The organism is Ensifer sp. ENS08 (assembly GCF_014852195.1).
GTDB classification, from domain to species: Bacteria; Pseudomonadota; Alphaproteobacteria; order Rhizobiales; family Rhizobiaceae; genus Ensifer; species Ensifer adhaerens.
On sequence record NZ_JACVBF010000001.1, the window covers coordinates 516693 to 628878 of the forward strand.

The window sequence follows — 112186 nt, forward strand, 5'->3', positions numbered from 1 at the left end:
CAGCATCAGAAATCGCTATAGCGGAACTGCGCTTCGGAATAGATGCCGTCCGCATCGGCATCCTGGGCGGCGGTCTTCAGGAGGTCGACGACGGCGCGAACGGCTTCGAGATGGGCCTCGACCTTCTGCGAATTGACCGACAGCTTCTCGCGCAGGTGCAGAGCATGCGAGGAGAAAGCCGAAGAGTTTTCGCCCGGCAGCATGTCACGGTGCAGCATCGTCAGTTCGTAGAGGCAACGGCTCTTGTGCGCGTTCGATGTCTTGATATCGAATTCCGGGTCGATGCCGATCCGGCTGTTCTCGTTGTCGAGGATCATTTCCAGGCGGCCGAGCACGTTCTGGATCCGGACGTCATTGGATGCCATGGCTTCCATGAATCAACTCCCAATTGGATCACGATGATTTCTGGTCGGATCGACCGGATTCTCAAGCGCGATCTATTCCTATGAATTAGAGCGAAGTGCGGACGGAAAACTGCAAGCAGTTCCCCCACCCCGCCCTAGGCTTGCTTGTTCTCGTCGTTGTCGGTCGTAAAGCCGGTCAGCGTCTTGCGCTCGTATTCCTGCACGAGGCTTGCGGCGAGGTTTCGGCTGTTACCGTCCAGCGATGCCTGAACCCGATCGGTGCCTTCGGCGCCCGCGAGCTGTTCGGCAATGCCGATGCCACCGCTCTTGGAGATCACGTCGCCGATCTGCTCGGCCATCATGCTCTTCCAGATATCACCCGCATTGCCCTTGCCGAAAACGTTCTCGCTTTCGGTCGGCAGCATCGACTTCACGAAGTTCTGCAGCACCATGGCCTCGAACTTGCGATAGGTCTCCGGAATCTTCTTCTGTTCGACGCGGTTGTTGAGGTCGCCGAGCCCGCTCGAACCATCCGGCGACAGATTGAGAACGTTGACGGCAGCGGCAAAGCCGTTGCCGTTTTCCGCCAGACTCGTCGCCTTGAACGCGGCACGGTTGGCCTTCAACCGCGCCTGCGCTTCCTGCACTTCGGTGGGGTCGGCGGCGCGCACGACATCCATCACCAGATCGCTGGGCGGAGAGATGGCCATGACGAATCCTCTCAAAATCGAGCCTGGGCATTGGTCGGCCCGGATCCGCTCCGCCATCGGAGCAAACCGGGAATGACGTACTATCGCCCGTCAAGCTTACGGGAAGCTGGCGCGTTGCCCGTAACGTGTTGATCGATCAGGTCGTAGATGGAATTGTCGGCCTCTTCGCGGTCCTCGGACTGGCGGGCCTCCTTCATGTTTTCCTCGAGCCGGTCGGCTTTCGCGCGCTCCCTCAGCATGCGCGCCTCGTGCGTTTGCTGGATGCCGTGCAGCATCTGGTCCTTCTGCACAAGCCGTCCGATCTGCGAGGAATAGTGGCCGGAGAACATGCGGTGCATCGGATGAGCCGAGCCCATGGCATCGACGACGACATCGATCGTCTCAGCCAGGACCTCGCGCTGCCGCACCATCTCGACGAAATCCGCCTCCGCCATCTGCTCCAGATGGCGTTGGACGGCGACCAGGCGCTTGAGCTTCTGCGAGCGGGTCTTCATGCGGCTATCCTCCCTGCATGACCAGCGCGAAACCGTCGCCGAACAGGCGCAGCATCGCAGCGATACCGAGATAGAGCAGGAACAAGCCACCCATGATCAGATAGGGCTGCGAGATGAAGTAGATCGGGATCTGTGGCGCCAGCTTGTTCACCATGCCGATCGCCACGTTGAAAAGCAGGCCATAGATGATGAAGGGGCTCGCGAGCCTCAACATGATCATGAAGATCTGCGCCAGCGAATCCGTGAGCGTGATCAGCACACCCTGCGGATCGAAGGGAGTGCCGATCGGCATGGCCCGATAGGATTGAACGATCGCCTCGATCATCACATGATGGAAATCCAGCATGAACAGCACCATCAGGCCGGCGAAGCTGATCAAGCTGGTCACCTGGTTTTCGGGCGTATCTTCGATCACATCCGACGATGGCGGCGAGGCAAAGCCCATCAACATGGTGATCGCCGTTCCGGTGAACTGCAGTCCAAGGACATAGTAGCGGGCGACAAGGCCCATGACCGCGCCGACCGCCGTCTCGGCGGCGATCAAATAGATGTAGCTGTGTCCCTTGCCGGTTACCTGCGGATAGATGTCCGTCCACATGACCGGCAGGATCGCCATGGAAACCGCGACTGCAATGAACAGCCGCACCTGCATCGGAACGCGCGCGCTGGAGAACCCGGGCATGATCATGATGCAGCCGCCGATCCGGCAGAAGGCCGCAAACAGCGCCAGCACCGTGCCCTCCGGGTCGGTGATCATGAAATGGAGCCGATGATCTTGATCTCAAGGCCCTTGGCAAGCTCGACATGCGAGAGCACGGGCAAGGTGGCAAAGAGGCGCTCGATGATCATGCGCACATAAGAACGGGATTCGGGCGAACTTACCAGCACGAAGGGCATGCCGCGATCGAGATGTTCACGGATAACTTTCGTCGCCTGCTCGCTGAACTCTTCGAGGTGACGCGGATCGATGTCGAACTCGACGACCTCGCCCTTGGCGTCGCGCTTCAGCGCCTGGTGGAAGACCATGTCCCACTTGTTGCCGAGCCTGAGCACGCGCAGGACGCCGTTGTCGGCGAGGTCGCCGCAAAGCTGCTGCGACATGCGCACGCGCACATGCTCGACGATCTGCTCAGTCTTGCGCACATGCGGCGCGAGTTCGGCGACCGCTTCAAGGATCAGATGCAGGTTGCGGATCGAGACACGCTCGGCAAGCAGCAATTTCAACACCGCCTGCAGGCCCGAATAGGACATGTGCGAGGTGCAGATTTCGTCGGCGAGCTTGCGGTACTCCGGATCGAGCCGCTCGATCAGCACCTTGACGTCCTTATAGGAAAGCAGGTGCGGCAGGTTGTTGCGGATCACTTCGCTCAAATGCGTCAACACCACCGAGACGTTATCGATCGGATGGAAGCCTTCGCGCTTGAGGTCCTCGGTAAAGGTTTCGAGGATCGAGACCGCCGGCATGCCGAAGGCGGGTTCGCGGATCTCGTCGCCCGGAACACTCGGCCGGCGACCGCCGCCGGTGACCACCAGGACTTCGCCGACGCGCACCGTGTTGGACGCGATCGTCGTGCCGTGGATGCGGATGTGGTAGGCCTTGTCCGGGATGCTGATGTCGTCCGAAACCTTGATCTCCGGAATGACTAGGCCGTACTGGCCAGCAAACTTGCGGCGCATCTTGCCCACGCGGAAGGCGAGTTCCTGGTGTGCGCCAAGCAGGCGGGTCGAGACCTGCTTGCCGAGAAGCAGCTCGATCTCAGCGGTCTTCAGCACCGACTTGACCGAATCCTGCTCGCCTTCCTTGGTCTGCTGGACCTTGGCCGCCTCTTCGGCGCGACGCGCGGCATTGGCAGCCTCGATCTGGCGCGGCACGAGCCAGCTTAGGAACGCCATGCCGCCGCCGAGCACGGCGAAGGGCAGGAACGGCAGGCCGGGAACGACCGCCAGGAGAATGATAAGACCGGAGGCGACCATCAGCGCCTTCGGATAGCCGCCGAGCTGCCCGACGACCGCCTGGTCGGTGGAGCCGGCCGTGCCGCCGCGCGACACCAGAAGGCCGGCGGCGAGCGAGACGATGAGCGCCGGGATCTGCGAGACGAGACCGTCGCCGACCGACAGCTTGACGAAAACGTCGGCCGCTTCGCCGATCGGCATGCCATGACGCAGATAACCGATGATGATGCCGCCGAAGATGTTGATCGCGGTGATGATCAGGCCGGCGATCGCATCGCCGCGCACGAACTTGGAAGCACCGTCCATGGCGCCGTAGAAGGAGCTTTCTTCCTCGAGCTCACGCCGGCGGCGCTGTGCTTCCTTCTCGTCGATCAGGCCCGCCGACAGGTCGGCGTCGATCGACATCTGCTTGCCGGGGATCGCATCGAGGGTGAAGCGCGCGCCGACTTCGGCGATACGCGTCGCACCCTTGGTGATGACGATGAAGTTCACGGTGATGAGGATCAGGAAGACGATCAGACCGATGACAAAATCGCCGGACATGACGAGGCTGGCAAAGCCGGAAATGACGCCGCCGGCAGCGCCGTGGCCCTCGTGGCCGTGCGAAAGGATGACTCGGGTGGTGGCGATGTTCAACGCCAGGCGCACCATGGTCGAGATCAGCAGGATGGTCGGGAACGAGGAGAACTCGAGCGGACGCTGGATCCACAGCGAGACCATCAGGATCAGCACGGAAAAGGCGATCGAGAACGCGAGCCCCATGTCGATCAGGAAGGGCGGGATGGGCAGGAAGAGGATCGACAGGATCGCGACGATCCCGAGCGCGAAGCCGACGTCCCGGCCCTTCGGTGCTACTTTCGGGATGATCAGCGCTGCTTGCTGTGCCATGTCTCTTCCGTCTCATCATGAGATCAAGGCAGCATTCACACGCGCTGCCCCACTATAGAGACGGAGATAGCGACCCAAGCTTGCGCGAGGGTTTCATGGCGCCGCATGCGAACAGCTTTGGCGCTGCGGCTTCAGAAACCGGATTGGATGCGCGAGAAGATGATGTCGGTGAAGATCGAAATCTGGGCGCCGATAAAGGGCGCGGACACGGCAACCGTGATCATGACGGCAAGGATCTTCGGGACGAAGGTCAGCGTCATTTCCTGGACCTGGGTCAGCGCCTGAATGAAGGCGATGACGACGCCGACAACCATGGCGGCGAGAACGGCGGGCCCTGAGGCCACGATCACGGTCCAGATCGCGGCCTGTACAATATCGAGGGCATCCGCCTCATTCATGGAGTTATCACTTCACCTTGACGCCCGGGCCGATAACAAGCTCCTTGCCGTTATCCAGCACCGCAATGATTCCGTCAGAGTATAGTTTCACTTCCTTAACCACGCCAGTGGTCTTGCCGTCTTCGCTGGTGACGGTGCGCCCGATGACGGCGTCCGCCTCGCTCAGCGACGTGCGCTGCAGCAGGCTTTCAAGGTTCTTGTTGGTCTTGATCGTCTGCTCCACCTGCGAGAAGGTCGCAAGCTGGGCGATCTGCTGCGTCGCATCCATCGGCTGCGTCGGATCCTGATTCTTCATCTGGGCGACGAGCAGCTTCAGGAAGCTCTCGTAGTTGAGCGATGCCTTGGCGGCGTCGCCGCCCGAATCCTGGGCCGAAACATTCGGGGTGTAGCCGTTGTTGCTGACGCCGCTTACCGCCATGGTGCGATCTCCTTGCGAATCTGCTCGACTGTTGCCGGCGTGATTTCCTGCGTGTTGAGAATGCGGTCTTCGATGGCATAGAGGCCGCGGATCGCCTTGAGCGCTTCGAAGGCGCGGCCGTTGGTCACCAGCCCGTCGACGCGCTTCAGCTCGGCAAGGATCTCTTCGTTCTTGAAGCAGTTGAGCAGCATGACGATCGACTTGCGGAACATCGCGGTCGATTGCTCGGCGCCTTCCGGATTGATGAGGATCATCTGCGCGATGAAATAGAGCTGCTTCAGCGGCGTCGTTGCGTCTTCGGGCTGCAGCACGTGGTTTTCGAGCAGGAACGTCACATCGTTCAGGAACTCGACCGCGACCTTCCGGTCCACGCGCAGCACCGCGCCGTTTACAAAAATCCGTTCGCCCGACTTCAGCGAGATACGCAGTGTGCTCTTCATTTCAGTCCATCCCTGATGATGGTGGTAATGTCAATTATGCCCTGGAAGTTGGAGGATTCGCGTTTGCGGATCTTTTCCGTCTCGTTGAGTATCCAGATGGCGATCGAAATCAGATTGGCGCGCAGCTCTTCGTTCAGCTGGTTCTCCGGTGCACGCAGATCCTCGATGAAACGGATCCACAGGCGCCGGGTAAAGTAGATGGCCTCGATGGCCTCTCTCGAATACCCTTTCTGCTGTTTCGCTGCTTCCATGAGCGCGATCGAGCGATCGAGTACCTGCCGTTCTCGATTCTTGGAGTCGGCGACGCCGTCCTCCATGATCTCGGCATAGGAAAATTGGTACATTCAGACATCCTTCATGTTTGTCCGGCTCCTCACACTAGAGGAAATTGAGCAAGCTCATCTGCTGTAGTCGCGACGTTAGTGTATAGGACGTTTCCAACTGCACCTTGAGCGTGTTGATCCGGGTCGATGTCTCGATCGGATCGATGCCTTCGAGGTCGGCGACATGCGTGTTGACCAGCTTGAGCTGCGCGTCGATCGAGGTGTTCGCCTTCTTCACCCGCGATTCCGAAATACCGAGCTGGCTGCGCTCTGCATTGAGGCCGGCGATGCCCTGCTCTGCATACTGCAACGCCTCGACACCGATCGCCGCCCGCACCTCGGGGGTCACGTTCTTGTCCATCAGCTCGGCCGTGATTACGCTTGCCATGGCAAACATGCGGAAGCCGTTGGTATTGGCGTTGGTCGAGCTTTCGATGACTTCGCTGGCGCTGATCCGGCTCGTCATGTTCTGGCTGGATGCGTCCGACCAATTTGCATCCCAGCCCGTACCGGTGAACATCGGCTCGACCGTATTCTTGATGAAGTCCTGCATCTGGGTGACGGTGATCTGGTCGTCGGACGTGATGCTGTTGGCGGTCTTGAACGCCGTAAACGCAGCGTCGAAGGCAGTCTTTGCCGCCGACGTAGCGGTGTAGTCGGCGAGAGGCTTGGCGTCGGTATTGATGCCCGAAAACAGGAACTCGCCGTTGAAGGACGTGTTTGCGGCGGCAGTGAAGGTCTGCAGCGCGCCCAAGATCTCGGTCTTCTGGATCTTAAGCTGGCTCGCGGCATCGTTGCCCTTGTAGGTAACGAGCGTGTCGCGCACCTTTTCGGCCGCTTTCGCCATCGTTTCCAGCGCACCCTGCGAGCCGGAGAGGCGCTGGGTTACGACCGAGTTGGTGCTCTTCATCGAGTTCAGCCGGTCGATCTCGCGCTGAAGGTTGAGCGAGCGCGACGCCGTCGCACCAAGCGTCAAGCCAACGTCGTAGTGCCGACCCGTCGTCTGCTCCTGGGTCGCCTTCAGCAGATCCATCTGGTTCTGCTGAATCGTCATGCGCATGGCGGTCTGGATCGCCAGATTAGAAACGTAGGACGTCTTCATGATTACCTCACAGCTTCCATCAAGGCCGCCATCATGGCGTCCACGGTACTCACCAGCTTGGCCGATGCTTTGTAGGATTGTTCGAGATCGAGCAGCAGCGACAGTTCCTCGTCGATGCTGACACCGGTCTGCTTGCTGAGCGCTTCCTGGGTGCGCGACAGCATAGCGCGCTTGTTGTCGTCGGCGGTCGATGCCGTCTTTCGGGTCTGCTCCAGCCAGCCGACCGACCCGGTCGCGAAGTTCAGCAGGCTGCTGGTTCCGTCGAGACCGGTCGACGGGTCGAACGTCATGTTCTCGCCCATCTTGTTGATGAAGCCGTCGAGAAGGCCCGTGTAGCCGGGGCTCGGATTTGCCGCACCGCCAGGGTTCGACACAACGCCGTTGAAGCCGCCGTCACGCAAAAGAAGCGGGTTGGCCTTGGCCAGAGCGTTGACAGTGATCTTCGATGCCAGTCCGGGAACGACGGTGCCGGCAGCCGGCACACCCGCGCTTCCCCAGGTAAAGAGGCCCGGCTGGTAGGGAACCGGCGGCACCCCGCTGGGGTTGCCTTCCTTGAAAAGCTCGACGAGACCACGGGCGATCTCGTCCAGCTGCGACTGGAACTTCGGCCCAATGTCGTCGCGCAGCTGCACGAGGCTCGCAAGCTTGCCCTTGGCGGTCGTATCTGCGCCACTTCCGGGGGCGATCGGTACGCCGTCGACGAAGATCTTGTTGCCGGTGACGGTGGCGTCATAGGTCGTTGTCGGCGCGAACGTCACCTGGCGCGGAATGTTCTCGAAAAGCACCGTGCCGTCGGTGGTGAAGATCACCGTATCGTTGTTGCCGCGCGTAACGGTGGAGATGCCGACGATCTCCGAAATCTGCTTCAGGATCTTGTCGCGCTGGTCAAGCGCATCGTTCGCATCGCCACCGGATGCAGTCGCCGACTTGACCTCGTTGTTCACCCGCTCGAAGTCCGCAAGCAGGCTGTTCAGCTTGTCGACCTCAAGAGCGATTTCCTTGTCGGCATCTTCGCGCATGTTCTGCACGGTGGCAGAGGTCTTGTTCAGGGAATCGGCAAGGTCCTGGGCGCTGGTGACCGCAGCCGCCGCAATCGTCTTGTTGCCCGGGGTCGAGGCCAGCGTCTGCAGGCTGTTGCGAAACTCCGACAGCAGCTTAGACGGCGCAGTCTCGTAGTTGTTACCGCCGAGAGCCGATTTCAAGAGTTCCAGGCCATCGCGAAGCCGCGCCTGGCCGGAGGCTTCGCCGATGCTGGCGATGCTCTGCTTGAGCAGCGCCTCGTTCTGTGCCCGGTAGATGGATACGACCTGCGCGCCGTTGCCGGTGCTGCCCAAGAGGGCAAGGCGACGCGAATAATCCGCATTGCCCGCATTCGCGATGTTCTTCGACACGATCGCGGTCTGTTGCGCCGTGTTGCTGAAGGCCTGCTGTGCGATGGATATTGCGGAGGACAGCGACATGACGCGGACCGTATCTCTTTCAATTACCGTTTCAGGTTGACAAGCACGTCAAGCAGGTCCGAGGCGGTCTGGAACACCTTGGAGTTTGCCGTGTAGTTGCGCTGCGCCTCGATCATCGAGGTCAGCTCGTTGGCGATGTCGACGTTGGAGTTTTCGAGTGCCTTGGACTGGATGTTGCCGAAAGCGCCAGAGCCGGCAAAACCGGTGACAATAACGCCTGAATCCGCCCCTTGCGAGTAGACGTTGCCGGACTGCGGCTGCAGCTTGTCCGGGCTCTGGACGGTCGCAAGGGCGATCCGGAACTTGGGGATGAGGTTGCCGTCGCCATACTTGACGTAAACGATGCCTTCCTTGTCGATCTCGAAGCCCGACATCTTGCTCGGCTTGCTGCCGTCGATGCCACCGCCGGTGCTGCTGAAGTCTCCACCGAGCTGCGTGGTCTTGGAGGTGTCGATCGTGATCGCACCAAGGTTGGCGCCGGTACCGGGCAGGTTGTTGATGGCCGTCGTCGTCAGCGTCGCGGGGACGGCGCCGATGCGCTTGCCGGCCGCGTCGAACGTCATGGTCTGGGTACCGACTGTAGTGCCCGATGTGCGATCGACGACGCTCAGGCCCCAGGCGTTCGGACCTGTCTTGGTGTAGGTGAAATCGAGGATGCGGGTGTTGCCCTGGCTGTCGTAAACAACCATCGAGGTCTTCGATTGATCGTTGACGGCCGCGCCCGACGGCAGGTTTGCTTCCATCGTACCCTTGGTCGAGCCAGCGGCGACCAGGCCCTCGTCCTTGAGCTGGACCGGTACCAGGCCGTCAAAACCGTTGACGACGACGGTCGGATCGACGCCGGCCTTGTACTCGTAGCCCATCAGCGTGAAGCCGGCGGTGTTGACGAGGTTGCCGTTCTTGTCCGGAACGAAGGAGCCGGCACGCGTCAGGAAGTTCTCACCGCCATTGCCCGAAACGATGAAGAAGCCGCCGCCGTTGATGGCAAGGTCGCTCGCCGACGTCGTATAGCTGGTGCCGCCTTGCTGGGAGATGCTGTAGCGCACCTGCGTTTCGACACCGCCGGAATTGTAGTTGCCGCCGCCCGAAGGCAGGATCATCGACGAGAACTCAGTGGAGGCGCGCTTGTAGCCGGTCGTGTTGGCGTTCGCGATGTTTTCGGCGACCGTGCCCAGACGGTTCGACTGGGCGTTCATACCGGACACACCCGTTCTCATGCTGCCATAGAGACTCATATCGGATCCTCATTTCCTTGTTACGGCGACACTAGGAAGCGGGCCTTGCGTGAACCTGTCTTGGTTCAGTGCCCGCCCATCGGCGTGGCGCTCAGTTCCAGTCGATGCAGTAGCCAAGGAAACGCTTCGAATCGATCGGGTCGAAACCGAGCTTCTTGCGCAGTTTCTTGCGCAGTTTGCTGATGTGGCTTTCGACGACGTTTTCCTCGACGTCCTCGTCGAAGATCCCGTAGATCGCGTTGAAGATCTGCGACTTGGAGACGCGACGGCCGCGGTTTGCGACCAAATACTCGAGAATGCGGCGCTCGCGGCGCGGCAGGGCGAAGACATCGCCGTTGATTTCCGGATCACGGCCGTCGGCAAAAACGCGGATCGGACCAATGTCGGTAAAGTTGGCGATCGCCTTCAAGCGCCGGCGGATCGCAGCGACGCGGGCAAGGATTTCGCGGGGGTGGATAGGCTTGCGCACAACGTCGTCGACGCCGCAATCAAAGAGTGCAAGCGTGTTTTCGAGGGACGGCGTGTCGCTCATCGCGATGACCGGTGCCATCGAGCGATCGCGGATGGCCCGCGGCAGCGTGAAGGTGGTGTCGCCCTGCCCGATCAGGAAGGCTTCCACGGCATCGATATCCGAATCGGCAGCCGCGTTTACCCACTCTCCAAACTCCCTGGGATCGAAACCCGTCGAGGGAATACCTTCACGTCCGAAGAGGGACGTATACCCGTCCTTCACCAGCTCTCTTTCATCAACCACTACGATCATTCGCCCGCCTCCGAATCAGTATGGCTCCGCACTGATTGAGAGGTACGAATCGAGGGATTCATGAACAACTAGAGGAAGTTACTGGGTGGAATTAATAATTGATTAACCATGTTTCGCCGATTTGATCTATATCTAGTAGCACCCGCCTCAAGGCGGCACTAAAATAATGTGGAAAAGTTAACGGACTACGACAAATCGCTTGCGGTCACATTGTCCGCGCATTGTCGCCACAATGCGGCAAATGGGATGCTAATACAATTGATGGTTGCTTATTGGCAAAACTGCGTGGCGTTCGGCGTCCACTTGCCGTAGCCGGTCGCGACGAGATTCGCGATCACCCGGCAGACATATTTCTTCTGCGCCGGGTCGTTGTTCGGGCCTGCGTGATAGCGCGCAACGGCCATTGTCCAGGTCTCGTGCCTCGCATGGAGATTGGCCAGGAAGCGCGCGGCATATTCGACATTCTTGCGCGGGTCAAGCATCTCCTGCGGCGAGCTGAAATGCTCGCCATGGAAGTAATAGTTGATCTGCATGCAGCCGAGATCGATGAGCTTGGCACCCTGTGCCCGCGCGTTGCCGAACTGGGTCAGAACGTCCTGCTCGCTGCTACCGAAATAGGCCTTGCCTTCGATGTTCATCGCGTAGGGTTGAAGCGATCCCTTGCGGCCGGTTTCGGTCAGCCCGACCGAATAGAGGATCCCGGCCGGGATATCGTACTTCGCCGCTGCGCTGATGATCTCGCGCTCGCAGACGCCTGCGTCCGCGCTGGCAAAAGCGCTACATGTAGACGTGACCAGTACGAGAGCGCTCAGTGCCGGCAGCCGCATCGTCCGTCCCGCCATTGCCAACCCACCTTTCCGCCGCCGAAGACTGGCTGTCGTCCTGTCGCTGCTGTCGTCCCTGGCCGTTGCCATCGGCGCGTTCTCGGCCCTGCTGCCCGGCCTGGGCTTGGGCCTGCGCCTGCGACCCGCCGCCGGACGACGTGTCGCCGCCGGAGTTGAATACGATGTTCACCTGATCGACCGCAAAGCCCTGAGCGCGCAGCGCCTTGACCAAGTCGTTCTGGTCGTCGCGCAACTGCCGGAAGGCGTCGCCGTTCTCGACCTTCAGCTCGACCTGCAGTTCGTCATCCTTCAGGCGCAGCGTGGCCGTGACAAGGCCAAGCTCGATCGGGTGAAGCTGGATCTTCAGGGTGTTGAGCGTTTTGCCGGCCTGCGTCCACGCGCCCGGCTGACCGAGTGCAGCACTTGGCTGCAGGGAAGTGGTGGCCTCACCGGCGATGGCGTCTGCCACGGCGCTGGTGTTCGGGCTCATCGAGATGCCGAGATAACGCCGGGCCTCGAGCACGGTGACATTCTCGACCTTGGCGGAGCCTTGCGAGCGGGCAGCGTCGAACGCCGCATCACCGTCCTTCGAGAGACTCATGGAAACGGCCTGTCCCTTGCCGTCAGCCCGGGCGAAGCGGAAGAGCCGGTCGGGGTCGTTCTCGCCCGCCTGTGCCTCGGCTTTCGCGCCATGCTCGCTGCCACCGGCAACGGGCGCCGCGCCTTCAATCTGGCCATCCGCTGCCTGGCGCGCGGCCGCCGTCTGTCCCTGAGGCTGCGTCGCCTGGGCACCGCCCAGCAGCGTCAGCAGATCGTCCATCGCTGTCGGTGTATGCTTGGCTTCTGCGCCCTCGCCGCCGGCGCTAACGTCGCCATCGACCGAGGCGCCATCTGCCGGCGCCTTGCCAATGCCTTTCGTCAAGGCGGCAATGCGCTTGGCGAGTTCTTCATCGGCCTCCACTTGAGCCAGATCATCGGACACGGCAGCCGATTTGGCCGGATCGGTCTTGTCGACGGCACGTTTGCCGCCAGCGCCGCGCTCGGCCGCCTGGAAATGGTCGCGCAGCGCGTGTTCGTCGAACTGGTCGTTGCGACCAAGGCTGATGCTGCGTGTCACGGCCCTGCCCGCGGCCTTGGCAATATTGTCCTTGTCGATCAAGGCTCCCGCCTCCGCGTCGCTGCCGGCAGCGGCGTCGTTGCCGCCTTTGCCTGAACCCGGCTGGTCGTTGGATTTTTGCCGCCCGGCATTGGCCACGGCATCTTCAAACGCGCCGGCCGATGCACCACCGGCCTGCTCCTTGCCGCCCGCTCGTCCGCTTCCCGTGCCGACAGGTGTCGGAGGCATGCGCAGGGTGTCCTCAGCCCTCATTTGTCTTCTCCCTTCAGGAGAGCGTCGATCTCTTCGATCTTCGATCGTCCTTTCGCCACGAAGCCATCGTGCTTCGGGTCCGCCACCTCGTCAGCGCCGGATGCGGCCACGGTCTCCGGCGCAACCGCCGGGGTCTGCCCGCTTCCAAAGGGGCTCATGCCGCTGCCAGTTTCCTCGCTTGCGGCCGACGCGTTCGCCTCAACCGGTCTATCGGGTTTAGACGCAAACGCTTGCGTGAGGCTTTCACCGACAGGTGGCCGGACGACGGCGTCCGCAACCGCCTTTGCAGCGTCGCGCAAGGCGCGGTCGCGCGGCGAAAGCTCCGCATCCGATATCGCCGCCAGGCTCGCCGTCGCGGCAAACACGTCATTGGAAGGCACCGAGGCCAATCCGGCATAGAAGCTGGCAAGCAGTTTCGGCTGCGGCGCGCCATCTGCGCCGAGCGCCTCGGCGCGTTCCGACGCGAGCTTTGCGAGTTCTTGCTTGCCGGCGATCGCCGCGCGGCGAGCGACACGAAGGAAGACTTCGCGCTGGCGCGGCGCGTCCATGAAACCCAGGATCTCCGAAATTCGCCCCTGCGCCCCGCCATCGAAATGGGCGACGGCGAGTTCGACGAAGACATCCGCGAACTGGCTGGCATAGGGGGAGGTCAGGTAGCGGCGGGCATAGGTCAGCGCATAGCGGAAGCCCTTGTCCGCGTCGCCCGCCTGAACCGCGAGGAAAACCGAGCGACGCAGGGCAGCCTCTTCGATGATCGTACCCGGGGCCGCGAGACGGGCCCAGTCGTAGTACTTCATCGCGCCCACAGGATCCTGCTGCGACGTCGCGTTGCCGAGGATGAGGTAGAGATAAGGGCCGATGCGGGCGCTGCGGTACTCAGGCGCGGCCTTGGACAGGCTCTCGACGATCAGGCCGCCCTTGCCATTCAGATATTGCGTCAGCGCCTCGGTGACGCGGGAATCGAAGTTCCCGGCCACATCGTGATCCGCAAGGTACTTCAGCGTCTCCGGATTGCCGCCGCTCATGGCATAGACCAGCGCCGCATCGACGTTGCGCGGATCACGGAAGACCGCCGCGTCGGCCGCACGCAGGCGCTTGTCGATGGCGCCCAGCATGAAGCGCTGCATTTCGATCGCCGAATGGTCGCCAAGGACGACCGAGTCCTGCACATATTGCAGCGACCGGATCATCTTGAAGGGTGCGAGCTCCTCGATATCGTTCGCCCTGGCACCCCCGGTTAAAACGGGGGTCGCCAGCACACAGCAGGCCATCAGAGCGGTTCGCAGGCGTCTCAGCATGGCGCTTAACCCGGAGCCGATTGCAAGAGGATCTCGATGCGGCGGTTACCCGGGGCGTAGGGATCGCCGGGGATCTGCAGCCGCCGGTCGGCGAAGCCGCTGATCTGGCTGACGCGATCTTCCTTCAGGCCACCACGGACGAGCATGTAATAGGCGCTCTGGGCGCGGGCGGCGGAGAGGCGCCAGTTATCATAAGTGCCATCCTTGAAGGGACGGCCGTCGGTATGGCCGCGGATTGCAACCGCGCCCTGACGCTCAGCCAGCAGATGGCCGATCTTTTCCATCGCCAGTACCAGTTCCTTCTGCGGCACGGCCGAGCCGATGGCAAACATCTGCGCATCGGTCCGCTCGCTGATCGTCACCATCAGGCCGCCTTCAGCGGGTGTCACGACAAGTCCCTCGGCCAGCTGACCCGCCTCGCCGGCAAGCTGCTTCTTCAGCTCGGCCTGGAGTTCGGCCGCCTGCTCCTTGGCGTCGGCCTCGGCGGCCTCGGTCTTCGGCTTTTCGCCGGCTGCGGCGTCCGCCGGGTCCTTGCCAGCTCCCGTATCGGTGTCCTTGCCGTCACCGGCCTGCTTGTCGGCCGCTTCATGCGGCTCCTGCGACGCGTCCGCCTCAGACTTCTTGACGGCCGGCGTCGCGCCTGCGGGCTCCGTCGACTTGTCGGCAAGGGCAGCAACGGTTTCGGCCGTGTTGCCGGCGTCCTTCACTTCGACCTGCTTGGTCCAGAAGTCCGGATCGAACGGGTCACGATAGGCTTCGCCGCCATCGGCGCCGGTGGCCGGGCCGGACTGGGCCGCACCGCCCTCGCCCTTGACGCTGATGTTGGCCTGCTGGCCGACCTCGCGCGCAATCTCGGAAAGAACGGAATAGGGGTTTTCGAAGAAGTCGGCGTCGGAGTACTTCGTCTCTTCGCCCGACGTCGCCGTCAGCTGATCGCCGGTTTTGGCCGAGCCACCGGACTTTTCCTGCTCGCCGTCAACCTTCGAACGCTGCTGCGTTTCTTCGCCCTGCGCATCCTTGGCCGGGTCCTTCAAGCCACGTTCGGCAGGCTTCTGGTCGGTCAATTGCACCGGGTTGAAATAGGAAGCGATCGCCGCCTTCGTCTCTTCGTTGGCGGCATTGATCAGCCACATCACGAGGAAGAAGGCCATCATTGCCGTCATGAAGTCGGCATAGGCGATCTTCCAGGAGCCGCCGTGGTGACCATCATGGCTGCCGCTGTGGCGCTTGACGATGATGATCTCGTGCTTGCCGTTGTGGTGGTTTTCGTCGCTCATGCGAGAACTTTCCGAACTGTATCGGCCCAGGCGGCCATGCGCGTCACGAGGATGGTGCCATCCATCTCGACGGCGAGATCGACATCGTCGGATTCGACGTGCCGCAAGGACGGCATGTCTTCTCCGAGCTGGCGCTTCAGCGCCTCGAAGAGAGACGCCGGGCCTTTGACGACGATGGTGCAGCCTTCGCCGGCCACAAGTCCCTGGCGCAGCATCTGCGCCATATCGGCAACGGCGCGCTGCATGAGGGCATCGCCCATGACGGGCGCGAGCACGCGGGCGGCCTGGTCGCCGAGTGCGACGGCAAGCCCCTCGGTCATTTCGTCGATGCGCAGCGCGAGACGGTTCGCGGTTTCCTCTTCGAAGCGCCGCGTCAGCGCCTCGAGTTCGGCCGCGTGCGCCGCCTGAAGTTCGGCTATCTGCTTTTCCTGTTCGAAGACGAGTTCGGCGGTCGCCTCGGCCCGCCCTTCGGCGAAGGCGCGCCGGCGTTCGGCGTCGATATCGATTTCCGGCATGGCTGGTCTCGCGCCGAGGCGCTCGCCATCGGCATAGTCGGTATCCAGATCGGGGAAATATTTCGGAGGCATCAGCGACAGCTCGACTTTCGGTGCGCTGAAGTCCTTGAGATAACGGGAGAGCATTGCACTCATGGCCGGCCCCCTGCAGCGGACCTGCGGCAATGCGGCGATCCCCATCTGCTTGAGAGGCGGCGCTCCCTGGCGCGGACTTCCATTGCTCCTGGCACTGCTGACATGTCTCCCTCGGGCCCGACCGTCGGATACGGCAGACCCAGCATTCTTGACGTACATCAGCGTGATCCGGGGTCGGTTGTTCCCGGAGCGATCTGATGCAGGCGGCGGCGCAAAGGTCATTTTGGCCGGCAGTCATCCGACAGGACTGCGAGGGAAGGCTATTCGGTCAAACTTGTGCGAAAATGAATGTGTTGGACCGCGCCAGGGCAATTAGCGCGGTCCAACCGTTTCCACCGGGTGCCGTGACCGACGACGTGGCAGAACTCAAAGTGCCGTCACCCGCATTCGGGGTGGTGGGCTCAGTTTGGCGGATCGGCGGCCGCTTCCGGCCGCTGTCCTCCGCTGCGCCTTACTGCTGGAACAGGCGCAGGATGTTTTCGGAATTGGTGTTGGCGATCGAGAGCGCCTGGATGCCCAGTTGCTGCTGCGTCTGCAGCGCCTTCAGCCGTGTCGATTCCTCGTTCATGTCGGCATCGACGAGACGACCGACGCCCTTGTCGATCGTATCCATCAGGTTGGCGATGAAGCCCTCCTGCAACTCGATGCGCTTGGTGATGGCGCCGAGCGTGGAGCCGGCGTCCGTCAGCTGGTTGAGGATACGTTCGACGACGCTGATCATATCGGCCATTTCGGCAGGCGTCGTCGATGCGGTCAGCTTGACTTCCGCCGTCGTACCGATCGGCGTCGTCGCCGGTGCGCCGATCAGGTGGTACAGGCGCGCGCCCGCCGTGCCGGGCGGAGAGGTGAGCTGGGAGGCGTCGTAGTTCCTGGTCAGGATGCCTCGGCTCGCGTTCTGCTTGTCGATCAGCATCGACTGCGAGGTGTCGAAGTCGAGCGTCGTGACCGACACATTGCCGTTGGCGTCACGGTTGAACGAGGCCACGACGGACTTCGTGCCGACCGGAGCTGTGGCGGCGTTGTAGAGCCAGTTTTCGCTGGAGAAGGATGCGGACTGGGCGGCCGAGATAAGCTGGTTCTTGAGCTCGGTGATTTCCTTGTCGATCTTCAGCTTGTCGACGCCCGGCTCACTCGCCGCGACGAGCTTGCTCTTGATCGCGCTGACGACCTCGATCGACGAATTCATTGCCGCATAGGCCGTGTCGATCTTGGCGGCGCCGAGGCCGAGGGCGTCCTGAACGGTGGAGAGCGCGGCATTGTCGGAGCGCATGGTGGTCGCGATCGACCAATAAGCGGCGTTGTCGGCAGCCGTCTGCACGCGGTAGCCCGAGGAGATGCGGTCCTGGACTTCCGCCATGTCGGAGTTGATCGAACGCAATGTCTGGAGAGCCGCCATGGCGGCGGTGTTGGTCATGATGCTTGTCATTGGTCACCTGTCCCGAATGAATTCCTAAGGACATTCCGGAGTGTTACCGGCAGCGATGGGACTGGCATCATGCGAATCGCCCCTGTTTTGCCCTGGAGGCGACCCTTCGCTCTTAACCAAGATGTAACGATCTCATAGTTAACAAATGGTTAATGCCATTAGGAAGTCGGTAACAAAGGTGAACAAAAATAAGGAAAGATGGACGAAGCGTTAAGATGCGTACCGTCACCCATGGAACGAATGCCGGCGGCATGCGGCACGCCTGGCGGCCATTGAATACCGGAGCGCAAAACGAAAAAGCCGCACGATCCACGGGGGATGTGCGGCTTCTTTTCGAAGTGACGGGCGAAGATCGCCCGTCATGTTCGGTCGATCGATTAACGGAACAGCGACAGGATGTTCTGCGAGTTGGTGTTAGCGATCGTGAGTGCCTGGATGCCGAGCTGCTGCTGCGTCTGCAGAGCCTTCAGGCGGGTCGATTCCTCGTTCATGTCAGCGTCGACGAGACGGCCAACGCCCTTCTCGATCGAGTCCGAGAGGTTTTCGACGAAGCCCTTCTGCAGATCGATACGGCTGTTGAGCGCACCGAGGTCGGCGGCAGCGTCGGTCATCTGGGTCAGGATGGAGTCAACACCCGACAGAGCCTGCGACAGAGCGCCGCCCGTCATGTTGGTGATGTCGAGCGTCATGACGCTGAAGGTCAGCGCTACGGTCGCACCGGTCGTGTCGGTGTAGGAGATGTTGCTGGAGAGCAGGCCCGTGCCGGTCGTGACGAACGCGCCGGAAGCGTTCATTTCGATCAGCGAGCTCTTGTTGGTGTCGTACTGCAGCGTCGTCAGGCTGACATTGCCCTTGGCGTCGCGGTTGAACGAACCAACGACCGACTTCGTGCCGGCAGCGTTGTTCGGGTCGGTGAAGACCCAGTTTTCGCCGGAGAACGAGGCCGACTTGGCAATGCTCAGAAGCTGGTTCTGCAGCTCCTTGATTTCCTTCTGGATCTTGCTCTTGTCAACGCCCGGCTCGCTGGCGGTTACCAGCTTCTTCTTGATTTCGTCGACGACGTCCTTGGAGTTTTCCATGGCCGACGAAGCAACGTCGGTCTTGGCAGCGCCGAGGCCGAGGGCGTCCTGAACGGCCGAGAGGGCCTTGTTGTCCGAACGCATGGTGGTCGCGATCGACCAGTAAGCAGCGTTGTCAGCCGCGGTGGCGACGCGCAGACCCGAGGAGATGCGCTCCTGGGTGGTTTCCATCGAGGAGTTGATCGAACGCAGGGTGGCGAGTGCGCCCATGGCGGAAGAGTTGGTCAGAATGCTCGTCATTGGCTGAGTGCCCCTTGTTGGCAAAGATGAAATGGAAAGGGACATTCCGGGATTACCGGGAAACGACGGTCAGCCTCATGCCTGCTGACGCTTTAATCTGTTCGGGTCAACCCGTCGTTTCGATGGTTACAACAAACACCATCGTGGTTAACGAACCCTAAAACCCAGAGAAACTTTTCGAAGTTTTATCAGTGCATTGGCGACAAAGAAAAACCGCGCCTCTTGCGAAGCGCGGTTTCGTATCTTGCATCGGGTGCGGACCGTGGCCCGCCCCCTTTCAACCCGTCGATTAACGGAACAGCGACAGGATGTTCTGCGAGTTCGAGTTGGCGATCGACAGTGCCTGGATGCCGAGCTGCTGCTGCGTCTGCAGAGCCTTCAGGCGGGTCGATTCCTCGTTCATGTCAGCGTCGACGAGACGGCCAACGCCCTTCTCGATCGAGTCCGAGAGGTTTTCGACGAAGCCCTTCTGCAGATCGATACGGCTGTTGAGCGCACCGAGGTCGGCAGCAGCGTCGGTCATCTGGGTCAGGACCGAGTCAACACCCGACAGAGCCTGCGACAGAGCGCCGTTCGTCATGCTGGTGATGTCGAGCGACAGAACGCTGAAGGTCAGCGATACGGTCGCGCCGGTCGTGTCGGTGTAGGAGATGTTGCTGGAGAGCAGGCCCGTGCCGTTGGTGACGTTGGCACCCGAAGCGTTCACTTCGATCAGCGAGCTCTTGTTGGTGTCGTACTGCAGCGTCGTCAGGCTGACATTGCCCTTGGCGTCGCGGTTGAACGAACCAACGACCGACTTCGTGCCGGCAGCGTTGTTCGGGTCGGTGTAAACCCAGTTTTCGCCGGAGAACGAGGCCGACTTGGCAATGCTCACGAGCTGGTTTTGCAGCTCCTTGATTTCCTTCTGGATCTTGCTCTTGTCAACGCCCGGCTCGCTGGCGGTTACCAGCTTCTTCTTGATTTCGTCGACGACGTCCTTGGAGTTTTCCATGGCCGACGAAGCAACGTCGGTCTTGGCAGCGCCGAGGCCGAGGGCGTCCTGAACAGCCGAGAGGGCCTTGTTGTCCGAACGCATGGTGGTCGCGATCGACCAGTAAGCAGCGTTGTCAGCCGCGGTGCCGACGCGCAGACCCGACGAAATACGCTCCTGGGTGGTTTCCATCGAGGAGTTGATCGAACGCAGGGTGGCGAGTGCGCCCATGGCGGAAGAATTGGTGATGATGCTCGTCATTAGAGTGTCCCTTGATTACTTTAGACGATTTAGGGGACATACCGGACTTCCCGGTGATGGCGGATCGGCTTCATGCCACTCGGTTCCAACTATCTCGGAAGAAACCAAACCCGTCATGTGAAAGGGACTATCGCGTGCAAAGCTTGCGAATTGATTAAATGCCCAAGGCAGCTTGGGCCGAGATAACTTATACTTAACAAGACTTTAATGCTGCCACGGATGCAGAGATCACAGCCCCGCTGCCGCCAGCAAAGATGTGTCGGACGGTGGTTCGCTCCTGCCTGAGGCAAGCTCCCCCGGGTAAACTCGGCTTCGAACAAGGACTAGCAAGCCGGCGCCGGTCGCCGCGCCTCTTCGACGGAGCTCTTAGTGAACGCCCAAGCCATCTTTTCGACCGCCTCCCGGCAATACCAGAAGGGGCAGTACACGGACGCGCTCAACCAGCTGAATGTGCTGATGGAGATCAACCGCGACACCAAGACCTATGTGCTTCTGGCGAAGGTCCTCGTGAAACTCGGTTTCAAGGCTGAGGCGGCCCGTGCCTACCAGCTCGCCGGTGAAGCCGGCGGCTCGCGGGCGGAAGATTACCTCACCGACGCCATGAAACTCTACTTCGCGAACGGGCAGGAGGACGAGGCACTGAGCATCGGACTGCCGCTTCTGGAGAAGGCCAAGACAGATGCCGAGATCGCCTTCATCATCGCCTCGATCTTCCTCAAGCGCGGCGAAAAGGAAATCCTGGGGCTTTTCAAGGCGCCGCTGACCCTGAGCACCAACCGCCTGCACAATGCGCTTGCCTTCAAGCTGTTGACCGCCGAAATCAACGACCTGCAAGATCGTGACGCGCTCGCCAATCTCTTCCGCAACAACCCGAAGAACACCACGCTGCGGTCGGCCCATCTCGTCTATGCGCGTGAGGCCAACGACTATGCCGAGGTCGAGAAGCACGAACGCGACATCCAACGGGCACTGAAAGCCGGGCAGACCGAAATTCTTGCAGCTGAAGCGCCCTACTATCACGCGACCTGGTGTGGCGACGAAAGCTTCAACCGGGTCGCCGGCGCACAGCTCAACCCGTTCCCGAGCAGCCTGACGGAAGTACGCCGCGCCGCGCCGCACCGCTGGGGCGAGCGCATTCGCATCGGTTATGTTTCCGCCGACTTCTGGGACGACCATGCGACCATGAAGCTGCTGAAGGCGGTGTTGATGGCGCACGACAAGACGCGCTTCGACGTCACCCTTTTCTGCCATACCAAGAGCGCGCTTGCGGCGCGCGACCAGGACATACGCGCAAGATGGGGCAGGATCGTCGAGATCGGCCACCTCACCGACGACGAGGCTGCGCATGTCATTCGCCAGGAAAACATCGACATTCTCGTCGACCTGAAGGGGCATACGCTCGAAAGCCGAGTCTCCATCTTCAACCGGGCCGCAGCTCCCGTGCAGGTGGGCTGGCTGGGCTTCCCTGGGACCACCGTCAACGTCGATCTCGACTACATCATCGGCGACCCTTGTGTGCTTCCGGACAGCAGTAAGGCGCATTATTATGAAAAATACTGCCGCCTGCCGGAGACCTACCAGCCCAACGATCCCTACGAGCGCGCCCGGCCCCGGGCGATGTCGCGCAAGGATGTCGGCCTTCCCGAGGATGCATTCGTATTTGCCTCCTTCAACGCAAATCGCAAGATTTCGCTTCAGACGGTCAATCTCTGGATCGACATCCTTCGCCAGACGCCCGGAAGCCTGCTGTGGGTGCTGTGCGACAGGGCGGATGCACGCACAAATCTGCTGGCCAAGTTCAAAAGCGCCGGCATCGATACCAAGCGCATCGTCATCTGCGGCAAGTTCGCCTACCAGAACCACGTCGACCGCGTTCCGCTCGCCGATCTCGGCCTCGACACCTATCCCTACAACGGCCACACGACCACATCCGAACAGCTCTGGGCAGGCCTGCCGGTGCTGTCCTTCAAGGGCACGAACTTCGCTTCACGCGTGAGCGAGAGCCTGCTGAACGCCATCGGCGTGCCGGAACTCGTGGCCACGGGGCCGGAGGACTACGTCAAGGAAGCTGTCGCGCTCTACAACAACCGTGACAAGATCGCCGACTATCGAAAGAGGCTGGACGAGAACCGGTTCCGGATGCCGCTATTCGATGCGGAGCGTTTCTGCCAGCACCTGGAAACGGGCTACGAAATGATGGCCGACCGCGCCAAGCGCGGACTGGCACCTGATCACATCGACGTTCCGGCATTGCCGCCGCGCATCGGGTCGTTCGAACGCTGAACGGCGATCATCCCGGAAAGACAAAAGGCAGCGCCGCGGCGCTGCCTTTTTTGTTGTCCCGTTTCGAGGATCGCAAAGCCCGATGGCGCGGATGATCCGGAGCGCCATGCGCCGAAGGCAAGCGCATCGCGGTTTTCGGGATGCGGCTCTTCTCTTTGAGCTTTTGATTTGTCGCCGTCGCTAGCGCGCCGCGCACTCTCCGTGCGACAGCTCTAACTGAAGGAGCGCACCAGACTGCCGACGAGGAGGTTCCAGCCGTCAATCAAGACGAAGAAGAGAATCTTGAACGGCAACGAGATCGCCGTCGGCGGCAGCATCATCATACCCATGGCCATGGTGATGGTAGCGACGATCAGATCGATCACCAGGAACGGCAGCATGATCAGGAAGCCGATTTCGAAGCCGCGGCGAATTTCCGAGATCATGAAGGCCGGCACGACCGCGCGCAGATCGACCTTGTCGTCGACGACGACCGTCTGGCCCTTTTCCTTGGCGATGTCGATGAAGAGCTGCAGGTCCTTGTCGCGCGTATTGGCGAGCATGAAGTCGCGGAAAGGCTCGGTGATCCGGGGGATCGCCTCCGCCTCTGTGATCTGGTTCTTCATCAGCGGGTCGATGCCGTCCCGCCAGGCGCGATCGAAGGTCGGCCCCATGACATAGAAGGTCATGAACAGCGCCAGCGAAACCATGATCATGTTGGATGGCGTGGTCGCCAGGCCCATGCCGGTGCGCAGGATCGCAAAGGCAATCACGAAGCGCGGAAAGCTGGTGACCATGATCAGGATGCCGGGGGCCACCGACAGCACGGTCAGAAGACCGAAGGTGCGGATGATCCACGAGGCGGCAGAGCCGTCGATAGGCGTATTCAGGATATCAGAGGGGAAGCTCTGGGCGCCGGCAATACCGGACATCGCCATCATGGCAACTATAAAGGCGACTAGCCGGACCATTTATCGAATCATTGGATGACGAAGGTTCTGAACATCACATTGGTTACGCGCCCATCGGAGCGCAGGTCAACCCGCTCCTGGATGTCATCCCGGAGATATTGAAAGCCGCGTGGTCCCTGGATTTGTTGCAGGGAAACGGTTTTCAGGTAGGCGGCGATATCCTGGTGGATCTGCTCGGCGAGTTTGGGGTCAGGCAGGCCGTCGAACTGCAGCGCCACTTCCAGGCGGATCCAGTTTTCAGAGGGATAGGCAAGGTTGGTGGTGATCGGGTCGAGCTGGACGACGCCGTTCGCTTCGGTCGCTACCTTCGGCAGGCCTTCTTCGCCGGTCGCATTGGCGGCCGGCTCCTTGGTCGCTTCCACCTGCTCCTTCGGAGGCGGTGGTGCGAGCAGGCCGCCCACCAGCCAGCCGCCGCCGCCGGCAAGCAGCGTCAGCACGGCGATGGCCGCGATGGTCAGCACCTTCGACGGCGGCTTCGGAGCGTTGGAATCGAGTTCTTCCATCTTGCCGTTCCCTGCCGATCAGATCGGCGAAAATAGATCCATGAACTGCTGGCCGTAGGGCGGCTGCTGCACTTCGGTCAGGCGACCACGGCCGCCATAGGAGATGCGCGCCTCGGCGATGCGGTCGTAGGAGATGACGTTGTCGGCATCGACGTCCCGCGGCCGGACGATACCGGCGACGTTCAGGATGCGCAGCTCGTGGTTGACCCGCACTTCTTGCGAACCGCTGATCAACAGGTTGCCGTTTTCGAGAACGCCGGTGACAACGGCGGCAACGAGCACCCGCAGCTTTTCCGAACGCTCCGTCGTGCCGTCACCTTCGGTCTTGGTATTCGAGCCGTATTTCAGGTCGCCGGACCAGCCGAAATCGCTCGTCTGAGACTTGCCGCTGGCGCCGACGTTGAAGCCACTCGAGTTCTTGCGGCTACGGTCCGTCTTGTTGTCGAAGGTTGCGCCTTCGTTGATCTTGATGTCGACCGTCAGGATATCGCCGACATTGATCGCGCGCGCGTCCTTGAAGAGCGCTGCCTGCTGGTCGTTCCACAACGAATAGCCATTCACCATCTGGCGCGGCTGCTTCGGATACATGGCGAGCTGCGGCGTCTGCGAATATTGCAGACCGCTGCCGATCGGGCTCATCGACGGCGCGCGGCCGATTTCGTTGAGCGCTTGGTTCTGACATCCCGCAAGGAGGGCGGCCCCGGTCAGTATAGCCGTTAGACGCGTTTTCATGATGGTTCCTTCGAGGTGTTCGGGTCGCTGGCGCTCGAGATGATGTTGGTAAGGATCGCCGCCTTCTCATCGCTCATTTCGCTCAGGATCAGCGATGACTGGCGCGGTGGCAGCTGCATGACGATGGCGGCGGCAATCTCAGGCCTCACCATCTCAAGCTTGCCGGCGGCTGCGTCCGGCTTCATCGTCTTGTAGATACCCACGAGGTTGAGTTCCGCCTGTTTCAGGAAATCGTTGCGGCGGTTCAGCCAGTCTTCGTATTCCTCGCGGCGCTTTTCGAGCGTGGCGATGCGCTCGTCGATGCTTGCCTGCAGCGTTTCGAGATCCTTGCGCTGCAGCACATAACGCTGGTCGCGCGCGGCGTCGGCGATGTTGGTGCAGAACTGCTGGATCTCGTTCTGGGTCGCGTCGCTTGCGGGCGGCGCCGTGACGTCCTGGGCAAAGGCGCCCGGCATCGAAAGCATGGACGCGACAGCCGCCGCGGCGAGCAGCAGCCTGCGGGTCCGGCCGAGAGAATGATTGTCGTTTGCGATCATTGCAGCACGAGCTCCGCCTGGAGGGCACCGGCCGTCTTGATGCTCTGCAGGATGGCGATGATGCCGTCCGGCTTGACGCCGATGTTGTTGAGGCCGGCGACGAGCGAGCGAAGGCTCGAACCGTTGAGGATCGCCACCGTGCCGCCGTCGGACTGCGCGTTGATCGTCGTGTTCGGTTCCATCGCCGTCTGCCCGCGCGAGAAGGGCAGCGGCTGCACCACTGTCGGCGTCTCGCTGACTTCCACGGTCAATGTTCCGTAGCTGACCGCCACCTCGTTGACCCGGACATCCTGGCCGATGACGATCGTGCCGGTGCGTTCGTTGATGACGACGCGCGCAGGCACGTCGGTCTCGATGACGATGTTTTCGATGTCGGCCATCAGCCGCGCGAGGTCCGCCATCTTCGGCTTTTCGACGAGAACGGCCTGGCTGTCGCGCGCTTCCGCAATGCGACCGCCATATTGTTGGGCCGCGTATTTGTTGATCGCTGCGGCCATGCCGACGGCGGTCGAGAAATCAGGATTGCGCAGCTGCAGCACGAGGTTGAAGCCGTCCTTGAACTTCGACGGCAGCTCACGCTCGATGATGGCGCCGTTCGGCACGCGACCGGACGTCGTGACACCCTGGTTGAGGGTTGCGGCGTCGCCCTGCGCGTTGAAGCCGGTGACGACGACGGAGCCTTGCGCGACCGCATAGATCTGGCCGTCTGCACCCGAAAGCGAAGTCATGACCAGTGTGCCGCCGCGCAGCGACGTGCTGTCGCCGAGCGAGCCTACGGTCACGTCGACGCGGCTGCCGGGGCTGGCGAAAGGCGGCAGGTTCGCCGTCACCAGTACGGCCGCGACGTTGCGCGTCCGGGACTCGCCGCCCTGGGTGGAGATGCCGAGATTTTGCAGCATCGCGCGGATCGACTGGTCGGTGAACGGCGACGAGCGCAGGCTGTCGCCCGTGCCCTGCAGGCCGACGACGAGGCCGTATCCGATAAGCTGGTTGTCACGGCCCGCCTGAAGCGAGGCGACGTCCTTGATCCTGGATGCGCCGAAGGCGGGCGTCAGCGCCATGGAGAACGCGACAGCCAGCGACAGGAACCATTTGCATGCAAGCATTTTCATTTCGCCACCACATGGACAGTGCCGTCGGCCATCACCGTTCCGGAAACGATGACGCCGGTATCGATGTTGCGCGCCCGGATCAGTTCGCCGACGGCGGCGTCCTGGAGCGGCGATCCGGCAGCGCTGATGGTCAGGCCGCCATTGCTAAAGACGAGGCGCACGGTCGAACCGCGCTCGACGGCATATTGCTCGCGAAGCGCGCTCGCGAGGATCACCCGGCCGGGAAGAAGCGTGCGCTTGGTGACCTTGCCGTCGATCTCGCCCAGGGTTCTGATGTAGCCGTCGGCGAGATCAGGGTTGGTGACGTCGACGACTTCGACGCGGCTCGCATCGACGGTTTCGCCCGGATAGATGGTCTGCGTGGGGATCACCGCCGTCAGCCGTTCCGCATAGCCTGCCGAAGGCAACAGGAAAGCGGCGGCGAAGAGCGCGCCAGCCGCCAGCCGCCGCGCGCTGGCGCGGCCGGCCTTCGAAGCCTTGATGTCTGCGGATCGGCGAAACGTCATGTTTGCCCCCTCTTTCGTTACCTGAGGTTCTTGCTCACCGTGGCCGCCATTTCATCGGCGGCCTGAATGATCTTGGAGTTCATCTCGTAGGCGCGCTGCGCAGAGATCAGGTCGGTGATTTCCTTGACCGGATCGACGTTGGACGCTTCGAGATACTTCTGCTTGATCTGCGCGAAGCCCGGATCGGCAGGCGTACCGACGATCGCGTCGCCGGAGGCCGGCGTCTGTTTGAAGAGGTTTTCGCCCTGCGGCTCGAGGCCCGCCTCGTTGACGAAGTTGGCGATCGTCAGCTGGCCGATTTCCTGCATGGCGGGGTCGTTGCCGATGCGCACCATCACCTGGCCGGAGCTCGTGAAGACGATGTCGGTCGCGTCCTGCGGAACGGTGATGCCCGGAACAACGGTGTAGCCGTCGATCGTCACGAGCTGGCCTTGCGCATTCTTGTTGAAGGCGCCGGCACGGGTATAGACCGTCTCGCCATCGGGCGTTTCGACCTGGAACCAGCCACGACCGATCAGCGCCAGGTCGTACTCGTTGCCGGTCGAAACCATGCTGCCCTGGATGTGAAGGTTGCGTACGGCCGCCGTCTGCACGCCGAGACCGATGATCGCGCCTTCCGGAACGATCGCCTGGTTCGAGCGGTTCGGCACGCCCTGGGCGCGTTCGGTTTGATAAAGCAGATCGGAGAACTCGGCGCGCGCACGCTTGTAACCCGTCGTGTTGATGTTCGCGATGTTGTTCGCGATGACTTCGAGGTTCAGCTGCTGGGCGTTCATGCCGGTGGCGGCAATGGAAAGGGCCTTCATGTCTCGTTCCTTCAGATCTGCATGCGCGCGATTTCGAGGTAGGCGGTGACCACCTTGTCGCGGATCGCGATCGCGGTCTGCAGCGACTGTTCGGCGCTCATCACCGCATCGACGACCTCACGGGTGTTTGCCTGGCCGCGAATGCCGTCGAGTGACATGCCTTCGGCCTTCTTCATGGCGCCGATGGCGTCGCTCGCCATGTCGCCGAGAACCGAAGCGAAGCTCTGCCCCTGCGGCACGCCCTGGGTGGCGGCCGGCATGCCGAAGATCGACGACGAGGATGACGTGGAGTGGGTGCCGTCGGTCTCTTTGGTGACCGAGAACGCGCCGAGGGATTTAACTGCATCGATCATTATTGCGAGGCTCTCAACAGGTCGATTGTCTGGGAAATCAGGTCGCGGGACTGCTTGATGGTCTGGAGGTTCGCCTCATAGGCGCGGTTGGCTTCGCGCATATCGGCCATCTCCACCAGAATGTTGACGTTCGGCAGCTTGACCATGCCCTTTTCATTGGCGGCCGGATTGCCCGGATCGAACTCGATGTTGAAATCCGAATCGTCCGTGCCCTGCCGCTCGATTTCGACCAGCGAGGCGCCGCTTGCGCGGTCCACTTCGGCAGCAAAGCTGATGGTCTTGCGGCGATAGGGATCCGCGCCCGGCGTATCGCCGGTGGAGCGGGCATTGGCGATGTTTTCGGAGACGATGCGCAGGCGAGTCGATTCCGCCTGCAGGCCGGAGGCCGATACCTTGAGGGCCGAGGTCAATGGATCCATGGTTCTTACTTCCGTACCGCCATTAGCATCATTCGGTGAAAGGCCTTCACAAGGCCGGCGGAGAGCTCGTAGTCGCGCTTGATTTCGCCGGTCTTCATCATTTCCTGCTCGATCGCGACGCTGTTGCCGGATTGCTGGATCTGCACACCGTCGACCATGCCGACTTCAGCCACCTGAGAGGCTGCGAGGCCGTCCGTGAAGTGCATCTTGTTGGTCGCCGCCATCTGGATGCCGGCGTCCTGCAGCACGCTTTCGAACGGCTTGACGTCCTTGGCCTTGTAGTGCGGCGTGTTCGCATTGGCGATGTTGCCGGCCACCACGTTCTGGCGAACGGTCAGCCACTGGGCCTGCCGGGACGCGAGTTCGAAAAGCTGAATCGGTTGCATCAAAAGCTCCATGCTTGGTGATGCGAACCTAGGCCGGTAATCTTGCGTGGGACTTTCGTCGGAAAGCGATGCCCAAGGGATCGGGGCCTCTGCTGCCGGGGATTGCCTGCAAAAGACGGAAAGCCGCGTCATCCGTCAGAGATGGCGCGGCGGTCACGAGCAAGGAATTCGGGTCTACGTCAGTTGGCCTGGTACATTTCGCCGGACGAGGTGATCATGACCCAGTGGCCATCCCGCTGCTCGAGCGTGGCAAGACGCGTGTTGTCGGGCAGAACCGAGCCGATGCGCACGATATACATGCCGCTCGCATCCTCGATCAGCGCCCGGCCGTTGGCGACATGCATCAGCTTGAAGCCGGACTTGCCGGGAAAGGGCTGCGACAGCCCCTCTTCGGCAGCCGTACCTTCCGGTCCCGGACCAGCGCCGATGCCCGGCACGGTCGCCGTCGTCAGCTGGTCGATGGCGGCCACGGTGTCGCCGTCCGCGTCGGGCATGGCGAGCGGAGAAACCGAGACGACGTTGCGCGCGGCGCGTTCCGGCAGATCACGGGTCGAGCCCTGCCACAAAGGCGGCATGGTGAACTTGTCCTGGTGGAAGAAGGCATACCAGGGAAAGAAGGTCGCGAAAGCGGCAAGCGCCACGCCGGTCGCGGCCAGGAACTTGTCGGTCATCGGCATGCGGCTGCGCTTGCGCTGATGCACCATCTCGTCCGCGTCATAATCGGTCATGGTCATCACCTCGCTCTCGCACCCGGCTGATTGCCCATCGCCGCCGCCTTCAGCGCGTTGGCGAGATCGGAAAAGGCATCCTGTGCCGGGCGCTCACCGGCGGTCTGCGTCAGTACCTCGTAGATGACCGGCACCTGCTTGATCGCCATGTCGAGATCCGGATCGCCACCCGGGCGATAGCCGCCGATCAGGCGAAGGTCGCGGGTCTCTTCGAAGCGGTGGATCAGCGCCTTCAGGCGTGAGACCAGCTTCTCCTGGTCGGGGGTCCAGGCCTTGCGCGCCAGGCGCGAGATAGAGGCGAGCGGATTGATCGGCGGATACCGCCCCTCCTCCGCAAGACTGCGTTCGAGCACGATGTGCCCATCGAGGATACCGCGCGTCGAGTCGGCGACCGGATCGTTGTGGTTGTCGCCGTCGACCAGGATGGAGATGATCGCCGTGATCGTGCCGGCGCCTTCGGTGCCGGGGCCGGCGCGCTCCAGAAGGCGCGGCAGTTCGGTGAAGACAGAGGCCGGATAGCCGCGCGCGATCGGCGGCTCGCCGGACGCGGTTGCGACCTCGCGGATCGCGTGGGCGAAGCGGGTGACGCTGTCGACGATCAGAAGAACATTGTCGCCGTTGTCGCGATAATGCTCGGCGATGGTGACGGCGGTCAGCGGCGCCATCTTGCGCAGCATCGGGCTTTCGTCGCTGGTCGCGACGACCGCGACGGACTTCGCCAGATTGTCGCCCAGCGTATCCTCGATGAATTCGCGCACTTCACGGCCACGTTCGCCGACCAGCGCGATCACCACCTTGTCAAAGGCATCGGCGCGCGCCAGCATGGAGAGCAGCGTCGACTTGCCGACGCCCGAACCGGCAAAGATGCCGAGACGCTGACCAAGGCAGAGCGGCGAAAAAATGTCGATCGCGCGCACGCCGGTCAGGAAGCCCTTCTCGACTCGCTTGCGCGTCATCGACGGCGGCGCGGTGTTGGTGATCGAGCGGCGCACGTCGCCCTGCTGTAGAGGTCCGAGACCATCGATCGGCTCGCCGAGCGCATTGATCGCGCGGCCGCACCATTGGTCGGTCGGCGCGACACGGAAGGCGCCCTTGCGAATGACCGTGTCGTGGATGCCGATCGGATCGCCGGGCTCGATCGGGCAGACGACCACCCGCTCCGGCTCGACCCGAACGACCTCGCCGAGATGGGTTCCGGTGACGCTCTTGTGGGCGACGAAATCGCCGAGCCGGACATGGCGCGACAGGCCAGTCACCGTATAGTGGCCAGGCGAGATCGTCTGGACGTGACCGCCGGGCGCGATCGAGAATTCGGGTTTGGCATAGCGTTCGACCAGGCCGGCAAGTGCCGCCAGAGATGTCGATCCCGTGCTCGTTTTCTGGCCTTCGCTTTGCATGCCGATGTCCGTCACAGATTAGCGGCTGCCGCCAAGCGTCTTGACCGCTTCTTCGAGCGATCCTTCGCTGTCGCGCAGCAGGGCGGTGATGTTGTCGAAGGCGCGGGTGACCATGATCAGCTGCGACATTTCCTGAATGGCATTGACGTTGGACTCCTCGAGGAAGCCCTGCATGACGCCGACATCGAAACGGTCGACGACCGGCTCGACCTGTGCCGCCGGCTGAACGGCGCTGTTGTCGAGACGGATGAAACCCTTGCTGAAATCGGCCTCGTAAAGGCCGAGCGAGGCGACCGCGACACCGTTCTGGTGAAGCGCACCATCGGCGCCGACGGTGATGTCGCCGCCGTTGCCGTTGAGCTGGATCGGCGCGCCGCCGGCGTCGAGAACCGGATAGCCGCGAATGGTGACGAGTTCGCCGGTATCCGTCAGCGTGAACCGCCCGTCGCGCGTCAGCGCCGGGCCGGCGGGCGTCTCGATTTGGAACCAGGCATCGCCCTTGACGGCGAAGTCGAGCGCCGAGCCGGTGCGCGTCAGCGAACCGTTGCTGGTGTTCAGGAACTCCTCGCCCTTGTTGACATAGGCAACCTTGGTCGGCTTCGTGTCGCCGAGCATCTCGTTGAACTTCACCTCGGTGCCGCGGAAGCCGACGGTGTTGGCGTTCGCGATGTTGTCGGCAAGCGTATTGAGGCGCTTTTCAAGCGCCATCTGCGACGAAATCGCGACGTAGAGACCGGTTTGCACGCTCAGTTTCCCCCGAGTTTCAGGCTGTTGATGGACAGGAGAAGATCGGAAGAAATGCCGTAGCCGCTCGATGAGCCGAAGACCGCGAGCGGATCATAACCGTCCGTTGAATTTTTGGTTTCCCAGAGCGCGGTGAACCGGTCGAGAAACTCGGCTACCTTGGTCGGGTCCTGGAAGTCCTTGAAATCGAGCGCCTGTTCATAGGTCTCGGCCTGGCGATCGACATTGGTCGCTGCGAATTCGTCGGGCAGCTGCAGCGCCGTGCGCACCACCTGGGCAATCGCCTCATCGGCGATGATGGCGTAGCCGCTGTTGATCGTCGGCGCCATGCGCGAAAAATAAAGGGCAAGCCTGACGCCGGCATTCTCTTCGCCTGCGTCCTGTTCCAAGGTCTGGCGCGTGTATTTTTCTGCGACGCCCTTCTGCGCACGGTCGAAGGATGTGGCGGCCGCGCCGTGGGCGGCAAAATTCAGCGATTCGACGAGCTGCTTGTAACGGTTGTCGGTCAGCTTGTTGGCAAAGGCATCTTCGTTGTCGACGCCTTCGGTCAGCACCTTGCGCATGAAGGCCTTGGCATAGGCCATGTCTTCCAGGCCATGCGCCTTCATCGCGTAATTGTAGAGGCGGGTATCGGCAAAGAAGTCGTCGATCGTTTTGACGTCGCCGATCTTCGACAGATAGTACGCGGTCTCGCGCGCCACATCCGGCTGCTCGGCAACGCGGGCCAGCGACTTCGTCAAGTCGGCCGTAATCAGCTTGTAGCTCGTATAGGTCGTGGTCACGATCGCTCCGCCCCTGCCGGAATGAGACAGGCAGCCCCTGAGCCTGCCCTGACAAATCCTGACCGGACAGCCTTGCGCGAACCTGTTCCGCCAGGTGGCCTTGTCGCCAGGACCGGCCAGCCTCACGCAAGGATGAAACCGTATCCCGTTAGCGGAAAATAAGATCGCGGCAGGTATCGAAAATGAATATCATCATCGGGCTTCTTGTGACGTTCGGCTGTATCCTCGGCGGCTATCTGGCGATGGGCGGCCACATGGAAGTCCTCAACCAGCCCTTCGAACTGTTGATCATCGGTGGCGCCGGCGTCGGCGGTTTCATCATGGCCAACTCCATGAAGGTGGTGAAGGATACCGGCAAGGCGCTCGGCGAAGCCTTTCGCCACAAGGTGCCGAAAGAGCGCGAATATCTCGACACGCTCGGCGTTCTCTATTCGCTGATGCGCGACCTGCGCACCAAGTCGCGCAACGAGATCGAAAGCCACATCGACAACCCCGAGGAATCTTCGATCTTCCAGTCGGCCCCGACGGTTCTGAAGAACAAGGAACTGACCGCTTTCATCTGCGATTACGTGCGCCTGATCATCATCGGCAACGCCCGTTCGCACGAGATCGAAGCGCTGATGGACGAGGAAATCCAGACCATCACCCACGACAAGATGAAGTGCTATCACGCGCTGAACACGATGGGCGACGCCTTCCCGGCGATCGGTATCGTCGCAGCCGTTCTCGGCGTCATCAAGGCGATGGGTGCTATCAGCGAGGCGCCGGAAGTTCTGGGCGCCAAGATCGCGGCCGCCCTCGTCGGCACCCTGCTCGGCGTGTTTCTCTCCTATTCGATCGTCGCGCCGCTGGTCGCCAACGTCAAATCGGTGCGCGAAAAGCAGAACCGCCTCTACATCATCGTCAAGCAGACGCTGCTTGCCTACATGAACGGTTCGGTTCCGCAGGTTGCTCTCGAATATGGCCGCAAGACCATCTCGGCCTACGAGCGTCCGTCGATCGACGCAGTCGAGCAGGAAATGATGAACCCCGGTGGCGGCGGCGAAAGCAAGGCGGCTTGATCTGATGACCTCCAACGTTCACGCATTCGACCGTAAACTTCTGGCGCGCATGACCGGCGCGCTCGGCGACGACCGGGTGATCGGCCGACTGGCCCTCGAACTCGGCCAGGTCTTCGGCGAATTCCTGCCGGATATCTGCCGAGCGGAGACGGGTCTCGACATCACCATCGGCTATGCCGGCCATCGGACAGGCATGCGCCGCGAATTGATCGCGTCGATGGGAACCGGCGTGCTCATCAGCGAGGTTTCGCTGCGTAACTGGTGCACGGACTTTCAGATCGGCTGCGACAGCCCGATCATCATCGCTCTGGTGGAGGCGCTGCTCGGCGCCGAGCCCGCCGGCATCGAAGAGCCGCAGCCGCGCGCGCTCTCCCAGATCGAGATCGACGTGGCCGTGCCGCTGTTCGAGAAGATCGCCGACGTGCTCAGGACCGCCGTCAATGCCCCCGGCGGTTTCGAGCCGATCGTCGAACGCCCGCTCAACAGCGTGGCGCGCGCCAAGCCCGATCCGATGATCGAGGACGTTCACGCCGGCGCCATCGACATGACGATCGGCTTCGGCCCCGTGCTTTCCACCTTCTCGATCATCGTTCCGCAAAGCGTGCTTCTGAAGACAACGATCGTCTTCCCCAAGGGAAGCGGACAGCAGCGCAAGGCGAAGGCCGAGTGGACGGAGCAGCTGGAAGAACAGGTTCGCCGTTCGGCGGTGACGATCGAGGCGCGCATCCGGCTCGAAAGCCTGACGCTCGACACGATCAGCCGCCTGCAACCGGGCGACGTCATTCCCTTCCTCGACGCCCAGGACGTTCGCGTCGACGTCAACGCCAATGGCCGCGACCTCTATGTCTGCGAATTCGGGCGCGCCGGATCGAAATACACGGTTCGGGTCAAGGATACGCACGGATCCGAACAGGACATCCTTCGCCACATCATGAGTTAAATCGGCCTGCCGCGCGCTCGCAGCATGCCTGAGGCAAGCTTCAACTGGAATAGTTCTCACATGGCACCCAAAAAAGCACCCATCAACGAACAGGCCGAAGTCGCTGTCGGAGACATGGAACTCGACCAGGCGATCAATGACCTGCGCGGTGTCCTGAAGCAGGATTCCGACACGCCTGATGCTTTCGGCTCCGAATTCGGCGCCGAAACGCTTGGCACGACCGATTTCGGCAGTGATTTTGGCGCACCGGCCGCTGGCGGCCTCGACGCATTCGGCGGCGATTTCGGCTCCAGCGACTTCGGCGCCGATCTCGGCGGCGCGGCCGCGACGAGCGACTTCGGCGGCACGGATTTTGCCGCGACGTCCTTCGACAGCGCTGATGTGGCCGTCGATACACCGCCCGGCAGCGGCATGAATGCCAATCTCGACCTGATCATGGACATTCCGATCGACGTCCAGATCGTGCTCGGCTCGAGCCGGATGCAGGTTTCGGGCCTCATGAACCTCAGCGAAGGCGCAACGATCGCGCTGGATCGCCGCATCGGCGAGCCGGTGGAGATCATGGTCAACGGTCGCGTGATCGGCCGTGGCGAAATTACCGTTCTCGAAGGCGACGATACCCGCTTCGGCGTCAAACTCATCGAGATCAAGGGCAATAAGAAGTCGTAGGGCCCAATGATTGGGCGAAGGATGAATCCATGATGGATTTCGAAAGTTTCGAGGCTCAGGCGCTATCAAGGCCGCTCAGCCAGACGGACAAGGCAGCGGCCGTTCTGCTTGCCATGGGCAAGGGCGTCGCCAGCAAGCTGTTGAAGTTCTTCACCCAGAGCGAGCTGCAGTCGATCATCGCCTCGGCGCAGTCGCTGCGCGCCATTCCGCCGCATGAGCTCGAAGCGCTCGTCAACGAGTTCGAAGACCTCTTCACCGAGGGTGCCGGCCTCATGGACAACGCCAAGGCGATCGAGAGCATTCTCGAAGAAGGCCTGACGCCGGACGAAGTCGATGGCCTGCTCGGCCGACGCGCCACCTTCCAGTCCTACGAAGCCAACATCTGGGATCGCCTGCAGGAGTGCGACCCGGTTGCCGTTTCCGTCCAGCTTGCCAAGGAACATGCGCAGACGATCGCTTACGTGCTGTCGATGATGCCTTCCAGCTTCGGCGCCAAGGTGCTGCTGCAGCTGTCGGAAGAACAGCGCCCGGACATCCTGAAGCGCGCCGTCAACATGAAGGACGTCAACCCGAAGGCCGCTGCGATCATCGAAAACCGCGTCATGGAAATGATCGGCGAGATGGAAGCGGAACGCAATTCGGCGGGCCCGGCCAAGATCGCCGAGGTGATGAACGAACTCGACAAGCCGCAGGTCGATACGCTGCTCGCCTCGCTCGAATCGCTCAGCACCGCCTCCGCCAACAAGGTACGCCCGAAGATCTTCCTCTTCGACGACGTGCTCTACATGCCGCAGCGCAGCCGCGTTCAGCTCTTCAACGACGTGTCGACCGACATCATCACGATGGCGCTGCGCGGCTCGACGTCGGAACTGCGCGAATCGGTACTCGCCTCGATCGGCGCGCGCCAGCGCCGCATGATCGAGTCCGATCTCGCCATGGGCGATGCCGGCATCAATCCGCGCGATATCGCCATCGCACGCCGCTCGATCACGCAGGAAGCCATCAGGTTGGCTGCGAACGGACAGCTCGAACTCAAGGAAAAGGACGTGCAGGCGGCCTGAAGCCTGCCTCCGTCTGACGAGCCGCACAAAGCGGCCGGGCTACCGCTCCCCAAAGGGTAATTTCTGTTGAGCCCCGGCGAATGCCGGGGCTCAACTCTTGCCTGGTTCCCGCGCTCGGTCCACTACAGGAGGCGCAATGCAGGGCGTATGTCCGCCGGACGCGCGTCGCTGTAGAGGAACCGGGAGCCGTCCTGTCTCATGTCGGACGATCAGGATAAAGACAGCAAAACAGAAGCCCCGTCAGAGAAGAAGATCTCCGACGCCGCCGAAAAGGGTAACGTGCCCTTTTCTCGTGAAGCCACGATGTTCGCATCGACGCTCGCGATCTACATTTTCTTCGTCTTCTTCCTGACCGACGGCGTCGCCACCCTCACCGAGGCGCTCAAGGATATCTTCGAGCAACCGGAGGCCTGGCGGCTGGAAAACGCCACCGACGTTGTGGCACTGATCACCCATCTTATCTGGAAATCGACAGCCCTGGTTGTCCCGGCTTTCGTCCTGCTCATCGTCTTCGGCGTCGGCGCCTCCATCTTCCAGAACCTGCCCGTGCCGGTTCTCGACCGCATCCAGCCAAAGCTCAATCGGGTTTCGCCGATGGCGGGGCTCAAGCGGATCTTCGGCATCCAGGGCCTGGTCGAATTCGGCAAGTCGCTGTTCAAGATCATCATCGTGTCAGTCGTCGTCGTTCTGGTGCTCTGGAACGACTATTTCGCCACGCTCGACCTGATGTTTTCTGATCCGGTCACGATGTTCTCGACGATGGCGAGCGACCTCAACGAGATAATGATCGTCATTCTGCTGTCGACCGCTGTGCTGGCGATCGCCGACCTCTTCTGGTCGCGGCACCATTGGTACACCGAACTGATGATGACCAAGCAGGAAGTGAAGGAGGAAATGAAACAGGCGCAGGGCGACCCGATCGTCAAATCGCGCCTGCGCTCGATGCAGCGCGACCGGGCGCGCAAGCGCATGATCTCGTCTGTGCCGCGCGCCACGCTCGTCATCGCCAACCCGACCCACTATGCCGTCGCCTTGCGTTATGTCCGCGAGGAGAGCGACGCCCCCGTGGTCGTAGCAATGGGCCAGGACCTGGTTGCCCTCAAAATCCGTGAGATTGCGGAGAAAAACGGTGTTCCGGTCTTCGAAGATCCGCCGCTTGCACGCTCCATGTTTGCACAAGTCTCGGTCGATAGTGTGATTCCACCGGTGTTTTACAAGGCTGTTGCCGAACTCATTCACCGGGTGCATGCGTCGCAACCAAAACGGATGACATAACTCCGATGAAAAAGTGCGAATTCTCCGAGAAGCGGGAACAGATCGTAGCTGAAGCAATTCGCCCCGTGGCGACCGAACTGCGTCTCATCGACGCCGCCGATTTCATCGCGCTATTGCGGTTCGAGTCCTATGCCAGCCTCGCTGACCTCGTCGAATCGGCAGCGGAGCTCTATTTTCTGCCCGGCACGGTCAATTTCGGCCTCGGCGGCAACTACAATCTGGATTGGGACAGCGAGCCGGAAATCGTGCTCGACCTCGAACTGAAACCCCGCGGCGTGACCATCTATGTCCGCCTGTCGCTCGGCAACGAGACGGCCGGGATCGAGATCAGCCACATCAATTTCCAGAACCCCTCGTCCGACCCGGACGAGAACACGGCCTTCCTGGCTCGGAGCCTGGCAGAGGCGAAATTCATCAAGTCCTATGAGTTGCCGCTGGCGAGCTGAAAGCACCGCTCGGACGGGTCTCGTGCGGACGTGCGATTGACGCTGGCAGGTTAAATTCCGTCGGCGCCGCTGCTCAAAAGGCCGGAGCGATCCGTCTAGTTCAGAGTCAGCTGATGTAGCCGAGGCGGATTGCCTTGGCGATCGCCTGGATGCGGTTGACCGAATCGAGCTTCGTCGTCGCCGCGCCTAGATAGGCGTTGACCGTGTGGACCGAAAGTCCCATGCGCTCGGCGATCTCTTCGCTGATGTGACCGTCGCCCGCCATCTGCAGGCAGGCGATCTCGCGGTCGCTCAAGGTTTCCGCCGGTGCGACACGCTTCTCGTCGGCCGCCAGCAGATCGGTCATGATCATGCAGCTGCGGCCGTGCAGATCGACCACCTGCTCGGTGGAGGCATCCACATAACTGCCTGCGAAGACGACATAGCCGTTGCCCTGGGCGCCGAGCCTGACGGGAAAGGCGATGCCGGAATAGGGAAGCTTGCGGCCCTTCAGGCGATGCGCGAAAGGCGCCAGCTCGGAAAGCTCTGCCGCCTGGTGCTCGCCGGCGCCGTCCCAAAGGACCGGCAGCAGCGACTGGTCGAGATGAGCGACGAGTTCTTCGCCATAGGCATTGACGAGATCATGGGCGTTCGCTTCGGCAGCGACGCCCCAGTTGTCGAGGACGCAAGTGAGCTTTCGGGCGCTGCCGGTTCCCTTGCCGTTGAGCCGCAGGACTGCAAAGTGCTTGGCGTTGATCTGACGCTGCATGGCTTGCAGGCGCGTGACCAAGGTGGCCGCTCGCGCGGCGCGGTTGCCGTTCCTCGCGAGCTTCTGCTCGTCCTCGATCCGCCCGCCGCCAAGAAAATGCGTCATCGCGCCCGTCCCTTACACAAGATTGTTGCGCACCGCGTAGGCAATCGCTTCCGACCGCGTCCTGGTCGCAGTCTTGCGCATGACGCTGGTGATGTAGTTGTTGATGGTGTTGCGCGAAATGCCGAGGATCACCGCGATCTCTTCGCTCGTCTTGCCTTCGGCAATCCAGAACAGGCACTCGAGTTCGCGCTCCGTAAGCTCGAAATCGCGGTCATGGCGGACTTCGGCGCGCGTGGTGAAGCTTGCAAGATAGCCCGCCAGCAACGTCACGTCACGCAGGCTCTCCTGCGACAGGATCACGTCTTCCGGGACCAGGAGCATCAGGGAGAAACGCAGGCGCCCGACATTGAAGGTGATCGCGCAATATTCGCGGCTGATGCCGCGCGGAAGCTCGGTATTGTCTGGCAGCGCATGAAAACACGGCTGCAACACCGCGAGGCACTTTTCCAGTTCGGTGGTCTTGGCATGAAGCGCGGTGATCACGCCGGAAAGCCGCCGGACGACGTCGAAAGGCCAGTCCGAGCAGACCACATGGTCGAGACCGCTGTCCTGTGACAGATCATAGCGCGCCAACAGATAATGGCTTGCGCCGACATATTCCGTCAGCGCCGAAAGGCCGCTTCCGAGAGCACCGCGCCCGGCGACTTCGCCCAGTCGTCGCAAAAGCTGCTCGCGCGAAAACCCGCCGCCGCGTGCGCGTGTCGGTGCCGTCGGCAAAGGCCAGACAGCAATGTCTGCTTGCGAAATGTCCATGAGTTCAGCCCCTGTGCCGGATCCACATCCCGGAACTGCATTTGCGCTGCCGCCGCCAACAGCCGGCCGAAGCCGAATATCACCACCAGTCGCAGATCAGGACACGAATCAACTGCTAAAAATGTACATCGACGCGAGAAAAAAAACATCGCCGTCTTCTGGCTATTTACTTCGTGCCGCTGGCATGTCGCGATTCGCGATCAGTCACCCCTGCCAACGCCCCTGCGCCACTGCCAGAACCGGCGCGGCATCGCAACACATTGAAAAACAGAGATTTTTCTCCTGAAAATCCGCAATTTCCGCGCCTCAGGCGGGATCCAATGCAGCGTTGCAAGTGGAAAATACCGGAATTTCATCCCAAAAAAGGACGGTTCTTCGCGTACAGAGAATTTCGAATTCGCGCGATATTATACTTTGTTTTCATAGCTGTTGCTCAAATGCACCAGCCTATTTTCAGACAACGCTCATTTTACCGATATATAAATTGTGAAGGACATAGAATTAATTTCGACCATAACAAAGATATATTTCGATTGAACTCTGTATTGCTCGAATCCGTCATAGTAGATGACACAGCACAATGCACGTCATGCGGGCGCGCGGAATCTATAAATTAAGATATCGTTAAAATATTACCATCCGGGATTCCACCGGGACTCACGCGAGCTCCCTTCGAAACTTGAAGCAATTTTGAAGCCAGATGAAAACCGGCGGCCGGACTCCCGCAATATTTGCTCCGAACATCGAAATCCACCGCAAGCGCGATCACAGGCAGCGGGGACAAGAAAAATCCCGCCACGAGGGCGGGATTTGCAAGAAATTCCAAAGCTGTTTTCTGAGTGTCAGGCCGCCTTGTCGAGTGCCCACTTGCGCAGGATCTTCGCCGCGCGCTCTTCGCTGATCTCGACCATGCGGGCCAGGCGCCGCTCCGGCCCTTCCTTGACGCGGCGGTTGAAGCCGCCGCTGTCGTCGCCCATGCTGAGCAGGTCGTCGGTGCTGTCGAAGCCGAAGTCCGAGCCGAAGCCGTCCATGAGCGCGCCACCGGCACCGGCATTGGCCGGAGAGAAGTCGGGCAGTTCGAGGCCGGCTGCTTCGCCCTGGATCTGACCGGCACCGCCACCGAGACCGAGCTGGCGTGCCAGCGGCCGCATGCCCATCCAGACCACCAGGAAGGCGACGACGATGAAGGCGAGCGCGTTGATGATACCGCCGAGATTGCGAGTGAGCGTCTCCATCACACCCGGACCGGCAACCGCCTGGTCGAGCAGCTGCGTCTCGACGAAGTCCATGGCGGTCAGGGTCACGACGTCGCCGCGGTTGGTATCGAGTCCGGCAGCCGAAGCGACGATCTTCTGCATGTCAGCGAGATAGGCGTCGATCTTGGCCTGATCGGCCGGTTCGCCGACCATCGCTGCCAGGCGGCCGCGGTTGACGACGACGGCAACGGAGAGCCGCTCGACCGTATAGCTGTTCTTGACGGTGGCGATCGTCTTGCTGTTGATCTCGTAGTTGGTCTGCTCTTCCTTCTTCTCGGCCTGGTCGCTCGACTGCGGGCCGGCACCGCCCTTCGGGGCGGCCTGAGGAATGTTCTGCTGCACCGTCGCTGCATTGTCCGGTTGCTGCTGGCTGGACTTCTGCTCTTCCTTGGTCACGCGGGTAGAGCGTTCGACCCGCGATTCCGGATCGAACACCGTTTCCTGGATCTGCTGCGTGTCGGTGTTCAGACGTGCCGTGACGCTCGAACGGAAGTTGTCCATGCCGAGGAACGGAGCGAGCGCGTTGTCGATCTTCTTCTCAAGCTCGGTCTGGACGTTCTGGACGACGCCGAGCGACTGGTTGAGGGCGCTGTTGGCCGGATCGTCGCCCGATGCGAGAAGCTGCCCGGTCGAATCGAGCACGGTCACGTCATCGACGTCGAGCCCCGGCACGGACGAGGCGACGAGATGACGGATCGAAGCGGCGGCGCTGCGGCCGACCGTGGCGCTGGCGCGAATCATGACCGAGGCGGTGGGGTTCTGGTCTGCCTTGCGGAAGCTGCCGCGCTCCGGCATCACGATGTGGACGCGGGCGGCGGCGATACCGGAAATCTGCTGGATGGTGCGGCCGATTTCGCCTTCGAGGGCACGCACGCGGGTCACTTCCTGCATGAAGGAGGTGAGGCCGAGCGAGCCGACATTGTCGAAGAGTTCATAACCGGCATTGGCGCTGCTCGGCAGGCCACGCTCGGCGAGCAGCAGGCGCGCCTTGCTGGTCATGCCAACGGGAACCTGCAGACTAGCGCCGTCAGCCCCGACATTGAAGTCGATGTTGGCCTCGGCCAGCGCGATGCTGATCTGGGTGACATCACTGCGTTCGAGCCCGACATAGAGCGTCTCGAACGAGGGTCTGTTGACGTAAATTCCGGCCCCGAGCACCATGCCGACCGCGACAATGCCAGCCGCCGCCAACGCGATAAGCTTGCCTTGCCCGAGACTGCTCAGGTTCTTCGTGAACGTCGAGAGTTGATCCAACAGACTCATTCTGTTTCCGCACCCAGTATCGCAAGGTCAACGGGCCGATCATCGGCCGAGCGCCCTGCGCAGTTCCAACATTCGGGTTTTCTGGGTATCGACATGCCGAGTATCGACTTCCAATGCGCGCGAATCCACCAGTCCCGATCCGGACCGTAGGAAACGAAACTTGCGCGAACTTGGCTTGATGCGCCCGACCGAAGCGGCGGAGGCGCCGCCGCAAAACTTATCCACTGGGGCGAAACGGACCGTCGGACGCAGCCAAACCTGCGCGCAAAGTCGCGGCCGCGTCAGAATTCTGTACAGCAAGCCATTGATTTTAATAGGATGTTTCTTGAACCCGCGTCCTGCGAGGCTCTCTGGGAGCGTCAGAACGCTTCGAAATCACCGGCCGCCTTCGTCAGCGGTTGGGAGTGGCCGTGGCGCAACATGCCGTTGCCAAGTGCCTTTTTCATATCGGCAAGCTTTACCAGATTGACGGCCGTGGTGACGTCGACCATCCAGGCGTCCGGGATCGATGCGGTAATCGTGTCGATGAACTCGGCCAGCCCGCGGGTCTTCTGCACGGCAAGGTCGATGCCCTGCAGCACCATCATCTTGTCGGGATTGGCAAGCGCATCGGCGCCGTGGTCACCGGCCAGTTGCGGCTCGATCCGCTCGATCAGATAGGCGACGTCATGCAATTCGGTGACGATGCGCATCAGCACTTCGGGGAGCGCTTCTTCCACGTGCGGCATGTGGCCCAGGTAGTCGGTCTGCATGTGTATGTCTCACGTGGCTCGGGGCTGCGGTAGAAGTCGTATTTCAGGCCTGCGAGGCGTCTGCCTCGCAGCATCAGAAGAATTCGATGGAGCTTTCGGCCGGCTTCGGCGCGACGATCGGGCGTTCCTCCAGTTGCACCGTGCGCTGCGTCTCGACGCCGGTCAGGGCGTATTGCCGGGCGCGGCCAGACGACGGCCAGTATTCGAGCTTGCGGCCGTGCTCGCCGCCCGTGCTCTCGCCGACGATGCGTATGCCCTCGTCGAGCAGGAACTGGCGCGCGAAGGCGGCGTTCTGTTCGCCGACATTGGAAAACCGCGCGATCGTCTTGGCGCCGCCGAAGATCTTGGCTTCGAGACGATCTCGCCGGGCGCCCTGTTTCAGGAGACCGTTGATGAGCAATTCCATGAGGTGGACCCCGTAGCGGGTCGCGTCGCCGCCGGACATGGGCGACGTCGCGGAACCTGGCAGCAGGAAGTGATTCATGCCGCCGACGCCGGCCACGGGATCGCGCATGCAGGCTGCCACACAGGAACCGAGAATGGTCGACAGCACGATGTTCGGATCGTTGAAGACCTTGTACTCACCCTGGATGACATGCACGCGCTTGCCGGCGGCTTCCATGTTCATTTGAGCGCCCCGAATACGGCTTCGATCGCAGCCTTCATCTTTTCGATGGTGAAGGGCTTGGCCAGAACGTTGTTGGCACCGAGGGCCGCTGCCTTCTGAACCAGGGCACGGTCGCCCTGGGCCGTCAGGATGATGAAGGCCGCCTTCTTGGTCGCCGGGTTGGAGCGGACCGCCTGCAGCAGGCCGAGCCCGTCCATCTTCGGCATGTTGAAGTCGGAGATCACCAGGTGGTGCGGGTTCTGAGCCATGATCTTCATGCCCTGCTCCCCGTCACCGGCGGCGGTGATCTGCTTGAAGCCGAGCTGCTGCAGGGCGTCACCCAGGAGCAGGCGGCTCGTCACCTGATCGTCGACGATCAGAACTTTGATTTTTTCGGCGATGGACATTATTCGCTTCCTTCCTTGCGGAGCGCCGCTGCTTTCAGGACCTCCTCCCCGATGGATCCGAGGGGGAGCTGGGTTTCAACGGCGCCCAATTCATAGGCGACTCTCGGCATGCCGTAGACGACACATGTCTTTTCGTTCTGGCCGAAGGTCTTTGCTCCGGCATGCCGCATTTTCAGGAGACCGGAGGCGCCGTCGCGCCCCATGCCGGTCAGAATGACACCGATCGCATTGCGTCCGGCAAGCTCGGCGACCGAATCGAACAGCACGTCGACCGAAGGCCGATGCCCGTTGACCGGGTCGCGGTCCACCAGGCGGCAGCAGGGTGCCGTCGGGTTGGCGACCTGCAGATGGCGCTCGCCACCGGGCGCCAGGTAGACCTTGCCGATTTCGAGCCGCGCGCCGTCCGTCGCTTCCTGCACCGCCGGCGCGCAGAGACGGTTCAGCCGCTCCGCGAAGCTCTTGGTGAAGGTGTGCGGCATGTGCTGCGTGATGACCGTCGGCGGGCAATTGGCCGGGAACTTCTGGAGCACCGTGATCAGGGCTTCAACGCCGCCTGTCGAGGCGCCGATGGCGATGATCTTGCGGCCGGCCCGGTACTCGGACGCCGTATTCGCATTGGCCGGAGCCGGCGCCGCGACCTTATTGCCGGTGATGATGAACTTGCGCTGCGAGCGGGCGGCCGCCTTTACCTTGTCGACGAGGCCGGCAAAGGGATGGGGATCGCCCGGATGCGGCTTGCCGACACAATCGAAGGCGCCGATCTCGAGTGCTGCGATCGTGGCTTCAGCGCCCTTGTGGGTAAGCGTCGAGACCATGATGACCGGCATCGGCCGCAACCGCATGATCTTGTCGAGGAATTCGAGGCCGTTCATGTTCGGCATTTCGATGTCGAGGGTGACGACATCGGGATCGAGTTGCTTGATCGCCTGGCGCGCTTCCATGGCGTCGGCCGCCTGGCCGACGACGGTCACGTCTGGATCCGCGTTGAGCACGGCTGTAATCAGGCCACGCATCGTGGCGGAGTCGTCAACGACGAGAACGCGAGCGGGAGTGGTCATGCCCGTCCTCCATGAAATTTGCCGGTGTGGCGGTAGGTGGTGATGCCGATGTTGTCGAAGTGCGCCTTCGCGTCACCGGACACCCGTTCGGAATGGCCGATATAAAGGTGACCATCGGTGTTCAGCATGCCGGCGAAGCGCGACCAGATCTTCATCTGCGTCGGCTCGTCGAAATAGATGACGACGTTGCGGCAGAAGATAACGTCGAACGGCCCCTTGAACGGCCATTGCGCCATCAGGTTCAGTTCGTTGAAGGTGATCAGCCGCTTGACCCGATCGTCGACCTGCCACTTGAAGCGGCCGCCGCTGTTGACCTCGGAGAAATATTGCTTCCGCATGGCCGGATTGACGGTTTCGAGCGCAGTTGCGTCGTAGGCACCGGCGCGGGCGAGCGCCAGGATCTTCGGGTCGATGTCGGTTGCCAGGATCCGGAAGTCGTAGTCGGCCGCATTCGGCAGCAGCGACAGGACAGTCAGTGCGATCGAATAGGGCTCCTGGCCGTCCGAGCAGGCGGCCGACCAGATGCGCACCCGGCCGCCGGCCTTAGCGCGCGCGATCAGCTCCGGCAGCACGTCGGTCTTCAGGTGCTCGAAGTGATGGTTCTCGCGGAAGAACCGCGTGAAGTTGGTGGTCAGATGCGAAAGCATGTCGCGCCGCGCGGCCGCACCGGCGGGCGAAGCGACCAGCTGGCAATATTCGCGGAAGCCCTTGAGCCCGAGATTACGGATATGCTTCGACAGCCGCGAATAAACAAGCGACGCCTTGGTCTCGTTGAGATAGATGCCGGCATCCGCATAGATCATCGCAGCGATCTCGGTAAGATCGCGGCGGGTCAACGGATACTCGCCGCTCGCCAGGCACTCGTCCGGCGACAGTTTCTGTTCAGCGATGGGCTGACTTCTCATGCGGCTTCCCTTTCTTCCTGCGGGAAGATCGCTTCGAGTTCAATGAGACAGATCATCCGGCCTTCGATCGCAAGCACACCGCGCGCGAAGCTCTTTTCGAACTCCGACGAGATGACATCCGGCGTCGGCTGGATCTTGTCGTCTGTAATCGTCAGGATGTCGGAGACGGCGTCGACCAGAAGGCCGACGACCTGGCTCTTGACCTGCGCGACGATGATGACGTGACGCACGGTCGGGTCGGCCGGTGTCATGCCGAGCCGGGCCGAGAGATCGACGATCGGCAACACCGCACCGCGAAGGTTGATGACACCGAGCACATAAGATGGCGCATGCGGCATGGATGTCGCAGGCGTCCAGCCACGGATCTCGCGCACCTGCATGATGTTTACGCAGAATTCCTGATCGCCGACGCGGAAAGCGATCAGCTCCCGTCCGTCCGTGGTCAGATTTTTTGCGGCATAGGTCATTGTCATTATCCGACTGCAGCCAGTGACATTTCAGGTTTCAGCGAATGCCCGCGCGAGGCGGCGACGATCGCGTCGACATCGAGGATGAGCGCCACGCGGCCGTCACCGAGAATGGTCGCGGCGGCGATACCCGGCACGTGGGTGTAGTTGGCCTCGAGGCTCTTGATCACCACCTGGCGCTGCCCCTGGATCGCATCGACCATCAGGGCGCGTTGGCCGCCACCTTCCGATTCGACGAGCAGGGCGACGCCTTCGACCGGGTTCGCCTGGATGGCACGGAAATTCAGGATCCGGCCGACGTCGACGAGCGGGCAGAAGGAGTTGCGGATCGAGATCAGCCGTTGGTTGGAGCCGAAGGAATGGATCGCTGCGGCTTCCGGCTGCAGCGTTTCGACGATCGCAGTTAGCGGCACGACGAGTGTCTGGTTGGCGACGGTGACCACCATGCCGTCGAGAACGGCGAGCGTCAGCGGCAGGCTCATGGTGAAGACCGAACCGTGGCCCGGCTTCGAGGAGATGTTGATGCGACCGCCGAGCGCCTGGATCGAGCGCTTGACCACGTCCATGCCGACGCCGCGGCCGGAGATGTCGGAGATCTTGTCGGCCGTCGAGAAGCCGGCGTGGAAGATCAGGTTGTCGATCTCTTCGTCCGAGAGGTTGGCGTCGGCGGCGATCAGGTCGTTGTCGATCGCCTTCTGGCGCACCTTCTCGCGGTTGATGCCGGCGCCGTCGTCGGCAAGCTCGATGACGATGCGGCCGGAACGGTGCTTTGCCGTCAGGCGCACAGTGCCTTCGGCGCTCTTGCCGGCGGCAAGGCGCTTCTCCGGCGTTTCGAGGCCGTGGTCGACCGCGTTGCGGATCATGTGGGTCAGCGGCTCGGCGAGCTTGTCGATGACCGTCTTGTCGACTTCGGTGTTCTCGCCTTCGGTGATCAGGCGGACCGACTTGCCGGTCATGTCGGCGATTTCGCGAACGATACGCGACATGCGCTGGAAGACAGGCTTCACCGGCTGGGCGCGGATCGCCATCACCGAATCCTGGATCTCGCGGGTGAGCTGCTGCAGCTCTTCGAGGCCCATGTTGATCGAGGACGTGCCGTTGGTGTCGTTCTCGACGACGCTCTGCGAGAGCATCGCCTGGTTGATCACGAGTTCGCCGACAAGGTTGATCAGGCGGTCGACGCGATCGAGATCGACGCGAATGGTCGGCGTTGCAGCCGACGCGGCGGCCTGCTGGGCGGCAGCGCTCTGGGCGGCGGCGCTGGCCGCGGGAGCTGCCTTCTCAGCCGGTGCGCGGGCGGCGGACTGCGCCATCTGCAGCACGTTGCTGGCCGTGCCGGCGGCTGAAACCGCGGCGTCGCGATCCTGCTGCTGGGAGGCAAGCTGTTCTTCTTCCTCGACGACACCGACCGATACCGCCGGTTCGTCGTCAAGGATCGACAGGTCGAAGGGAACGGGCTGCATCGGCAGCTCTTCGCCCGACTGCGTCGCCTCGTCTTCGACCAGCGAAGTTTCCAGGTCGCAATCCCACTCGGCGAATTCGAAAACCGTGCGGATCGCGTCCTCGCCCTTGTCGGTCTTGAGCGAGATCTTCCAGAAGAAATAGGCGCTCTCCGGGCTCAGCCGATCGAGCGTCGGCAGTGCGCCCATGTCGCAATGGATGCTCATCTCGCCAAGGCGCGAGAGGTCGCGCAGAAGCAGCGTTGCCTCGTTGCCCTTGGCGTAGAGATCGGACTTCGGCTTGAAGACGATCTCATATGTGGGCATTTCCATCAGCGGCGGCTCTTCAGCCGCGTCGAAGTCATCGAAGGAGAAGGCGACCGGCTGGAAGCCTTCGTCGTTGACCGGCGGCGGAGCCACGGCAGCGACGGGCTTGGCAACCGGTTCGGCCGGCGCTGCCGACGCCTGTGGAACTTCGCCGTTTGCGAGCGCCTCGAGTTCCTTGATCAGCTGGCGGCTGCGCGCCTCGTCGACGCTGCCGCCATCGCGCGCAGCGTTGGTGAGGTCGGCGAGTACGTCGGCCGACTTCAGCATCACCTTCAGAACTTCCGGTCCGGGATCGAGCCTATTGGAACGAACGCAATCAAGGGTCGTCTCGAACACGTGCGCGAAGGAGACGAGGTCGTCCAGCCCGAAGGCGCCGGCGCCACCCTTGATGGAGTGCACCGCACGGAAAACGGCATTGACCGTTTCCGGGTCGCGGTCGCCATCATTGAGCTTCAGCAGACCCGATTCCAGTTCGGCGAGTTGTTCCTCGCATTCCTGGAAGAAGATCTCTTTGATTTCGTTCATATCCATTGGAGGCTATCCCCGGACTTCAGGCCGTTACGCGCTCGATTGCATCGATGAGTTTGGTCGGGTCGAACGGCTTGACGATCCAGCCGGTTGCACCCGCCTGACGCGCGCGGTTCTTCTTCTCCGCGTCGCTTTCGGTGGTCAGTACCAGGATCGGAATGGCGCGGTAGCGATCGTTCTTGCGCACGCCTTCGATGAAGCCGAAGCCGTCGAGACGCGGCATGTTGATGTCGGTGACGATCACGTCCGGATTGGCTTCTTCCAGGACCTCAAGACCCTCGACGCCGTCCTCGGCCTGAATCGTTTCGAAACCGGCATTGTTCAGCGTGACCAGCAGCATGTTTCGGATCGTCCGGGAGTCGTCGACCGTCAGAACTCGCTTCTTCATTTTCTCAAATCTCCTTTGCCATCAGGTGGTCGATCTCGACCCCGATGAGCTGTGTCGTTTTCTCGAAAGCGTCCGACACCTTGCTGAAGGTGAAAGACAAATGTTCCTCTTCCCAGGTCTTGGCGCCGGCCATCAGCACCTGGACACAAAGCGTCCCGACCCGCTCGACCGCGGAAGCGTCGATCACGATATCGCTGCCCTTGAGCGCGAGCAGCTTCTCGTGCAGTGCCGTTGCCTCATTCAGGTCCAAAACCGGAGCGAGGCTAAGCGTCTTCTGGGCGGTCTTCTTGCTGGCCATTTCTGTCTTCCTCGACTGCTAACTCTCTACTGCCCTTGATATCAGCGCTGCCAACCGGCAAGCTGCCGCTGCAGCCCGTCGTCAAACAACGGTGCGGCCGGCTCTTCGGCAACGACGGCGGATGTGTGACGGAAGGGCTCGCGGCCGGCGCGCGCCGATGCGGCCGGATGGCGACGCTCCAGGCGGAACTGGCGGATGGTCTCGCCGAGCTCGACGATGACCGTATGAAGATCGTCCGACGAACGGACGGTATCGCCGGCCAGCGCGGCACTTGCCTCGACACCCCTGGAGATCGTGCCGATCTCGGTCGCGACGCCGCGGAGGTCGCCGACCTGCTGCTCCGCCTCGCGGGCGATGCCGGAGACGGCGGAATTGATCGACGTGACCTGCTCGACGATGCTGCTGATCGCGTCCTGGGTGCGGCCGACAATCTCGACGCCGGTCTCGACCTGCGCCTTGGTGCCGGAAACGAGCTGCTTGATTTCGCGCGCCGCTTCGCCGGAGCGCTGTGCCAGCGCACGCACTTCCTGGGCGACGACGGCAAAACCGCGACCGCTGTCGCCGGCGCGCGCCGCTTCGATGCCGGCGTTGAGCGCCAAAAGATTGGTCTGGAAGGCGATCTCGTCGATGACGCCGATGATCTGGCCGATCTTTTCGGCCGACGCCTCGATGTCGGCCATGGCGGAAATCGCCTGGCCGGCGATCTCGCCGCTGCGCTCGACGGCAATGCGGGTCTCGTTGGCCTTCGTTTCCGTGGCGCTGATCCGGCCCGAACCGGTCGCCATGCGTCCGGCCATGTCGGAGAGCACGGCAAGCTGCCCGGAAAGCGCGTCGGCTTCAGCGCTCGCCTTGTCCGTGAAGGCTGTCGCGCCGTCGCGCATGCGGTCGACCAGTACCCCGGCAGCCTGGCTGCGCTGATCGGAGGCCTGAAGACTTTGTTGGATCTGTTCGAGTGCCGCGTTCAGGCTCGCCACGATCGGCTGATAGGCTTCGACCGCCGTTTCCGGCAACCGCGCGCCGAGATCACCCTGGCTCACGCCTTCGGCAAAGTCGCCGAAGAGCGCCTTGACCTCCAGCTCGTCGGCGCTGCGCTGCTCGGCGAGCTGCCGCTGGTGCTGTTGGCGGAGGGCGTTGAAGCGGAGCGAAACGCCGATCTCGCTGTCGACGAAGGTCGTGCGCACCAGAGCGGCGACGAGGTCGCAAAGTTCGCGGCGGCGCGCCTTGCCCATCGGCAGGAAGGATCGCGGCCAGGCGTCTTCGATCAGTCCGACGATGAGATGTTCGAGCACGACCGCATGGCTTGCCATCTGCCAGCGCGGGTCGAGGCCCATGCGGCTTGCGGTGTCTGCGAGCACCTTGATGCGCTCGGCATAAAGCCCGTCAAAGCGTGCGTCGGTCAGCACGTTCCAGTGCGACGACTGAAGATCCTGAAGGCGGTCGATCTGGCGGTCGCTGTCGAAATGGCGGGCGGCGTCCGGATAGGTCTGGAGGCGCTGGAAGAGGTCACGAAGCGCCTGATCAATCCGGGGAGAAAGCTTTTGTCTGTGATCGCGGACGCGGTTGCAGCTCTCGTCGTCGAGCCCGGCAAAGCGCAGGCGCTCCAGCAGGCTGCCTGCCTGGCCCTTTTTTGCCTGTTCTGACGATGCTTCCTGCCTCAACGCTGATCCCCGGTGCTGCACGTTCGGAACTTGCCTGGGGAGCATCAGGGAGAGCCACGGTCCACCGGACGTGCACGCCACATCGATGAGATCAGCCTCCGCCGAAAAGCGTCTGCTGTCGTTCATCCCGCAAGTAAATTCGGTGAAGAATGGATACCGGACCGGAACCGGTACGGCGGGGCGGCATCATGCCTTGAGGAGACTTGTGAATTATCCCATTCCGACGTGTGGGACCATGTTTATGGTTAATTCCTTGCTTGAAGGTTAACGGTCCCTCGCCTCTAATCGGAATCACTAAAATTCACAGGGTGTTTTCACGCGCCATTTTTGCGCTGCAACAAAACTGTAATAAACACGCCTGAAACCAACAGGTTCTCAATCACAAGAGTTTAGAATTGTACTTCGACTTGCGCTCGCGTATCGAAGCGAAAGTGAAGTGGGCGCTGCATGCGCGAAGAAACCTTCGCATCACGCAAAGCGACATCATGACGATGCGCTTACAGGAAACGAACAATGATTGTTCTTGGCATTGGCGCCGCACTCACAGCAATCCTGACAATGATGGCAGTATCGATCGTGCTCAACATCGAGCACAACCGGTCGGCAAAGCGCAGCTCTGTGTTTTGATCGGGCTTTAGCCCGTCTCTTACTGACACAACCAGGCATCTCTGCGGCCGGGGACGGATGTTCTACGGCCGCTTTTCTTTGCACACATGGTCCTGCGTCGCCTTTTGCCATGCCTGCGCATAGGCGGCGAGGCTCTCCGCGATCTCGCCCGCAAGCGGCTCGACCCCGGTCCTGACCGCGGATCCCTTAACCAGACACGCAGCACCGAGGCTCGTACCCGTGATATTGTGGGGATCGGCAAAGACCGACCGGCCCGTCGCTGCGGCGAGCATGCGCAGATAGGTCCTGTTGGAAGCAAAGGGCCCTTCGACGACGATATCGCCGCGCGCGCCGATCAGGTCGAGACAGGTGGCTGTCATCAGCGCCAGATGGAACGAGACGACGACAAAGCGTTCGGCGGGGCCAAGCTCCCGTTCGTCCGTCGTCCAGATCGCTTTTGCGGCCGGAAAGGGACCGGATCCCTCGGGAATGGACGGCAGCAGCATGTGGCCGGCCCCGGCCACGGCCTCTTCCGTTTGCGGCGACACAGGGGGCGCCCCCTCCCCCAACAGAAGCTGGAAGGCGCGGCCGCCCATGAAGCGGGCGGAGGGTACGGGATCGCCAAGCGCGTTGACGTTGATCAGCGTGTCGCGGTGTTCATCGAGCATCTTCGCCTCGGCACCGACCGCAAGCATCACCACCCAGGTGCCGGTTGAGACCACCGAGAAGGGCGAGGTACGTGTCAGGAGATGCGGCAGCAGCGAGGCGTTGGAATCGTGAATGCCGCAATAGACGGGGGTCCCTGATGCAATGCCCGTTGCCGAACAAAGCTCTGGCAGTAGCGCGCCGGCGATATCGCTCGCCTTCAACACCGGTGCGAAGAGGGGGGGCCAGCCCTGGCTTTCGACAAGAGACGAGAATGTCCCTGCCCGTGGGTTCCAGAGATCCGTGTGGCAGCCGAGCGAGGTCAGCTCGTTACAGAGCGTACCTGTCAGTCGATAGGTCCAATATTGCGCATAGGTGAGGACCGAGGCGACCCTGGCGAAGTCGTCGGGAAAGGTCTTCTGCTGCCAATAGAGCTGGGCGCCGACATTGAGGCCCATCGGCAGGCGCGCGGAGCCGGTCTCGGAAAAGGGCGGCCTGACATTATCATACTCGGCGGCGAGGCTGTCGGGACCGGCGTGCTCATAGTCCAAAACCGGAAGCGCCAGGTTGCCTGATGCGTCGAGCACGACGGCGGTCGCGCCGTGGGTGGTGATCGAGATCGCCTCAAAGGCGTGTTCGGCATGGAGTGACGCGAGGCTTTCGAGCAGGAAGGCCCAGAGACGCTCGACATCGAAATGCGGATAAGGATCATCAGTCAGCACCGCATTCGCCGTCTTGCGGACGGCAATCTCCTCGAAACGGTCGAGATCAACGGCTGCGACCTTGGCATTGGTCTTGCCGATATCGATAACGCCAACAACCCGCATCTTATCAGTCCAAATGGAAAACGGTCGTCAGCGGCACCGCCACCGGTTCGTTATCGCCATGGGTTTCCATGATATCGGCCATATAGGCCCACCATTTCTGCATGATGGGATGGGACGGCAGGTCGGCCATGCGGTGATCGTCGGTCCGCCAGAGCACACCGAAAAGCAGACTGGTCTCCTCGTCCAGATGGATGGAGTAGTCGGAGACGCCGGCCTCCTTCAGCAGGGTGGCCAGTTCCGGCCAGATGGCATCGTGCCGCGCCCTGTATTCGGCGGCCATGCCTGGGTTCAGGCGCATACGGAACGCGTATTTTTCCATCGGATCCTCAATGTGCGAGACGTTGACGGGCGCGCCGCCAGAGAATGGGTAGCGCGATCACCGAGATCAGCAGCAGGCCGATGAAGATCGACATGACGATGCCCGGCACGTTGAGCAGGCCGAAACCGAAGGTCACCATACCCATGATCAGGGCGGCCAGCACGACGCCCGGGATGGTGCCGGAGCCACCGAGAATGTTGACGCCGCCGAGTACCACCATCGTTACCACCTCCAGCTCCCAGCCGAGCGCGATCGACGGGCGCGTCGAGCCGAGGCGCGAGGTCAGGCAGATCGAGGCAAGCCCGGCCATCAACCCGGTCAGGAGGAAGAGGATGAATTTGATGCGCGCAACGCGGATGCCGGAGAAGAGCGCCGCCGTCTGATTGTTGCCGATGGCATAGACCGCGCGGCCGAAATTGGTCTTGTGCAAGACGACGCCGTAGACGACCGCGAGGGAAACGAAGAGCGTGAACTCGAAGGAGAACACCCACCAGACATAGCCTTGGCCGAACCACGAGAAGCTGTCGGGATAACCGGTGAAAGCCTGGTCGCCGAGGATGATGAAGGAGAGACCGCGGAAGAGGCTCATGGTGCCGATGGTCACCACGATCGAGGGCAACCCGAGACCGGTGATCAAGAGGCCGTTGATCGCACCGCAAAGAAGCCCGACAGAGAGACCGATCACCACCAGCGCCGGCGTGTCGAAGCCAAGTTGCACGGCATAGCCCATCGCCGTCGAGGCGAGCGCGATGATCGAGGCCACCGACAGATCGATCTCGCCGGAAATGATCACCAGCGCCATGGCGAAGGCAATCATCGCCTTTTCGGTGAAGTTGAAGGTCGCGTCCGAGAGGTTCCACGGGTCGAGGAAGTAGGGCGAGGCCAGCGAGTTGCCGAGAAAGATGAGGCAGGCGACGACAAGCAGCAGGCTTTCCCAGCTCTTCAGCAGGCGCGCGCCGCGGCCTTCCAGCCGATCGGGGATATGTCGTGGGGTAAGGTGGGTCTCGGCCATCAGACAGCCTCCGCCTTTCTCAAGATGACGCGGCCCTTACGCCGCTCGGCGCGGGCGTTGACGGCAACAGCGACAATGATGACCAAGCCCGAAATCGCCAATTGGGCGAAGGGCGAGATATTGACGACCGGCAAGGCGTTCTTGATCACGCCAAGGAACAGCGCACCGAGCACCGCGCCTGCTACCGTGCCGATGCCGCCGGCGATCGATATGCCGCCGATGACGCAGGCTGCGATGATGTCGAGTTCGAAGCCTGCGGCGATGTCGACATAGGCGACGGCATAACGCGACACCCAAAGATAGCCCGAGAGCCCGGCAAGCGCGCCGGATATGCAATAGGCCGAGAAGCGGGTGCGGCCGACATCGATGCCGGTATAGACCGCCGCGTGCGGATTGCCGCCGACCGCATAAAAGGCGCGTCCGAGCGCCGTGCGGCTCATCAGCAGGAAAACGAGCGCGATCATCACCAGCGAGAGCCAGGAGAGAACCGGGAAACCAAAGAGCTCGTCGCGCGGCAATGCCTTGAAGGCGTCGCTCATCTGGTGGGCATTGATCCACTTGCCGCCGCTCAAGAGAAAGATCAGGCCGCGATAGATGGTGAGCGTGCCGAGGGTTACGACGATCGGCGGAATGTCGAGCTTCCAGACGAGCGCGCCGTTGATCATGCCGAGCAAAGTGCCGAGCGCAACTGCCGCAAGGATGATCAGCGGGATCGGCAGGCCCGGAAAGGCGGCGTTCAGCATCGCCGCCACCATGCCCGAGAGCGCGAGGTTGGCGGCCATCGAAAGATCGATGCAGCGCGTCAGGATCACCGCCATCTGGCCAAGCGCCAGAATGATCAGGATCGACGTGTCGTTGTAGACGCGCCCGAGGTTCGCGGGCGCGACGAAGGGCGGGAAACGCCAGGTGATCAGCGCCAGCAGCACGGCGATCGCGCCGACCAGCAGCAGTTCGCGATTCCTGAGGATGTTTGCCATCACGCGGCCTCCTGAATGCCGGCTGCGGCACGCACCAGCTTTTCCGCCGTCAGTTCAGCGCGCTCGAACCGCCCGGCGATCCGCCCCTCGCGCATCACGATGACGCGGTCGGACATGCCCATGATCTCCGGGATTTCCGAGGAGACCATGATGACGCTCAGGCCCTGTGCCGCCAACTCGCTCATGAAGGCGTGCACGGCGGCCTTGGAGCCGATGTCGATGCCTTTGGTCGGCTCGTCGAGAATGATCACCTTCGGCTTCGTCGCCAGCCACTTGGCGATAACGACCTTCTGCTGGTTGCCGCCTGAAAGCGTGCCGACATCCTGATCGAGCGAGGCGGCGCGCAAATCGAGGCGCGCGGTATATTCGCGGGCGAGCGCGAACTCGTTGGCAAGCTTCAGGAAGCCCGAGCGCGAGGTGCGCGACAACGACGGCAGCGTGACGTTCTGAAAGATCGGGAGGCCGATAATCGCACCCTGGCGGCCGCGCTCTTCGGGCACATAGACGATGCCAGCCCGGATCGCTTCGGACGGGCTGCGGATCACCAGCACCTCGCCATCGAGCCGGACAGCACCGGCCGATGGCCGGGTGACGCCGATCAGCGACTGCATGAACTCGGAACGGCCGGCGCCGACCAGGCCGTAGAAGCCGAGGATCTCGCCGCGGCGAAGCTCGAAGTTGATGTCCTCGAACTCGGTCGGGTGGCGGTAGCCGGAGACCGTGAGCACCGGTTCGCCGATCGCCACATCCTTCTTCGGGTAAACCGAACCGACAGCGCGGCCAACCATGAGGCGCACCAGTTCGTCCTGGCTGACATCGGCGATCAGCCCTTCGTCGACCATCGTTCCGTCGCGAAACACCGTGTAGCGGTCGGCGATGCGGAAGATTTCATCGAACTTGTGGCTGATGAACAGGATCGCCTTGCCGTCTGCCTTCAGCCGTTCGACGAGGGCATAGAGTTCGTGGATTTCCTTGTGCGACAAGGCGGCCGTGGGCTCGTCCATGATCACCACCTGCGCATCGATCGACAGCGCGCGGGCGATCGCGACCAGATGTTTCTTGGCGATACCGAGATCGCGCAGGCGGATGGTCGGATCGAGATCGGCACCGGCGCGCGAAAGCAAGGCACGCGCATCGGCATTGAGCCTCTTCCAGTCGATCAGCCCGAAGCGATTGCGCGGGGCGTGGCCGAGGAAAATGTTCTCGGCGACCGAGAGCTCATCGAAGAGCACGGTTTCCTGATGGATCGCGGTGACGCCGGCGCGTGCGGCCGCCAGCGCTGTCGGCAAATGAACCTCCTGATCACCGACGGAGATCGTGCCCTCGTCCGGTTGGTAGATGCCGGTCAGGATCTTCACCAGCGTCGATTTCCCGGCGCCGTTTTCGCCGATCAGCGCGGTCACCGACCCCGGATAGAGCGCCAGCGAAACATCGGAGAGCGCCTTCACCCCGGGAAAGGACTTCGAGATCCCTTCGAGCGCAATGGCGGGCTTCATCCGCGATGTGAGCGTATCCTGCAGCAAGAGACAGTCCACCATTCAGTCGTTTCGATAACGCGAAGTCGTTCGGGCCTCGTATGCCCTCGTATCCGCCCGCGCGGGTTGCCCCTCACCCTAACCTTCTCCCCGCATGCGGTGAGAAGGCACCGGCATGCCGCTCTCTTCCCTCCTCGTCGGGAAGGGGGGGCAAACCGTTGCCGCTTGTCCCTTCTCCCCGCAAGCGGGGAGAAGGGACCGGCAGGCGGATGAGGGGCTTTCGCCGGATCAGAAGATCTTGGCGAATTCCTCGACATTCTTGGCATCGTAGACGAACGGGTCGGCCATCGCGCCTTCGTTGTTGTCGTCGAGCTTGACGGCACCCATGCGGCCCATCTTCAGTTCAGCACCCGGCTTGGCTTCGGCACCGTTGATCAGGTCGTAGGCGACCATCGTTGCGGAGTAGCCGAGGTCGATCGGGTTCCAGATCGCGAAAGACTTGGAGGCGCCCGACTTCACGTGGCCGGCCATTTCCGAGGGAAGGCCGAGACCGGTGACGTTGATCTGGCCGATCTTGCCGGCGTCGGTGACGGCCTGGGCGGCGGCAACGATACCGACCGAGGTCGGCGCGATGATCGCCTTCAGGTTCGGATAGGACTGAATAAGGCCCTGCGTTTCGCGGTAGGACTTGTCGGCGAGGTCGTCACCATAAACGGTCGCGACGACATTGATGCCCTTGTAGTTGCCCTGGACCTTCTTCATCTCGGCGATCCAGGTGTTCTGGTTGGTCGAGGTCGCCGTTGCTGAAAGCACCGCGACATCGCCGCCCTCAGGCAGGTTGTCGGCGGCGAGCTTGATGATCATGTTGCCGATCAGCGGGCTCGACGACGGGTTCAGGTGCATCAGGCGGCCATCCTTGGCGACGCCTGAGTCCCAGGAGATGACCTTGATGCCGCGATCCATCGCCTTCTTCAGCGCCGGAACGAGGGCGTCGGTGTCGTTGGCGGAAACGGCGATGGCGTCAACCTTCTGGGCGATCAACGAGTTGATCACCTCGATCTGGCCTTCGGCGGTCGTCGTCGTCGGGCCGGTATAGATCACCTCGACGTCGCCCAGCTCCTTGGCGGCTTCCTGCGCGCCCTTGTTGGCGGCTTCGAAGAAGCCGATGCCGAGCGCCTTGACCACGAGCGCGATCTTCTTGTTTTCCGCATGCGCGGCATTGGCCATCAGCGCCAGCGAAACGGCGGCCGTGACCATCAGTGACTTCAGGATCTTCATGCTCATTTCCTCCCAATGACCGGCACGCGACAAGCGTCGCCGGCGCGATTTCCTCCATTGGCGATGCCCCGGCCCCTCCGGCCGTGAGCGTCACCTTCCCCTCTCCTCGCCCACCCCTCAGGCGGACGAGGACATGTTCTCCGCATCTGTGCCGGCTCTCGAGCTGGCAACGACCAGCCGCACACCGGCATTTTCAAGCATCGCGGCATGCCTGTCCTCGATGCCCGAATCCGTAATGACAGTGGCGATCCGCTTCAGCCCGCAAAGGATGAGGCTCGACCGCTTGTGAAACTTCGAGGAGTCCACCAGCACGACGAGTTCGTCGGCCTGGTCGATCAGTTTCTGCTCCGCCTGGATCAACAGCGGATCCGCCTCCATCAGGCCGAGCGGGCCTAAGCCCTGTGCCCCCATGAACATGCGGCGCGCATAGAAATTGCGCGTCACGTCATTGTCGAAGGGGCTGAGGATGATGTTCTGCTCGCGGTAGATCGTGCCGCCCGACAGCATCACCGTGTTCTTCGAATGCTTCAAAAGATGCTCGGCGATCGGGAAGGAATTGGTGAAAACCTGCATTCGCCGATTGCTGAGGAAATGCACCATCTGAAAGGTCGTGGTGCCGCCATTGATGATGATCGGCTCGCCATCCTCGCAGAGCGCCACCGCCTCCTTGGCGATCGCCTGCTTTTCGCGGGCGTGCAGGCCCTCGTTGACCTTGAACGGACGACCGGCAAGGCCGACGAATTGTGGCGGATTGATCGCCTCGGCGCCGCCGCGCACCCGTCGCAGCTTCTTCTGCACGTGGAGGGCTGCAATATCGCGCCGGATCGTCGCCTCGGAACTGTCGGTCAGATCGACCAGCTCCTGGACGGTGACGACGGGTTTTTCCTGAACCGCCGACTGAATGATTCGGTGTCTTTCTTTCTCGTGCATGCGTTCCTCCGATGGCGTTCATGCTTCCATCACGATCGACCATTGTCAATCACAAACAATCATATTTTTTCATTGTGCAGCGCAATATGCGCGAACTTGATCGTTTTTGATTGACTTTAACACTCAAGTCCTGTGATCTGATGCCAACCACATCTCTGCGCGGTCGCCAAGCCGCGCGATATCAGACCGGGAGGAAATTCGAGATGCTCGACAAGCAGCAGGGTGCGCGACTTGCAAACCTTTGGGACGAGGCTAAGGCTGCCGGCATGAGCGAATCCGAGCGCCTGCTCTATCGCTCCAACCTGCTCGGCTCCGATAAGCGCATCACCAACTACGGCGGCGGTAACACCTCGGCCAAGGTGATGGAGAAGGATCCGCTTGGGGGCGGCACGGTCGAGGTGCTCTGGGTCAAGGGTTCGGGCGGCGACGTCGGAACGATCAAGCTCGACGGTTTTGCCACTCTCTACATGGAAAAGCTCAACGCGCTGAAGTCGATTTATCGCGGTGTCGCGTTCGAAGACGAGATGGTCGGCTACCTGCCGCACTGCACTTTCAACCTCAATCCACGCGCCGCCTCGATCGACACCCCGCTGCATGCCTACGTGCCGAAGAAGCATGTCGACCACATGCATCCCGACGCGATCATCGCGATTGCCGCGGCCAAGAATAGCCGCGAGCTGACGGCAAAGATCTTCGGCGACGACATCGGCTGGCTGCCGTGGAAGCGCCCGGGCTACGAGCTCGGCCTGTGGCTGGAAAAGTTCTGCCTGGAAAACCCGCGCGCACGCGGTGTGGTGCTTGAAAGCCATGGCCTCTTCACCTGGGGCGACACGGCGAAAGAAGCCTACGAGACGACGGTCGAGATCATCAACAAGGCGATCGCCTGGTTCGAGGCCGAGAACACCAAGCCTGCTTTTGGCGGCGCGGTGAAGCCGGCGCTCGACGCGGCCGCCCGCGCCGACGTCGCCCGCAAGCTGATGCCGGTCATCCGCGGGCTGATCAGCGCCGACGAGAAGAAGGTCGGCCATTTCGACGACAGCCAGGCCGTGCTCGATTTCGTCACGTCGAAGGATCTGAAGCCGCTGGCCGCTCTTGGCACCAGCTGCCCCGACCATTTCCTGCGCACCAAGATCCGGCCGCTGGTGGTCGATTTCGATCCGGCCAGTCCCGATGTCGACAAGACGCTGGCAGCGCTGCCCGAAGCGATCGCCGCCTATCGCGCCGACTATGCGGCCTACTACGAGCGCTGCAAGCACGAAGACAGCCCCGCCATGCGCGACCCGAACGCGGTCGTCTATCTCGTGCCCGGCGTCGGCATGATCACCTTTGCCAAGGACAAGGCGACCGCCCGCATCTCCGGCGAGTTCTACGTCAACGCCATCAACGTCATGCGCGGCGCCTCCGGCGTTTCCACCTATGTCGGCCTGCCGGAACAGGAAGCCTTCGACATCGAATACTGGCTGCTGGAGGAAGCAAAGCTGCAGCGCATGCCGAAGCCGAAGAGCCTCGCCGGCCGCATCGCGCTCGTTACCGGCGGCGCCGGCGGTATCGGCAAGGCGACGGCCAACCGGCTGATGCAGGAAGGCGCCTGCGTCGTGCTCGCCGATATCGATGAGACCGCGCTTGCGGCGGCCGAAGGCGAACTGTCCAAGCGCTACGGCAAGGATTTCGTCCGCTCTGTCAGCATGAACGTCACCAGCGAAGCGGCGGTCGAGGGCGGTTTTGCCGACGCGCTGCTTGCCTTCGGCGGCCTCGATATCCTGGTCTCCAATGCCGGCCTCGCCTCGTCGGCCGCGATCGAAGACACGACGCTGGCGCTCTGGACCAAGAACATCGACATCCTGACGACCGGCTACTTCCTCGTCTCGCGTGAAGCCTTCCGCATCTTCCGCCAGCAGAAGGTCGGCGGCAACGTCGTCTTCGTCGCCTCCAAGAACGGTCTTGCCGCCTCCCCCGGCGCATCTGCCTATTGCACCGCCAAGGCGGCCGAAATCCACCTCGCCCGCTGCCTGGCGCTCGAAGGGGCTGGCGCGCAGATCCGCGTCAACGTCGTGAACCCCGACGCGGTGTTGCGCGGCTCGAAGATCTGGACTGGCGAGTGGAAGGAACAGCGCGCCGCCGCCTACAAGATGGATGTGGACGACCTCGAGGCGCATTATCGCGAGCGCTCGATGCTGAAGCTCAGCGTCTTCCCCGAGGATATCGCCGAGGCGATCTATTTCCTCGCCTCCGACATGTCGGCGAAATCGACCGGCAACATCATCAATGTCGACGCGGGCAACGCCCAGTCCTTCACCCGCTGATCGAGGAGAGTTTCATGACGACCACCATGATCAGCCAGGCGACCGTCGAGGCCGAGAACGAAAGCCGGCTCACCGCACTTCGCCGGGATTATGAGAGCCTCGGCGAAAGGCTCAACCGGCGCGGCATCGCGATCGACGAGATCAAGCGGAAGGTCGCCGCCTACGGTGTTGCCGTGCCTTCCTGGGGTGCCGGCACCGGCGGCACGCGCTTTGCCCGCTTCCCCGGCAAGGGCGAACCGCGCAACATCTTCGACAAGCTCGAGGATTGCGCGGTCATCCAGCAGTTGACCCGGGCGACGCCGACCGTCTCGCTGCATATCCCCTGGGACAAGGTGAGCGACATTTCCGAACTAAAGGAGAAGGGCACGTCGCTCGGCCTCGGTTTCGATGCGATGAACTCCAACACCTTCTCCGACGCGCCGGGCCAGGAACATTCCTACAAGTTCGGCTCGCTGTCGCATGCCGACGCCGCCACGCGCGCCCAAGCGGTGGAGCACAATCTCGAATGCATCGAGATCGGCCGGCAGCTCGGGTCCAAGGCGCTGACGGTCTGGGTCGGCGACGGCTCCAACTTCCCCGGCCAGAGCAACTTCACCCGCGCTTTCGAGCGTTATCTCGACTCGATGAAATCGGTCTACGCGGCGCTGCCGGATGACTGGCGCGTCTACACCGAACACAAGATGTTCGAGCCGGCCTTCTATTCGACCGTCGTCCAGGACTGGGGCAGCAACTACCTGATCGCCCAGGAGCTCGGCCCCAAGGCCTTCTGCCTTGTCGACCTTGGCCACCATGCGCCGAACGTCAACATCGAGATGATCGTCGCCCGCCTCATCCAGTTCGGCAAGCTCGGCGGCTTCCACTTCAACGATTCGAAGTATGGTGACGACGATCTCGACACCGGTTCGATCGATCCCTACCGGCTGTTCCTCGTCTTCAACGAACTCGTCGATGCGGAGACCCGCAAGGCCAAGGGGTTCGAGCCGGCGCACATGCTCGACCAGAGCCACAACGTCACCGACCCGATCGAAAGCCTGATGACGAGTGCCACCGAGGTCTGCCGCGCCTATGCCCAGGCGCTGATTGTCGACCGCCAGGCACTCGCGGGCTACCAGGACGACAACGACGCGCTGATGGCGAGCGAGACGCTGAAGGTAGCCTTCCGCACCGACGTCGAGCCTATTCTCGCAATGGCGCGGCTCGAAAGCGGCGGCGCAATCGCACCTGTCGCGGCCTATCGCAAGAGCGGTTACCGCGCGAAAGTCGCGGCTGAGCGCCCGGCCGTTGCCGGCGGCGGGGGCGGTATCGTCTGACCCTGAAACGAGCGGCGCCGGGCTGCCATTTGAGGCCCGGCGCCGCATCCCACGCTCGACGGCTCAAAAAATCGCTGCGCGATGAAATTGCCCCCTATCTGATTTCAATTCCTGATCTATCTTTCCCTTGGAGATTCAACGGAAAGGGACCCGTTCATGGGCATTGAAAGCATTCTCGTCTTCCTGATCGTCGGCGCGGTCGCCGGCTGGCTCGCCGGCCTCATTGTCAAGGGCGGCGGTTTCGGCCTCATCGGCAATATGGTCGTCGGCATCATCGGCGCCTTCATCGCCGGCTTCCTCTTTCCGGCGATCGGCATCAGCCTCGGCACCGGCATCCTTTCAGCGATCCTGCACGCGACGATCGGTGCCGTCATCCTTTTGGTGCTGATCCGCATCGTCAAACAGGCCTGACCCATCGCCGGCGGCAGTACCCTTCGCGCCCGGAATATCCCCGGCCGTTCCATCTGGACGCGCGAAGGGGGCTGTAGCACTGTGATCTGCTGGACGGGACATCGCACATAGCCAGACGGAGGCGAGCATGAACGCTCTTTACACCGACAAGATCGAAACGGCGCTCAAGTCGTTCATTGCGGATCACCCGGGAATGCAGACACGGGATCAGGCGATCATCGCGATCCTCGAAAACTGGTTCACCAATCACGGCTACCTGCCACCGCAGCAGGAAGGTCTGCGCCCGGAAGACCTTGACGCTTCCAACGACGATTGAGAGATTTGCGCGCCCGGCACGAAGGACCATAGCGCTTCTTGCGCCGCGGCGGCCACCCTTTGCCTTTTCAATAACGTGAACTGTCGCCATGAGCCTGACCTCCGTCAAAGACTTCTTCTCCCAGCACGCCCCAGATATCGACGTCATCGAGCTACAACAAAGCACCGCCACGGTTGCTCTTGCGGCCGAGGGCCACGGCGTCGAGCCGGCCCAGATCGCCAAGACGCTGGCGCTTCGCGTCGGCGACGACGTGATCCTGATCGTCACGCGTGGCGACGCCCGCCTCGACAACAAGAAGTACAAGGCCCGCTTCGGCACAAAGGCGCGCATGCTTGGTTTCGACGAGGTGGAAGCCGAGACCGGCCACCCGGTCGGCGGCGTCTGCCCCTTCGGTCTCGCCAAGCCGCACAGCATCTATTGCGACCTGTCGCTCAAGGCCTACGACATCGTCGTGCCGGCCGCCGGTGCCACCAATGCGGCTGTGCACATCAGCCCGACCCGCATCGCCGAGCTGACCGGCGCCGAGTGGATCGACGTATCGGAAGCGTAGTTTGCCGTTGCGGATACGGGGCATGCCTTGGAATGGCCACAAAGCTTAACTGAAACCGCAAGCGCGCGCCCGGCAGTGATTTGCCGGGTTGGTCCTTTCCGTTCCCAGGAGTCCGTCAAGCATGAAGCTACTCGCGTACCCGCTCGTCTTCGCCGCCACATTCTCCCCGGCGCTGGCGATGGATCAGTCCCTGGTACGTCAGTTCGAGAAGCTCGACCCCCAGACCCGCCTGGAGCAGCGCTGCGACACCGAAGCGATGGAGCGCATCAACGCCGACAAGTCGAGCTTCAAACCGGACAAGGTGATTGCCTATACTTTCGCCGAACCGGTCGTGAAGGAAGACAAGATGAAGGCGCCGGGCGCTGTGTTCCGCAGCAAGGGCGAATGGTACAAGCTGAAGTTCAAGTGCCGCACCGACGCCGAGCACCTGGATGTCCTGTCCTTCGAATACAAGATCGGTGAGCTTGTGCCGCACGAGAGTTGGGACGAATTCTACCTTTATCCCTGACAGGCGTCGAAGGACGCGGTGGCCTTGAGGGCAGAGAGCCCTAGAGGATGGCCACGAGAAAGAGCAGGGAGCCGAACGAGAGCGCGGCCATGATGCTCATCAGCATTTTCATCATGTGCTCTGCCATATCGTACACCCTTACCTCGGCTCCATCGGAACGAACGCGACGGCGTATCCCGTCCGGCAGCTCCGGTCCGTCGCACAAGGGGCGGCGTGAGCCTGATCCGAGAGTGCGCCAGCATGGTTAACAAAGCGTTAACTGCGTTCGACCGGCGCCGAGAGGGGGCCGACATCGCCTATCCAAGACAAGGCTCACACAAGATCGAAGCGGAATAAGGAATGTGCAGGGGGCGTTCCCTGTATGCGCGGGACACCTGCGCCGTGCGGGCAGCGCCAGGGCTGGCGATGCGGGCAACGGCAACGTCCGAAGAGACTGGAAACCGCGCGAGAAAAGCACCATGGAGAGGCGCGTGAGCCAGGTTAAGCTGAGCATTTGCATTCCAACCTACAATCGCGCAGCCTTTCTCGAGAAGTCGCTCGCCTACTTCGTCGACCTTTACCAATTCTCCTATAAGTACGAGATCATCATCTCCGACAACGCGTCTACCGACGACACGCGCGACGTGGCCGAGCGTTTCATCGCCAAGGGCCTGCCGATCCGCTACCTCAGGCAGGCGGAGAACTACGGTTCCGGCGCCAACGTCGTCAGCGCCTTCAGCCGCGCGACCGGCGAATATGTGCTCTATCTCGCCGACGACGACATCCTGATCAATGAAGGCATACGCGAGGCGATCCGCTACCTGGATCTCAATCCGGAAGTCACCGCCTGCTACGCGCCCTGGTACACGCATGACGAAGTCGAGGAGCGCGATGATCCGCCGTTCTACATCGTCGACAAGGACACGAAGTTCAAGAAGCGCGCTTCCGAGGAAGTGTTCGACTTCCTCTGCGAGCGACACGTGTTTCCGGAAATCGGCATCTACCGGGCGTCGGCACTACGGTCGGCCTGGGTGCCCAGGAACTTCGCCTACTGGGCCTTCGCCTATCTCGCCCATTTTCTGGAGCAGGGCGCCGTCGCCTTCCTGAGAAAGCCGTTCTACCGACAGGTCACCCGTTCGAAGATTGCCCGCGACCGGCCGCAAGCCGGCCATGCCGACGTGCTCACCGCCTGGGACAGCTACCGCGGCGGCCTTGAATATTTTCTCTATTCCGGTGCCAAGCGCGGCGCCGTGCGGCTAACACCGGAGCGCCGGGCCTATCTCGATGCGCAGGTGAGGGATTTCACCATGCTGCGCATGACGGTCGCCCTGCGCATGTGGCTCGCGAAGAAGGACTACATCCGCGCCTATGAGCTTTATACTCGCCTGATGCTCGGCGGCTTCGAACACCATCCCGAACTGCAGCGATCAAAGGGCGTTCTGCCGCTCATGGTCGCCCTGCAGACGGTGATGTGGCACACGAACGCGGTCGCCGAGATCGATCGTCTGGTGCTGCACGGCGTCGAAGACCATGGTGCGATCGAAGAGTTGTTGCGTGACCTTGGCCTGCGCTCCCATATCGCCGTCGTTCCCGGTACAACGGAACTCACGCCGGACGAAATTGCCCGCACTGCCGTCTTCGTCACGGCCGACAGCGATCGCAAGCACTATCTTCGCAAGGGGCACCTGCCGAACCTAGTGGTCAGCGAAAGCGACATCCTCAACCACGTTCTGCTTTAAAACATAAAGGGCGCCGCTGGCGCCCTCGTTTGCTTCGCAGGTTATGCCGGGTAGCGCGACGGGCAAAAAGGCCGCTTGGCCACGCACGCGCCACGGATACCGCATTACTTGCGCATGATGCCCTTGTAATAGGCGCCGTTGCGCGGCGGCGGGCGGTTCACGACCTTGGCCTCAGGGTTGTACTTCTCGCTCTTGTGGCCTTCGTTGATGGGCGTTGTCGATACGCCCTTGTAGTAGCTTCCGCCGGCAAATGCCGGAGCAACGCCGCCCACGGCGACCGTCGCAGTCACCAAAGCTGCCAGAGAGAGTGTCGCAAGTTTACGCATGTCTAATCCTCGTTGACCCGGCCACGCCCCCGTTTTTCCGGATGTCGCGGCCTAAATTGTGCGGCGACGAACTGCGCCGCTCAGGTCCTCCCGGGCGCCAGAATAGGCAGAAGCTGCGACACGCCTGTAACGCAGGTGACAGACCGAGGAGCCTCGGCTGAGTTATGTTCCGGGGTCAGTCGAGGCAGGTCCGCAGAGCCGACGATATTCTCCCCTCTTAATCGCGCCCTCCAAATCCACCTCTGCGGCTTGTCTCAGCGGAAGAGCTGCAGGATGTTCTGAGCGTCGGAGTTGGCGATCTGCAAAGCCTGAATGCCGAGCTGCTCCTGCGACTGCAAGGCCTTCAGCCGCGTCGATGTCTCGTTCATGTCGGCATCCACCAGGCGCCCGACCCCCTTGTCTATCGTCGCCATCAGCGTTTGAGCGAAGGTCGTTTGCATGTCGATGCGCGACAGCAGCGAACCGAGCGCCGCTGCACCATCGATGGTCCGCTGCAGGACGACTTCGATGTAGTGGAGATAGGAATCGACCGATTGCGGGTTGGCCGCGATATCGACGTCAAGGAAGTTTCTGCGGGCGATCGGTTCGATGTTCACGTCAATGTTGGTGAAGCCGATAAAGGTTCCGGCACCGGATTTCCGATCGACGGCCGGATCGGACTTTATCAGGATGCCCCCTGAGCCGTTGTTCTGAATGATGGTGTTCGGCCGCGTGATGAGCGACTGAAGCACCGTCACCATCTCGTCGACCGTTTCGATCTTGCCGGTATCCTTGCCCAGCAGCGCGTTCACCTGATTGCGGTCGAAGGAATGGGTGCTGGGAGCTTCGCCGTTCACCGAAAAATTGAAGGATACGACGACGTCCTTGTAGACCTCGAACTGCTCGAACGTCAGCGTCATCTCCGATCCGCGCTCGCCGAAATCCGAGTTTTCAACGAGACCAGCTCCGCCGCCGCTCGACGTGCTGACGACCAGATTGGCGACCTCGACATAGGACCCGTCGAGGCCGGAATTCTGCTGTGTCATGAAGCCGATTTGATTGATAATGGGGGCGTAAGGCTCATAGGGGTGCCTATATGTCCTGACCGTGGCGCCGGCCCCCGCCTGTTTGACCGCGTGGTCGAGCACTGCTGCATATTGCGTGTAGTCCGATATCACGCCGTTGGCAGCGGCGCCGAGCACCGTATCGACGGTGGTGCGATCGACGGTGACCGAGGTCGTCTTTCCGGCGTGTAGCGGCAGCGAGAGACCTTGAGAGCTGCTGTCCTTGTCGACGATGACGTCAAACGTGATCTTGTCGCCCGCGTTCGAAAAACTGAGCGGCCCCGTGAAATGGAACACGAATTCGCCAGCCTGGCCCGCCCGGTTGTTGTAGTTGCTGTTGGTGGTGTAGCCGTCGACATCGACCGAGGTCACGAAGCGGATCCCGCCGACGGTCCTCAGATCCCGCGTGTCGGCCTGCAGGATGCCGCCGCCGGTGCTGTTGAACAGCGAGGAGTCCCGCAGGAAAAAGTCGGCCGTGTTCAGCGACACGCCGTTTCGGGCGTCTCTCGAAAACGAGGAGGCGACAGAAGTGCGATTCAGATCGCTGTCATAGATGTCGGAGACATTGGTTCTCAGCCAGTTCTGTCCGCTGAAGCTCGCCGAATCCACGATGCTCAGGATCTGCTGCTTGAGCTGGTCGAGCTCCTTCTGGAGCTTGCCCTTGTCGACGCCGGGTTCCCTCGCCGTCACCAGCCTGGCCTTGAACTCGCTGAGAATACCGGTAACGGCATCCATCGCCGCATAGGCCGTCTCGACCTTGGCCGCTCCCAGCCCGAGCGCGTCCTGGACCGCAGACACGGCCTTGGCGTCGGAGCGCATGGTTGTCGAGATCGACCAATAGGCGGCGTTGTCGGCCGCCGTCTGAATTCTCAGGCCCGAGTTCAGTTGCCCGCGGACCTGAGCCATGTCGGAGTTAATCGTACGCAGAGTCTGGAGCGCAGAAATCGCTCCAGCGTTCGTGAGAATGCTGACCATATTAGTGACATCTTAAAATTGAAAAATGCCCTTCATGGGCCGCTGTGATTGTGGCGATACAACCAAATACGTGGTTAACACCGACTTAAGAAACCTCGCCTCGGGGCGCAAATATTGCGTCAGCCCTTCCGATGGTTGGCAATAATTGCGCCCTTGCTCCTCGCCCTGCAGGCGGGGTCAGGCACGCTCGGCCGCCAGCGGCACCGGTTGGGTTACGGGGAACAGGGCTTTCAGGGCGTCGAAGTGCCTTTCCACCAGATGCCAGGAAATCGTCGCGACGATGACCGTGATGGTGCTCATGATGACGAACGTCATCGGCCCCGCCCTGTAGAGCGCCGGCCACTGTTCGGCGACCAGCCACCAGAGCGCCATGTGGTACACATAGGTCGCGTAACTGACGCGGCTGAGGAAGCGCGTGACGGGGTTTGCCAGGAGATAGGCCGACACGCCCTTGTATCCGATGTAGGAACTCAGAACGATCGAGGCCAGCGCGTAGATGCAAAGCAACTTATAGGTTTCCGAATGGCCGAACTTGAAACCGACGAAGAGAGGTGACGCGATGATCGCGACAGATGCGAGGTTGTTGAGCTTGCTCGTCAGAACCGCCCGCACATCGGCATTGTCCTTGACCAGGGCCAGGATCGCCCCTGCCGCCACCGGGTCAAAGGCAAGAACGATGTTTGACCAGGCGAGAAGACCGAGCTCGTCGCTATAGGTTCGGGCGATCACCGACATCGTGAAGATGAGGACATAAGCCACGAATATGTGCCGCCGGCTCAGGAAGATGATGATCAGCGGAGCGGTAAGGTAGAACTGCTCGACGATGTTGAGGCTCCAGAGATGCGCGGCAACCCAGGGCTCCCAGTCCTGGGTGATGGCGAAATACAGGCTCGACATCTGAAACGTGTGCCACGCCAGGCTGTTGCGTATGCCATCCATGTTGAACAGTGCCGCCACGAACAGCATCAGGAACAGCGCCGGAAGCAGGCGAAGCGAGCGGCGAATGTAGAAATTGGTGACGTTGATCGTTGCCTGGGTGTCTTTTGCCGACAGCAGGATCACCCCGATCAAGAAGCCGCTGATGATGAAGAAGAGTGAAACTCGAACAGATTCAAGTGTGGGATGCTCGTTCCAGTAATGAACGTACAGTACCCCCGTCATGGCGATCACGCGAAGCCCGTCAATTTGCTCCCGCCTGTCGCCGCGCGCTCCCGTCGCAGCCATTCCTTTGTCCCCGCAGGATCTATTACTTAAATTATTTCTACTTAAGAGTATCCTTGGAGATTACGCCGCTTCCGCGCACTTGTGAAGAGGAGCGATGTTCTTGACCGATCGGCGACGATACCTCGCCCGCCAGCCCAAAACAGAAAGGCCACGGGCGCCGCGTGCCCGTGGCCTTTCCAACGTTTAGAAGCAAACCTTAGGCTTCCTTGAAGACCTCGTCGCGGTTTCGCCGCATCGACGGCGAGATGGCGATCACAAGCGCCATGACGGCGATCGCCAGCAGAATTGCCGACAGCGGCGATTGCAGGAAGGTCAGCGGGCTGCCGCCGGAGATAATCAGCGACTGGCGCAGCTTCTCCTCGAGCAAGCGGCCTAGCACGAAGCCGAGCGCCAGCGGCGCAGGCTCGAATTCGAGCTTGTAGAGGGCGTAGCCGATGATCCCGAACAGGGCGGCCATCATTACCTGGGCCGCATCGTTGGCGATCGAGTAGAGGCCGATGCAGCAGAAGCAGACGATGGCCGGAAACAGGAGGCGATAGGGCACGCGCAGCAGCTTCACCCACAGACCGATCAGCGGCAGGTTGATGATGACCAGCATGAGGTTGCCGATCCACATCGAGGCGATGAGCCCCCAGAACAGTTCCGGATTGCGCTCGATCACCTGTGGCCCGGGCACGATGCCCTGGATCATCATCGCGCCGACCATCAGCGCCATCACCGCATTCGGCGGCAGGCCGAGGGTGAGAAGCGGGATGAACGAGGTCTGCGCGCCGGCATTGTTGGCGCTTTCCGGGCCGGCGACGGCCGCCGGTGCGCCATGGCCGAAGTCCTGCGGCCGCTTCGACATACGCTTTTCCACCGCATAGCTGGCAAAGGGGCCGAGGATCGCGCCGTTGCCCGGCAGAACGCCAAGGACAGAGCCGAGGAAGGTGCCGCGCAGGATCGGCGGGAAGTTATCCTTCAGCTCCTTCAGCGTCGGCCACAGGCGGCCAATGCGGCTGCGCACGACATCGCGGGATTCCGGATCGGCAAGGTTCTTGAAGATCTCGCCGAAGCCGAAGATGCCCATGGCCAGCACGACGAATTCGATGCCGTCCTGGAGCATTTCAAGGCCGAAGGTCATGCGCTCGCGACCCGTTTCCATATCGGCGCCGACACAGGAGAGCAGCACGCCGACGAGGATCATCGACACCGCCTTCAGAAGCGAGCCGTGCGCCAGCACGACGGCAAAGACGAGGCCCATGATCATCAGCGAAAAATACTCGGTCGGGCCGAAGAGAAGGCCCATGCGTGTCATCGGAACGCCGAGAGCGGCAATCACGATGGTGGCAACCGTGCCGGCAAAGAACGAACCGATCGCCGCGAGGCCGAGCGCAAGCCCCGCCTGGCCCTTCTGGGCCATCTTGTGGCCGTCGATGGCGGTGACGACCGCGGTCGCTTCCCCGGGAATGTTGACGAGGATGGCCGTGGTCGAGCCGCCGTACTGGGCGCCGTAATAGATGCCGGCGAGCATGATCAACGAGCCGGTCGGATCGAGCGAGAGGGTGACTGGCAGCAGGATCGCGATTGTGGCAACCGGGCCGACGCCGGGCAACACGCCCACCAGCGTGCCGATGAGACAGCCGATGAAGCAGAGCGCGATGTTCTGCACGGTGAACGCCACGGTCATGCCGAGGCCGAGATTGATAAAGACGTCCAGCATCTCAGTATCCTAGAAGCCACGGCGCAACGGGAACCGAAAGCCCGAGCGCATAGCGAAAGAGGCCGATGCAGAAGGCTGTTAGCACGGCGGCAAAGACAAGAAGTTCGCCAAGGCGCGCATCGCGCGCGGCCAGGCCGGAAGCGACGACCGCCAGCGGACAGGCGATCGAGAGGCCGAGACCGGGAATGGTAACCGGACCGAGATGATAGCCACGCACCGTAACGGCAAAGAGAACGACGCCGAGGATGACGGGGATCGTCTCGCGGATCGCCCAGCGGCCGGTCGAAGGCCCCGGATCCTTTCGGCTCAGCACCAGTTGCAGGAGCCCGAGCCCCAGGATGACGAGGGAAAGCAGCCGCGGCATCAGCCCCGAGCCGACGCCTTCCGAGGTCATGAAGGGCAGATCGGAGCCGGCCCACAGGCCAAGCCCGCCGAGGCCGACCAGCACGATGCCGGCAAGCCTCTCCCGGCCGAGCCCTCCCGCAGAGGGCTCGGTTTCAGTGTTCGTGGACGTGGCTTCCATCTTACTCGACCTTGATGTCGGCCGCTTTCACCACGTCGCCCCAGCGCGCGCGCTCCTTGGCCATGAAATCGGCAAAGGCCTGGGGGCCCATGGAGGACGGCACGGCGCCGTCGTTCTTCAGCTTGTCGAGCACGTCGGCATCGCTGAGCGTCTCGGTCGTCGCCGCCTCGAGCTTCGACTTTACGTCCGCCGGCATGCCCTTCGGACCGACGAGGCCATACCAGGCCGAGGCCGTGTAGCCCGGAACGCCGGCTTCAATGGCGGTCGGCACATCCGGCAGGCTCGCAAAGCGCTTGTCGCCGGTGACGGCAAGCGCCTTCAGCGTGCCGCTCTCGATCAGCCCGATCGCCGAGGGAATGGTGGTGACCATGAAGTCGATGTGGCCGCCGACGAGGTCGTTCACCGCCGGGCCTGCGCCCTTGTAAGGAACGTGCCTGACCTTGATGCCGGCGGTCTGGCCGAGCAGCAGCGCGCCGAGATGGCTGGCCGAGGCGTTGCCGGCCGAACCATAGACCAGCTCGCCGGACTTGGCCGCCTCGACCAGTTCGCCGAGCGTGTTGACCTTGAGCGATGGTCCGACAACGACGACGAGGGACGCATCCGCGATCATCGCGATCGGATCGAGGTCCGTGCCCGGATCGGCCTTCAGCTTGAAGATATGCGGGTTGACGACCATCGGGCCCTGATTGCCGATCAGCAGGGTGTAGCCGTCGGGATCAGCCGCAGCGGCGACTTCGGTTCCAAGGTTGGCGGCGGCACCCGGCCGGTTTTCGACGATGACGCGACCGCCGAGCGCCTTTTCAAGCCGCGCGGCAAAGACGCGGGCGATGGCATCCGTACCGCCGCCGGCGGCATAGGAAACCACCAGCGTGATCGGCTTGGACGGATAGGCTTCCTGCGCCATCACAGGGGCTGCGACCGACATGGTCATGGCGGCCCCGCACAGGGCCAGGGCGACGCGACGGGTAAATTTCATGGGCATTTTGTTCTCCTCCCAGTTCGTTAATGCATTCGCGACACGTTGCTCTGCAAGACCCTAAGCGTCTTTGCGAACAAGAGCCGCACCTTCAAACAGCCGACGCGTGGTGCGCATCACAGACACAGTCGGGCTATTGTCTCCTATGGCCTTCTCGACCCTTACCCGCAGTTCACCGGTCGGGTGCTCGAAGGAGAGCGTCGCCGGCAGCGAAAGCTCCGGAAAACGCCGACCCACCAGGCCGGTCGGGATCGTTGCCGCCAAACCGAGGCTTACGGCACCGGTCGTTGCAAGCGCGGTGTGGCAATTGGCGGGCGTGAAATAGCGCACGGCCAGATCGCCGCCGTTCGCGGGCGCCCCGATCAGCACCGGCTTCGGCAGAACCGACTGGCTGACATCCCCCATCCCCATCAGCCTTCCGGCCTCCCGCCGGATTTCCTCGAGCCGGGCCATGAAAGCCGCATCGGCGTCGAAAGCCGCAGCGGGCTCCGAGCCGCTGTAGCCCATATCCTCGGCGGTGATGATCACCACCGGCGTTGCGCCGTCCAGCAGCGTCACTTCAAGACCGAGAATGACATCGGTCGCCTTGCCGCTCGGCAGCAGTCGGCCGGTCTTGGCGCCGATCGCATCGCGAAAGGCCAGATAGACAGGGGCGGCCTTGCCCGGCACGCCGTCGATGGCGGCCTCTCCCTGATAGGCGATCGCGCCGCCGGGGGTCTGAATGCGGGCGTCGATGATCTTGCCGGTGTTGACGTTGTGAACCTTGATGACCGTTTCGTCGCCGGTCGGCAGAACCAGGCCGGCCTCGATGGCGAAAGGGCCGACGGCCGAGAGCATGTTGCCGCAGTTCGGCGCCGTATCGACGCTGCGCTCCAGCACCTTCACCTGGGCGAAGAGATAATCGACATCAGCTTCCGGACGGCTCGACGGACCGACGATCGCGACCTTGCTCGTCAGCGAGTTGCCGCCGCCGAGACCGTCGATCTGCAGCGGGTGGCCGGAGCCCATGATTTCGATCAGCAGGCGGTCGCGCTCGACAGGATCAGCCGGAAGATCGCGAGACAGAAAAAACGGTCCCTTCGACGTTCCGCCGCGCATCATCACGCAGGGTATCCTGATCAAGTCATCCATTCCGCATGCTCCTTCGGACCGGCCGCAACCGGCTGATCGGAGGGATCTCACGGATCAAATCTGTTGTGAAATGCAAAGAATGACGTAATTATTCCGATATGCGCAATAATTTCGAATTCCTCGACCTCAAGGCTTTTCTCGCCGTACTCGACCTCGGCTCGTTCAACGAAGCTGCCCGCCAGCTCAATCTTTCACAACCTGCGCTTTCACGGCGGATCAAGGGCTTTGAAGCCTCCGTCGGCGCGCAGTTGATCGAACGCACGACCCGGCACGTGGCGCCGACGCAGGTCGGGCGGGAGCTTCTGCCGCTGGTCCGGCGTCTGGTCGACGAATTCGAGGAATCGATCCTCTCGATCAGCGACCTCGGTGGGCGACACCGCGCCCAGGTCACCATCGCCTCGGTCCCGACCGCGGCCTTCTATTTTCTTCCCAGGGTTGTGCAATCCTTCAACGAGAAATTCCCGGGCATCCGCTTCCGAATCCTCGATCTCTCGGCCAATGAGGGCCTTGATGCGGTCGCCAACGGCGAGGTCGAATTCGGCATCAACATCACTGGGGCGGCGCGCCCTGATCTCAGCTTCACGCCGCTTGTCGACGACCCGTTCGTGCTCGCCTGCCGCCGCGATCATCCGCTGGCGACCTCGAAGCAACTGACCTGGGCGGATCTGACCGGCCACCCGCTGATCGGGGTCAGCAAGACCAGCGGCAACCGTGCCGTGCTCGACCGGGCGCTGACAACGGCCCAGGTGCAGCTCAACTGGTTCTACGAGGTCAACCACCTCTCGACCTCGCTCGGCCTCGTAGAGGCGGGCCTCGGCATCTCCGTGATGCCGCGGCTGGCCACACCCCAGGTCGAACACCCTGTTATCGCCACCGTGCCGCTGACCGCCCCCACCGTCAGCCGCACCATCGGCCTTGTCGAACGCCGCGGCGGCAGACTATCACCGGCCGCCATCCGCTTTCGCGAGATGCTGGTGCAGGAGTGGACGACGTATTGAGGGAGCGCAGCCGCATAGCGGACGCAAGGAAACGACACGGCAGCGCTTGAAGGAACCAAGATCTTCGAGAAGAAAGAATGGTGCCCGGAGGCGGATTTGAACCACCGACACGCGGATTTTCAATCCGCTGCTCTACCAACTGAGCTATCCGGGCATCCTGCCGTTTCGGGCATCGGCTCCTTTCGGAACCATCGGGGCGCTTGTGTTTGCCCCGGGAACGAGCGGGGTTATAGCATCTTGTTCGGCGGTGTCCAGCGCCAAATGAAAGTTTTTTGACCGAAATCCTGTGGACAATCGAGAAACCGAAAAAGCGAGGAGTTTCAGAGAGATCGCATTCTCTCCCTGGTCCATTTTTCGTGGAAAGTGGCCGTTGGAAGCCGAAAAAGATGATCGCCCGCACCCGGTGACGCGCGAGGATCTTCGAGGCGTCGTTCGCGGCAAAGAGGATGTGGGGAAGGAAAAGCCGGACCGGCCGGTCCGGCCGCAGCGGTACGCCTAGCGGTCGTCGCCGTCGTCGGCTTTCGCCTCGTCGTCGGCGACCGGAATAGCGTAGGAGCCGGAGAGCCAGCGATTGAGGTCGACGTTGCGGCAGCGGTCGGAGCAGAAGGGATAGTGTTCCCGATGCGACGGCCGGCCACATTCCGGACATGGGCGCGGTGCGCGCAGGGGCGCAACGTTCGAAGCGCTTTTCTTCGTTTCGTCGGTCACTCGTTCAGCCTTCCAGCCAACGATTGTGCACGTCATAGCCTTCGCCGACAAGCAGGCTGACGGTTTCGTAAAGCGGCAGGCCAACGACGTTGCTGTAGGAGCCGACGAGCTTGACCACGAAGCTGCCGGCGATGCCCTGGATGCCGTAGCCGCCCGCCTTGCCGCGCCATTGGCCCGAGGCGAGATAGCTTTCGATATCGAAACCGGACAGGCGCTTGAAGCGCACCTTGGTGTCGACGACCTTCTGGCGCACGGTCTTGTCCGGGGTGATCAGGCAGACGCCGGTGTAGACGCGATGACTGCGGCCGGAAAGAAGATGCAGCGCGCTCGAGGCTTCGCTGACGAGTTCCGGTTTCGGCAGGATGCGGCGGCCAACGCAAACGACCGTATCGGCTGCCAGAATGTAGCTTCCGTCCCAGCCGGCCTCGCCCTTGACTGCAGCAAGCGCCGCTCGCGCCTTTTCTGCCGACAGGCGCCTTGCGAGCGAACGCGGATGTTCGGCACGCTTCGGCGTCTCATCGAGATCCATCGGCATCAGGCGCGCGGGCTCGATGCCGGCTTGCGCCAGAAGCTCGACGCGACGCGGCGAACCGGACGCAAGTATCAGTTTCTTGGCCACTGTCATCGGAACGAGCCGTCACTCCAGAGCAATTCCAGCAAAATGCGATAGGCGGTTTACGTCTGGAATTGCAATCCAACCAAAGGTTAGAGCGTTTTCGCGATTCGAAGAAGAAGCGGAAATGCTCCAGGAATTGCTAAGAGCCGGAGCGGCTTACTTGAAGCGGTAGGTGATACGGCCCTTGGTTAGGTCGTACGGGGTCATTTCAACGAGAACCTTGTCGCCGGCAAGCACGCGAATGCGGTTCTTGCGCATACGACCAGCAGTGTGAGCGATGATCTCATGCTCGTTTTCGAGCTTCACGCGGAAGGTCGCATTCGGAAGCAATTCGGTGACCACGCCCGGAAATTCAAGGACTTCTTCTTTCGCCATGTAGGACTGTTCTTTCTATCTTTGTTTAGGGAACCGTCAGGTATCCCGAAAAATTCGCCGGAAACTACACAATCGACGAGGATTTGTGAACCATCTAAGACCGGCTTTTGCGCTTTTGTGACGGGCTACTGTGCCGCGCGTCGGATCAGAAGCGCGAAGCCGCTATAGCACTTCGTACCGCTCCATGTCTCTAGTCTTAAATCGATCGAGATTTACGCCGGCATGGAAGCGACGGAGACTGCAGACCGCGCCGGGATTTTTCGCAACACTCTCAAGCGTCTTCCGACTTCCTGGAGCCGATCAACCGATGATTGATCAGCGTCGACAGGTGATCGCGCACGGCGCGGTAGGCATCGACGATCTGCTCGCGCGTGCCGGCAGCCACCGTCGGATCCGGCGTCGGCCAGTAGACCACGTCGACGGCCATGGAGCGCGTCAATTCGAGCGCCTTGTGATGCGCCTCCGGCGCCAGCGTGACGATAAGGTCGAAATAGTCATCCTCGAGTTCATCGAGCGTATGCGGCTGGTGGCGACCGAGGCTCAGGCCCACTTCGGCCATGACCACGTCGACGAAGGGGTCGCGTTCGCCATGCCGCACGCCGGCGGAGGCGACATAGGTTCCGGCCGGCAGCGCCGCCTTGGCGAGCGCTTCGGCCATCGGCGAGCGAATAGCGTTCATGCCGCACATGAAGAGGACCGAGCGGGGCATTTTCAAGCGCTGAGCCTCGGTTCCCGCCATGCCGGTCGCCGCCCTCACCCGCGCCAGTAGAGCACGCAGACGAGCGTGAACAGGCGGCGGGCGGTATCGAAGTCCAGCCGGATCTTGCCGGAGAGGCGATCCATCAGCGTCTGCGAACCCTCGTTGTGAATGCCGCGGCGCCCCATGTCGATCGCCTCGATCTGGCTCGGCGTCGCCGAGCGGATCGCTTCGTAGTAACTCTCGCAGATCATGAAGTAGTCCTTCACGATCCGGCGGAACGGCGTCAGCGACAAAATATGGGTGGCGACGTCGCTGCCCTTGTCGGTCGAGATCGCAAAGACGAGCTTGGCGTCGACGAGCGAGAGATTGAGCTTATAGGGGCCGCCTGGATGGCCGACCGGCTCGAACAGGTTTTCTTCGAGCAGGTCGAAGATCGCAACCGCGCGCTCATGCTCCACGTCAGGGGTCGAGCGGCCGATGGTCTCGTCCAGAACGACATCGCAGAGACGCTGGTTGCGGTCCGCCTTCATCCAGCGTCCCCGAGATTGAGGCGAATGGCGACGGAGCGCGCATGGGCCTCAAGGCCTTCGGATTTTGCCAGCACGATGGCCGCCGGTCCGAGGATCCGCAATTGTTCGGCATCAAGCCGCAGGATCGACGTGCGCTTCATGTAATCCAGCACGCCAAGGCCGGAGGAGAAGCGCGCGGAGCGGGCGGTCGGCAGCACGTGGTTGGAGCCGCCGACATAGTCGCCGATGACCTCGGGCGTGTGGCGACCGACGAAGATCGCGCCGGCATTGCGGATCTTGGCCACCATCGGTTCGGGGTCGGCAAGCGCCAGCTCCAAGTGTTCGGCAGCGATGCGGTTCGCGAGCGGCACGGCCTTCTCAAGATCGGGCACGAGGATGACGGCACCGAAATCGCGCCAGCTTGCCGACGCCGTTTCGGCGCGTGGCAGAGTTTTCAGCTGCCGCTCGACTGCGCTCTCGACCGCCTGGCCGAAATCCGCATCGTCGGTGATCAGGATCGACTGGGCGCCGACATCGTGCTCGGCCTGGGCGAGAAGATCGGCAGCGATCCAGTCCGGATCGTTGTGCTTGTCGGCAATAACAAGCACTTCGGAGGGGCCGGCGATCATGTCGATGCCGACCGTGCCGAAGACCTGGCGCTTGGCCGCAGCCACATAGGCATTGCCCGGGCCGACGATCTTGGCAACCGGTGCAATCGTCTCGGTGCCATAGGCAAGGGCGGCCACAGCCTGCGCGCCGCCGATGCGGTAGATTTCCTCGACGCCGGCAAGGCGTGCAGCAGCCAGCACCGCCGGGTTGATCTTGCCGCCGGTTGCCGGCACCACCATGACGATGCGGGACACGCCGGCAACCTTTGCCGGCAGCGCGTTCATCAGCACCGAGCTCGGATAGCTCGCGGTGCCGCCGGGCACATAGAGGCCGACGGCATCGACCGCAGTCCAGCGCGAGCCGAGGCCGACGCCCATGGCGTCCTGGTAGATATCGTCCTTCGGGCGCTGGCGGGCATGGTGCGCCTCGATGCGGGTGGCGGCGACCTTTAGCGCGCCGAGAACTTCCGGCTCGACCGCCTGGATCGCCGCATCGATCTCGGCGGCGCTGACCGCCATCGGCGTCGTCTGGAAATCGACGCCATCAAAACGCTTGGAGTATTCGGCGAGCGCCGCGTCACCGTGTGCCCGCACGTCGTCGATGATCGCCTTGACCACCGCATTGACGTCCTCGGACACCTCTCGCTTGGTCGTCAGGAATGCCGCGAACTTTTGTTCGAAGTCACCGTCGAGAAAATTGAGCCTGATTGCCAAAGGGGACGTCCTTGTATGCCAGTGTCGGTCGGGTCGATCAGCGTCAAGCGCCTTCGGGATGCTTGGGCTTGAAAGCGGTTTCCCACGCCCCGCCGGTATCCGCAAGCTGCGTTTCGATGCATTCGACGTCAAGCGCGATCGAGGCGTCGCCAGCCAGAACCAACTCCAGCGTGCCTTCCGGCCCCTCGCCCTGCAGCGCGAACTTCAGCGTCAGCAGATCGAGCACCGCCTCGCCGTCACGCCGGTCGAAGCCGACGGAGCGCACTGCATTCACACGTTTGAAGAGGAGAGCCGCACGCCGGCGCTCAAAGGAGCGGCGCTTGCCATCGGCCGTCTCCCAGACGAAGCGGTTGACGATGAGAGAAAACTGCTTGCGACGCGCGTCGTATTCCAGGCCCGAAACCTTGAACACGGCATCCTGGACGTGGGCGGAGACGACAGCGAGATCCTCCTCGTCGAGCGCCAGCAGCTTCAATCCGGTCATGCCATCCATTCCTTTCGTTTCGCCGCACATCTTGCCGTGCCACAATTGAAATGGACATAGGATGTTGCGCCTGAAACCGCAACGGTATCAGGCGCAACCATTCAAATCAGTCGCTGACGCGCTCGACGTGCGCGCCGCACCGGGTAAGCTTCTCTTCGAGCCGCTCGAAGCCGCGGTCGAGATGATAGACGCGCGAGACCATGGTCTCGCCTTCGGCGGCTAGGCCGGCGATGACGAGCGAGACGGAGGCGCGAAGGTCGGTCGCCATGACAGGCGCGCCCTTCAGGCGGCTGACGCCCTCGATTTTCGCCGTCTGGCCGGAAAGCGAGATCTTGGCGCCGAGACGGGCGAGTTCCTGCACGTGCATGAAGCGGTTCTCGAAGATCGTCTCGGTGATGTGCGAGGTGCCCTTCGCCATGGTCATCAGACCCATGAACTGCGCCTGCAGGTCGGTCGGGAAGCCCGGGAAGGGATCAGTGACGATATCGACCGGCTTAATGCCGGCGCCGTTGCGCACGACGCGGATGCCGCTGTTGGTCTCGGTGATCTCGGCGCCAGCGCGGCGGATCGCTTCCAGCGCCGTGTCGAGCAGCGCCATGTCGGTGTCTTCGAGGATGACGTCGCCACCGGTCATGGCAACGGCCATGGCGTAGGTGCCGGTCTCGATGCGATCGGGAAGAACGCGGTGACGGGCGCCGGAGAGCGAGCGAACGCCCTCGATGGTGATCGTCGAGGTTCCCTGGCCGGTAATCTTGGCGCCCATGGCGTTCAGGCAGTTGGCGAGGTCGACGACTTCAGGCTCGCGCGCGGCGTTGCCGAGCACCGTGGTGCCGTTGGCAAGCGTCGCTGCCATCATCAGCACATGGGTGGCGCCGACCGACACCTTCGGGAAGGTGTAGCGCGCGCCGATCAGGCCGCCAGCCGGCGCCGTCGCGTTGACGTAACCGCTGTCGATCTCGATGTTGGCGGAAAGCGCCTGTAGGCCTTCGATGAAGAGATCGACCGGACGCGTGCCGATGGCGCAACCGCCCGGCAGCGATACCCGCGCCTTGCCTTCACGGGCAAGCAACGGGCCGATAACCCAGAAGCTCGCGCGCATCTTCGAGACCAACTCGTAAGGGGCGGTCGTGTCGACGATGTTGCGGCAGGTGAAATGGATGGTGCGGGCGTAGCTCTCGCCCTGGCGCTCGCGGCGACCGTTGACGGAGATATCCGCGCCATGGTTGCCGAGGATACGGATCAGCTGCTCGACGTCGGCCAGATGCGGCACGTTTTCGAGCGTCAGCGTGTCGTCGGTCAGAAGCGACGCAATCATCAGCGGCAGGGCCGCATTCTTGGCGCCCGAAATCGGGATGACGCCGTTGAGCTTGTTGCCGCCTACAATCCTGATGCGATCCATGAGGCCTCTCGAACGGGCTTGGCCCGCCTTTCCAAAATAATCCGATGTTGTCTGAAGGCGCCTCTTTAGTGGAGACGCCGCGAAATTAGAAGTGCCTTGAACGCCGCGCATCCCTTCGGACGCCTGGCGCTGTAACATTTAGGTCGCTGCACAGTTTTCCCCCGCGATCGGTCCCGATTTAACGGACCTGTGCAATCGAACGCCGATGGAGATGCCACCGGCAAATTGAGAACGAAGCGGCGATGCCGCTTCCTGCCCGTACTAATCTTGGGATTCGTCCGTTTTTGCGGCAGGAAGACCGCTGACGTCATCGGCAGCGCCAGATCGGCGCGCCCGCATCTGCTGCTTGCGGCGCATGAGGTTGTCGCGCAAGTTCCTGGCAAGACGCGCCTTTTTCAGGTCCGCCTCGGTCGTATCCTTTATCTTTTTCTGGCGCACCTTGCCATCCGCCTGCCGTTCGTCAGGCGGAGGCACGGCTTTGCCGCCTTCTTCGTCGTCTGTTTGCATGCCCATGCCATAGCGCAAAACCAGGGTCTTCGGAAGCAGCGGTGACTTTTCTCACAGCTCTTCGCGAAAAACTTCGAATTGCGGCTTGCACTCGCCGCCGAGCTATGGCAATAGCCCCCTCGCTTGATGCGGCTGACACACGAACCGGCCGCCAGATGCTGCTATAGCTCAGGGGTAGAGCACTCCCTTGGTAAGGGAGAGGCCGAGAGTTCAAATCTCTCTAGCAGCACCAGCCTTCTCTTAACGAAATCAAATTGATACTCGCTCGTAGCACCGCGTGCTTTCGCGGTCTGCGAATGTTTTCGCCTGTCCTATCGCCCCAAACGAGCAGGATCTACGGCGCCCGCGAAAGACGCGCCCCAGGCCGCAGAATTTCTCATCGGATGCAATTTTCGCCTGCTGCCACCTGCGTTATGCTGCGAATCGGGCGCGCCCACGCCTCCCCCCTCCGATCGGGAAAGTAGATTTCATACCGGGCACTCTCATCATCGAACCGACTGTTGGGGCAATGCGCACAAGGAGGGACTGCGACGATCGCTCGTACCAGGAGGTTGCCGATGAAACTGACTGCACCGATCTACCATTTGAAACGCAGGGCGAAACGCCTGTGCCGTGAAGAAGCCATCCCGCTCCATGAAGCGCTTGATCGCATCGCCGTTCAGGAGGGCTACTCCACTTGGAGCCTGCTTGCGGCACGACAAACGACTGCCGGCACCGCGGCGAGTATGCTTGCCCGGCTCGCTCCCGGAGATCTCGTGGTCCTCGCCGCACGCCCCGGCCAGGGCAAGACGCTGAAGAGCCTCGAGCTTGCCGTAGAGGCGATGAGGGCCGGCCATCGCGCCTACTTCTTCACACTGGAATATACCGTGACGGACGTCATCGAGCGTTTTGCGGCCATCAGGGCCGACCATGGCCGGTTTGCCCCGCTGTTCGAGATCGATTGCTCCGACACGATCAGTGCCGACCATATCGTCGGCAAGCTGTCCAAGGCCGATCCCGGCACGCTGGTGGTCGTCGATTACCTCCAGCTTCTCGATCAGCGACGTGACAATCCCGCTCTTGGCGATCAGGTGCGCAAATTGAGGGCATTCGCGCGGCAACGCGGGCTGATCATCATCTTCATCTCGCAGATCGATCGATCCTTCGAAGCCGCCGTGAAACCACTTCCGGACCTGGACGATATCCGGATGCCGAACCCCGTCGATCTCCGGCTTTTCGACAAGGCCTACTTCTTGAACAAGGGCGAAGCGAGGCTACTGGCGATAAACTGAAACAAGAGCCTGCCTCGCTGACACCCGGAACGTATTTCCCGATGCTGCGTTATCGTTTCAAAGGCAGCAACGCGGAGGCTTCTCAATGAAAGGTATCGTTCTCTGGCTTATGGGCGTGCCGCTCATCGTCATCATCCTTCTCTACATGTTCGTATTCTAGAGAAGCAAAATGCAACGGCAGGTTGGCAGATTAACGCAACCTTAAGATTCCACTGCCAGATTTGATATTGCGATGATGGACAATCGCAACATCTTTGATCCCCTTTTGAAACCGGCTCCTGCCGGTTTCTTTTTTTGCAGGATCGCTGAGCACGCGGCGTCGTTTGACTTAGGCATTACTTGGCGGTCAGACCTTAACCGCCTGCTCAACGAAATCCTGCGAGCCGAAGAACTTGAGGTAGCGCTCGACCTCGGCCGGGTCACCGGTCGCCTTGCGCGGATTGTCGGAGAGTTTTACAGCCGGCCGGCCATCCGCCTCGCTGACCTTGCAAACGATCGAGATCGGACTGAGGCCGCTGATTTCCGTCGGTGCGCAACCGGCAAAATCATTGGTGAGGTTGGTGCCCCAACCGAAGCTCATGCGCACGCGCCCCTCGAAGTGGCGGTACGTCTCGATGATCGTGTCGACGTCGAGACCATCGGAGAAGATCAACAGCTTTTCCCGGGGATCCCGTCCCATCTTCTTCCACCAGGCGACGATTTTTTCGCCACCTTCGATCGGCGGCGCGCTGTCCGGCCGAAAGCCCGTCCAGTCCGCCACCCATTTCGGCGCGTCGCGCAGGAACGCCGCTGTGCCGAAGGCATCGGGCAGCACGATCAGGAGATTGCCGCCATAGAGTTGGTTCCAGTCCTGCAGCACCTTGTAGGGGGCGGCGGCCAGTTCCTTGTCGTTGCGGGCAAGGGCCGCGGCCACCATCGGCAATTCGTGTGCGTTGGTACCAAGCGCCTCCAGATCGTTGTCCATGGCGAGCAAGACATTGCTGGTCCCGGAGAACGAACTGCCAATCCCTTCCTTCAACGCCTCGACGCACCAGCGCTGCCAAAGGAAGCTGTGGCGGCGGCGCGTGCCGAAATCGGAGATCCTGAGGTTAGGATACTGCCGCAGCCGCTCGACTTTGGACCACATCTTGGCCTTGGCGCGGGCATAGAGCACATCGAGGGTAAAGGGACCGAGGCCCTTCATCGCCGAGCGCGAGCGCAGCTCGTTGATGATCGCCAGCGCCGGGATCTCCCACATGGTGGTCTCCGCCCAGCGGCCGCGGAAGGTCAGCTCGAACTGGCCATCGCTGCGTTTCAGCTCATAATCCGGCAGGCGGAACTTGGCTAGCCAGGCGAGAAACTCCGGCGAGAAGATCTGCTTGCGGCCATAGAAGGTATTACCCGCAAGCCAGATCATTTCCTTCTTGGAAAAACGCAACTCGCGTGCGTGATCGAGCTGCTCGCGCAGTTCCTGCTCGTCGATCTCGTCGGCGAGCCGCACCGTCTTCGTGCGGTTGATCAGCGAGAAGGTCGCATCGACATCCGGATAGAGCTGCCAGATCATCTGCAGCATCAGGAGCTTGTAAAAATCCGTGTCCAGCAGGCTGCGTACGATCGGGTCGAGTTTCCAGGCATGATTGTAGACGCGCCTGGCGATATCGGTCTTCGTCATCGGTGAAATTGCTCCTTCCTCTTGGGCGAGGCTAGATCATCTCGGCTAGTTCAGCTCGACACCGGCATCACGCATACGCGTCACCATGGCATGAAGCGAGCCGTTGAGGTCGATGCCCCGACAGGCATCGAGAACGACCGTGGTCGAGAATCCCTGCGCCACCGCGTCGAGCGCGGAGAAGGCGACGCAGAAATCGGTCGCGAGCCCGCAGAGCGTCACCTTTTTGATACCGCGGTCCCTGAGATAGCCGGAAAGGCCGGTCGGCGTCCGGCGGTCGTTTTCAAAGAAGGCGGAATAGCTGTCGATTTGCGCGCGGAAACCCTTGCGGATCAAAAGTTCGGCGCGGGTCCATTCGAGCGCCGGATGGAAATCGGCACCGGCGCTGCCCTGCACGCAATGATCCGGCCAGAGCGTCTGCGCGCCATAGGGCATGGCGATCATTTCGAAGGGATTTTTGCCGGGATGGCTGGAGGCAAAGCTGGAGTGGCCGGAGGGATGCCAATCCTGGGTCAGAACCACATGCTCGAAGCGGTCGATCAGCCCGTTAATCATCGGCACGATCTCGTCGCCGCCCGCAACACCAAGCGCTCCGCCCGGGCAGAAATCGTTCTGCACATCCACGACGATCAACGCTTTATCCGCCATCATTCACCTCTGGACGATCAACTGCTTATCGATCACCAAAATCGATTTAAGTCCAAGATCAATCACAGAATTTGAGCGACGACAAGCCAGTTCCGCAGGCTTCCGAGATCGGAAGGGCAGATAAGCAAAAGGCGCCGACCTGCGGTCGACGCCCCCTTGAAAAACTATTGAACACGATCAGTTGCCGTTGAGATTGTCCGCGATCGCAAAACCGGAATTGGCGATGCCGACCGGTTGGGCGACGAAGTTCAGGAACTTCGAGAAATCGACCGACGGGTGACGCGAGGCATAGATGACGTCGCGGTTCTTGACCGGGAAGGTCTGGCCGACAATCAGGCTGTCCGGCTTGCTCATGTCAAAGCGGTAGACGATCGGGTAGCGACCCACGCTGTCGGTCTTCATGCCCTTACGCAGCATTTCGTTGAAACGCTGCTGACCGAGCAGGCTCATGACCACATCAGGCTCTTCGTAACGGAAGATGAAATAGCCCTTCATGTCGAGCGTGTAGTCCGAGCCACCGCCCGCAAGGCCCATCGCCTCGAGCAGATTGAGATCGTTGGCGCCGAATTCGACGCGCTGGTTGGCCTTGACCGCACCGAGGATCGTGAAGCGGCGCGGATCGCGCGTCACGAAGATCTGGTCGCCCGGCTTGACGTGGATATTTTCCGACGGGTTCTCGATGATCGACTTCAGGAGAACCGTTCCGGTCTTCTTGCCGCGCACCAATGTGACGAAGGTCTCATAGGGCTGCGCGACCGGACCGCCGGCCTTGGCGATGACCTCATTGATCGTTTCGTCGACGAGGCTCAGTGGCACCACCGACGATTTGCCGACGGCACCCGAAACCGTAACGTTGCGCGATGCGGTGCTCATGCTCGTGACGATGACGTCGGGCTCAACTGCCTTCTGCTTCAGCGCTTCCAGAATTTCCTGGCGCGCCTGCTCCAGTGTCAGGCCGGCAAACTTGACCGGGCCGACATAGGGGATGGCAGCCTTGCCATCCGGCTGAACGACGAGATCGATGCTCGTCTGCTTGGAGTCCTGCGTCGAGAACAAGCCGTCGCTGCCGGCTTCGAAGATCGAGACCTTAAGCTGGTCGCCAACGCCGATGACGACGCGGCCAACACCGCCGCCAATGCCGAAACGGCGATTAAGCGTCGAGGAGACATAATCGGAAACGAGACGCGCGGAGCGTCCGTCCACATCGACGATGTCGAAAACCGTTGCATTCTGGCGGCCGATCTCGGCGCCTGACTGGCCGGCGTCCTTGACGATCGCTCCGGCCAACGGCCCCTCACCAGGCACAGCCTGGCATCCGACGAGGGCGGAACAAAGCAGAAGGGCACTGACTCGTTTCAACTAAGACACTCCACATTCGGCACAGCCATGATTTTGCTCATGGTTCCGCGCCGCATCATCCCCCGGCAGGGAATTTCGCCGGTCTCTGAAAAGCACAATCGCCGTCCCACAACAAGTCACCCCAAGACCAAGACGGGCAATTTATTTGAGCCCGCGTCTTTCTGGTCATACCTTCGATACCTTGAGCGTGGTTTGTCGCCCAATCCGACTTGGACTGGCGTTGACAGCGTGTATATCTTCAGTCTTTGGGGTTGAAAGCTAGGGACTTTAAGTTAAAAGCTGACTAATGAGGCGGAACGAATATAGCTGGGGATAGCCCGCAAGCATGACGATTGGCGATTGCATTTCAACTTCCGCCGCGCAATCGCAGGTGCAACTTTAACGGCATTTTAGAGCGTTCGATCATACATGGCTGTTGAGATTATTGGGCGTGCATGCCTCGCCCCTGGAGCAGAATCGCCCTCGGCGTTGTTCAAACTTCTACGTCAGGGCAAGTGCACCGTCACCAGCATTCCATCGGATCGCTGGGACGTGGCGCGATTCTGGCATCCCGTCATAGGCACGCAGGGGAAGACCTATTCCTTCGCGGCCGGCGTGCTGGATCAACTCTATGATTTCGATCCGGCCGTCTTCGGCATGTCGCAGCGCGAGGCCATGTATATGGACCCGCAGCAGCGTGTGCTGCTGCAGCTCGCCTGGCGGGCGCTTGAAGATGCCAACATCTCGGCGACGTCGCTGCACGGCGAAAACGTCGGTGTCTATATCGGCGCATCGAGCCTCGATCACGCCAACCTGACGGTCGAGGATCCGGCTGCGGCTGGCCCTTACTTCATGACCGGCAACACCCTGTCGATCGTCTCCAACCGCATCTCGCACATCTTCGGCCTCAGCGGCCCGAGCATGACGGTCGACACCGCCTGTTCCTCCTCGCTGGTCGCCCTCGACCAGGCGATGCGGGCGCTCAACGCCGGGGAGATCGACACGGCGATCGTCGGCGGCGTCAACATCCTTGCCCACCCCCTGCCCTTCGTCGGCTTCGCCCAGGCACGCATGCTGTCGCCGGAAGGCCTCTGCCGCGCCTATGACAACGACGGCGCCGGCTACGTGCGCGCCGAAGGCGGCGTGGTCTTCGTGCTGCGCCGTTCCGACCGGGCGCGCCGCGAGAAAGACCGCAGCTATGCGCGCATCGTCGCGACCGGCGTGAATTCGGCCGGCCGCACCAACGGCATTTCGCTGCCGTCGCGCGAAGCGCAGGCCAACCTGCTGAGAGCGATCTACGAAGGAAACGGCATCGACGCCAATCAGGTGGCCTTCGTCGAAGGCCACGGTACCGGCACCAAGGTCGGCGACCCGGCGGAAGTCTGGTCGATCGGAACGGTCATCGGCGCCAAGCGCCGGGCGCCTGTGCCGATCGGCTCGATCAAGTCGAACATCGGCCATACGGAACCCGCCTCCGGCCTCTTCGGCATGCTGAAGGCCATGATGGCGCTTGAGAACAACTACCTGCCGGCTTCGCTGCACTTCGACACGCCGAACGAGCATATCGACTTCGATGGTCTGAACGTCCGCGTCACGGCAAACCCGATCGAGCTTCTGCGCGGTAAGCGCGCGCGCCTTGCCGGCATCAACTCGTTCGGCTTCGGCGGCGCCAATGCGCACGTCGTTATCAGCGATCCTGAACCGGCCGCCGATGAAAAGGCCGCAAACCCGTCGTCTTCGGGACATGTGTTCCTCGCAAGCGCTCATACGCAGTCGAGCCTGGAAGCCCTTCTCAAGGATTACAAGACCGCTTTCGCGCATGCTTCCAAGGGTGAAGCCCGTGCGATGATCGCCGCATCGGGTGCCAACCGCACCCATATGCGCCATCGGTTTGCCGCTCGCAGCGACCAGCCCGAAGATATCGTCCGTGCGATCGCCAGCCACCTGGAAAAGCCCGGCTCGGATATCGGTGAGGTCGGCGAGGCCGTCGTTCGCGACGCCAAGGTCGCGTTCGTGTTCTCCGGCAACGGCTCGCAATGGGCCGGCATGGGTGTGGAAGCCTTCCGCGAAAACCTGCATTTCCGCCAGTGTTTCACCTCGGTCAGCGCGCTGTTCAAGTTCCATTCGGATATCGCGCTCACCGATCTCCTGACCGATCCTGATCTCGACAAGAAGCTTGCCGACACGAAGATCGCCCAGCCGCTGCTGTTTGCGGTGCAGGCCGCCCTGTCGGATTCGCTGGTTGCCATGGGCATCAAGCCGGTCGCCGTCTTCGGTCACTCCGTCGGCGAAATCGCCGCGGCCTATGCCGCCGGCGCGCTGTCGCTCGTCGATGCCGTTTCGATCGTTGCGAAACGTTCGCTGCATCAGGACCTGCTTGCCGGCCACGGCACGATGGCGGCCGTCATGCTCGGTGAAGAGGCTGCTCGCGCCTTTGCCGAGGCTCGCGGTCTTGACGAACTCTGCGTTGCTGCGGTCAACGCCCATAATTCCGTGACGATCTCGGGCCCGGCCGACCAGATCTCGGCCTTCCGCGATGCCGCCCGCAAGGCGAAGATCCCGGTCCAGATCCTCGACATCAACTATCCGTTCCATCATCCGATCATCGATCGGGCGAAGGATGCCTTCCTCTCGGACATCCCCGATATCGCACCGCGCCGCACCGAACTCGCCTATCTTTCGACGGTCACTGGTGCCGCGCTCGAGGGCACGCAGCTCGATCCGGAATACTGGTGGAAGAACGTTCGCGAGCCGGTCCGCTTCCAGGCGGCTGCGGAAGCCGCGATCGAAATGGGCTGCCGCCTGTTCATCGAGATTTCGCCGCGCCCGATCCTGTCGTCCTACGTCAAGGAGACGATCAAGCAGGCAGCAGCCCCCGGCATGGTGGTGCCCACGCTGCTCAGAGACGTCGCCGAAAGCGGCCAGGATCCGATCTCGGCCGCGATGGCACGCGCCGTTGCGCACGGCGCCGTCGTGGATACGACCCGGGTATTCGGCAAGCGCAATGCATCGATCGCCCTGCCAAGCCTGCCCTTCGAGCCCGTCGAGCTGCGCCCAGCGGCAACAACTGATGCCACCGACCTGTTCGGCCGGATTGCCAGACCATACCGCCTGACCGGCTGGCGCAGCGATCCGAACAGCGGCAGCTGGAAAAACCATATCGACGCCCATCTCTTCCCGGATCTTGCCGAACACGTGGTGGACGGCAAGGCGATCCTGCCGGGCAGCGGCTTCATCGAGATCGCCGTTGCTGCGGCACAGCAGTTCTATGGCAGCGAAGAAGTCGAGATCACCAATCTCGAAATCGTCCGGCCGCTGGAACTCAGCGACACAAAAATCATGGAGCTGTCGACCGTCCTTTCGCCAGAGACCGGCGACCTCGAAATCCGCTCGCGTGAACGGTTGTCGGAAGACGACTGGGCCGTGCACGCGGTTGCCCGCTGCCGCAAGCCGCTGCCGGCCGGGGACCGCGCCTATCCGTCGCTCGCAGGCCTCCCCAAGACGGCAACGGTGGCACCGGGTCGCGCCTATGAGACGGCGCGGCAATTCGGCCTCGACTACGGTCCTCGCTTCCAGCTGCTCGCAAAAGCGATTGCCTATGGCGACCGCCTGGTCGATGTCGAGCTGAAGACGGCCGAAGCCACCGGACACCCGCTTGTCAGCTATGCCCTGAACCCGATCTCGGTCGATGCCACCTTCCACGGGCTGGTGGCGCTCTTCGACCGATTCACCGGCGACAAGAGCGGCGCACCCTATATTCCCGTCCGCTTCGGTTCGGTTCGTGTCGTCAATGGCGGCCTGCCGATCGCGCGCGCGATGATCGAAATTGAACGCGTCAGCACCAATTCGATCAAGGCGAAGTTCCACTTCTTCGGCCAGTCGGGCGAGCCGATCGCGCATTTCGAGGATTGCCGTTTCCGCCGCACCTATCTGCGCAAGCACAAGACGCTCGATGCGCTGTCCTTCCACTACGAGGCAGTACAATCGCAAGCCGCCCTGCCAGGCCTTCTGCGCAACAGCCTTGCGCCGGTATCGATCGCAATGCCGGCCGCCGGCGAGGCTGGTGTCGACAATGCGACGCTGCTCTTCAATGCCGCGATCTACCGCGCCTGCCAGGAGATCGCCCTCAAGCTCGGTAAGGGGCGTTCCACGATCCAGGGCGGCAATCTGCCTGGCGATTTCGCCTTCCATTGTTTTCTGACGAGCTGCCTCTACGTGCTCGAAGATGCCGGGCTCTGTGAGCACAAAGATGGTGTGTGGACCGTCGCGCAGGAATTCAACCTGCCGAGCGTACCTGAAATTCTGAGCGAACTTTACGGCGAACGGCCTGACCGCGCCGTCGAGGCCGTGCTGATCAACAACGCCTATGCGGAAGCCCTTGCCCGCATCGACGCCTTGCATGCGGGCGACGAAGCGGCCTCGGGATCGAGCTTCATCAGCGACGCCACGATCGACCATCAGGCGGTTCATTCGGAGGCAAGCCGCCAGCGCATGGCCTTCGTGCTGGAGGCTCTCGAAACGGCGCTATCGGCACAGTCCGCCGGAGCGCGCCTGCGCATCGTCGAACTCGGCAGCGTATCCGCCGGTTTCACTAAGCGGCTGGCGACTCTTGCCGAAAAGCATGGTGCAAGCCTCACCGTGTTCGAAGCACGCGATAACGCCCAGCGCGGCCTTGAGCTGACCTTCGAAAACGACGCCCATGTACACATCCTCAAGAAGGGCGAACTCGCGACGCTTGCGGCCTTCGATCTTGCTGTCAGCGCGTCCGACGGGTTCTACGGCCTGATCGAGGACGATGTGGCGGTTCGCACAGCGTTGCGCACGGCACTGCGCCCTACGGGTGGGCTGATTGCCGCGGTCAGCGCGCCATCGCTGTTCAACGACTTCGCGCTTGGCCTGTCCGAGGGCTGGTTCGCGCGCAGCCAGACGGCGGAGTTTCCGATCGGCAACCTCGCGGCGGCGCCGCACTGGCAGAAATGCCTCGACGATCTCGACCTGCGGGACACCGACATTGCCGACCGCGAATGTGCAAGCGGCAACGTCATCCTGCTCGAAGCGCGTGGCGCAGCAACTGCTTCCGCAGACGCGGCGGTGCCGGCATCCGTCCCCCACCTGCTGCTGGAGATCGCGGGGCACGAACAGCGCGAGCCCTCTGGTTCAGCCATTCGCGTCAGCCTGACCGGCGACGCGGCTGCGGACAAGGCCGCGCTCCTGCCAGCCTTCGAGACGCTGGGGGGCCAACCGCTTCGAGCAGTCTTCCTTGCCTTGCCGGCGGCCGCGTCGCGCACCGACGATTCCGCCTCTCTACAAACACAGATCCTCGCGCTCGGCACGTTTGCCGAAGCATTGCGCCAGCATGTCGGCGGTACGGAGCCAGCGGACGACAAACGGCCCCGTCTCGTGCTTGTCGCGCCGGGCGGCGCCCCGATCGCCAGCCGGACGGTCGGCGCGGCGGTCGCAAGCGACGGCGTCAATGCCGGCCTCTGGGCTTTCGCACGCGTGCTTCAGAACGAATACGAGTTCCTCGACGTCCACTCGCTCGACATCGACGGTTCGCCGACGACGGATGCTCAGATGGCTGCGGCATTGCCGCTGCTTGGCGCGATGGGAGTAAACCGCGAATGGCTGCTCGAAGGCGAAGCTGGCGCTGCGCTTTCGGAGATCCGCGCCGTGCCTGGCCCAGTCGACAATGGGCACGCGGCAACGGCTGACTTCAAGGCTGCAACCATCCGCCAGCGCGTCAGCTCTCAGGTGGGCAGCATCGTCTGGGAAGAAAGCGACATCCCCTCGGCAGGCCCGGGTGAAGTCGTCGTTGCGGTCGCGGCCACCGGCCTCAACTTCCGCGACGTAATGTGGGCGATGGGCCTTCTGCCGGAAGAGGCGCTCGAAGACGGCTTCGCAGGCGCGACGATCGGCATGGAGCTTTCCGGCCACGTGGTCGCGGTCGGCGACGGCGTCGATGACCTCGCCGTGGGCGATGCCGTCATGGCGATTGCATCCTCCGCCTTCTCGACCCACGCGGTCGTTTCGCGCGCCGGCGTCGCCAGGTTGCCGCAATCGGTCAGCCCCGTCGCCGCGGCGACGGTTCCGGTCGCGTTCCTGACTGCCTATTATGCGATGGTCGAGCTTGGACGGATCCAGCCTGACGAAACGATCCTCATCCATGGCGCCGCCGGCGGCGTCGGCCTTGCCGCGCTGCAGGTCGCAAAGCTGAAGGGCGCCAGGATCATCGCCACGGCAGGATCGCGCGAGAAGCGTCGCTTCCTGTCGATGCTGGGTGCCGATCACGTCTTTGATTCCCGTTCGCTCGATTTCGTCAACGACGTTCGCGCGGTGACGGGCGGTGAAGGCGTCGATCTCGTGCTCAACTCGCTGTTCGCCGAGGCCATGGAGCAGAGCCTGGCGCTGGTGAAGCCCTTTGGCCGCTTCCTTGAGCTTGGCAAGCGCGACTATTACGCCGACAGCAAGATCGGCCTTCGGCCGTTCCGCCGCAATGTCAGCTATTTCGGCATCGACGCCGACCAGTTGCTGGTCAATCAGCCGAAGCTGACCAAGCGGATCTTCACCGAGATCGGTGCGCTGTTCGAAGACGGCAAGCTGACGCCGCTTCCCTATCGCGCCTTCGACTTCGACGAGATCGGCAACGCCTTCCGACTGATGCAGAATGCCGGGCATATCGGCAAGATCGTCGTGCTTCCTCCGGTCGCCGGCACGCACCGCGTTGCCAAGCGTCCGCATGGCGGCATGAAGGTCGATCCGAACGGCATGCATCTCGTCGTCGGCGGCATCGGCGGTTTCGGCCTGGCTGCCGCCAACTGGCTCGTCGAAAAGGGTGCGACGAAGGTCGCGCTCTGCTCACGCCGCGGCCTGGCGGACGCCGAAACGACGGCAATGATCGAAGCCTGGACGAAGGCTGGCGTATCCGCCACGGTTCATGCCTGCGACGTCACCGATCCGGCAGCGACGGAGCGCCTGCTCAAGACGTTGCGCGCCGTGGCACCGCTGCGCTCGATCGTCCATGCCGCGATGGTGCTCGACGACGCGCTGATCAGCAACCTCAACCGCGAGCGAAACCGGCCGGTCATCGACACCAAGGCCAAGGGTGCCGCGGTTCTCGATCAACTGACCAGCAACGACAAGATCGACAACTTCATCCTGTTCTCGTCGGCGACGACACTCGTCGGCAACCCCGGACAGGCGAATTACGTCGCAGCCAACGGCTATCTCGAAGGTCTCGCCCGCGCCCGTCGCGCACGCGGCCTTGCGGGTCTCGCCGTCGGGTTCGGCGCCATCGCCGACAGGGGCTATCTGGTCCAGAACACGGATGTGAACGACATCCTCGCCAAGCGCATCGGCAAGACGGCGCTGAAGGCGCAGACGGCACTCGACATGGTCGAGAGCCACCTGGCCTTCGATCCAGGCACCGTCGATGCGGCAACCGTGATGATCTCGGAGATCGACTGGTCGGCGGCACGCAATCTGCCTGTCGCCAAGAACGCGCTCTTCGAAGTCATCCTGCGCAGCGCCGACCAGCATGCGACGGGCGGCGAAGGCACCAAGATGGACCTCGTCGCGATGATCGAGGGCAAGTCGCCGCAGGAAGCCGAAGACATTCTCTTCGACCTCGTCGCCGGCGAGATCGCCGCAATCCTGCGCGTATCGAAGGATACGGTCACGCGCAGCAAGGTTCTGAAGGAAATCGGCCTCGACAGCCTCATGGCCGTCGAACTCGGCATGAGCTTCCAGCAGAACACCGGCTTCGACATGCCGCTCAGCGGCGTCGCCGACAACACGACGGTTGGCGATGTCGCCCGCAAGCTCTATGAGAAGGTGAGCAAGCGCGACCAGAGCGACGATGCCGAGCCCGCCGACGACAAGATTGTCAGCGAACTTGCGCAGCGGCACGTCGGAACGGCGAAGGAAAAAGCACAAGGCCAATGAGCACGAACGGAAACGGTCCAGGCGCATCCAAGATGACCAGCAGCCTCAAAGAGAACCTGCTGGACCGGATGAGAAACACGCATCAATCCTCCGAGCGCAACCGCATGGCGCGCTCGGAGCGGGAGATGCCGCCGCCGGCACGCCGGCAGCAGGCCCGTTTCGAAGACCTGCCGGAATACAAGCAGGTGATGACCCAGAAGTTCGCAAGCGAGCAGCTCGGCATCGCCAATCCATTCTATCGTGCGCACCAGACGGCGGCGGGCGCGACCACCGTCATCGACGGCCGGAAGCTGATCAACTTCGCCTCCTATGACTATCTTGGCCTCAATCGCCATGCGGAGGTGCTTGCGCGGGCACGCGATACCATCGGCACCTTCGGCATTTCCGCCTCGGCGAGCCGCCTCGTCGCCGGCGAGCGTCCGGTGCATGTGGCGCTGGAAGAGAAGATCGCCGGCTTCTATGGCGTCGACGCCGCCGTCTGTTTCGTCAGCGGCTATCTCACCAATGTCGCCACCATCAGCTGCCTGATGGGACCGAAGGACCTCGTCGTCCACGACGAGTTCATCCACAACAGCGCCCTTGCCGGCGTCAAGCTCTCGGGCGCGACTCGACGCCTGTTCAAGCACAATGACGTCGCCGACCTCGAACACGTGCTACGCACGGTCGCCGGCGACTATCGCCGCATCATGGTCATCGTCGAGGGCATCTACTCGATGGACGGCGATGTCGCCGACCTGCCGGCGCTTCTGAAGCTCAGGGCCGAATACGGCTTCTGGCTGATGGTCGACGAAGCGCATTCGCTCGGCGTTCTCGGCAAGACCGGCCGCGGGCTTGCAGAGCATTTCGGCGTCGATCCCCGCGAGATCGACATCTGGATGGGCACGCTCTCCAAGACCACGTCGAGCTGCGGCGGCTACATCGCCGGCAGCGAAGCGCTGGTCGAGGTGCTGAAGGCATCGGCCGGCGGCTTCGTCTACAGCGTCGGCCTTGCGCCGGTGCTGGCGGCCGCGGCAACCACAAGCCTGGAGGTGCTGGAACGGGAGCCGACACGCACGGCGGCGCTGCGCCGCAACGGCGCCCTCTTCCTCAAGCTTGCCAAGGAAGCGGGGCTCGACACCGGCCTCAGCAGCGGATTTTCCGTGGTTCCGGTTCTGGTTGGTGATTCCCTGCGTGCGGTGCAGCTGTCGAACGACCTGCTTGCCGAAGGGGTCAATGCGCTGCCGATCATCCACCCGGCGGTCCCGGAAGGCCTGGCTCGGCTGCGCTTCTTCATCACCAGCGACCACACGGAAGAGCAGATCCGGCGCACGGTAACACTCACGGCCGAGCGTCTGGCCGACCTTACCGAACGCAACTTCGGCCTTGGCGGCATCGACATCGACCAGATGATGAAAGCGCTCTCGGCGCGCTGACCCGATCGCATTTGCTGCCGGGTCAGGTGGTCGCGGAAGCAGGGCCGCTTCGCACTCTCCCGAACTCTGGAGCGGAATACCAGCATGGCGCATGTGATCATTACCGGTGGCTCGAGCGGTATCGGATTTGCGGTCGCATCGATCTACGCGGCGCGCGGGGCGCGCCTCTCGCTGATTGCCCGCTCCCGTGGCCTCCTGGAAGGCGCGCAGGCAAAACTTATCGCATCCAGTGGGGCGAACGCCGACAGCATCCGGATCGAGGCCGCCGACGTCGCGGTGGAAAACGATGTCGAAGCGGCCATCCGTCGGTGCGAACAGGCCTTCGGCCCTTGCGATATCCTGGTAGCATCGGCCGGCATTGTCGAACCCGGCCGGTTCGAGGAGCTCGACAGCGCTTCGTTCCGGCAGCAGATGGACACCAACTTCTCCGGCACGGTGCATGCGGTCCGGGCGGTCTATGACAGCATGAAGCGGCGGCGTCGGGGCCGGATCATGATGATCTCGTCCGGCGCAGGGCTACTCGGCATCTATGGCTATTCGGCCTATTGCGCCTCCAAGTTCGCCGTGCACGGCTTCGCCCAGGCGCTGCGTTCAGAAGCCCGTCCGCACGGCGTCAGTGTCTCCGTCTGTTTTCCGCCGGATACGGAAACGCCGCAGTTTCAGCGCGAGCTGGCGGCTCGCCCGCCGGAAGCCGCCATGATCATGGGCACGGTCCGGCCCTGGCCGGCCGAAGCGGTGGCCAAGCGGATCGTCAAGGGAACCGACCGCGGCCGGTTCGAAGTCTATTTCGGCACGACATTGTTTCTACTTGGACGCTTCGCTCCCGCCGTTCGTCCCCTGCTCAACTGGTGGTTCGACCGGGCGATTGTGCGGTGCGGCAACACGGCGACGCATAATCGTGGAGTGTCCGAGCACCGGACCTGACGGTGCTTGTACCTAGCATCGATAAGATCTAAGTGTCGGGCGGACGCTGTGCCGCATAAAGCGGCATCGGCCGGCATGAAGACATGAAGGTTTCCGCTTGGCGTTGCTTCCCTTTCAGCTGCACGACTATCCGATAACACTGACGCTTAGTTGTTATCTGCTGTCCTGCGCGGTGATCTTCTTCACCGACCGTTTCGCCCTGCCGAAGCGGGAGCGGCGCGCCAATCCTTCGCCTTTCGGACGCACGCAGGACGTGATCGACGTGCTTGCCCGCCTGCCTGTCATCGCTCTGGTCTTTGCCGGTTTCTTCGCCGGATCCTGGCGTCCGCTCTATGCGGCGGCGGGCACGATGAGCTTCTTCATCATCTTCACCGGCATTTCCCGCGCCAAGTTCAAGTTCATCCGTGAACCGCTGATCTTTTCCGACATCGCGCTGGTCGTCGACGTGTTCAAGTACAAGACGATCTTCTATGCGAGCTCGCTGAACGTCGTCTTCTGGACCGTCGCCTTCCTCTACGTCTTTGGCGTTTCCGGCCTCTACATGTATTTCGAGCCGGCGATTCTGCCGGACCGGGGCAAGGCCTTCTGGATCCTCGTGATGCTCGGCATCGCCTATGGTCCCTGGCTCCTGCTCTTCTACGGCCCGGTGAACCGCCCGACGGCCGCGCTGGTACAGCGGCTGCTCAAGGTCCTCGACGTCAAGATGAACACGGTGCGCTTCGGTACCTTCGGCTCGGTCGTCTTCCGTTTCATCATCTGGCTCGGTGTGCGTCGCGAAAAGATCGTCGCGGATCTCTCCAAGATCGTCCGGGCCGCCGTGCAGGATCTGATCGGTGACGACGGCTCGCCGCTGATCGTCGTCTGGCAATCGGAATCCTTCATCGACATGCGGCACTTCGGCGTCGATACGCTGAAACTGCCGACGCTCGACCGGCTGCGGCGCGAGGCGGTTCAGTGGGGCCGGCTCAGCAGCGTGTTCGAAGGCGGCTATACGCTGCGCACCGAATTCGCCGTGATCAGCGGCCTGGTGCCCGACGATATTCATGTCGACGCCAGCTATCCCTATCTGCGCGCATCGCACTATGCCGACGTCGTCTGGCCCGGAAAGTTGAAGCGTGCCGGCTGGAATACCCACTTCATCCATCCTTATGACCGGACCTTCTTCCTCAGGCACAAGGCGATGCCGCAGCTCGGCTTCTCCAAGCTGACGATGCTCGACGGTTTCGACCATCGCCCAGAGCGAGACGGACCCTACGTCTCCGACGAGAAGCTCGCGGCGAAGGTGATCGACGCAAGCGAGAAGCTGCCCGAAGACGAAAGCGGCTTCATCTTCGTCGCATCCATGGCCAATCACGGTCCATGGGAGCCGGGCCGCGTCGGCGACCTCACCAATCCCGTCGACATCTATCTGGCCATCCTCGAGCAGTCCGATGCGGCGCTCAACACATTGAGCGAACACCTCGACAAGCTCGACCGTCCGGTCTGGCTCGTCTTCTACGGCGATCACGCACCGCTGCTCAAATCCTTCGCCGACCCCTTCCCGGATCCGCGCACCGACTATCTGATCGTGCCGCTCGCCAAGGCGAAGCGGTCGTCCCATAAGCCGGCCGAACCGAGCAGCGTCGAGGCCTGGAACCTGATCGAGGCGCTTCTCAACCACGCGAACCTGAGAAAGGATACGCTGCGCTAGCGGCGGTCTGCGGATGGAGAACGCTTCGACGACATCGGCCGGTGGGGCCGCACGGCCGAGACAGCGGGTCTTCCTGTTCCTGCAGGGCCCCTCCTCGCCGATCTTCCGCAAGATCGCCGACCGGCTCGAAGCCCTTGGCCACCGCTGTCTCAGGATCAACCTGAACGTCGGCGACCAGATCTTCTGGCGCCGCAAGGGCGGCTTCAACTATCGCGGTACGGCGGCCGCCTGGCCCGGCTATCTCGAGACATTCATCGCCACCCACGGCGTCACCGACATGCTGCTGCTTGGCGAAGAGCGGCCTTATCACCAGGCAGCGACTGCCGTCGCCCATCGCGCCGGCGTCAGTGTCGCGATTATCGAAATGGGCTATCTGCGGCCGGACTGGCTGACGCTCGAGCGCAACGGCATGTCGTCGAACTCCCATTTTCCGAACGACGCCGGTCAGATCCTTTCAGCAGCGTCAAACCTGCCGGAGCCGGACTGGCGCAAGCGCTACAGCCAGACGTTCCTCGCCGATGCGAGCTACGATCTGCTCTACAATCTGCCGAACGTCTTTTTCTGGTTCCTGTTTCCGCACTACCGCCGTCACGGGATTTTCCATCCGCTCGCCGAATACGCCGGCTGGGTGCGCCGGCTGCTCTCCGAAAAACGGCGCAGCGCGGAAGCGGTGGCGACCGTTACGAAGCTCCTTTCGGACGATGCCCCCTACTTCGTCTATCCGCTTCAGCTCGAAACCGACTTTCAGCTCAGGGCGCATTCGCCCTTCCACAGCCAGAAGGATGCAATCGCTGACGTCCTGACCTCGTTCGGCGCCTTTGCCGCGCCGAATGCACGCCTGGTCTTCAAGGTGCATCCGCTCGACAACGACCTGATCCCGTGGCGCAGCTTCATCGAGCAGCGAGCAGCGGCGCTTGGCTTGAGCGGGCGCGTCTTCTACCTGGACGGCGGAAATCTCGATACGCTTGGCGAGGCCAGCGCCGGCATGGTCACGGTGAATTCGACGGCCGGATTGCACGCCCTGAAGCAAGGGCGGCCGGTCAAAGTGCTCGGCACTGCCGTCTTCGATATTGCCGGTCTGACCGATCAGCAGCCACTCGACGGTTTCTGGCAGGCGCCCCAGGCGCCGGAGCCTGAACTTAGTGTCGCAATGTTCCGCCTGCTTGCCGCGTCGATCCAGGTGCGCGGCAACCTTTATTCCCGCGCCGGAACCGATGCCGGCGCGGAAGCGATTGCCCGGCGGCTGAACGAAAGCAGCCTCAACGAACCTGGCGCCTTTATTGACCCCGCGCCGCGCCAAAAGCCTGCGAAACGCGCGCCTTCCGCTTCCCGCCAAGGGTAGCCGTTTTCATATCGCGGGGACCTAGCGCGGCGCGAGCGCTGCGGCGATGGCGGCGACCAGCATCAGGCCGGTCGCGGCCAAGGGCAGCGCGGAAAAACCGGCCCCGCCATAAACCACGCCGAAACCAAGCGTTCCCAAAAAGAGCGACAGATAGGTGACGCCGCTGTTCAGCCCCATGATCGCGCCACGCCTTGTGGGATCGAGCGCCGTCAGCCGCATGATCAGCACGTTGAGACCGAAATGGTTGGCAAGGCCCCAGAAAAAGACGACGACCAGCATGGCCGTGTAGGAGCTACTCACGGCGGCCATCGCCGCATAGACGCCGGCGACGACGAGAAAAATCAGAGGCAGCAACCTGCCAGCGCCGAAGCGGTCGATCAGCCGGTCGAGTAGTGCCGCCGCACCGAAGCCGAAGCCGTAGGAAACGGCCACGAGGCCATTGGCGCTGAGGGGCAACCCGAGCGCTGCGTGCAGGTGTTCGCCGATATAGGCATAAACGCCGTAGAAGGCGGCCATGAAGGCGGCACAGGCGATCAACAGCGGTCCGGCGCCACGCACGCCAAGCACCGCGAGCGGCGACGTCGTCTTGCCGGCCAGTCCTTCCCGCACCGGCGCGAGCCTGACGGCAGCGCAAGCAACCAGTGTGGCTACGGCTACGACGAAGTAAACGGCGCGCCATCCTCCGAAGTCAGCAATCGCTGCCGATAGTGGCACGCCGGCCACCATGCTGAGCGTCCAGCCGGTCAGCACCAGGCCGATCGTCTCGCTCTCCCGTCCGGCCGGCGCGATGACCGAGGCCAGCGTGTAGATCGACGGAAGCGCAATGCCGGTGGCGACGCCGACAACGAGTTGGGCGGCGACCAGGAACGCCAGCATGGGCGCAAGCGCGCTACCGGTGAGCCCGGCGGCCAGAAGCAACAGCGCGGCAGCCAGAATGCGATGGGGGCCGTACCCGTCGATGAAGCGGCCAAGGAAGATGGCGCTGACGGCCGTGCCCAGTCCGAAGGCGGCCGAAGCGACCATTACCGATGGAACATCCGTGCCGAGGCTCCGCGCCACCTCCGGCGCGATTGGTCCAAGCGCCAGCGAGTTGGAGCCGATGACGCCGATGCAGACGGTCAGGACATAGGCGAAGGGCGGGATGCGCGCCCTGTCGATCGAGGTCCTGTCGATCGAATCTGGCGAAATTTGTTGATTGATGTTCGTCATTCCTTCATTTTTGCAGAATGAAATTCAGCAGCAAGAGGAATTCTCGGTATGGACCAAAATACAGATGACGTTCGGCGGAAGCGTCCGCCGGAGCGCGACCTCGACGCTATGGACCGAAAACTATTAGGCGTCCTCGTCGAGGACGCGACCACGAGCTATGCCGAGCTTGGCGAACGCGTCGGACTTTCGCCGCCGGCGGCCCATGAACGGGTGAAGCGGCTCCGGCGTTCGGGCGCGATCCGCCGCGTGTCGGCGCTCATCGATCCGGACGCGGTCGGAAAGACGCTGCTTGCCTTCGTCCATGTCGACACGACCGGCTGGGGCAAGACGCAGGCGCTGCTTGCGATCGAGGAATGCCCTGAAGTGGAAGAGATCCACTCGGTCGCCGGCGACACCTGCATGCTGCTCAAGGTGCGCACAGAAAGCACGCATGCGCTCGAAGGGCTTCTGGCGCGGCTCTACGACACGCCCGGCGTCAAGGCGACGCGCAGCTATGTGGTGCTTTCCACCTATCTGGAACGGCCGGTGCAGCCGGGCACGACGAGCGACTGGCCCGCCGTGGTGAAAGGGTAGGCTGCTCTCGCCAGGCGGAGGGCCGCCTTGGCAGTCTCAGACGACGCCGGCGCGCAGCAGGTCGTGAATATGCAGGATGCTGACCGGCGCCCCGCCGTCGTCGACGACGAAGAGCACGGTCACCTTATGCTGCTGCATGAATTCCATGGCGCCGCTTGCAAGCACGTCGCCGCGGATCACGCGCGGATTGCGCGACATCACCGCCTCGACCGGTTGCAGCAGCAGGTCGCCGGACATGTGACGACGCAGGTCGCCGTCGGTGATCACGCCGGCCAGCTTGCCGCCATCGTCGACGATGCCGACGACACCGAAACCCTTGGACGACATCTCGATCAGCGCCTCGCTCATCGGGCGTCCGACGCTCAGAAGCGGCATCTGGGCGCCGTCATGCGCCAGCTCGCGAACAAGCCGCAACTGCGCGCCGAGCTTGCCGCCCGGATGAAAAGTCTTGAAATCCTCGGCCGAAAAGCCGCGCCGCTCCAAAAGCGCGATGGCGAGCGCGTCGCCGATGGCGAGTTGCAGCATGGCCGAGGTCGTCGGCGCGAGGCCGTGCGGACAGGCTTCCTGAACCTTCGGCAAGACGATCGGCACTTCCGAGTTGCGGGCAAGCACGCTGTCGCGGTTGGCGCAGATCGAGACGATCGGCACGTTGAAGCGCTTGGCATAGGTGAGCATGTTGGCAAGCTCGGCCGTCTCGCCCGACCAGGAGAGCAGGATCAGCACGTCCTGCGAGGTGACCATGCCGAGGTCGCCATGGCTCGCTTCGGTCGGGTGCACGAAGTAGGCGGATGTTCCGGTCGATGCCAGCGTGGCTGCAATCTTGCGGCCGATATGGCCGCTCTTGCCGACGCCGGAGACGACGACGCGCCCCTGGCTTTCGCCGATCAGTTCGACGGCTTCGACGACGCTGCGCGCAAAAACTTCGTCAGCGCCAAATTGGTCCGCCAGCGCCTTGATGCCGGCCATCGCGGTCGTCAGCGTCCGGCCGATCGACTCCAAAGCCGCAAGTGCAGTGCGATCATCCGCCGATGCATGTCTCAAACCCATGATGACCCCAATTCTGCGAAGACTTAAGCAACAGGCACGAATTTGCCCGCCAGACCATTGACGGCAGATAAGCGCTTTTTCTTGGCAAACCAAGTCTTGGAAGCAGAGTTCGGGGGAAAACTGGCGTGAACCGCGGCGTTTTCGTCAGCCGGCGCGCTTTTCTTCCATTTCCAGCGGCATCGACTTGTCGGCCGCGAATTCTTCGAGCGTCATCGAATCAAGAATGGCGGCAACGGCATCACGGACCGTCGTCATCGACACCCGCACCTGACAGGTCTCGGGATCGTTACAATCTTCGCAGACCTCGTAGGCCGTGCGGCTCGCACAGCGGATCGGCGCAAGCGGCCCGTCCAGCGTGCGGATCACGTGACCGATACGGATTTCCGAAGCGGGCCGCGAGAGCGAGTAGCCGCCGCCAGGCCCCTTTTTCGAGCGCAGCATGCCGGCGTTGCGCAGCTCAAGCAGGATCGTGTCCAGGAACTTCTTGGGGATATTGTTGCGCTGCGCGATCTCGGTAATGAAGGCAGTTTCCCCCGGCTCCAGCCGAGCAAGATCGACCAAGGCCTTCAGTCCGTACTTTCCCTTCTTCGTCAGCATTCCGGCACGCTTTCCCTGCGGCGGCACCCCAGAAAACGGGAATCATCCGCGCAAATGCAAATATATACTGGCATAGCACAAGAAACGTACTGCCAACATATAATTATAGTGGGGAATTGACCGATGTCGCGGGCAATTGCGTGCGGCCGATGCGGCAAGATTTGCGGATGTCTTCGCGGTGGATGCGGGAGAAAAGCCGAAACCGGCTTTTCTCATCCGCTTCAAGTGCGGCTTCAGGCAGCGGCGCTGTGGTTCTGCCGCTTGGCCTGGACGGCCTGGTGGGCCAACAGCTGCCGGATTGCGGCGCGCGCTTCATCGGCCGAGCCGAAGCGCTTCGCGTCCAGGTCCCAGACGTGATACTTCACCGCCAGGAACTTGAAGCGATCTTCATCCGGGACAACAACGCCGACGGCTTCGCCGCCAAATTCGATAACCTGCTTGCTCATACAAATAACGCTCCATCCACGCTGTCGGCGCGGAAACTTTCAATTTCGGCAAAAGATAAAGTTCGAGGGGTTCGAAGGTCACATTCGGCAAAGATTGCGAATGAGCCATTTTTTCTCTGTTGCGCGACAAAGGAGACGCGTGCCGAAGAAGGCGGCGGTCGAGACGGTTTCGGACATGTCACACTCCTTTGGCTGGCCCGGCATCAGCAATGCCGGAGCGTTCGATGAACAACCGTGAGGCGGACTCCCCGCGTTCACGTAATGGCAAACTAGAATAATCTACCAATTCCGTCAATTAAAAAGATGAAGACGCAGAAAAAATTTCTTCACCCTTTAAATTCAAGGGGCGATGTACGCAAAATCCATCCACCCGTTCCGGACCCGGAGACCTACGCTATTTAGGAAGCGAAGAATCAGTCTGCAAGGCACGGGTGGATAAAGACAGCACATTCGGACAAAAAAGGGGCGGCCCGTCGGGCCGCCCCTTCACGTTTTGTGTTCCAGTGCCGGATGTCAGGCAGCAGGCGTGCCCGCCTGCGGCGTGGTTGTGCCACCGCGGGATGCTTCGCGATCCTTCCACCAGCGATTGAGGAACAGCAGGATCGGGCCGCCGATATAGATCGACGAGGTCGTTGCCACGATCACGCCGAAGATCATCGGCCAGGCGAAGCTCTTGACGGCATCGCCGCCCCAGATCGCCATCGGCACCAGCGAGAAGGCCGTGGCCATCGAGGTGAAGATGCATCGTGCGATCACCTGGTTGATGCTCATGTCGATGAGATCCGAGAACGGCATCGACTTGTACTTCCTGAGGTTCTCGCGCATGCGGTCATAAACCACGACCTTGTCGTTGACCGAGTAGCCGATCATCGTCAGGAGCGCGGCGATGGCCGTCAGGTTGAAGTCGATGCCTGTCAGCGCAAAGAAGCCGATCGTCTTGGTGATGTCGAGCAAGAGGACCGCGATCGCGCCGACGGCGAAGTGCCATTCGAAGCGGAACCAGATGTAAAGCAGGATCGCCACCATCGCGAGACCGACAGCGAGGAAGCCCGAACGGGCAAGCTCGGTGCTGACGGTCGGGCCGACGACTTCGGTGCGCTCGAAGCTCGCATCCGGGATCGTCTGGACGACGGCATCCTTGATGCGGTTGAGCGCTGCCGTCTGTTCCTGCTCGCCGCCCGGCTGGCGCTGGACGCGGATCAGGACCGATTTGTCCTGGCCGAATTCCTGCAGCGCCACTTCGCCGATGTTGAGCGCTTCGAGATTGTGGCGAAGCGTCGGAAGGTCGAGCGTGTTCTTCGAGGTGGTTTCGACCTGGATACCGCCGACGAAGTCGATGCCGTAGTTGAGGCCGGGCGTGAAGAACAGCACCACCGAGCTGACCGACAGGAAGGCGGACATGCCGATGGCGACGAAGCGGCCCTTCATGAAGGAGAAGGACGGAAGCTTCGGAACCTTGCCGAACAGCGACGGGATCTCGAGCTTCTTCATCTTCCGGCGGACGACGACCTCACGCATCATCAGGCGAACGACGGTGATCGAGGTGAACATCGAGATGATGATGCCGAGCATCATGGTGACGGCAAATCCCTTGACCGGGCCGGAGCCGAAGGCGAACAAGAGCACGGTGCCCGAAAGCGTCGTGACGTTACTATCGATGATGGTCGCGTAGGCCTTGTTGAAGCCGATATCGAGCGCCTTCATCGCGCCGGCACCCGCTTCCGTTTCTTCACGGATACGCGCGTTGATCAGGATGTTGGCGTCCACCGCCATGCCGATGCCGAGAATGATACCGGCTATACCCGGCAAGGTCAGCGTCGAGCCGAGCATGGCGAGAAGCGCGATGGTCAGGATCGTGTGCAGCACCAGGCCGACATTGGCGATCATGCCCCAGGCGCCGTAGAGCACGACCATGAGGGTGACGACGAGCGCGAAGCCGGCAAGACCGGTGTAGATGCCCATGCGGATCGAGTCGGAACCGAGGTTCGGGCCGACGGAGCGTTCCTCGATAACGGTGAGCGGTGCCGGAAGCGCGCCGGAGCGCAGCAGCGCCGACAGAACGGTCGCTTCCTGTGCGGTGAAGTTGCCGCTGATCTGGCCGTTGCCGCCGATGATCGGCTCGCGGATAACAGGAGCCGTCAGGACCTTGCCGTCAAGAACGATCGCGAAGGGCCGGCCGACGGCAGCCTGGGTGATTTCCGCGAACTGGCGGGCACCGAGCGTGTCGAAGGTGAAGGACACGATCGGTTCGTTGGTGCGCTGGTCGAAGCCGGCCTTGGCATCGGCCAGGCGCTCGCCCGAAATCGCGACGCGGCTTTCGACCGCATATTTGTTGTTGTCGTGGGCGCCCGGCAGAATGTCGACGCCGCGCGGCGCCGGCTGGTTGGGATCCACGGTCTGGTCCACCATGTGGAAGCTCATCTGCGCGGTCGAGCCCAAGAGCTGGCGCAGTGCCGTCGGATCCTCGAGGCCCGGAAGCTGGACGAGAATGCGGTCGGAACCGACACGCTGGATCAGCGGCTCGGCAACGCCGACGGTGTCGACGCGCTGGCGGATGATCTCGAGGCTCTGTTCGACGGCCTTGGTGGTGCGGTCGGCAAGGCCGGCCTCTGTCATCGCGATGTTGATGCTGTCGCCGTTCTCGGTCACCTCGATATCGGAAGCCGCGCCGCCGAAACCAAGCGTGCCGACAGGGGCCGCCAGCTCTTTCAGCTTCGGCAGAACCTTTTCGCGGTCGGCCGGATCTTCGATCTTCACGGTAACGGTATCGCCGGCGATGCGGGCCGAGGAGGCCGAGATGCGCTCGGCGCGGAGCGCCCGGCGCGTATCGTCAAGCAGGGTTTCGAGCCGAGCTTTGCGAAGGCCGGCAGCATCGACTTCGAGCACGAGGTGCGAGCCGCCCTTGAGGTCGAGGCCGAGGGTTACCGGCTTGACCGGCAGCCAGCCTGCAAATTGTTCACGTTGTGCCGGCGTCAGCACGTTCGGAAGCGCCGCGATACATCCGAAGATGATCACGACGACATAGACGAGAATCGCCCATTTCGATGTACGCATGTTGTGGTTCCAGAAGAGCCTGCGCGGGCACGGGGCGCGTCGTCAGGGCTTGTTTCATAAAGGGCAGAGCTGCAGCCGAAGCCGCCAGCCAGCCAAAATCCGCGTTGTGGATCAGGCGCCGGGAGGCGCGCGAATATGGGGGCCAGGGTTCGAGGCCCCGCCAAGATACGCAGCGAACTCGCGGAAAATCCGCCCGTCCGACGAACGGGGAAGTTCGAGTTCGAGCGATGCCGGCAAGAGCGCCGGCAAGCCATCATCGGCCGCGGACTTGGCGTCCTTGCGCTCGGCCGTAAACCGAAGGTCTGAAAGCGGTGTCGCCCGCGAGAGTTGCCGGGCGGCGGGACGGTCAGTCGAACCGGTGTCGGTGACGTTGCCGGCCTGGGCACCGGAGGCCGAACGGGACGGGATGCTCTGTCCGACCGAGATGACCTGCATTGCGAAGGAGGCGCAGAACAGCCACAGCACAGCGAGAAGCCGGCCGGCCTGTATGTTCTTGCTGCCACCACCCATGCGGTCCATCGAGGACGCGGTCCCTTTCCCTGGCGATTGCACGCCAGCGAGACGAAAATTGAGCCCGAATGCCCGACCTTACCTAGAGAACGTGGCCGGAATCGAGCATGGGCGCCTTTAACACCATTCCGGGCCGGAAAAGTCAAATCCGGCCCGTTTCGTGGTTGTCGTTGCTCAGGCCGTGATGCCGCTCGTTCGCCGCTCGTGGATCTCGATAAGCGACGGTCCCTTGCGCTTCGCCGCCTCGGCGAGCGCCTGTGAGAGATCGGCGACGGAAGCAAGCCGCCGTCCCTCGACGCCATAGGCCTTCGCCGCCATCAGGAAGTCCGGCGCCGAAGGCTTGACGCCCTCCGGCGTAACGCCGGCATCGACCATGTAGCTTTCGATTTCCTGGTAGCCGTCATTGTTCCAGACGAGGAAGATGACCTGCGCCTGCGCATCGACGGCAGACCCGATTTCAGCGAGCGAAAACTGGAAGCCACCGTCGCCGACGAGACAGACGACCGGCCGAGACGGATCGGCGACGGCTGCACCGACGGCTGCTGGCGGCGCATAGCCCAGAGAACCGTAACCGGTCGCCGAATTGAACCAGCTACGCTGCCGCGGTGCATCACAGTAGAGGTTGCCGGCATAGACGGCCTGGGTCGAGTCGCCGACGACGGTGCAATCCGGCAGAGACTTGTAGATGGTGTCGATGATGCCGATCTCGGCCCGCATCTTCGGCGTCAGTTCCTTCAGCGCCGCCCTCCGCGCCGTTTCGGCCCGTCCCGCTCCATCCTTCGCAGCATGACCGGGGAGAAAGGCGAGGATGCCCGCCGTCGCCGCCTTGGCGCCGGAGAGGATGGAGAGCGCCGCATGCGGCCCGCGCGCGAGCTGCGCCGCATCGATGTCGGTGCGGATCAGGTTGCGCAGGGCCGGAAAGCCGCCATCGGCATACATGTCGTAGTCGGTCTGGCCCATTTCGGTGCCGAGCGCCAGCACCAGGTCGGCCTCCTTCAGCAGCGACCGCACCGCCTTCAGGCTGGGGCTCGCAGGAACCCTCAAGGGACTGCCCGAGAACATGCCGCGAGCATTGACAGTGGTGACGACGGGCGCACCGATCTTTTCGGCAAGCTCCGCAACTTCCGCCTCCGCCGTCAGGGCGCCGCCGCCGCAGATGATGACCGGGCGCGAGGCGTCGGCGCAGAGGATCGCCGCGCGCTGCAGCGTCTCGCTGTCGGAGCGCGGTCGGGTGGCCGTTGCCGGCCGCAGCGCCTGCGGCGTGATCTTCGCCGACATCACGTCGGTCGGGATCTCGATATGCACCGGTCCCGGCCGACCGGAGACGAGCACCGAGAAGGCGCGGTCGACGACGAAAGGCAGGTCTTCCGGATTGAGGAGCGTGTGCGAATAGAGCGCCAGCGTCTTCATCATGCCGTGCTGGTCGGGCAGCTCGTGCAGCAGGCCGCGCCCATGGCCGAGCGAATCGCGGCGATTGACGCCTGAAATCACCAGCATCGGGATCGAATCCTGGCGCGCCTGCGCCATCGCCGTGATGGTGTTCGTGAGGCCGGGCCCGGTGATGACGAGGGCAACGCCCGGCTTGCCGCTGACGCGGGCATAGCCGTCGGCCATGAAGCCGGCGCCCTGTTCATGCCGTGGCGTCACGTGGCGGATCTTCGATGCAGCGAGGCCCCGGTAGAGCTCGACCGTGTGCACGCCGGGAATGCCGAAAACCACCTCGACGCCATTGGCCTCGAGCAGGTCGACCAGGACTTCTCCAACCGTTCTTTCCATGGTCATGCGCAACGCTCCTTGCGCAGGCTGGCCCGCTCGGCAAGTGCGGAGATGCGGCGGCAGGCCTCGTCGATGGCACCATCGGGCACGGTCAGGCTGACGCGCAGATAGTTCTGTGCTTCATCGCCAAAGGACGATCCGGGCATGACGGCAACCCCCTCTTCTTCAAGCAGCGCCCAGGCAAACGCATCGCCGTCGAGACCGGTTCCGGAAACATCAATCAAGATGAACATGCCGGCTTCCGGCGCGAACACCTCGATGCCGGGCGCCCCGGCAAGGCCGGCGACGATCTGCGCGGCGCGCGACTTATAGGACAAGCGCATCCGGCGCGCCGTATCGATGTCATGCGTCAGGGCATAGGCCGTCATGTCGGCGATGAAGGGCTGCGTGCCGAAAAGCATCGTTTCGGAGACCGGCAGCAACTGCTCAGTGAACTCGACCGGACCGACCGCCCAACCGCTGCGGAAGCCAGGCGCGGCATGCGACTTGGAGATCGACGAGACGACGATCGTGCGTTCGGCAAGATCCGGATTGTCGAAGGGCGAGGCAAAGACGGCGTCGAACACCAGCTCCTCATAGACCTCGTCGCAGACGATCCAGAGATCGTGACGGCGCGCGACCTCGCCGATCGCGGCAATTTCTTCCGCCGTCAGCACGGCGCCGGTCGGATTGTGTGGCGTATTCAGCAGCAGCACGCGGCTCTCCGGCGTGATCGCTTTTTCCAGATCTTCGGCCTGCATGTGGAAGCCGAATTCCGGCTTCAGCGGCACCAGCACCGGATGCGCGCCGGTCGAGCGGATCACGCCTTCATAGGTCGCATAGAGCGGATCGCCGACGAGAACGGCATCGCCGGCCTCCGCCAACCCGAGAATCACGGCGAAGAGCGCCGTCTGCGTGCCGGGGAAGCAGAGCACGTTCTCGTTCGTCACATCGGCACGGCGACGACGGTATTTCTCCGCGACGGCCGCCACGACCGTCGGTTCACCGCGGCCGTTGGAGTAGCGATAGCGCCCCGCATTCATCGCGCGCTGGCATTCATCGAGCAGGGCGCGGTCCGGCGGAAGATCCGGTTCGCCGATCGTCAGTTCTATGATGTCGACACCACTCGCCTTCAATTGGCGGGCACGGATATGCAGCGACCATTTGCCCGAACCAAGATCGGCAAGACGTTCGGTGATGGACGCGTAGCGCATGGTGCTTTCTCCCGTTTTCATTGTTTTGCAGTTCCGATCTTCGTGCCGAGCAGCGCTTCGACCGAAGACATGGCGATGGCGACGAGCTCGCCTTCGCGAAAGAGATCGCCGGCAAGGCAGCCCTCGACCCAGAGGCCGTCGACCAACCCGTTGATGGCGATGGCGAAGGCCCGGCAGGTTTCGGCGTCGGCCGGCTTGCCTTTGGTCGCAAGGAAATCGGCAAGCAGTTCCTGCAGCGAATTGCGAAAGGCAAGATAGCCTTCGCGGTGGATCTCCGACAGCACCGGATCGACCCGGACCTGGCTGATGAAGGCGGCCCAGAGCGAGATGCTGCGGCTGTCGGCCACCGGCTCGGTGAGGTTGATGGCGATGAAATCCCGGAGCCGGGTTTCCGGATCGCCCTCGACCTTGCTCGCCTTTTCGGTGAGCGAGGCGATGACGGCGCGATAGGCCTCGGCAACCATCTGGTCCTTCGATTCGAAGTAGTGGCGCACTAGCCCGGCGGTCACGCCGGCGCGGATTGCGATCTGCCGAACGGTTGCGCCCTTCAGCCCGAATTCCGAGATGCAGTCGAGCGTCGCTTCGATCAATTCCTGGCGGCGCTCGCCTTCCGGCGCGCGGTGAAAACTGCGTCTGTTCATGCGGCACTCTGCTCTCGAGCCAGCCCAAAATGCTGTTCAGGCGCGGTCGGCAAAGGCTTCGGCCAGAACGGCGGCATGGGCGGCTCCTTCGGGAAATCGAACGATCGGCGGGCGTCAAAAAATCGACGACGTCTATTATTATACGCTTGAACAATAGCGGCACAAGTGCAACCATGCCGGCCAACAAAAACCCGTGACAGGCCAAAGATGCCGCACGGAAGACGACAGGGGAACTGTTTCGATGCTGACAGAAAAAGCTCGCAGAGCCATGGGAGCGGCGCGCCGATGACGGATGCGGCCCAGGCAATCGCGGTCACTGACCTGCACAAGCGTTTCGGGCCATTGGAAGTGCTGAAGGGAGTTTCGCTCACAGCGAAGCAGGGCGACGTGATCGCCATCATCGGCGGCAGCGGTTCCGGCAAATCCACTTTCCTTCGCTGCATCAACCTCCTCGAACTCCCCTCCGCCGGTAGCGTCAGCGTGCATGGCGAAAAGATCCGGATGAAATCCGACGGTCGCGGCGGCCTGGTGCCGGAGGACCGCAAACAGGTCCAGCGCATCCGCAGCCAGCTCGGCATGGTGTTCCAGAGCTTCAATCTCTGGCAGCACATGACCATCCTTGAAAACGTCATCGAAGCGCCGATCCATGTGCTCGGCAAGCCGAAGGCGGAAGCGGTCGCCACCGCCGAAACCCTGCTGAAACGCGTCGGCCTCTACGAGAAACGCGACGCCTACCCGGCCTTCCTTTCCGGCGGCCAGCAGCAACGCGCCGCGATCGCCCGGGCGCTTGCCATCCAGCCGCTCGTCATGCTCTTCGACGAGCCGACCTCGGCACTCGATCCCGAACTCGTCGGCGAAGTTCTCACTGTCATCGGGGACCTCGCGCGCGAAAAGCGCACGATGATCCTCGTCACCCACGAGATGAAGTTTGCGCGCGACGTCGCCAACCACATCGTCTTCCTCCACAACGGCGTGATCGAAGAACAGGGCCCGCCTGAGGCCATCTTCGGCGCACCGAAATCGGAAAGGCTCAAGAAGTTCATCAGTTCCATTCACTGAATTCCTGAATGCTAAACAACCAAAAAGGGGAACAGCATGAAGAAGGCATTGAAAGTCCTGGCCGTTGCGGCGGCGATCGCCGTGAGCGGCGGCGTCGCGGCGTCGGCGGAAGCGCTGAAGGTCGGCGTCGCAGCGGAGCCCTATCCGCCGTTCACAGCGCCTGACGCCAGCGGCAAATGGGAAGGCTGGGAAGTCGAGTTCATGAACGCAATGTGCGCCGAGGCCAAGCTCGAATGCGTGCTGACGCCCGTTGCCTGGGACGGCATCATCCCGGCACTGACGTCGAAGAAGATCGACATGATCATCAGTTCGATGTCGATCACCGACGAGCGCCTGAAGACCATCGATTTCTCCGACAAGTACTACAACACCCCGACCGGCATCATCGGCACCAAGGGCGTCGAGATGAACTCCTCGCCGGAAGGGCTGAAGGGCAAGACGCTCGGCGTCCAGGTCTCGACGGTCCACCAGGCCTATGCCGCCAAGCACTTCGCGCCGGCGGGCGTCGAGGTCAAGGAATACCAGACGCAGGATGAGGCCAACAATGACCTCGCTGCCGGCCGCCTCGATGCGGTGCAGGCGGATGCCATCGCG

Annotated in this window: 108 protein-coding genes, 2 tRNA genes and 2 pseudogenes (2 of these 112 only partly in view); 26 read left to right on the top strand and 86 right to left on the bottom strand. The window is 62.3% G+C overall.

Going from position 1 to position 112186, the window contains the following annotated elements; translation table 11 throughout:
- The 22 genes from IB272_RS02390 to IB272_RS02495 all read right to left on the bottom strand — a co-directional run.
- Positions 1-6, bottom strand: the start of a protein-coding gene (locus IB272_RS02390) for a hypothetical protein (RefSeq protein WP_034800764.1). 561 nt of this gene lie to the left of the window's left edge; 6 of the gene's 567 nt are visible here — the first part of the coding sequence; the start codon lies at positions 4-6; the stop codon falls past the left edge of the window.
- Positions 6-374 carry a hypothetical protein gene (locus IB272_RS02395; protein ID WP_034800762.1) on the bottom strand — a complete coding sequence of 123 codons (369 nt, stop codon included), beginning with the start codon at positions 372-374 and terminating at the stop codon, positions 6-8. Before IB272_RS02395 ends, IB272_RS02390 begins: the two co-directional genes overlap by 1 nt.
- Positions 375-499: 125 nt before the next feature.
- The gene (locus IB272_RS02400; protein WP_060583971.1) at positions 500-1054 is read right to left on the bottom strand and encodes a rod-binding protein; all 555 of its coding nucleotides are present in this window, start codon (positions 1052-1054) and stop codon (positions 500-502) included.
- Positions 1055-1134: 80 nt separating this feature from the next.
- A complete protein-coding gene (locus IB272_RS02405; RefSeq protein WP_060516519.1) occupies positions 1135-1548 on the bottom strand; it encodes a hypothetical protein in 414 nt (137 codons plus the stop codon).
- 4 nt (positions 1549-1552) lie between these two features.
- Positions 1553-2305, bottom strand: a complete 753-nt coding sequence (gene fliR / locus IB272_RS02410; RefSeq protein ID WP_034800756.1) for a flagellar biosynthetic protein FliR — start codon at positions 2303-2305, stop codon at positions 1553-1555.
- Complete coding sequence (gene flhA / locus IB272_RS02415) at positions 2302-4389, bottom strand: flagellar biosynthesis protein FlhA (RefSeq protein ID WP_034800753.1); 2088 nt, start codon at positions 4387-4389, stop codon at positions 2302-2304. Before flhA ends, fliR begins: the two co-directional genes overlap by 4 nt.
- A gap of 131 nt (positions 4390-4520) precedes the next feature.
- The gene (gene fliQ / locus IB272_RS02420; protein ID WP_034800750.1) at positions 4521-4787 is read right to left on the bottom strand and encodes a flagellar biosynthesis protein FliQ; all 267 of its coding nucleotides are present in this window, start codon (positions 4785-4787) and stop codon (positions 4521-4523) included.
- 7 nt (positions 4788-4794) lie between these two features.
- Positions 4795-5205: a flagellar hook assembly protein FlgD gene (gene flgD, locus IB272_RS02425; RefSeq protein ID WP_034800748.1), complete on the bottom strand. Its 411-nt coding sequence runs from the start codon at positions 5203-5205 to the stop codon at positions 4795-4797.
- Positions 5196-5645 (bottom strand): flagellar biosynthesis repressor FlbT, encoded by a 450-nt coding sequence (gene flbT / locus IB272_RS02430; RefSeq protein WP_034800746.1) that lies wholly within the window; start codon positions 5643-5645, stop codon positions 5196-5198. The genes flgD and flbT overlap by 10 nt, the downstream gene beginning before the upstream one ends.
- Complete coding sequence (gene flaF / locus IB272_RS02435; protein ID WP_034800744.1) at positions 5642-5989, bottom strand: flagellar biosynthesis regulator FlaF; 348 nt, start codon at positions 5987-5989, stop codon at positions 5642-5644. The genes flbT and flaF overlap by 4 nt, the downstream gene beginning before the upstream one ends.
- 34 nt (positions 5990-6023) lie before the next feature.
- Positions 6024-7070, bottom strand: a complete 1047-nt coding sequence (locus tag IB272_RS02440; RefSeq protein ID WP_060516522.1) for a flagellar hook-associated family protein — start codon at positions 7068-7070, stop codon at positions 6024-6026.
- Between the two features lie 2 nt (positions 7071-7072).
- The gene (gene flgK / locus IB272_RS02445; protein WP_060516524.1) at positions 7073-8530 is read right to left on the bottom strand and encodes a flagellar hook-associated protein FlgK; all 1458 of its coding nucleotides are present in this window, start codon (positions 8528-8530) and stop codon (positions 7073-7075) included.
- A gap of 23 nt (positions 8531-8553) precedes the next feature.
- Positions 8554-9765 carry a flagellar hook protein FlgE gene (locus IB272_RS02450; RefSeq protein ID WP_034800738.1) on the bottom strand — a complete coding sequence of 404 codons (1212 nt, stop codon included), beginning with the start codon at positions 9763-9765 and terminating at the stop codon, positions 8554-8556.
- A 91-nt stretch (positions 9766-9856) separates the two neighbouring features.
- On the bottom strand, positions 9857-10528 hold the full coding sequence (locus IB272_RS02455) for a response regulator transcription factor (RefSeq protein ID WP_034800735.1): 672 nt from the start codon (positions 10526-10528) through the stop codon (positions 9857-9859).
- A gap of 269 nt (positions 10529-10797) precedes the next feature.
- Positions 10798-11355, bottom strand: a complete 558-nt coding sequence (locus IB272_RS02460; protein WP_034800733.1) for a lytic transglycosylase domain-containing protein — start codon at positions 11353-11355, stop codon at positions 10798-10800.
- The gene (locus IB272_RS02465) at positions 11306-12721 is read right to left on the bottom strand and encodes a flagellar hook-length control protein FliK (protein ID WP_060583969.1); all 1416 of its coding nucleotides are present in this window, start codon (positions 12719-12721) and stop codon (positions 11306-11308) included. Before IB272_RS02465 ends, IB272_RS02460 begins: the two co-directional genes overlap by 50 nt.
- Positions 12718-14019, bottom strand: coding sequence for a chemotaxis protein MotC (gene motC / locus IB272_RS02470; protein ID WP_034800729.1), 1302 nt, complete (start codon positions 14017-14019; stop codon positions 12718-12720). Before motC ends, IB272_RS02465 begins: the two co-directional genes overlap by 4 nt.
- Positions 14020-14024: 5 nt before the next feature.
- The gene (locus IB272_RS02475) at positions 14025-15296 is read right to left on the bottom strand and encodes a MotB family protein (RefSeq protein ID WP_060583967.1); all 1272 of its coding nucleotides are present in this window, start codon (positions 15294-15296) and stop codon (positions 14025-14027) included.
- Positions 15293-15946 (bottom strand): hypothetical protein, encoded by a 654-nt coding sequence (locus IB272_RS02480; protein ID WP_060584339.1) that lies wholly within the window; start codon positions 15944-15946, stop codon positions 15293-15295. Before IB272_RS02480 ends, IB272_RS02475 begins: the two co-directional genes overlap by 4 nt.
- 451 nt (positions 15947-16397) lie before the next feature.
- Positions 16398-17372 (bottom strand): flagellin, encoded by a 975-nt coding sequence (locus IB272_RS02485; RefSeq protein WP_034800723.1) that lies wholly within the window; start codon positions 17370-17372, stop codon positions 16398-16400.
- Positions 17373-17749: 377 nt separating this feature from the next.
- A complete protein-coding gene (locus IB272_RS02490) occupies positions 17750-18691 on the bottom strand; it encodes a flagellin (protein ID WP_064816980.1) in 942 nt (313 codons plus the stop codon).
- Between the two features lie 289 nt (positions 18692-18980).
- The gene (locus IB272_RS02495; RefSeq protein WP_064816979.1) at positions 18981-19922 is read right to left on the bottom strand and encodes a flagellin; all 942 of its coding nucleotides are present in this window, start codon (positions 19920-19922) and stop codon (positions 18981-18983) included.
- Positions 19923-20291: 369 nt separating this feature from the next.
- On the opposite strand from IB272_RS02495, the gene IB272_RS02500 reads away from it, so the two are divergent.
- Positions 20292-22205 carry a glycosyltransferase family 41 protein gene (locus IB272_RS02500; protein ID WP_060522248.1) on the top strand — a complete coding sequence of 638 codons (1914 nt, stop codon included), beginning with the start codon at positions 20292-20294 and terminating at the stop codon, positions 22203-22205.
- Positions 22206-22417: 212 nt separating this feature from the next.
- Here the strand turns inward: IB272_RS02500 and fliP are convergent, their stop codons facing one another.
- From fliP to IB272_RS02570, 14 genes are all read right to left on the bottom strand, one after another.
- Positions 22418-23155 carry a flagellar type III secretion system pore protein FliP gene (gene fliP / locus IB272_RS02505; protein ID WP_034796894.1) on the bottom strand — a complete coding sequence of 246 codons (738 nt, stop codon included), beginning with the start codon at positions 23153-23155 and terminating at the stop codon, positions 22418-22420.
- Between the two features lie 8 nt (positions 23156-23163).
- Entirely contained in the window at positions 23164-23658 is a 495-nt protein-coding gene (locus IB272_RS02510; protein WP_034796896.1) for a flagellar basal body-associated FliL family protein, read from the bottom strand.
- A gap of 18 nt (positions 23659-23676) precedes the next feature.
- Entirely contained in the window at positions 23677-24390 is a 714-nt protein-coding gene (gene flgH / locus IB272_RS02515; RefSeq protein ID WP_034796898.1) for a flagellar basal body L-ring protein FlgH, read from the bottom strand.
- A complete protein-coding gene (locus IB272_RS02520; RefSeq protein ID WP_034796899.1) occupies positions 24387-24926 on the bottom strand; it encodes a MotE family protein in 540 nt (179 codons plus the stop codon). The genes flgH and IB272_RS02520 overlap by 4 nt, the downstream gene beginning before the upstream one ends.
- Positions 24923-26038 (bottom strand): flagellar basal body P-ring protein FlgI, encoded by a 1116-nt coding sequence (locus IB272_RS02525; RefSeq protein ID WP_043613025.1) that lies wholly within the window; start codon positions 26036-26038, stop codon positions 24923-24925. The genes IB272_RS02520 and IB272_RS02525 overlap by 4 nt, the downstream gene beginning before the upstream one ends.
- Positions 26035-26544, bottom strand: a complete 510-nt coding sequence (flgA, locus tag IB272_RS02530; protein ID WP_060581898.1) for a flagellar basal body P-ring formation chaperone FlgA — start codon at positions 26542-26544, stop codon at positions 26035-26037. Before flgA ends, IB272_RS02525 begins: the two co-directional genes overlap by 4 nt.
- Before the next feature lie 17 nt (positions 26545-26561).
- Positions 26562-27350, bottom strand: coding sequence for a flagellar basal-body rod protein FlgG (gene flgG, locus IB272_RS02535; protein WP_034796905.1), 789 nt, complete (start codon positions 27348-27350; stop codon positions 26562-26564).
- 11 nt (positions 27351-27361) lie between these two features.
- Complete coding sequence (locus tag IB272_RS02540; protein ID WP_034796908.1) at positions 27362-27703, bottom strand: flagellar hook-basal body complex protein FliE; 342 nt, start codon at positions 27701-27703, stop codon at positions 27362-27364.
- Positions 27703-28122 (bottom strand): flagellar basal body rod protein FlgC, encoded by a 420-nt coding sequence (gene flgC / locus IB272_RS02545; protein ID WP_034796910.1) that lies wholly within the window; start codon positions 28120-28122, stop codon positions 27703-27705. Before flgC ends, IB272_RS02540 begins: the two co-directional genes overlap by 1 nt.
- A 5-nt stretch (positions 28123-28127) precedes the next feature.
- Positions 28128-28508 carry a flagellar basal body rod protein FlgB gene (flgB, locus tag IB272_RS02550; protein ID WP_034797574.1) on the bottom strand — a complete coding sequence of 127 codons (381 nt, stop codon included), beginning with the start codon at positions 28506-28508 and terminating at the stop codon, positions 28128-28130.
- Between the two features lie 179 nt (positions 28509-28687).
- Entirely contained in the window at positions 28688-29242 is a 555-nt protein-coding gene (locus IB272_RS02555) for a hypothetical protein (protein WP_060581897.1), read from the bottom strand.
- Positions 29242-30633: a flagellar protein export ATPase FliI gene (fliI, locus tag IB272_RS02560; protein ID WP_034797576.1), complete on the bottom strand. Its 1392-nt coding sequence runs from the start codon at positions 30631-30633 to the stop codon at positions 29242-29244. Before fliI ends, IB272_RS02555 begins: the two co-directional genes overlap by 1 nt.
- Positions 30634-30651: 18 nt before the next feature.
- Positions 30652-31377 (bottom strand): flagellar basal-body rod protein FlgF, encoded by a 726-nt coding sequence (flgF, locus tag IB272_RS02565; protein WP_034796916.1) that lies wholly within the window; start codon positions 31375-31377, stop codon positions 30652-30654.
- 2 nt (positions 31378-31379) lie between these two features.
- Positions 31380-32159, bottom strand: a complete 780-nt coding sequence (locus tag IB272_RS02570) for a DUF1217 domain-containing protein (RefSeq protein WP_034796919.1) — start codon at positions 32157-32159, stop codon at positions 31380-31382.
- Positions 32160-32341: 182 nt separating this feature from the next.
- Here IB272_RS02570 and motA point away from each other — a divergent pair, with 182 nt between their 5' ends.
- The 6 genes from motA (at position 32342) to IB272_RS02600 (ending at position 37611) form a co-directional block, all read left to right on the top strand.
- Entirely contained in the window at positions 32342-33220 is an 879-nt protein-coding gene (gene motA, locus IB272_RS02575) for a flagellar motor stator protein MotA (RefSeq protein WP_034796921.1), read from the top strand.
- A gap of 4 nt (positions 33221-33224) precedes the next feature.
- The gene (locus IB272_RS02580) at positions 33225-34160 is read left to right on the top strand and encodes a FliM/FliN family flagellar motor switch protein (RefSeq protein ID WP_034797578.1); all 936 of its coding nucleotides are present in this window, start codon (positions 33225-33227) and stop codon (positions 34158-34160) included.
- A 60-nt stretch (positions 34161-34220) separates the two neighbouring features.
- Positions 34221-34829 carry a flagellar motor switch protein FliN gene (fliN, locus tag IB272_RS02585; RefSeq protein ID WP_034796923.1) on the top strand — a complete coding sequence of 203 codons (609 nt, stop codon included), beginning with the start codon at positions 34221-34223 and terminating at the stop codon, positions 34827-34829.
- Between the two features lie 29 nt (positions 34830-34858).
- Positions 34859-35890 carry a flagellar motor switch protein FliG gene (fliG, locus tag IB272_RS02590; RefSeq protein WP_034796925.1) on the top strand — a complete coding sequence of 344 codons (1032 nt, stop codon included), beginning with the start codon at positions 34859-34861 and terminating at the stop codon, positions 35888-35890.
- Positions 35891-36088: 198 nt separating this feature from the next.
- Positions 36089-37165: a flagellar biosynthesis protein FlhB gene (gene flhB / locus IB272_RS02595; protein WP_034796927.1), complete on the top strand. Its 1077-nt coding sequence runs from the start codon at positions 36089-36091 to the stop codon at positions 37163-37165.
- A 5-nt stretch (positions 37166-37170) separates the two neighbouring features.
- Positions 37171-37611: a hypothetical protein gene (locus tag IB272_RS02600; RefSeq protein WP_043613045.1), complete on the top strand. Its 441-nt coding sequence runs from the start codon at positions 37171-37173 to the stop codon at positions 37609-37611.
- A gap of 106 nt (positions 37612-37717) precedes the next feature.
- Here IB272_RS02600 and IB272_RS02605 read toward each other — a convergent pair whose 3' ends face one another.
- The 13 genes from IB272_RS02605 to IB272_RS02665 form a co-directional block, all read right to left on the bottom strand.
- Positions 37718-38464, bottom strand: coding sequence for a helix-turn-helix transcriptional regulator (locus IB272_RS02605; protein WP_060522253.1), 747 nt, complete (start codon positions 38462-38464; stop codon positions 37718-37720).
- Positions 38465-38476: 12 nt separating this feature from the next.
- Complete coding sequence (locus tag IB272_RS02610; protein ID WP_034796931.1) at positions 38477-39217, bottom strand: helix-turn-helix domain-containing protein; 741 nt, start codon at positions 39215-39217, stop codon at positions 38477-38479.
- Positions 39218-40059: 842 nt separating this feature from the next.
- Positions 40060-41736, bottom strand: a complete 1677-nt coding sequence (gene fliF, locus IB272_RS02615; RefSeq protein WP_034796933.1) for a flagellar basal-body MS-ring/collar protein FliF — start codon at positions 41734-41736, stop codon at positions 40060-40062.
- Positions 41737-42095: 359 nt separating this feature from the next.
- Positions 42096-42488 (bottom strand): hypothetical protein, encoded by a 393-nt coding sequence (locus IB272_RS02620; protein WP_034796935.1) that lies wholly within the window; start codon positions 42486-42488, stop codon positions 42096-42098.
- A 73-nt stretch (positions 42489-42561) separates the two neighbouring features.
- Complete coding sequence (cheD, locus tag IB272_RS02625) at positions 42562-43116, bottom strand: chemoreceptor glutamine deamidase CheD (RefSeq protein WP_034796938.1); 555 nt, start codon at positions 43114-43116, stop codon at positions 42562-42564.
- Positions 43113-43502, bottom strand: coding sequence for a response regulator (locus IB272_RS02630; RefSeq protein ID WP_025425902.1), 390 nt, complete (start codon positions 43500-43502; stop codon positions 43113-43115). Before IB272_RS02630 ends, cheD begins: the two co-directional genes overlap by 4 nt.
- Positions 43502-44560 (bottom strand): chemotaxis response regulator protein-glutamate methylesterase, encoded by a 1059-nt coding sequence (locus tag IB272_RS02635; protein ID WP_034796943.1) that lies wholly within the window; start codon positions 44558-44560, stop codon positions 43502-43504. The genes IB272_RS02630 and IB272_RS02635 overlap by 1 nt, the downstream gene beginning before the upstream one ends.
- Positions 44557-45465, bottom strand: coding sequence for a protein-glutamate O-methyltransferase (locus IB272_RS02640; RefSeq protein ID WP_060581896.1), 909 nt, complete (start codon positions 45463-45465; stop codon positions 44557-44559). The genes IB272_RS02635 and IB272_RS02640 overlap by 4 nt, the downstream gene beginning before the upstream one ends.
- Positions 45462-45932 carry a chemotaxis protein CheW gene (locus IB272_RS02645; RefSeq protein WP_034796948.1) on the bottom strand — a complete coding sequence of 157 codons (471 nt, stop codon included), beginning with the start codon at positions 45930-45932 and terminating at the stop codon, positions 45462-45464. Before IB272_RS02645 ends, IB272_RS02640 begins: the two co-directional genes overlap by 4 nt.
- Before the next feature lie 5 nt (positions 45933-45937).
- The gene (locus tag IB272_RS02650) at positions 45938-48229 is read right to left on the bottom strand and encodes a chemotaxis protein CheA (protein WP_060581895.1); all 2292 of its coding nucleotides are present in this window, start codon (positions 48227-48229) and stop codon (positions 45938-45940) included.
- Between the two features lie 19 nt (positions 48230-48248).
- On the bottom strand, positions 48249-48614 hold the full coding sequence (locus IB272_RS02655) for a response regulator (protein WP_025425897.1): 366 nt from the start codon (positions 48612-48614) through the stop codon (positions 48249-48251).
- 4 nt (positions 48615-48618) lie between these two features.
- The gene (locus IB272_RS02660) at positions 48619-48912 is read right to left on the bottom strand and encodes an STAS domain-containing protein (protein WP_034796954.1); all 294 of its coding nucleotides are present in this window, start codon (positions 48910-48912) and stop codon (positions 48619-48621) included.
- 41 nt (positions 48913-48953) lie between these two features.
- Complete coding sequence (locus IB272_RS02665) at positions 48954-50570, bottom strand: globin-coupled sensor protein (protein ID WP_060581894.1); 1617 nt, start codon at positions 50568-50570, stop codon at positions 48954-48956.
- A 395-nt stretch (positions 50571-50965) separates the two neighbouring features.
- Here IB272_RS02665 and IB272_RS02670 point away from each other — a divergent pair, with 395 nt between their 5' ends.
- On the top strand, positions 50966-51208 hold the full coding sequence (locus IB272_RS02670; RefSeq protein ID WP_156552927.1) for a hypothetical protein: 243 nt from the start codon (positions 50966-50968) through the stop codon (positions 51206-51208).
- 51 nt (positions 51209-51259) lie between these two features.
- Here IB272_RS02670 and IB272_RS02675 read toward each other — a convergent pair whose 3' ends face one another.
- The 7 genes from IB272_RS02675 to IB272_RS02705 all read right to left on the bottom strand — a co-directional run bounded on the left by IB272_RS02675 (position 51260) and on the right by IB272_RS02705 (position 58639).
- Positions 51260-52648: an FGGY-family carbohydrate kinase gene (locus tag IB272_RS02675; RefSeq protein WP_113135444.1), complete on the bottom strand. Its 1389-nt coding sequence runs from the start codon at positions 52646-52648 to the stop codon at positions 51260-51262.
- 4 nt (positions 52649-52652) lie between these two features.
- The gene (gene rhaM, locus IB272_RS02680; RefSeq protein WP_034796960.1) at positions 52653-52967 is read right to left on the bottom strand and encodes an L-rhamnose mutarotase; all 315 of its coding nucleotides are present in this window, start codon (positions 52965-52967) and stop codon (positions 52653-52655) included.
- 7 nt (positions 52968-52974) lie between these two features.
- Complete coding sequence (locus tag IB272_RS02685; RefSeq protein WP_060522257.1) at positions 52975-53979, bottom strand: ABC transporter permease; 1005 nt, start codon at positions 53977-53979, stop codon at positions 52975-52977.
- Positions 53979-54959: an ABC transporter permease gene (locus tag IB272_RS02690; RefSeq protein ID WP_060581892.1), complete on the bottom strand. Its 981-nt coding sequence runs from the start codon at positions 54957-54959 to the stop codon at positions 53979-53981. Before IB272_RS02690 ends, IB272_RS02685 begins: the two co-directional genes overlap by 1 nt.
- Positions 54956-56452, bottom strand: coding sequence for a sugar ABC transporter ATP-binding protein (locus IB272_RS02695; RefSeq protein ID WP_060581910.1), 1497 nt, complete (start codon positions 56450-56452; stop codon positions 54956-54958). Before IB272_RS02695 ends, IB272_RS02690 begins: the two co-directional genes overlap by 4 nt.
- Before the next feature lie 267 nt (positions 56453-56719).
- On the bottom strand, positions 56720-57709 hold the full coding sequence (rhaS, locus tag IB272_RS02700) for a rhamnose ABC transporter substrate-binding protein (RefSeq protein WP_060522260.1): 990 nt from the start codon (positions 57707-57709) through the stop codon (positions 56720-56722).
- 117 nt (positions 57710-57826) lie between these two features.
- Positions 57827-58639: a DeoR/GlpR family DNA-binding transcription regulator gene (locus IB272_RS02705; protein ID WP_034796966.1), complete on the bottom strand. Its 813-nt coding sequence runs from the start codon at positions 58637-58639 to the stop codon at positions 57827-57829.
- A 203-nt stretch (positions 58640-58842) separates the two neighbouring features.
- On the opposite strand from IB272_RS02705, the gene IB272_RS02710 reads away from it, so the two are divergent.
- The 7 genes from IB272_RS02710 (at position 58843) to IB272_RS02740 (ending at position 65755) form a co-directional block, all read left to right on the top strand.
- Positions 58843-60942: a bifunctional rhamnulose-1-phosphate aldolase/short-chain dehydrogenase gene (locus tag IB272_RS02710; RefSeq protein WP_060581891.1), complete on the top strand. Its 2100-nt coding sequence runs from the start codon at positions 58843-58845 to the stop codon at positions 60940-60942.
- A gap of 14 nt (positions 60943-60956) precedes the next feature.
- A complete protein-coding gene (gene rhaI, locus IB272_RS02715) occupies positions 60957-62252 on the top strand; it encodes an L-rhamnose catabolism isomerase (RefSeq protein ID WP_060581890.1) in 1296 nt (431 codons plus the stop codon).
- Between the two features lie 156 nt (positions 62253-62408).
- The gene (locus tag IB272_RS02720) at positions 62409-62663 is read left to right on the top strand and encodes a GlsB/YeaQ/YmgE family stress response membrane protein (protein ID WP_034796969.1); all 255 of its coding nucleotides are present in this window, start codon (positions 62409-62411) and stop codon (positions 62661-62663) included.
- A gap of 127 nt (positions 62664-62790) precedes the next feature.
- Complete coding sequence (locus IB272_RS02725) at positions 62791-62979, top strand: hypothetical protein (protein ID WP_034796970.1); 189 nt, start codon at positions 62791-62793, stop codon at positions 62977-62979.
- 88 nt (positions 62980-63067) lie between these two features.
- Entirely contained in the window at positions 63068-63529 is a 462-nt protein-coding gene (locus IB272_RS02730; protein WP_034796972.1) for a YbaK/EbsC family protein, read from the top strand.
- A 121-nt stretch (positions 63530-63650) separates the two neighbouring features.
- Entirely contained in the window at positions 63651-64037 is a 387-nt protein-coding gene (locus tag IB272_RS02735) for a DUF930 domain-containing protein (protein WP_043613096.1), read from the top strand.
- A 470-nt stretch (positions 64038-64507) separates the two neighbouring features.
- Positions 64508-65755 carry a glycosyltransferase family 2 protein gene (locus IB272_RS02740; RefSeq protein ID WP_060581909.1) on the top strand — a complete coding sequence of 416 codons (1248 nt, stop codon included), beginning with the start codon at positions 64508-64510 and terminating at the stop codon, positions 65753-65755.
- A 104-nt stretch (positions 65756-65859) separates the two neighbouring features.
- Here the strand turns inward: IB272_RS02740 and IB272_RS02745 are convergent, their stop codons facing one another.
- From IB272_RS02745 to IB272_RS02775, 8 genes and pseudogenes are all read right to left on the bottom strand, one after another.
- Positions 65860-66081 (bottom strand): hypothetical protein, encoded by a 222-nt coding sequence (locus IB272_RS02745; protein WP_034796981.1) that lies wholly within the window; start codon positions 66079-66081, stop codon positions 65860-65862.
- Between the two features lie 254 nt (positions 66082-66335).
- Positions 66336-66590: pseudogene (locus IB272_RS35545) on the bottom strand (flagellin); the annotation flags it as partial.
- Between the two features lie 1113 nt (positions 66591-67703).
- Positions 67704-68099, bottom strand: a pseudogene (locus IB272_RS35550) (flagellin); the annotation flags it as partial.
- Between the two features lie 177 nt (positions 68100-68276).
- Complete coding sequence (locus IB272_RS02755; protein ID WP_060581889.1) at positions 68277-69323, bottom strand: acyltransferase; 1047 nt, start codon at positions 69321-69323, stop codon at positions 68277-68279.
- Between the two features lie 196 nt (positions 69324-69519).
- Positions 69520-71025 (bottom strand): tripartite tricarboxylate transporter permease, encoded by a 1506-nt coding sequence (locus IB272_RS02760; protein ID WP_060581888.1) that lies wholly within the window; start codon positions 71023-71025, stop codon positions 69520-69522.
- A 1-nt stretch (position 71026) separates the two neighbouring features.
- Positions 71027-71548, bottom strand: coding sequence for a tripartite tricarboxylate transporter TctB family protein (locus tag IB272_RS02765; protein WP_082566601.1), 522 nt, complete (start codon positions 71546-71548; stop codon positions 71027-71029).
- 1 nt (position 71549) lies between these two features.
- Complete coding sequence (locus IB272_RS02770) at positions 71550-72530, bottom strand: tripartite tricarboxylate transporter substrate binding protein (protein WP_244546723.1); 981 nt, start codon at positions 72528-72530, stop codon at positions 71550-71552.
- A gap of 54 nt (positions 72531-72584) precedes the next feature.
- Positions 72585-73655 carry a 4-oxalomesaconate tautomerase gene (locus IB272_RS02775; protein WP_060581887.1) on the bottom strand — a complete coding sequence of 357 codons (1071 nt, stop codon included), beginning with the start codon at positions 73653-73655 and terminating at the stop codon, positions 72585-72587.
- A gap of 98 nt (positions 73656-73753) precedes the next feature.
- On the opposite strand from IB272_RS02775, the gene IB272_RS02780 reads away from it, so the two are divergent.
- On the top strand, positions 73754-74653 hold the full coding sequence (locus IB272_RS02780) for a LysR family transcriptional regulator (protein ID WP_034796999.1): 900 nt from the start codon (positions 73754-73756) through the stop codon (positions 74651-74653).
- A 78-nt stretch (positions 74654-74731) separates the two neighbouring features.
- On the opposite strand, the gene IB272_RS02785 is transcribed toward IB272_RS02780, so the two are convergent.
- The 10 genes from IB272_RS02785 to IB272_RS02830 all read right to left on the bottom strand — a co-directional run bounded on the left by IB272_RS02785 (position 74732) and on the right by IB272_RS02830 (position 81273).
- Positions 74732-74807: transfer RNA gene (locus tag IB272_RS02785), tRNA-Phe, on the bottom strand.
- Positions 74808-75148: 341 nt separating this feature from the next.
- The gene (gene yacG / locus IB272_RS02790) at positions 75149-75361 is read right to left on the bottom strand and encodes a DNA gyrase inhibitor YacG (RefSeq protein ID WP_034797000.1); all 213 of its coding nucleotides are present in this window, start codon (positions 75359-75361) and stop codon (positions 75149-75151) included.
- Between the two features lie 4 nt (positions 75362-75365).
- The gene (locus IB272_RS02795; RefSeq protein WP_034797002.1) at positions 75366-75986 is read right to left on the bottom strand and encodes a Maf-like protein; all 621 of its coding nucleotides are present in this window, start codon (positions 75984-75986) and stop codon (positions 75366-75368) included.
- 147 nt (positions 75987-76133) lie between these two features.
- On the bottom strand, positions 76134-76352 hold the full coding sequence (infA, locus tag IB272_RS02800; protein WP_004435948.1) for a translation initiation factor IF-1: 219 nt from the start codon (positions 76350-76352) through the stop codon (positions 76134-76136).
- A 271-nt stretch (positions 76353-76623) separates the two neighbouring features.
- The gene (locus IB272_RS02805) at positions 76624-77091 is read right to left on the bottom strand and encodes a low molecular weight phosphatase family protein (protein WP_034797006.1); all 468 of its coding nucleotides are present in this window, start codon (positions 77089-77091) and stop codon (positions 76624-76626) included.
- A gap of 14 nt (positions 77092-77105) precedes the next feature.
- The gene (locus IB272_RS02810; protein WP_034797007.1) at positions 77106-77582 is read right to left on the bottom strand and encodes a UPF0262 family protein; all 477 of its coding nucleotides are present in this window, start codon (positions 77580-77582) and stop codon (positions 77106-77108) included.
- Positions 77579-78883: a histidinol dehydrogenase gene (gene hisD, locus IB272_RS02815; protein ID WP_060522280.1), complete on the bottom strand. Its 1305-nt coding sequence runs from the start codon at positions 78881-78883 to the stop codon at positions 77579-77581. Before hisD ends, IB272_RS02810 begins: the two co-directional genes overlap by 4 nt.
- A gap of 43 nt (positions 78884-78926) precedes the next feature.
- On the bottom strand, positions 78927-79367 hold the full coding sequence (locus tag IB272_RS02820) for a DUF2948 family protein (RefSeq protein WP_034797590.1): 441 nt from the start codon (positions 79365-79367) through the stop codon (positions 78927-78929).
- A 106-nt stretch (positions 79368-79473) separates the two neighbouring features.
- Entirely contained in the window at positions 79474-80766 is a 1293-nt protein-coding gene (gene murA / locus IB272_RS02825) for a UDP-N-acetylglucosamine 1-carboxyvinyltransferase (RefSeq protein ID WP_060522281.1), read from the bottom strand.
- A gap of 261 nt (positions 80767-81027) precedes the next feature.
- Entirely contained in the window at positions 81028-81273 is a 246-nt protein-coding gene (locus tag IB272_RS02830; RefSeq protein WP_210333152.1) for a hypothetical protein, read from the bottom strand.
- Between the two features lie 157 nt (positions 81274-81430).
- Between IB272_RS02830 and IB272_RS02835 the strand changes: the two genes are divergently transcribed.
- A tRNA-Thr gene (locus IB272_RS02835) sits at positions 81431-81505 on the top strand.
- A 325-nt stretch (positions 81506-81830) separates the two neighbouring features.
- Positions 81831-82544, top strand: coding sequence for a DNA helicase (locus IB272_RS02840; protein ID WP_060581886.1), 714 nt, complete (start codon positions 81831-81833; stop codon positions 82542-82544).
- Between the two features lie 346 nt (positions 82545-82890).
- Here the strand turns inward: IB272_RS02840 and pncB are convergent, their stop codons facing one another.
- From pncB to IB272_RS02855, 3 genes are all read right to left on the bottom strand, one after another.
- Complete coding sequence (gene pncB / locus IB272_RS02845) at positions 82891-84195, bottom strand: nicotinate phosphoribosyltransferase (RefSeq protein WP_034797014.1); 1305 nt, start codon at positions 84193-84195, stop codon at positions 82891-82893.
- Between the two features lie 45 nt (positions 84196-84240).
- Positions 84241-84840: a bifunctional nicotinamidase/pyrazinamidase gene (gene pncA, locus IB272_RS02850; RefSeq protein WP_060581905.1), complete on the bottom strand. Its 600-nt coding sequence runs from the start codon at positions 84838-84840 to the stop codon at positions 84241-84243.
- 177 nt (positions 84841-85017) lie between these two features.
- Positions 85018-86199: a polysaccharide biosynthesis/export family protein gene (locus IB272_RS02855; RefSeq protein ID WP_060581885.1), complete on the bottom strand. Its 1182-nt coding sequence runs from the start codon at positions 86197-86199 to the stop codon at positions 85018-85020.
- 408 nt (positions 86200-86607) lie between these two features.
- On the opposite strand from IB272_RS02855, the gene IB272_RS02860 reads away from it, so the two are divergent.
- The 5 genes from IB272_RS02860 (at position 86608) to IB272_RS02880 (ending at position 99487) form a co-directional block, all read left to right on the top strand.
- Complete coding sequence (locus tag IB272_RS02860) at positions 86608-94119, top strand: type I polyketide synthase (protein ID WP_060581884.1); 7512 nt, start codon at positions 86608-86610, stop codon at positions 94117-94119.
- Positions 94116-95531, top strand: a complete 1416-nt coding sequence (locus IB272_RS02865) for an aminotransferase class I/II-fold pyridoxal phosphate-dependent enzyme (protein ID WP_060581883.1) — start codon at positions 94116-94118, stop codon at positions 95529-95531. Before IB272_RS02860 ends, IB272_RS02865 begins: the two co-directional genes overlap by 4 nt.
- A gap of 84 nt (positions 95532-95615) precedes the next feature.
- Positions 95616-96455, top strand: a complete 840-nt coding sequence (locus IB272_RS02870; RefSeq protein ID WP_060581882.1) for an SDR family oxidoreductase — start codon at positions 95616-95618, stop codon at positions 96453-96455.
- Positions 96456-96552: 97 nt separating this feature from the next.
- Positions 96553-98145 (top strand): LTA synthase family protein, encoded by a 1593-nt coding sequence (locus IB272_RS02875; protein ID WP_034797021.1) that lies wholly within the window; start codon positions 96553-96555, stop codon positions 98143-98145.
- 13 nt (positions 98146-98158) lie between these two features.
- Entirely contained in the window at positions 98159-99487 is a 1329-nt protein-coding gene (locus IB272_RS02880) for a capsule biosynthesis protein (protein WP_060581881.1), read from the top strand.
- A gap of 21 nt (positions 99488-99508) precedes the next feature.
- Here the strand turns inward: IB272_RS02880 and IB272_RS02885 are convergent, their stop codons facing one another.
- On the bottom strand, positions 99509-100696 hold the full coding sequence (locus IB272_RS02885) for an MFS transporter (protein WP_060581880.1): 1188 nt from the start codon (positions 100694-100696) through the stop codon (positions 99509-99511).
- A 48-nt stretch (positions 100697-100744) separates the two neighbouring features.
- On the opposite strand from IB272_RS02885, the gene IB272_RS02890 reads away from it, so the two are divergent.
- Positions 100745-101269 (top strand): Lrp/AsnC family transcriptional regulator, encoded by a 525-nt coding sequence (locus IB272_RS02890; RefSeq protein ID WP_034797032.1) that lies wholly within the window; start codon positions 100745-100747, stop codon positions 101267-101269.
- A gap of 36 nt (positions 101270-101305) precedes the next feature.
- On the opposite strand, the gene IB272_RS02895 is transcribed toward IB272_RS02890, so the two are convergent.
- From IB272_RS02895 to IB272_RS02930, 8 genes are all read right to left on the bottom strand, one after another.
- Entirely contained in the window at positions 101306-102316 is a 1011-nt protein-coding gene (locus IB272_RS02895) for a KpsF/GutQ family sugar-phosphate isomerase (protein ID WP_060522323.1), read from the bottom strand.
- Between the two features lie 144 nt (positions 102317-102460).
- Positions 102461-102913: an Rrf2 family transcriptional regulator gene (locus IB272_RS02900; RefSeq protein ID WP_034797035.1), complete on the bottom strand. Its 453-nt coding sequence runs from the start codon at positions 102911-102913 to the stop codon at positions 102461-102463.
- 233 nt (positions 102914-103146) lie between these two features.
- The gene (locus IB272_RS02905) at positions 103147-103359 is read right to left on the bottom strand and encodes a hypothetical protein (RefSeq protein ID WP_034797039.1); all 213 of its coding nucleotides are present in this window, start codon (positions 103357-103359) and stop codon (positions 103147-103149) included.
- A 513-nt stretch (positions 103360-103872) separates the two neighbouring features.
- Positions 103873-106413, bottom strand: a complete 2541-nt coding sequence (secD, locus tag IB272_RS02910; RefSeq protein ID WP_034797042.1) for a protein translocase subunit SecD — start codon at positions 106411-106413, stop codon at positions 103873-103875.
- A gap of 111 nt (positions 106414-106524) precedes the next feature.
- Positions 106525-106932, bottom strand: a complete 408-nt coding sequence (locus IB272_RS34835) for a hypothetical protein (RefSeq protein WP_034797046.1) — start codon at positions 106930-106932, stop codon at positions 106525-106527.
- 165 nt (positions 106933-107097) lie between these two features.
- On the bottom strand, positions 107098-108705 hold the full coding sequence (locus IB272_RS02920) for a 5-guanidino-2-oxopentanoate decarboxylase (protein WP_034797049.1): 1608 nt from the start codon (positions 108703-108705) through the stop codon (positions 107098-107100).
- Complete coding sequence (locus IB272_RS02925; protein WP_060581879.1) at positions 108702-109892, bottom strand: pyridoxal phosphate-dependent aminotransferase; 1191 nt, start codon at positions 109890-109892, stop codon at positions 108702-108704. Before IB272_RS02925 ends, IB272_RS02920 begins: the two co-directional genes overlap by 4 nt.
- Before the next feature lie 17 nt (positions 109893-109909).
- Positions 109910-110533, bottom strand: a complete 624-nt coding sequence (locus tag IB272_RS02930) for a TetR family transcriptional regulator C-terminal domain-containing protein (protein ID WP_060581878.1) — start codon at positions 110531-110533, stop codon at positions 109910-109912.
- 285 nt (positions 110534-110818) lie between these two features.
- On the opposite strand from IB272_RS02930, the gene IB272_RS02935 reads away from it, so the two are divergent.
- A complete protein-coding gene (locus IB272_RS02935) occupies positions 110819-111592 on the top strand; it encodes an ABC transporter ATP-binding protein (RefSeq protein WP_034797059.1) in 774 nt (257 codons plus the stop codon).
- A 36-nt stretch (positions 111593-111628) separates the two neighbouring features.
- Positions 111629-112186 carry the 5' portion of a transporter substrate-binding domain-containing protein gene (locus tag IB272_RS02940; RefSeq protein WP_034797062.1) on the top strand. 225 nt of this gene lie beyond the right edge of the window, so the window shows 558 of its 783 coding nt (coding positions 1-558); its start codon is at positions 111629-111631; its stop codon lies off the right edge, out of view.

What these genes read in the sequence shown, in the direction of transcription:
- IB272_RS02395 (WP_034800762.1), bottom strand. Translation starts at nt 374, where the DNA reads ATGGAAGCCATGGCATCCAATGACGTCCGGATCCAGAACGTGCTCGGC.
- IB272_RS02400 (WP_060583971.1), bottom strand. Translation starts at nt 1,054, where the DNA reads ATGGCCATCTCTCCGCCCAGCGATCTGGTGATGGATGTCGTGCGCGCC.
- IB272_RS02405 (WP_060516519.1), bottom strand. Translation starts at nt 1,548, where the DNA reads ATGAAGACCCGCTCGCAGAAGCTCAAGCGCCTGGTCGCCGTCCAACGC.
- fliR (WP_034800756.1), bottom strand. Translation starts at nt 2,305, where the DNA reads ATGATCACCGACCCGGAGGGCACGGTGCTGGCGCTGTTTGCGGCCTTC.
- flhA (WP_034800753.1), bottom strand. Translation starts at nt 4,389, where the DNA reads ATGGCACAGCAAGCAGCGCTGATCATCCCGAAAGTAGCACCGAAGGGC.
- fliQ (WP_034800750.1), bottom strand. Translation starts at nt 4,787, where the DNA reads ATGAATGAGGCGGATGCCCTCGATATTGTACAGGCCGCGATCTGGACC.
- flgD (WP_034800748.1), bottom strand. Translation starts at nt 5,205, where the DNA reads ATGGCGGTAAGCGGCGTCAGCAACAACGGCTACACCCCGAATGTTTCG.
- flbT (WP_034800746.1), bottom strand. Translation starts at nt 5,645, where the DNA reads ATGAAGAGCACACTGCGTATCTCGCTGAAGTCGGGCGAACGGATTTTT.
- flaF (WP_034800744.1), bottom strand. Translation starts at nt 5,989, where the DNA reads ATGTACCAATTTTCCTATGCCGAGATCATGGAGGACGGCGTCGCCGAC.
- IB272_RS02440 (WP_060516522.1), bottom strand. Translation starts at nt 7,070, where the DNA reads ATGAAGACGTCCTACGTTTCTAATCTGGCGATCCAGACCGCCATGCGC.
- flgK (WP_060516524.1), bottom strand. Translation starts at nt 8,530, where the DNA reads ATGTCGCTGTCCTCCGCAATATCCATCGCACAGCAGGCCTTCAGCAAC.
- IB272_RS02450 (WP_034800738.1), bottom strand. Translation starts at nt 9,765, where the DNA reads ATGAGTCTCTATGGCAGCATGAGAACGGGTGTGTCCGGTATGAACGCC.
- IB272_RS02455 (WP_034800735.1), bottom strand. Translation starts at nt 10,528, where the DNA reads ATGATCGTAGTGGTTGATGAAAGAGAGCTGGTGAAGGACGGGTATACG.
- IB272_RS02460 (WP_034800733.1), bottom strand. Translation starts at nt 11,355, where the DNA reads ATGCGGCTGCCGGCACTGAGCGCTCTCGTACTGGTCACGTCTACATGT.
- IB272_RS02465 (WP_060583969.1), bottom strand. Translation starts at nt 12,721, where the DNA reads ATGAGGGCTGAGGACACCCTGCGCATGCCTCCGACACCTGTCGGCACG.
- motC (WP_034800729.1), bottom strand. Translation starts at nt 14,019, where the DNA reads ATGCTGAGACGCCTGCGAACCGCTCTGATGGCCTGCTGTGTGCTGGCG.
- IB272_RS02475 (WP_060583967.1), bottom strand. Translation starts at nt 15,296, where the DNA reads ATGAGCGACGAAAACCACCACAACGGCAAGCACGAGATCATCATCGTC.
- IB272_RS02480 (WP_060584339.1), bottom strand. Translation starts at nt 15,946, where the DNA reads ATGAGTGCAATGCTCTCCCGTTATCTCAAGGACTTCAGCGCACCGAAA.
- IB272_RS02485 (WP_034800723.1), bottom strand. Translation starts at nt 17,372, where the DNA reads ATGACAAGCATCATGACCAACACCGCCGCCATGGCGGCTCTCCAGACA.
- IB272_RS02490 (WP_064816980.1), bottom strand. Translation starts at nt 18,691, where the DNA reads ATGACGAGCATTCTGACCAACTCTTCCGCCATGGGCGCACTCGCCACC.
- IB272_RS02495 (WP_064816979.1), bottom strand. Translation starts at nt 19,922, where the DNA reads ATGACGAGCATCATCACCAATTCTTCCGCCATGGGCGCACTCGCCACC.
- fliP (WP_034796894.1), bottom strand. Translation starts at nt 23,155, where the DNA reads ATGGTCCGGCTAGTCGCCTTTATAGTTGCCATGATGGCGATGTCCGGT.
- IB272_RS02510 (WP_034796896.1), bottom strand. Translation starts at nt 23,658, where the DNA reads ATGGAAGAACTCGATTCCAACGCTCCGAAGCCGCCGTCGAAGGTGCTG.
- flgH (WP_034796898.1), bottom strand. Translation starts at nt 24,390, where the DNA reads ATGAAAACGCGTCTAACGGCTATACTGACCGGGGCCGCCCTCCTTGCG.
- IB272_RS02520 (WP_034796899.1), bottom strand. Translation starts at nt 24,926, where the DNA reads ATGATCGCAAACGACAATCATTCTCTCGGCCGGACCCGCAGGCTGCTG.
- IB272_RS02525 (WP_043613025.1), bottom strand. Translation starts at nt 26,038, where the DNA reads ATGAAAATGCTTGCATGCAAATGGTTCCTGTCGCTGGCTGTCGCGTTC.
- flgA (WP_060581898.1), bottom strand. Translation starts at nt 26,544, where the DNA reads ATGACGTTTCGCCGATCCGCAGACATCAAGGCTTCGAAGGCCGGCCGC.
- flgG (WP_034796905.1), bottom strand. Translation starts at nt 27,350, where the DNA reads ATGAAGGCCCTTTCCATTGCCGCCACCGGCATGAACGCCCAGCAGCTG.
- IB272_RS02540 (WP_034796908.1), bottom strand. Translation starts at nt 27,703, where the DNA reads ATGATCGATGCAGTTAAATCCCTCGGCGCGTTCTCGGTCACCAAAGAG.
- flgC (WP_034796910.1), bottom strand. Translation starts at nt 28,122, where the DNA reads ATGGATCCATTGACCTCGGCCCTCAAGGTATCGGCCTCCGGCCTGCAG.
- flgB (WP_034797574.1), bottom strand. Translation starts at nt 28,508, where the DNA reads ATGCAACCGATTCAGCTTTTCGAACTCGCGTCCCGGCAGGCCCAGTGG.
- IB272_RS02555 (WP_060581897.1), bottom strand. Translation starts at nt 29,242, where the DNA reads ATGACCATGACCGATTATGACGCGGACGAGATGGTGCATCAGCGCAAG.
- fliI (WP_034797576.1), bottom strand. Translation starts at nt 30,633, where the DNA reads ATGCAAAGCGAAGGCCAGAAAACGAGCACGGGATCGACATCTCTGGCG.
- motA (WP_034796921.1), top strand. Translation starts at nt 32,342, where the DNA reads ATGAATATCATCATCGGGCTTCTTGTGACGTTCGGCTGTATCCTCGGC.
- IB272_RS02580 (WP_034797578.1), top strand. Translation starts at nt 33,225, where the DNA reads ATGACCTCCAACGTTCACGCATTCGACCGTAAACTTCTGGCGCGCATG.
- fliN (WP_034796923.1), top strand. Translation starts at nt 34,221, where the DNA reads ATGGCACCCAAAAAAGCACCCATCAACGAACAGGCCGAAGTCGCTGTC.
- fliG (WP_034796925.1), top strand. Translation starts at nt 34,859, where the DNA reads ATGATGGATTTCGAAAGTTTCGAGGCTCAGGCGCTATCAAGGCCGCTC.
- flhB (WP_034796927.1), top strand. Translation starts at nt 36,089, where the DNA reads ATGTCGGACGATCAGGATAAAGACAGCAAAACAGAAGCCCCGTCAGAG.
- IB272_RS02600 (WP_043613045.1), top strand. Translation starts at nt 37,171, where the DNA reads ATGAAAAAGTGCGAATTCTCCGAGAAGCGGGAACAGATCGTAGCTGAA.
- IB272_RS02605 (WP_060522253.1), bottom strand. Translation starts at nt 38,464, where the DNA reads ATGACGCATTTTCTTGGCGGCGGGCGGATCGAGGACGAGCAGAAGCTC.
- IB272_RS02610 (WP_034796931.1), bottom strand. Translation starts at nt 39,217, where the DNA reads ATGGACATTTCGCAAGCAGACATTGCTGTCTGGCCTTTGCCGACGGCA.
- fliF (WP_034796933.1), bottom strand. Translation starts at nt 41,736, where the DNA reads ATGAGTCTGTTGGATCAACTCTCGACGTTCACGAAGAACCTGAGCAGT.
- IB272_RS02620 (WP_034796935.1), bottom strand. Translation starts at nt 42,488, where the DNA reads ATGCAGACCGACTACCTGGGCCACATGCCGCACGTGGAAGAAGCGCTC.
- cheD (WP_034796938.1), bottom strand. Translation starts at nt 43,116, where the DNA reads ATGAACATGGAAGCCGCCGGCAAGCGCGTGCATGTCATCCAGGGTGAG.
- IB272_RS02630 (WP_025425902.1), bottom strand. Translation starts at nt 43,502, where the DNA reads ATGTCCATCGCCGAAAAAATCAAAGTTCTGATCGTCGACGATCAGGTG.
- IB272_RS02635 (WP_034796943.1), bottom strand. Translation starts at nt 44,560, where the DNA reads ATGACCACTCCCGCTCGCGTTCTCGTCGTTGACGACTCCGCCACGATG.
- IB272_RS02640 (WP_060581896.1), bottom strand. Translation starts at nt 45,465, where the DNA reads ATGAGAAGTCAGCCCATCGCTGAACAGAAACTGTCGCCGGACGAGTGC.
- IB272_RS02645 (WP_034796948.1), bottom strand. Translation starts at nt 45,932, where the DNA reads ATGACCTATGCCGCAAAAAATCTGACCACGGACGGACGGGAGCTGATC.
- IB272_RS02650 (WP_060581895.1), bottom strand. Translation starts at nt 48,229, where the DNA reads ATGGATATGAACGAAATCAAAGAGATCTTCTTCCAGGAATGCGAGGAA.
- IB272_RS02655 (WP_025425897.1), bottom strand. Translation starts at nt 48,614, where the DNA reads ATGAAGAAGCGAGTTCTGACGGTCGACGACTCCCGGACGATCCGAAAC.
- IB272_RS02660 (WP_034796954.1), bottom strand. Translation starts at nt 48,912, where the DNA reads ATGGCCAGCAAGAAGACCGCCCAGAAGACGCTTAGCCTCGCTCCGGTT.
- IB272_RS02675 (WP_113135444.1), bottom strand. Translation starts at nt 52,648, where the DNA reads ATGCGGGTTGTTGGCGTTATCGATATCGGCAAGACCAATGCCAAGGTC.
- rhaM (WP_034796960.1), bottom strand. Translation starts at nt 52,967, where the DNA reads ATGGAAAAATACGCGTTCCGTATGCGCCTGAACCCAGGCATGGCCGCC.
- IB272_RS02685 (WP_060522257.1), bottom strand. Translation starts at nt 53,979, where the DNA reads ATGGCCGAGACCCACCTTACCCCACGACATATCCCCGATCGGCTGGAA.
- IB272_RS02695 (WP_060581910.1), bottom strand. Translation starts at nt 56,452, where the DNA reads ATGAAGCCCGCCATTGCGCTCGAAGGGATCTCGAAGTCCTTTCCCGGG.
- rhaS (WP_060522260.1), bottom strand. Translation starts at nt 57,709, where the DNA reads ATGAAGATCCTGAAGTCACTGATGGTCACGGCCGCCGTTTCGCTGGCG.
- IB272_RS02705 (WP_034796966.1), bottom strand. Translation starts at nt 58,639, where the DNA reads ATGCACGAGAAAGAAAGACACCGAATCATTCAGTCGGCGGTTCAGGAA.
- IB272_RS02710 (WP_060581891.1), top strand. Translation starts at nt 58,843, where the DNA reads ATGCTCGACAAGCAGCAGGGTGCGCGACTTGCAAACCTTTGGGACGAG.
- rhaI (WP_060581890.1), top strand. Translation starts at nt 60,957, where the DNA reads ATGACGACCACCATGATCAGCCAGGCGACCGTCGAGGCCGAGAACGAA.
- IB272_RS02720 (WP_034796969.1), top strand. Translation starts at nt 62,409, where the DNA reads ATGGGCATTGAAAGCATTCTCGTCTTCCTGATCGTCGGCGCGGTCGCC.
- IB272_RS02725 (WP_034796970.1), top strand. Translation starts at nt 62,791, where the DNA reads ATGAACGCTCTTTACACCGACAAGATCGAAACGGCGCTCAAGTCGTTC.
- IB272_RS02730 (WP_034796972.1), top strand. Translation starts at nt 63,068, where the DNA reads ATGAGCCTGACCTCCGTCAAAGACTTCTTCTCCCAGCACGCCCCAGAT.
- IB272_RS02735 (WP_043613096.1), top strand. Translation starts at nt 63,651, where the DNA reads ATGAAGCTACTCGCGTACCCGCTCGTCTTCGCCGCCACATTCTCCCCG.
- IB272_RS02745 (WP_034796981.1), bottom strand. Translation starts at nt 66,081, where the DNA reads ATGCGTAAACTTGCGACACTCTCTCTGGCAGCTTTGGTGACTGCGACG.
- IB272_RS02755 (WP_060581889.1), bottom strand. Translation starts at nt 69,323, where the DNA reads ATGGCTGCGACGGGAGCGCGCGGCGACAGGCGGGAGCAAATTGACGGG.
- IB272_RS02760 (WP_060581888.1), bottom strand. Translation starts at nt 71,025, where the DNA reads ATGCTGGACGTCTTTATCAATCTCGGCCTCGGCATGACCGTGGCGTTC.
- IB272_RS02765 (WP_082566601.1), bottom strand. Translation starts at nt 71,548, where the DNA reads ATGGAAGCCACGTCCACGAACACTGAAACCGAGCCCTCTGCGGGAGGG.
- IB272_RS02770 (WP_244546723.1), bottom strand. Translation starts at nt 72,530, where the DNA reads ATGCCCATGAAATTTACCCGTCGCGTCGCCCTGGCCCTGTGCGGGGCC.
- IB272_RS02775 (WP_060581887.1), bottom strand. Translation starts at nt 73,655, where the DNA reads ATGGATGACTTGATCAGGATACCCTGCGTGATGATGCGCGGCGGAACG.
- IB272_RS02780 (WP_034796999.1), top strand. Translation starts at nt 73,754, where the DNA reads ATGCGCAATAATTTCGAATTCCTCGACCTCAAGGCTTTTCTCGCCGTA.
- IB272_RS02795 (WP_034797002.1), bottom strand. Translation starts at nt 75,986, where the DNA reads ATGACAGTGGCCAAGAAACTGATACTTGCGTCCGGTTCGCCGCGTCGC.
- infA (WP_004435948.1), bottom strand. Translation starts at nt 76,352, where the DNA reads ATGGCGAAAGAAGAAGTCCTTGAATTTCCGGGCGTGGTCACCGAATTG.
- IB272_RS02805 (WP_034797006.1), bottom strand. Translation starts at nt 77,091, where the DNA reads ATGGCGGGAACCGAGGCTCAGCGCTTGAAAATGCCCCGCTCGGTCCTC.
- IB272_RS02810 (WP_034797007.1), bottom strand. Translation starts at nt 77,582, where the DNA reads ATGAAGGCGGACCGCAACCAGCGTCTCTGCGATGTCGTTCTGGACGAG.
- IB272_RS02820 (WP_034797590.1), bottom strand. Translation starts at nt 79,367, where the DNA reads ATGACCGGATTGAAGCTGCTGGCGCTCGACGAGGAGGATCTCGCTGTC.
- murA (WP_060522281.1), bottom strand. Translation starts at nt 80,766, where the DNA reads ATGGATCGCATCAGGATTGTAGGCGGCAACAAGCTCAACGGCGTCATC.
- IB272_RS02830 (WP_210333152.1), bottom strand. Translation starts at nt 81,273, where the DNA reads ATGCAAACAGACGACGAAGAAGGCGGCAAAGCCGTGCCTCCGCCTGAC.
- IB272_RS02840 (WP_060581886.1), top strand. Translation starts at nt 81,831, where the DNA reads ATGAAACTGACTGCACCGATCTACCATTTGAAACGCAGGGCGAAACGC.
- pncB (WP_034797014.1), bottom strand. Translation starts at nt 84,195, where the DNA reads ATGACGAAGACCGATATCGCCAGGCGCGTCTACAATCATGCCTGGAAA.
- pncA (WP_060581905.1), bottom strand. Translation starts at nt 84,840, where the DNA reads ATGGCGGATAAAGCGTTGATCGTCGTGGATGTGCAGAACGATTTCTGC.
- IB272_RS02860 (WP_060581884.1), top strand. Translation starts at nt 86,608, where the DNA reads ATGGCTGTTGAGATTATTGGGCGTGCATGCCTCGCCCCTGGAGCAGAA.
- IB272_RS02865 (WP_060581883.1), top strand. Translation starts at nt 94,116, where the DNA reads ATGAGCACGAACGGAAACGGTCCAGGCGCATCCAAGATGACCAGCAGC.
- IB272_RS02870 (WP_060581882.1), top strand. Translation starts at nt 95,616, where the DNA reads ATGGCGCATGTGATCATTACCGGTGGCTCGAGCGGTATCGGATTTGCG.
- IB272_RS02880 (WP_060581881.1), top strand. Translation starts at nt 98,159, where the DNA reads ATGGAGAACGCTTCGACGACATCGGCCGGTGGGGCCGCACGGCCGAGA.
- IB272_RS02885 (WP_060581880.1), bottom strand. Translation starts at nt 100,696, where the DNA reads ATGACGAACATCAATCAACAAATTTCGCCAGATTCGATCGACAGGACC.
- IB272_RS02890 (WP_034797032.1), top strand. Translation starts at nt 100,745, where the DNA reads ATGGACCAAAATACAGATGACGTTCGGCGGAAGCGTCCGCCGGAGCGC.
- IB272_RS02895 (WP_060522323.1), bottom strand. Translation starts at nt 102,316, where the DNA reads ATGGGTTTGAGACATGCATCGGCGGATGATCGCACTGCACTTGCGGCT.
- IB272_RS02900 (WP_034797035.1), bottom strand. Translation starts at nt 102,913, where the DNA reads ATGCTGACGAAGAAGGGAAAGTACGGACTGAAGGCCTTGGTCGATCTT.
- IB272_RS02905 (WP_034797039.1), bottom strand. Translation starts at nt 103,359, where the DNA reads ATGAGCAAGCAGGTTATCGAATTTGGCGGCGAAGCCGTCGGCGTTGTT.
- secD (WP_034797042.1), bottom strand. Translation starts at nt 106,413, where the DNA reads ATGCGTACATCGAAATGGGCGATTCTCGTCTATGTCGTCGTGATCATC.
- IB272_RS34835 (WP_034797046.1), bottom strand. Translation starts at nt 106,932, where the DNA reads ATGGACCGCATGGGTGGTGGCAGCAAGAACATACAGGCCGGCCGGCTT.
- IB272_RS02920 (WP_034797049.1), bottom strand. Translation starts at nt 108,705, where the DNA reads ATGACCATGGAAAGAACGGTTGGAGAAGTCCTGGTCGACCTGCTCGAG.
- IB272_RS02925 (WP_060581879.1), bottom strand. Translation starts at nt 109,892, where the DNA reads ATGCGCTACGCGTCCATCACCGAACGTCTTGCCGATCTTGGTTCGGGC.
- IB272_RS02930 (WP_060581878.1), bottom strand. Translation starts at nt 110,533, where the DNA reads ATGAACAGACGCAGTTTTCACCGCGCGCCGGAAGGCGAGCGCCGCCAG.
- IB272_RS02935 (WP_034797059.1), top strand. Translation starts at nt 110,819, where the DNA reads ATGACGGATGCGGCCCAGGCAATCGCGGTCACTGACCTGCACAAGCGT.